The 115,021-nt window shown below is 71.9% G+C and carries 92 protein-coding genes, 2 pseudogenes and 1 riboswitch (1 of these 95 cut by a window edge); of the genes and pseudogenes, 42 read left to right on the top strand and 52 right to left on the bottom strand.

What is annotated here, in order from left to right; translation table 11 throughout:
- The 7 genes from ACFV9T_RS23620 to ACFV9T_RS23590 form a co-directional block, all read right to left on the bottom strand.
- The coding region annotated (locus ACFV9T_RS23620; protein WP_385443538.1) for an ABC transporter transmembrane domain-containing protein crosses the window boundary (this coding region is incomplete at its 3' end): on the bottom strand, positions 1–698 show 698 of its 2,072 nt. The annotated region extends 1,374 nt beyond the left edge of the window.
- Between the two features lies 1 nt (position 699).
- Entirely contained in the window at positions 700–2,838 is a 2,139-nt protein-coding gene (locus ACFV9T_RS23615) for an NHLP family bacteriocin export ABC transporter peptidase/permease/ATPase subunit (RefSeq protein WP_385443551.1), read from the bottom strand.
- 215 nt (positions 2,839–3,053) lie between these two features.
- Positions 3,054–3,863 (bottom strand): HlyD family efflux transporter periplasmic adaptor subunit, encoded by an 810-nt coding sequence (locus ACFV9T_RS23610; RefSeq protein ID WP_385443537.1) that lies wholly within the window; start codon positions 3,861–3,863, stop codon positions 3,054–3,056.
- 139 nt (positions 3,864–4,002) lie between these two features.
- Complete coding sequence (locus ACFV9T_RS23605) at positions 4,003–4,227, bottom strand: type A2 lantipeptide (RefSeq protein WP_385443535.1); 225 nt, start codon at positions 4,225–4,227, stop codon at positions 4,003–4,005.
- Positions 4,228–4,809: 582 nt separating this feature from the next.
- Complete coding sequence (locus ACFV9T_RS23600; protein WP_385443533.1) at positions 4,810–6,939, bottom strand: FUSC family protein; 2,130 nt, start codon at positions 6,937–6,939, stop codon at positions 4,810–4,812.
- Positions 6,940–6,986: 47 nt separating this feature from the next.
- On the bottom strand, positions 6,987–8,012 hold the full coding sequence (locus tag ACFV9T_RS23595; RefSeq protein WP_385443530.1) for a glycoside hydrolase family 113: 1,026 nt from the start codon (positions 8,010–8,012) through the stop codon (positions 6,987–6,989).
- Positions 8,013–8,133: 121 nt separating this feature from the next.
- Positions 8,134–9,996 (bottom strand): DUF2334 domain-containing protein, encoded by a 1,863-nt coding sequence (locus ACFV9T_RS23590; protein WP_385443527.1) that lies wholly within the window; start codon positions 9,994–9,996, stop codon positions 8,134–8,136.
- Positions 9,997–10,560: 564 nt separating this feature from the next.
- Between ACFV9T_RS23590 and ACFV9T_RS23585 the strand changes: the two genes are divergently transcribed.
- The 3 genes and pseudogenes from ACFV9T_RS23585 to ACFV9T_RS23575 form a co-directional block, all read left to right on the top strand.
- Positions 10,561–11,802 carry a glycosyltransferase family 2 protein gene (locus tag ACFV9T_RS23585; RefSeq protein ID WP_385443525.1) on the top strand — a complete coding sequence of 414 codons (1,242 nt, stop codon included), beginning with the start codon at positions 10,561–10,563 and terminating at the stop codon, positions 11,800–11,802.
- A 148-nt stretch (positions 11,803–11,950) separates the two neighbouring features.
- Entirely contained in the window at positions 11,951–13,099 is a 1,149-nt protein-coding gene (wecB, locus tag ACFV9T_RS23580) for a non-hydrolyzing UDP-N-acetylglucosamine 2-epimerase (protein ID WP_385443549.1), read from the top strand.
- Positions 13,096–13,716, top strand: a pseudogene (locus ACFV9T_RS23575) (calcium-binding protein); the annotation flags it as partial. The gene wecB and the pseudogene ACFV9T_RS23575, both read left to right, overlap by 4 nt.
- 14 nt (positions 13,717–13,730) lie before the next feature.
- On the opposite strand, the gene ACFV9T_RS23570 reads toward ACFV9T_RS23575, so the two are convergent.
- The 4 genes from ACFV9T_RS23570 to ACFV9T_RS23555 are packed head-to-tail and all read right to left on the bottom strand — an operon-like array spanning position 13,731 to position 18,850.
- Entirely contained in the window at positions 13,731–15,794 is a 2,064-nt protein-coding gene (locus ACFV9T_RS23570; protein ID WP_385443523.1) for a beta-galactosidase, read from the bottom strand.
- A 2-nt stretch (positions 15,795–15,796) separates the two neighbouring features.
- Entirely contained in the window at positions 15,797–16,648 is an 852-nt protein-coding gene (locus tag ACFV9T_RS23565) for a carbohydrate ABC transporter permease (protein ID WP_385443521.1), read from the bottom strand.
- Positions 16,641–17,573, bottom strand: coding sequence for a carbohydrate ABC transporter permease (locus ACFV9T_RS23560; protein WP_385443520.1), 933 nt, complete (start codon positions 17,571–17,573; stop codon positions 16,641–16,643). The genes ACFV9T_RS23565 and ACFV9T_RS23560 overlap by 8 nt, the downstream gene beginning before the upstream one ends.
- Entirely contained in the window at positions 17,570–18,850 is a 1,281-nt protein-coding gene (locus ACFV9T_RS23555) for an ABC transporter substrate-binding protein (protein WP_385443517.1), read from the bottom strand. Before ACFV9T_RS23555 ends, ACFV9T_RS23560 begins: the two co-directional genes overlap by 4 nt.
- A 210-nt stretch (positions 18,851–19,060) precedes the next feature.
- Here ACFV9T_RS23555 and ACFV9T_RS23550 point away from each other — a divergent pair, with 210 nt between their 5' ends.
- Both ACFV9T_RS23550 and ACFV9T_RS23545 read left to right on the top strand, forming a co-directional pair.
- Positions 19,061–20,113: a LacI family DNA-binding transcriptional regulator gene (locus ACFV9T_RS23550; RefSeq protein ID WP_385443516.1), complete on the top strand. Its 1,053-nt coding sequence runs from the start codon at positions 19,061–19,063 to the stop codon at positions 20,111–20,113.
- The gene (locus ACFV9T_RS23545) at positions 20,110–21,120 is read left to right on the top strand and encodes a LacI family DNA-binding transcriptional regulator (protein WP_385443514.1); all 1,011 of its coding nucleotides are present in this window, start codon (positions 20,110–20,112) and stop codon (positions 21,118–21,120) included. Before ACFV9T_RS23550 ends, ACFV9T_RS23545 begins: the two co-directional genes overlap by 4 nt.
- 31 nt (positions 21,121–21,151) lie before the next feature.
- Here the strand turns inward: ACFV9T_RS23545 and ACFV9T_RS23540 are convergent.
- The 8 genes and pseudogenes from ACFV9T_RS23540 to ACFV9T_RS23505 form a co-directional block, all read right to left on the bottom strand.
- Positions 21,152–22,216: pseudogene (locus ACFV9T_RS23540) on the bottom strand (polysaccharide lyase family 1 protein); the annotation flags it as partial.
- A gap of 72 nt (positions 22,217–22,288) precedes the next feature.
- On the bottom strand, positions 22,289–23,752 hold the full coding sequence (locus tag ACFV9T_RS23535) for a serine hydrolase domain-containing protein (protein ID WP_385443513.1): 1,464 nt from the start codon (positions 23,750–23,752) through the stop codon (positions 22,289–22,291).
- 110 nt (positions 23,753–23,862) lie between these two features.
- A complete protein-coding gene (locus ACFV9T_RS23530; protein ID WP_385443511.1) occupies positions 23,863–25,539 on the bottom strand; it encodes an APC family permease in 1,677 nt (558 codons plus the stop codon).
- Between the two features lie 70 nt (positions 25,540–25,609).
- The gene (locus tag ACFV9T_RS23525; RefSeq protein ID WP_385443509.1) at positions 25,610–27,016 is read right to left on the bottom strand and encodes a purine-cytosine permease family protein; all 1,407 of its coding nucleotides are present in this window, start codon (positions 27,014–27,016) and stop codon (positions 25,610–25,612) included.
- A riboswitch (TPP riboswitch) is annotated at positions 27,008–27,103 on the bottom strand. (Overlaps the previous gene by 9 nt.)
- A 66-nt stretch (positions 27,104–27,169) precedes the next feature.
- Positions 27,170–28,036, bottom strand: coding sequence for a triphosphoribosyl-dephospho-CoA synthase (locus ACFV9T_RS23520; RefSeq protein WP_385443506.1), 867 nt, complete (start codon positions 28,034–28,036; stop codon positions 27,170–27,172).
- A gap of 69 nt (positions 28,037–28,105) precedes the next feature.
- The gene (locus ACFV9T_RS23515; protein ID WP_385443505.1) at positions 28,106–29,827 is read right to left on the bottom strand and encodes an IlvD/Edd family dehydratase; all 1,722 of its coding nucleotides are present in this window, start codon (positions 29,825–29,827) and stop codon (positions 28,106–28,108) included.
- Between the two features lie 60 nt (positions 29,828–29,887).
- Positions 29,888–30,547, bottom strand: a complete 660-nt coding sequence (locus tag ACFV9T_RS23510) for a response regulator (RefSeq protein WP_385443504.1) — start codon at positions 30,545–30,547, stop codon at positions 29,888–29,890.
- Complete coding sequence (locus ACFV9T_RS23505; RefSeq protein ID WP_385443502.1) at positions 30,535–31,842, bottom strand: sensor histidine kinase; 1,308 nt, start codon at positions 31,840–31,842, stop codon at positions 30,535–30,537. The genes ACFV9T_RS23510 and ACFV9T_RS23505 overlap by 13 nt, the downstream gene beginning before the upstream one ends.
- 171 nt (positions 31,843–32,013) lie before the next feature.
- On the opposite strand from ACFV9T_RS23505, the gene ACFV9T_RS23500 reads away from it, so the two are divergent.
- Genes ACFV9T_RS23500 through ACFV9T_RS23490 form a run of 3 tightly spaced genes read left to right on the top strand, consistent with a single transcriptional unit; the run spans position 32,014 to position 35,560 of the window.
- Positions 32,014–32,256, top strand: a complete 243-nt coding sequence (locus tag ACFV9T_RS23500; protein WP_385443499.1) for a hypothetical protein — start codon at positions 32,014–32,016, stop codon at positions 32,254–32,256.
- Entirely contained in the window at positions 32,253–33,017 is a 765-nt protein-coding gene (locus ACFV9T_RS23495) for an ABC transporter ATP-binding protein (protein ID WP_385443498.1), read from the top strand. The genes ACFV9T_RS23500 and ACFV9T_RS23495 overlap by 4 nt, the downstream gene beginning before the upstream one ends.
- A 2-nt stretch (positions 33,018–33,019) precedes the next feature.
- Positions 33,020–35,560: an FtsX-like permease family protein gene (locus ACFV9T_RS23490; RefSeq protein ID WP_385443496.1), complete on the top strand. Its 2,541-nt coding sequence runs from the start codon at positions 33,020–33,022 to the stop codon at positions 35,558–35,560.
- A 9-nt stretch (positions 35,561–35,569) separates the two neighbouring features.
- On the opposite strand, the gene ACFV9T_RS23485 is transcribed toward ACFV9T_RS23490, so the two are convergent.
- Entirely contained in the window at positions 35,570–36,277 is a 708-nt protein-coding gene (locus ACFV9T_RS23485) for a response regulator (protein WP_385443493.1), read from the bottom strand.
- Positions 36,278–36,307: 30 nt separating this feature from the next.
- Complete coding sequence (locus ACFV9T_RS23480; RefSeq protein WP_385443492.1) at positions 36,308–37,483, bottom strand: sensor histidine kinase; 1,176 nt, start codon at positions 37,481–37,483, stop codon at positions 36,308–36,310.
- Between the two features lie 163 nt (positions 37,484–37,646).
- Here ACFV9T_RS23480 and ACFV9T_RS23475 point away from each other — a divergent pair, with 163 nt between their 5' ends.
- Both ACFV9T_RS23475 and ACFV9T_RS23470 read left to right on the top strand, forming a co-directional pair.
- Positions 37,647–40,142 carry an ABC transporter permease gene (locus tag ACFV9T_RS23475; protein ID WP_385443489.1) on the top strand — a complete coding sequence of 832 codons (2,496 nt, stop codon included), beginning with the start codon at positions 37,647–37,649 and terminating at the stop codon, positions 40,140–40,142.
- A 90-nt stretch (positions 40,143–40,232) separates the two neighbouring features.
- Positions 40,233–42,071 carry a glycoside hydrolase family 15 protein gene (locus tag ACFV9T_RS23470; protein WP_385443486.1) on the top strand — a complete coding sequence of 613 codons (1,839 nt, stop codon included), beginning with the start codon at positions 40,233–40,235 and terminating at the stop codon, positions 42,069–42,071.
- Between the two features lie 15 nt (positions 42,072–42,086).
- Here the strand turns inward: ACFV9T_RS23470 and ACFV9T_RS23465 are convergent, their stop codons facing one another.
- Entirely contained in the window at positions 42,087–42,842 is a 756-nt protein-coding gene (locus ACFV9T_RS23465; protein ID WP_385443483.1) for an NPP1 family protein, read from the bottom strand.
- An 84-nt stretch (positions 42,843–42,926) separates the two neighbouring features.
- Positions 42,927–45,890 carry a SpoIIE family protein phosphatase gene (locus ACFV9T_RS23460; RefSeq protein WP_385443482.1) on the bottom strand — a complete coding sequence of 988 codons (2,964 nt, stop codon included), beginning with the start codon at positions 45,888–45,890 and terminating at the stop codon, positions 42,927–42,929.
- A 168-nt stretch (positions 45,891–46,058) separates the two neighbouring features.
- Here ACFV9T_RS23460 and ACFV9T_RS23455 point away from each other — a divergent pair, with 168 nt between their 5' ends.
- Complete coding sequence (locus tag ACFV9T_RS23455; RefSeq protein WP_385443480.1) at positions 46,059–46,850, top strand: alpha/beta fold hydrolase; 792 nt, start codon at positions 46,059–46,061, stop codon at positions 46,848–46,850.
- On the opposite strand, the gene ACFV9T_RS23450 is transcribed toward ACFV9T_RS23455, so the two are convergent.
- The 6 genes from ACFV9T_RS23450 to ACFV9T_RS23425 form a co-directional block, all read right to left on the bottom strand.
- The gene (locus tag ACFV9T_RS23450; RefSeq protein WP_385443478.1) at positions 46,828–48,381 is read right to left on the bottom strand and encodes an AMP-binding protein; all 1,554 of its coding nucleotides are present in this window, start codon (positions 48,379–48,381) and stop codon (positions 46,828–46,830) included. The two genes, ACFV9T_RS23455 and ACFV9T_RS23450, sit on opposite strands and share 23 nt — an antisense overlap.
- A complete protein-coding gene (locus ACFV9T_RS23445) occupies positions 48,378–50,729 on the bottom strand; it encodes a CoA transferase (RefSeq protein WP_385443476.1) in 2,352 nt (783 codons plus the stop codon). Before ACFV9T_RS23445 ends, ACFV9T_RS23450 begins: the two co-directional genes overlap by 4 nt.
- A 60-nt stretch (positions 50,730–50,789) precedes the next feature.
- Positions 50,790–51,656 (bottom strand): alpha/beta fold hydrolase, encoded by an 867-nt coding sequence (locus ACFV9T_RS23440; protein WP_385443474.1) that lies wholly within the window; start codon positions 51,654–51,656, stop codon positions 50,790–50,792.
- Between the two features lie 92 nt (positions 51,657–51,748).
- Positions 51,749–52,702 (bottom strand): zinc-binding alcohol dehydrogenase family protein, encoded by a 954-nt coding sequence (locus ACFV9T_RS23435; protein WP_385443471.1) that lies wholly within the window; start codon positions 52,700–52,702, stop codon positions 51,749–51,751.
- Complete coding sequence (locus ACFV9T_RS23430) at positions 52,699–53,508, bottom strand: ABC transporter permease (protein WP_385443468.1); 810 nt, start codon at positions 53,506–53,508, stop codon at positions 52,699–52,701. The genes ACFV9T_RS23435 and ACFV9T_RS23430 overlap by 4 nt, the downstream gene beginning before the upstream one ends.
- 28 nt (positions 53,509–53,536) lie before the next feature.
- On the bottom strand, positions 53,537–54,391 hold the full coding sequence (locus ACFV9T_RS23425) for an ABC transporter ATP-binding protein (RefSeq protein WP_385443466.1): 855 nt from the start codon (positions 54,389–54,391) through the stop codon (positions 53,537–53,539).
- 236 nt (positions 54,392–54,627) lie between these two features.
- Here ACFV9T_RS23425 and ACFV9T_RS23420 point away from each other — a divergent pair, with 236 nt between their 5' ends.
- Genes ACFV9T_RS23420 through ACFV9T_RS23385 form a run of 8 tightly spaced genes read left to right on the top strand, consistent with a single transcriptional unit; the run spans position 54,628 to position 60,895 of the window.
- Entirely contained in the window at positions 54,628–55,869 is a 1,242-nt protein-coding gene (locus tag ACFV9T_RS23420) for a Rieske 2Fe-2S domain-containing protein (protein ID WP_385443463.1), read from the top strand.
- The gene (locus ACFV9T_RS23415) at positions 55,866–55,988 is read left to right on the top strand and encodes a hypothetical protein (protein ID WP_385443461.1); all 123 of its coding nucleotides are present in this window, start codon (positions 55,866–55,868) and stop codon (positions 55,986–55,988) included. The genes ACFV9T_RS23420 and ACFV9T_RS23415 overlap by 4 nt, the downstream gene beginning before the upstream one ends.
- A complete protein-coding gene (locus tag ACFV9T_RS23410; RefSeq protein ID WP_385443458.1) occupies positions 55,985–57,328 on the top strand; it encodes a M20 family metallopeptidase in 1,344 nt (447 codons plus the stop codon). Before ACFV9T_RS23415 ends, ACFV9T_RS23410 begins: the two co-directional genes overlap by 4 nt.
- Entirely contained in the window at positions 57,325–58,299 is a 975-nt protein-coding gene (locus ACFV9T_RS23405; protein WP_385443456.1) for a catechol 1,2-dioxygenase, read from the top strand. The genes ACFV9T_RS23410 and ACFV9T_RS23405 overlap by 4 nt, the downstream gene beginning before the upstream one ends.
- The gene (locus ACFV9T_RS23400) at positions 58,296–59,159 is read left to right on the top strand and encodes an alpha/beta fold hydrolase (RefSeq protein WP_385443454.1); all 864 of its coding nucleotides are present in this window, start codon (positions 58,296–58,298) and stop codon (positions 59,157–59,159) included. Before ACFV9T_RS23405 ends, ACFV9T_RS23400 begins: the two co-directional genes overlap by 4 nt.
- Positions 59,160–59,172: 13 nt before the next feature.
- Entirely contained in the window at positions 59,173–59,955 is a 783-nt protein-coding gene (locus ACFV9T_RS23395; RefSeq protein WP_385443451.1) for an IclR family transcriptional regulator, read from the top strand.
- Complete coding sequence (locus ACFV9T_RS23390) at positions 59,952–60,482, top strand: MaoC family dehydratase N-terminal domain-containing protein (protein WP_385443448.1); 531 nt, start codon at positions 59,952–59,954, stop codon at positions 60,480–60,482. The genes ACFV9T_RS23395 and ACFV9T_RS23390 overlap by 4 nt, the downstream gene beginning before the upstream one ends.
- The gene (locus tag ACFV9T_RS23385) at positions 60,479–60,895 is read left to right on the top strand and encodes an acyl dehydratase (protein WP_385443446.1); all 417 of its coding nucleotides are present in this window, start codon (positions 60,479–60,481) and stop codon (positions 60,893–60,895) included. Before ACFV9T_RS23390 ends, ACFV9T_RS23385 begins: the two co-directional genes overlap by 4 nt.
- On the opposite strand, the gene ACFV9T_RS23380 is transcribed toward ACFV9T_RS23385, so the two are convergent.
- On the bottom strand, positions 60,892–61,869 hold the full coding sequence (locus ACFV9T_RS23380) for an ABC transporter substrate-binding protein (protein WP_385443444.1): 978 nt from the start codon (positions 61,867–61,869) through the stop codon (positions 60,892–60,894). The two genes, ACFV9T_RS23385 and ACFV9T_RS23380, sit on opposite strands and share 4 nt — an antisense overlap.
- Before the next feature lie 139 nt (positions 61,870–62,008).
- On the opposite strand from ACFV9T_RS23380, the gene ACFV9T_RS23375 reads away from it, so the two are divergent.
- The 7 genes from ACFV9T_RS23375 (at position 62,009) to ACFV9T_RS23345 (ending at position 68,128) form a co-directional block, all read left to right on the top strand.
- Positions 62,009–63,031 (top strand): NAD(P)/FAD-dependent oxidoreductase, encoded by a 1,023-nt coding sequence (locus tag ACFV9T_RS23375; RefSeq protein ID WP_385443441.1) that lies wholly within the window; start codon positions 62,009–62,011, stop codon positions 63,029–63,031.
- A gap of 1 nt (position 63,032) precedes the next feature.
- Positions 63,033–63,359, top strand: coding sequence for a ferredoxin (gene fdxA / locus ACFV9T_RS23370; RefSeq protein ID WP_385443439.1), 327 nt, complete (start codon positions 63,033–63,035; stop codon positions 63,357–63,359).
- Positions 63,356–64,162, top strand: coding sequence for a 2-keto-4-pentenoate hydratase (locus tag ACFV9T_RS23365; protein ID WP_385443437.1), 807 nt, complete (start codon positions 63,356–63,358; stop codon positions 64,160–64,162). The genes fdxA and ACFV9T_RS23365 overlap by 4 nt, the downstream gene beginning before the upstream one ends.
- 3 nt (positions 64,163–64,165) lie before the next feature.
- On the top strand, positions 64,166–65,113 hold the full coding sequence (locus ACFV9T_RS23360; RefSeq protein WP_385443435.1) for an acetaldehyde dehydrogenase (acetylating): 948 nt from the start codon (positions 64,166–64,168) through the stop codon (positions 65,111–65,113).
- 2 nt (positions 65,114–65,115) lie between these two features.
- Positions 65,116–66,132 carry a 4-hydroxy-2-oxovalerate aldolase gene (gene dmpG, locus ACFV9T_RS23355; protein WP_385443545.1) on the top strand — a complete coding sequence of 339 codons (1,017 nt, stop codon included), beginning with the start codon at positions 65,116–65,118 and terminating at the stop codon, positions 66,130–66,132.
- Positions 66,129–67,193 (top strand): LLM class flavin-dependent oxidoreductase, encoded by a 1,065-nt coding sequence (locus ACFV9T_RS23350; protein ID WP_385443432.1) that lies wholly within the window; start codon positions 66,129–66,131, stop codon positions 67,191–67,193. The genes dmpG and ACFV9T_RS23350 overlap by 4 nt, the downstream gene beginning before the upstream one ends.
- A 128-nt stretch (positions 67,194–67,321) precedes the next feature.
- On the top strand, positions 67,322–68,128 hold the full coding sequence (locus tag ACFV9T_RS23345) for an IclR family transcriptional regulator (RefSeq protein WP_385443430.1): 807 nt from the start codon (positions 67,322–67,324) through the stop codon (positions 68,126–68,128).
- Positions 68,129–68,157: 29 nt separating this feature from the next.
- Here ACFV9T_RS23345 and ACFV9T_RS23340 read toward each other — a convergent pair whose 3' ends face one another.
- Positions 68,158–69,357, bottom strand: coding sequence for an ROK family protein (locus ACFV9T_RS23340; protein ID WP_385443427.1), 1,200 nt, complete (start codon positions 69,355–69,357; stop codon positions 68,158–68,160).
- Between the two features lie 238 nt (positions 69,358–69,595).
- Between ACFV9T_RS23340 and ACFV9T_RS23335 the strand changes: the two genes are divergently transcribed.
- The 7 genes from ACFV9T_RS23335 to ACFV9T_RS23305 all read left to right on the top strand — a co-directional run bounded on the left by ACFV9T_RS23335 (position 69,596) and on the right by ACFV9T_RS23305 (position 77,811).
- Positions 69,596–70,699 carry a Gfo/Idh/MocA family protein gene (locus ACFV9T_RS23335; protein ID WP_385443425.1) on the top strand — a complete coding sequence of 368 codons (1,104 nt, stop codon included), beginning with the start codon at positions 69,596–69,598 and terminating at the stop codon, positions 70,697–70,699.
- Between the two features lie 44 nt (positions 70,700–70,743).
- Complete coding sequence (locus ACFV9T_RS23330) at positions 70,744–71,631, top strand: sugar phosphate isomerase/epimerase family protein (RefSeq protein WP_385443423.1); 888 nt, start codon at positions 70,744–70,746, stop codon at positions 71,629–71,631.
- A gap of 35 nt (positions 71,632–71,666) precedes the next feature.
- Positions 71,667–73,172 (top strand): ABC transporter substrate-binding protein, encoded by a 1,506-nt coding sequence (locus ACFV9T_RS23325; RefSeq protein WP_385443421.1) that lies wholly within the window; start codon positions 71,667–71,669, stop codon positions 73,170–73,172.
- 20 nt (positions 73,173–73,192) lie between these two features.
- Positions 73,193–74,134 carry an ABC transporter permease gene (locus tag ACFV9T_RS23320; protein WP_385443419.1) on the top strand — a complete coding sequence of 314 codons (942 nt, stop codon included), beginning with the start codon at positions 73,193–73,195 and terminating at the stop codon, positions 74,132–74,134.
- A complete protein-coding gene (locus ACFV9T_RS23315) occupies positions 74,131–75,951 on the top strand; it encodes a dipeptide/oligopeptide/nickel ABC transporter permease/ATP-binding protein (RefSeq protein ID WP_385443417.1) in 1,821 nt (606 codons plus the stop codon). Before ACFV9T_RS23320 ends, ACFV9T_RS23315 begins: the two co-directional genes overlap by 4 nt.
- Positions 75,948–76,811 (top strand): ATP-binding cassette domain-containing protein, encoded by an 864-nt coding sequence (locus tag ACFV9T_RS23310; RefSeq protein ID WP_385443415.1) that lies wholly within the window; start codon positions 75,948–75,950, stop codon positions 76,809–76,811. Before ACFV9T_RS23315 ends, ACFV9T_RS23310 begins: the two co-directional genes overlap by 4 nt.
- 70 nt (positions 76,812–76,881) lie before the next feature.
- Entirely contained in the window at positions 76,882–77,811 is a 930-nt protein-coding gene (locus ACFV9T_RS23305; protein WP_385443412.1) for an NADP-dependent oxidoreductase, read from the top strand.
- Between the two features lie 7 nt (positions 77,812–77,818).
- Here ACFV9T_RS23305 and ACFV9T_RS23300 read toward each other — a convergent pair whose 3' ends face one another.
- The 7 genes from ACFV9T_RS23300 to ACFV9T_RS23270 form a co-directional block, all read right to left on the bottom strand.
- Positions 77,819–79,126 carry an MFS transporter gene (locus ACFV9T_RS23300; RefSeq protein WP_385443410.1) on the bottom strand — a complete coding sequence of 436 codons (1,308 nt, stop codon included), beginning with the start codon at positions 79,124–79,126 and terminating at the stop codon, positions 77,819–77,821.
- Between the two features lie 51 nt (positions 79,127–79,177).
- Positions 79,178–80,128, bottom strand: coding sequence for a catechol 2,3-dioxygenase (locus ACFV9T_RS23295; protein WP_385443407.1), 951 nt, complete (start codon positions 80,126–80,128; stop codon positions 79,178–79,180).
- Positions 80,129–80,156: 28 nt separating this feature from the next.
- The gene (locus tag ACFV9T_RS23290; RefSeq protein ID WP_385443543.1) at positions 80,157–81,203 is read right to left on the bottom strand and encodes a 4-oxalomesaconate tautomerase; all 1,047 of its coding nucleotides are present in this window, start codon (positions 81,201–81,203) and stop codon (positions 80,157–80,159) included.
- Between the two features lie 23 nt (positions 81,204–81,226).
- Positions 81,227–81,937, bottom strand: a complete 711-nt coding sequence (locus ACFV9T_RS23285) for a 4-carboxy-4-hydroxy-2-oxoadipate aldolase/oxaloacetate decarboxylase (protein ID WP_385443404.1) — start codon at positions 81,935–81,937, stop codon at positions 81,227–81,229.
- Positions 81,934–82,683, bottom strand: a complete 750-nt coding sequence (locus ACFV9T_RS23280; RefSeq protein WP_385443402.1) for a PIG-L deacetylase family protein — start codon at positions 82,681–82,683, stop codon at positions 81,934–81,936. Before ACFV9T_RS23280 ends, ACFV9T_RS23285 begins: the two co-directional genes overlap by 4 nt.
- Positions 82,684–82,749: 66 nt before the next feature.
- On the bottom strand, positions 82,750–83,400 hold the full coding sequence (locus ACFV9T_RS23275) for a GntR family transcriptional regulator (RefSeq protein WP_385443400.1): 651 nt from the start codon (positions 83,398–83,400) through the stop codon (positions 82,750–82,752).
- A gap of 140 nt (positions 83,401–83,540) precedes the next feature.
- Positions 83,541–84,017 (bottom strand): hypothetical protein, encoded by a 477-nt coding sequence (locus ACFV9T_RS23270; protein ID WP_385443398.1) that lies wholly within the window; start codon positions 84,015–84,017, stop codon positions 83,541–83,543.
- 234 nt (positions 84,018–84,251) lie between these two features.
- On the opposite strand from ACFV9T_RS23270, the gene ACFV9T_RS23265 reads away from it, so the two are divergent.
- The 4 genes from ACFV9T_RS23265 to ACFV9T_RS23250 are packed head-to-tail and all read left to right on the top strand — an operon-like array spanning position 84,252 to position 89,289.
- Positions 84,252–86,132, top strand: coding sequence for a glycoside hydrolase family 2 protein (locus ACFV9T_RS23265; protein ID WP_385443395.1), 1,881 nt, complete (start codon positions 84,252–84,254; stop codon positions 86,130–86,132).
- Positions 86,129–87,433 (top strand): extracellular solute-binding protein, encoded by a 1,305-nt coding sequence (locus tag ACFV9T_RS23260; protein ID WP_385443393.1) that lies wholly within the window; start codon positions 86,129–86,131, stop codon positions 87,431–87,433. Before ACFV9T_RS23265 ends, ACFV9T_RS23260 begins: the two co-directional genes overlap by 4 nt.
- Before the next feature lie 34 nt (positions 87,434–87,467).
- Positions 87,468–88,340, top strand: coding sequence for a carbohydrate ABC transporter permease (locus ACFV9T_RS23255; RefSeq protein WP_385443390.1), 873 nt, complete (start codon positions 87,468–87,470; stop codon positions 88,338–88,340).
- A 58-nt stretch (positions 88,341–88,398) separates the two neighbouring features.
- Positions 88,399–89,289, top strand: a complete 891-nt coding sequence (locus ACFV9T_RS23250; protein WP_385443388.1) for a carbohydrate ABC transporter permease — start codon at positions 88,399–88,401, stop codon at positions 89,287–89,289.
- A 3-nt stretch (positions 89,290–89,292) separates the two neighbouring features.
- Here the strand turns inward: ACFV9T_RS23250 and ACFV9T_RS23245 are convergent, their stop codons facing one another.
- The 6 genes from ACFV9T_RS23245 to ACFV9T_RS23220 all read right to left on the bottom strand — a co-directional run bounded on the left by ACFV9T_RS23245 (position 89,293) and on the right by ACFV9T_RS23220 (position 96,056).
- Complete coding sequence (locus ACFV9T_RS23245) at positions 89,293–90,417, bottom strand: LacI family DNA-binding transcriptional regulator (protein ID WP_385443386.1); 1,125 nt, start codon at positions 90,415–90,417, stop codon at positions 89,293–89,295.
- 32 nt (positions 90,418–90,449) lie between these two features.
- The gene (locus tag ACFV9T_RS23240) at positions 90,450–91,391 is read right to left on the bottom strand and encodes a carbohydrate ABC transporter permease (RefSeq protein ID WP_385443384.1); all 942 of its coding nucleotides are present in this window, start codon (positions 91,389–91,391) and stop codon (positions 90,450–90,452) included.
- Complete coding sequence (locus tag ACFV9T_RS23235) at positions 91,391–92,275, bottom strand: carbohydrate ABC transporter permease (RefSeq protein ID WP_385443382.1); 885 nt, start codon at positions 92,273–92,275, stop codon at positions 91,391–91,393. The genes ACFV9T_RS23240 and ACFV9T_RS23235 overlap by 1 nt, the downstream gene beginning before the upstream one ends.
- Positions 92,276–92,283: 8 nt before the next feature.
- Complete coding sequence (locus tag ACFV9T_RS23230; protein ID WP_385443380.1) at positions 92,284–93,624, bottom strand: ABC transporter substrate-binding protein; 1,341 nt, start codon at positions 93,622–93,624, stop codon at positions 92,284–92,286.
- A gap of 210 nt (positions 93,625–93,834) precedes the next feature.
- Positions 93,835–94,923: a LacI family DNA-binding transcriptional regulator gene (locus ACFV9T_RS23225; protein WP_385443377.1), complete on the bottom strand. Its 1,089-nt coding sequence runs from the start codon at positions 94,921–94,923 to the stop codon at positions 93,835–93,837.
- A 119-nt stretch (positions 94,924–95,042) separates the two neighbouring features.
- Positions 95,043–96,056 (bottom strand): hydroxyacid dehydrogenase, encoded by a 1,014-nt coding sequence (locus tag ACFV9T_RS23220; RefSeq protein WP_385443375.1) that lies wholly within the window; start codon positions 96,054–96,056, stop codon positions 95,043–95,045.
- A gap of 244 nt (positions 96,057–96,300) precedes the next feature.
- Here ACFV9T_RS23220 and ACFV9T_RS23215 point away from each other — a divergent pair, with 244 nt between their 5' ends.
- From ACFV9T_RS23215 to ACFV9T_RS23200, 4 genes are all read left to right on the top strand, one after another.
- Positions 96,301–97,818 carry a glycosyl hydrolase family 28 protein gene (locus ACFV9T_RS23215; RefSeq protein WP_385443372.1) on the top strand — a complete coding sequence of 506 codons (1,518 nt, stop codon included), beginning with the start codon at positions 96,301–96,303 and terminating at the stop codon, positions 97,816–97,818.
- Positions 97,815–101,198, top strand: a complete 3,384-nt coding sequence (locus ACFV9T_RS23210) for an alginate lyase family protein (RefSeq protein ID WP_385443370.1) — start codon at positions 97,815–97,817, stop codon at positions 101,196–101,198. The genes ACFV9T_RS23215 and ACFV9T_RS23210 overlap by 4 nt, the downstream gene beginning before the upstream one ends.
- Positions 101,195–102,451, top strand: a complete 1,257-nt coding sequence (locus tag ACFV9T_RS23205; RefSeq protein WP_385443367.1) for an alginate lyase family protein — start codon at positions 101,195–101,197, stop codon at positions 102,449–102,451. The genes ACFV9T_RS23210 and ACFV9T_RS23205 overlap by 4 nt, the downstream gene beginning before the upstream one ends.
- Before the next feature lie 94 nt (positions 102,452–102,545).
- Positions 102,546–103,751 (top strand): alpha/beta hydrolase, encoded by a 1,206-nt coding sequence (locus ACFV9T_RS23200; protein WP_385443365.1) that lies wholly within the window; start codon positions 102,546–102,548, stop codon positions 103,749–103,751.
- Here the strand turns inward: ACFV9T_RS23200 and ACFV9T_RS23195 are convergent.
- From ACFV9T_RS23195 to ACFV9T_RS23165, 7 genes are all read right to left on the bottom strand, one after another.
- Entirely contained in the window at positions 103,748–104,971 is a 1,224-nt protein-coding gene (locus tag ACFV9T_RS23195; protein ID WP_385443362.1) for a 2-oxoadipate dioxygenase/decarboxylase family protein, read from the bottom strand. The genes ACFV9T_RS23200 and ACFV9T_RS23195 overlap by 4 nt on opposite strands.
- A 55-nt stretch (positions 104,972–105,026) precedes the next feature.
- The gene (locus tag ACFV9T_RS23190) at positions 105,027–106,037 is read right to left on the bottom strand and encodes a LysR family transcriptional regulator (protein WP_385443360.1); all 1,011 of its coding nucleotides are present in this window, start codon (positions 106,035–106,037) and stop codon (positions 105,027–105,029) included.
- The gene (locus ACFV9T_RS23185) at positions 105,989–106,693 is read right to left on the bottom strand and encodes a hypothetical protein (protein WP_385443358.1); all 705 of its coding nucleotides are present in this window, start codon (positions 106,691–106,693) and stop codon (positions 105,989–105,991) included. The genes ACFV9T_RS23190 and ACFV9T_RS23185 overlap by 49 nt, the downstream gene beginning before the upstream one ends.
- Positions 106,694–106,698: 5 nt before the next feature.
- Entirely contained in the window at positions 106,699–108,027 is a 1,329-nt protein-coding gene (locus ACFV9T_RS23180; RefSeq protein ID WP_385443356.1) for an MFS transporter, read from the bottom strand.
- A gap of 70 nt (positions 108,028–108,097) precedes the next feature.
- On the bottom strand, positions 108,098–109,828 hold the full coding sequence (locus ACFV9T_RS23175; protein WP_385443354.1) for a thiamine pyrophosphate-binding protein: 1,731 nt from the start codon (positions 109,826–109,828) through the stop codon (positions 108,098–108,100).
- A 61-nt stretch (positions 109,829–109,889) separates the two neighbouring features.
- Entirely contained in the window at positions 109,890–111,053 is a 1,164-nt protein-coding gene (locus ACFV9T_RS23170; protein ID WP_385443352.1) for an NAD(P)/FAD-dependent oxidoreductase, read from the bottom strand.
- A gap of 156 nt (positions 111,054–111,209) precedes the next feature.
- Positions 111,210–112,718 carry a cryptochrome/photolyase family protein gene (locus ACFV9T_RS23165; RefSeq protein WP_385443349.1) on the bottom strand — a complete coding sequence of 503 codons (1,509 nt, stop codon included), beginning with the start codon at positions 112,716–112,718 and terminating at the stop codon, positions 111,210–111,212.
- A gap of 230 nt (positions 112,719–112,948) precedes the next feature.
- Here ACFV9T_RS23165 and ACFV9T_RS23160 point away from each other — a divergent pair, with 230 nt between their 5' ends.
- Positions 112,949–113,968: a DUF5954 family protein gene (locus ACFV9T_RS23160; protein ID WP_385443347.1), complete on the top strand. Its 1,020-nt coding sequence runs from the start codon at positions 112,949–112,951 to the stop codon at positions 113,966–113,968.
- A 13-nt stretch (positions 113,969–113,981) separates the two neighbouring features.
- On the opposite strand, the gene ACFV9T_RS23155 is transcribed toward ACFV9T_RS23160, so the two are convergent.
- Positions 113,982–114,866, bottom strand: coding sequence for an SDR family oxidoreductase (locus ACFV9T_RS23155; RefSeq protein WP_385443540.1), 885 nt, complete (start codon positions 114,864–114,866; stop codon positions 113,982–113,984).
- Between the last annotated feature and the right edge of the window lie 155 nt (positions 114,867–115,021).

The raw sequence follows: 115,021 nt of genomic DNA, 5'->3' as shown, positions 1-115,021 counted from the left end.
GCGTGGGCGCGCTCCAGGGTGTCGATCCAGCGGTCCACGGCGGTGCCGAGCCGGTACTGCTGGTTGACCATCCGCTGCCACAGCGCGCCGTCGATCAGCAGGTCCCCGGCGGCCTGGGCGCTGTACTCGGCGCCGTACCGCACACTGCCGGGCGGCACCGGGAGCCACAGCAGGTCCTCGTCGGCCGCCTCCTCGCCCGGCGCTCCCCCGTCCAGCGGGGCCTGGAACAGCACGCCGAGGCTGCGGCTGATGCCGAGCGCCACGGCGTGTTCCAGCGGGGTGGGCGCCGGGTCCTGGAACGCGGTGCCGTCCGCGTACGTGGCGTCGTACGCCGTGGCGTAGGGGGCGCCGTACGCGTGGTACCCCTCCGGCCGGTACAGCTCGCGCAGCGGGATGCGGCGCACCGCGCAGTCCTGCGAGGGCCGCCCCACCAGGGTGTGGCGCGGGCCTTCGACCGGCCCGGGGAGCGCGGCGCCCGTCTCCAGGCGGCCGAGGAAGTGCCACTGCCCCTCCTCGGCGGCGTCGACCGCGAAGAGGTCCAGGGCGCCTTGGACGACGAGCCAGAGCACCTGCGGGCCCTCCAGCGGAAGGCTGCGCAGCCCGGCGCCGTCGACCGGGGTGCCGAGGGCGCCCAGCGCCGCCACCACCGCGTCGCCACCGTCCGTGGCCACGGACGCGGCGGGGTGTACGGACGCCATGTCAGTGCTCCTTCATCAGCTCGGCGTACGGGCCCCCGGCGGTCGCGAGGTCCTCGTGCCGTCCGCGTTCCACGACCGTGCCACGGTCCAGGACGAGGATCTCGTCGCTGTCCCGGACGGTGCTGAGCCGGTGGGCGATCACCACGCACGCGCAGCCCCGGCGGCGCAGGCTGTCCATGACGGTCTGCTCGGTCCGGGCGTCCAGGGCGCTGGTCACCTCGTCCAGGACCAGCACGCTGGGGCGGCGGACCAGGGCGCGGGCGATCTCCAGCCGCTGCCGCTGGCCGCCCGAGAAGTTACGGCCGTCCTGCTCGACCCGGCAGTGGATGCCGCCGGGGCGGCGGGCGATGACGTCGTCGTAGAGCGCGGCGTCCCGCAGCGCGGCCACCACGGCGTCGTCCGGGATCGACGGGTCCCACAGCGCCACGTTGTCCCGCACCGTCCCCTCGAACAGGAACACGTCCTGGTCGACGAAGGACACGGAGGCGGCGAGGCGGCCGCGCGGGATGTCCTCCAGCCGCTGCCCGTCGATGCGGATGGCGCCTTCCCACGGGCTGTAGAGGCCGGAGACCAGCCGGGACACGGTGGACTTGCCGCTGCCGGAGCCGCCGACCAGCGCCACCTGACGGCCGGGGCCGACGGACAGCGAGAAGCCGCGCAGCAGCGGTTCGTCCAGCGGGTTGTAGCCGAAGGTGATGTCCTCCAGGGCCACATGGCCGGTGAGGCGGCGGGCGCCGTCGGCGTCCGGCTGGCCCTCGTCGCGGGTGTGGAGGGCGTCTGCGGGGAAGCGCTCCACGTCCCCCAGCCGGGCCACGTCCGCGGAGAAGTCCTGGATGCGTCCGGCGACGCCGTTGAGCCGGGTGATGGGCGCGGTGAAGCGGGTCACCAGCGCCTGGAAGGCCACCAGCAGACCGACCGAGAGATGGCCCTCGACGGCCCGCAGCCCGCCGATCCACAGGATGAGCGCGCTGTTGAGGGTGGCGAGGGTGGGCGCCACGACGGCGAGGACCGCGCTCGGTACACCGAGCCGCTGCTGTTCCTCCAGGGTGATGGCGTGCTGACCGGCCCAGCGGCGGAAGTAGCCGCTCTCGCCACCGGTGGCCTTCATCGTCTCGATGAGCTGGAGCCCGGTGTACGCGGTGGTGGTCAGCCGCGCGGTGTCGGCGCGCAGCTTCTGGGTCCTGGTGGCGCGCAGCCGTATCACGACGCGCATCGCGACCACGTTGAGCAGCGCCAGCCCGACGCCGATCAGGGTGAGCTGGGGGTCGTACGTCCACAGCAGCAGGGCGTACAGGACCACCACGATCCCGTCGACGGCCGCGGCGGCCAGGTCGCGGGCGAGGGTTTCGGCGACGGTGTCGTTGGACCGCAGCCGCTGCACCAGGTCGGCCGGGCTGCGCTGGGCGAAGAACGTGACGGGCAGCCGCAGCAGATGGCGCAGGAACCGGGCGCTGCCGAGGGTGGAGGAGATGATGCGTCCGCGCAGCAGGTTCGCCTGCTGGACGCCGGTCAGCACCGCGGTGAGTACCACCGCCACGGCCATCGACGCGAACAGCGGTGGCAGCATCGAGGTCTGGCCGCCGATGATGAAGGTGTCGATGAAGGTGCGGCCGAGCGCCGGGACCGCCGCGCCCACCACCACCAGCAGCAGGCTGGCCAGCAGCGAGGCAAGCAGGGTGCCGCCGGTGCCGCGCAGCCGCGCGGGCAGGCCGTCCAGGACGCCGGGCTTCTTTCCACCGCGACGGAAGGAGGCGTCGGGTTCGAAGACCAGGCAGACCCCGGTGAAGCTCGCCCCGAACTCCTCGGTGGTGACGAAGCGGCGTCCCTTGTCGGGGTCGTTGATGTGGACGCCGCGCTTGCCGAACCGCCGTCCCGTGCCGTCGTAGACGACGTAGTGGTTGAACTCCCAGAACAGGATCGCCGGGGCCCGCACCTCGGCCAGCGCCTCCGGCTCCATCTGCATGCCCTTGGCGCGCAGCCCGTAACTGCGGGCGGCCTTCAACAGGTTGCTGGCGCGCGATCCGTCGCGGGAGACGCCGCAGGCGATCCGCAGCTCCTCCAGCGGTACGTGGCGCCCGTAGTGGGCGAGCACCATGGCGAGCGACGCGGCGCCGCACTCCAGCGCCTCCATCTGGAGCACGGTGGGGGTGCGTACGGTCCGCCGCCCCGGCTTCTTCGGGCCGGTCCCCCGGCGCGGGGCGCGCCGCCGTCCACGGGCGGGTTCTGGGCGGCGGCGGCCGCTGGTCCCGGCGGGTGCGGGGCGGGGCGGTCCGCCGCTGTCGTTCGTCGCGTTCGCGGCGGCCGTCGGATTCGCGGCGTTCGGCGGGTTCGCGGCGTTCGGCGGGTTCGTCGCGGTCACGGGAGCAGCCAATCGACGGGGTGACGGTCGGCCAGGTGGAGGGTGCCGGTGGCCAGGGTCATGGAGCCGAGGGCGAACGGCGGGCCCTCTCGCGAGGACCAGCGGTAGCCGGAGCGGGTGGCCGACGATCGGTCCAGCCGTACCGCCACCGCGACCGGCGGGCCGTCCTTCGAGAACTCCTCGCCGAGCTGCGCGCTGCCGAGGAAGGAGCCGATCTGCCGACTCGTCTGGGCGGTCCGGCCGACCGCCTGGACGTGGCCGCGCAGCACGCCGTACGTACGGGAAGGCGCCGACTGCACATCAAGGTCGACCTCGGCCCCCACGGGCACCGACGCCGCCCGGTCCGCCGGGACGTACAGGGTCGCGGTCAGCGGGTCGCGGGAGTGGCGGACGCGCTCCACGGAGGCGACGTCTCCGCCAGTGTCGAGGACGGCGCCGATCGAGACGGAGAGGGTGGTGAGCCGCCCGGCGGCGAGGGCGCGCACGACCGTGCTGCCGCCACCGGGATTACGGACCTTCACCAGCGGCGCACCCGCGCGCACCGTGCTGCCCTCCTCGGCGAGCACGGCGGTGACCTGCCCACGGACCGGGCTCTGCAGCACATAGCTGCCCTGGCCGTGGGTGAGGATCCCGGAGGCGCCCACGGTGTCCGCCACGGTGCCGGTCACGGCCCAGACGGCGGCCGCGGCCATGACGACGAGGGTGACCGTCAGCGCGAGCCAGCCCTGGGGACGGGCGTAGCGGACCGGCAGGTCGATGTCGTCTGCCGACTGCAGCTTGGAAAGGGCCTGCTGGCGGAACTGCACGGGAGTCTTTCCTCAACCGGCCGGGGGGCGCGAGGGAACGGGTCGGTGCGCGGCGGTCCGGGCGGCCCGTTTTCCGACGGGTGCCGGGGACCGCGCATGCCCCGGACCAGGCAGGCCCGGGGCATGGAGTGCGGTCGTCTCAGAGGCCGGAGACGGTGCCGACGATGCCGGAGGTGTTCAGGCCGGTCACGCCGTCCACGGTGCCGGTGACGGTGCCGACGGCGCCGGTGACCGGGCCGGTGACGGGACCGGTGACGGCCTGCACGGTGCCCAGGGCGTCGCCCACAGCGCCGAGACCGCCGGCGACGTTGTCCAGCTCAGCGTCGGAGATCTCCTGGGTCGCGACCTTGGGTGCGTTGTTCATTACTGCGTCTCCCTTGGATACGTATCTCGAATGAGCTTGTAACGGCCGGTGATTGCCGACATGCGCATGGCTTCACCACCGGCCACCGCGGCACGTTCCCGCGCTTTCCGGAAACCGGGCTCCCGGGAACGTCTCGGCGCGGAAGGATGTAACCACGCGGGCTCGCCGCCTTCGAACCACGGCGCATCCGGAACTACGCATTCCGCCAACTTTCCGATCACATGGCGTGCACACCAGCCCACGTGACCGGCACCGCCTCCCCACACGAACGTCACCACTCGCGCGACGCCACTCCCCCACGCCCGTACGGAAACCGCGCATTCCCGGGCGGAGTCACCGGGTGCTGGACCGCATGGCCGCCGACGGGGTGCGGTACACGCGACTTCTGTGGAATGCATGTGCCGATCACTTGAAGACCTGCCGACCTCCGGTCGCATTTCGCCACCGTCGATGCCAAGCGGATTCGCCACGCGTGACGGGCGGCGCCGGGGGTACACGTCGGCCACCCCTATGCCTACGGTGGCGAACTGCCGGAGAGCGACGCGATGGCGGGTGTCGCCGAACGGTTCCGCTGACCCGTGGCTAGGGCCGCTCCACGGGCGCCCGGTCCACGGCGGTCGTCAGCTGGTCCAGGGGCCGTACGAGCAGTTCCGCACCACTCTGGACCACCGCCTCCGCGGTGCTGTCGGCCTCCCAGTCGACCAACGCCTCCTTGGCCCGGTCCCAGCCCGGTCTGCGCCGCTCCCGTACGTGGCGCGCCGCCCGCTCGGTGTCCGCCGCCAGCGCGTCGGCGAACCGGGCGGCCCCGGGCACCGGCCGCGCGCCGCGCTCCGGCAGATGGGTTTCCAGCAACATCGCCGCCTGCCCGAACGCCTCCAGCGCCGTCTGCGCCTCCTCCGCCTGCGCGTGGGTCAGCCCCCGGTGGCGTACGGGCTCCCGCTTGGCCCGGTCGAAGGCCTCGTTCCAGTCGGCGTGCGCCGTGCGGTCGGCCAGCAGGGTGCGGCGTACGTCGGTGGCGGGCAGCTCGCCGGGCTCGGCGTAGCCGCGTACCACCGCCGCCGCGTACCGCCCGCTCGCGGCGAGCCAGTCCGCGAGCCGGTCCAGCAGGCGCGGTGTCTCCCAGGCCGGGAACGCCACGTACGCCAGCATCGCGAGCACCCCGCCCAGCAGGGTGAGCAGGACCCGGTCCGGCACCGTCTGATGCCACCCCTCGCCGCCCATCCCGAGCAGCAGGACGGCGTACGCGGCCGCGGTGCACTGGGAGGCCGCGTAGCCGGTGCGCATCAGCAGATACGTCAGGGCGGCGGCGATCACGGCCAGCCCGCCGGACAGATACGCGTCCGGGTGGGTCAGCTGCACCGCGCCGGTGGCCAGCGCGACGCCCACCAGGGTGCCCGCGAAGCGGGCCACGGCGCGGGAGTAGGTGCGGTGGAAGTCCGGCCGCATCACCATCACGGAAGTGACCGGCGCCCAGTAGCCGTGGCCGAGTGGAAGCGCGCTGCCGAGCACATAGCCGAGACAGGCCACCACGGCCAGTCGCAGGGCGTGCCGGAAGACGGGCGAGTCCCTGTACAGCTCCCGGCGCATCGCGCGCAGCACGATGGGCACCAGCTGGAACACCGTCGGCCGCAGCAGGGGCGGTGGCTCGTCGGCGCCCTCGTCGGCGCCGGAGGTGGGACCCAGGTCCCTGCCGCTGCTATCGGCGATCTCCAGCACCTCGGTGAGCAGGTGGGCCAGCTGGACGGCGGCCTGCCGGGCGGGCCCTTCCAGGGCCACGTCCGCGCCACCCTCCTCGTCCGCGCCACTTTCCTCGTTCTCGTCGTCGATCCGCAGGATTTCCCTGGTCGCGGACGGCACCTGGGCGGGGGCGCCACGGCGGATCGACCGGGCGGCGGCGTCCAGGACGTCGGCGGCCGCTTCGAGCAGTTGACGCGCCCGGTCCCGGCCCGGACCCTCGGCGGGGGCGCCGACCCGGGGATCGGCGAGGGCCGCGAGGGTGGGGCGGACGCGTTCGGCCAGGCCACGGGGGCCGTGCAGGGCGGCCGGGCGGCGGCGCGCCTGCGCGGGTGTGACGGCGGCGGCGCTCCGGGCCGTGATCATCGGTTCCGGGTCGAAGGGCGCCACCGGGTCCTCGCGCAGCCGCCTGGCGTAGTCCGCCACGGCGGCCAGGGCGTCGGCCAGCGCGTCCCGGTGCCGCCCCCATCGGCGGATCGGGAACAGCCAGATCAGCGCAGCCTGCGCCACCCCGCCGAACGCGATGACCGCCGCGTGTTCCAGGGCCTCCAGGACACCGGTGGGCAGCGTGATGGTGAGCAGCATCATGGCGACCGTCGTCGTGGCCACGATTCCGGCGGTCGGCCCCGTCGCCCACGCCATTCCGGCGAGGAACGCCCAGGCGGCGAGCAACAGCAGGAAGAGGGCCAGATGCGACATCGCGAGGTAGCCCACGAAGGTGCTGAGCCCCAGCCCGGCCCCCGCGACGAGCGCGATCACCTTGCGCGGCCGCCAGCTGCGCTGGAACGTCGACGTCCCGGCCGAGTAGGCGCCGAACGCGGCGGAGGCGGCGTACGACGGGGAGGCGATCGACAGCGAGAGCCCGATCACGACCGCCACTCCGGCCGCCGCCCGCAGCGCGGCCAGCGGTTCGAGCCGGGCGCGCTCGATCGTCAGCCCGGAACGCACGGTGTCCATCAGCGACCGGGGCCACGTCACACATTTGAGCCTAGGCGGATCGTGCGGAACCGCACATCAGCCGTGTCTCACCCCCGCCACCAGCGGCGCAGCACCTTCTCGGCGGGTTTGCCGTGCGGGGTGTAGGCAAGGCGCGGCGCGGTCTCGCCGGTGTCCGGCCAGTCGTCCCACATCCACCAGCACACCCCAGCCCACCACGAGCGGCCGTCGAAGGCGGTCAGCAGGGCCTGGTACGCGGCGGACTGCTCGTCGGCCGCGGCGTGCTCGCTGACGGTCCAGGAGTACGGGGCGGCCGTGGTACCGCGCTGGCTGGCGTATCCGGCCTCGGTGAACAGGATCTTGCGATCCTGCCGGGCGGCGAACGCGGCGAGTTCGGCCACGATCGGCTCCCAGCCCTTCGCCAGCCGGTCCGGGTCGGTGGTGGCGGTGTCGGTCAGTGGCCAGTAGGCGTCGATGCCGATCACATCGAGGGCGCGCCAGAAGCGGATGCGGGCGTACTCGTCGAAGTTGGCGGCGTACGTCAGCGGGCCGTCGTAGGTGTCGCGGACCGCCGCGATGACCCGGGTCCAGCGGCGGCGGTCGGCGGAGGTTCCGGCCAGTTCGGTGCCCACCGAGAACTGCTCGGCGCCCACGTCCTCGGCCAGCCCGGCGTAGTGGGTGATGAAGCGTTCGTACGCGGTGAACCAGGCGTCCCGGTCGGCGGGCCGGATACCGGCCCGGTCAGCGCCGTCCACCAGGTCCACATGCGGTTTGAGCATCACCTTCAGCCCGGCGTCGTGGGCGAGGCCGACGATGCGGCGCACCCCTCGGTCGCTCGCCGTCTCGCCGGTGGTGTGCATCGCGGAGTCCCGGACGCCGCCCTGGTACCAGGTGGGGGTGAACACCACCCACCGGGCGCCGGTGGCCGCGATCTGCCGCAGATAGCGCCGGGCCTCGTGCCGGTCGTAGTCGTCGGTGTTCCACGCGGGCAGGGTGATCCCGCGCAGCTGGCCGTGGTGGTGCGGCGCGGGCGGGTCGTCCCCGCCTGCCGAGCATCCGGTCAGAACGGCGACGGCGGCGGTCATCGCCGCGGCCGCCCGCCTCAGCGCACTCATCGGGGCGTGGGCCTTCCTCGGGCGGGGCCCGGGTGACGCGCGCCGTTCCCGGCCCGCGCGGAGCGGACCGGGAACGGCGGCGGTGCTGGTGTGGTGACGAGGGATCAGATCAGGCTTGCCATCAGATCAGGCTTTCGGGGCTGACGAAGGTGTAGCCGAGCGCCTCGATGCCCTCGACGATCTCCTTCAGCGGCTCCACCGGCTGGTACGGGTGGTAGTAGAAGCTGGCGAAGCCGTCCCGCACGGCCAGGTTGGCCTTGGCGTTCTTGATCAGGTCGGCCGCGAGCCGGGGCGGGTGGTTGTTGTGGGCGTCGGGCTCGTACGAACCCAGGTTCTCCGGGAGCACCTTGGTGCCGTACACGTCGGTGACCGGATACGGGAAGAACTGCCCGAGGTAGCGGCTGGTGTCGGTGGGGGCGCCGGAGAGGGTGCCGGAGAAGTACAGCGGGCGCTCCACCCGGGCCGCGAAGTTCTGCGAGAACACCTTGTAGTCGGTGGGCGAGGCCGCGTAGTGCGGGGTGGTCCACAGCTTCGGCACCGGCAGGCCGACCCGGGCGAACTCGGCCAGCGCCGCGGTGACCCGGCTCTGGGCCCACTCGGCGGAGTCCTCGGTGGCCGGGCCGTCGTAGATGACGTTGTCGTTGGCGTCCACGTGGGCGCGGAAGAACTCGAAGTCGTCGGCGGACAGCCCGTTGTAGGGGTTGTCGACGTTGCCGTACTGATGGGTGTAGCCGTGGTCCATCAGCACCGCGCCGTTGCTCAGCATGTACTTGAGGGTGTTCACCAGCGCCGGGCGCTGGGCGAGCCGCACGGTGCGCGCCACGCCGTTGTTCTGCACGCCCTTGGGGTCGGAGTACACCGGGATGACGTTGATGCCGTAGGCGATGTTCTTCGACTTCAGGTAGTCGGCGGTGGCCCGCAGGCTGGTGGCGTCGGACAGCGGGGTGATGTCCTCCAGGCGCACCATGGCGCGGTGCTGCTCGGCGGTGTCCGGGGCCAGCGCGTCGAACAGCAGGTCCTGGAAGGCGAGGACGCGGTCGGTCTCGTTGACGTAGGTGAAGGGGATCTCACCGATGTACGTGAGGTTGCCGGAGCGGATCGCCCACGGGGACTTCTTCTCCGCGCCACCGGCCGTGTCCGTCATCTGGGCCAGCTCGGTGACCTGGCCGAGGCCCGAGCCGGTCTTGATGTTGGGGTGGATGACACCGCCGTCCGCGCCCGCCGGAATGGTGCGGGTCAGTTCCTGGCCCTTGTAGCTGACCTTGGTGATCTGGCCGACGCTGCCGTCCACCTGGCTGTACGAGGTGGTCGGGTCCCAGCCGTAGCGGTACTGGAACTCCTGCAGGCTGATGGAGTTCGCCATGTTCCAGATGTTGTCGCCCATCCAGATCACCGGGCGCTCGGACAGCAGGGTGTCCAGGTAGAAGTCGTCCGGCACGGCGTCGGGGACGTCGCCGCCGTAGTAGGTGGAGCCGACGTAGACGGTGGCGTCGAACTCCTCCAGCATCCCGGCCGTGTACTCCTGGACCGGCTTGGAGGTCACGGTGCCGAAGTGGCCGCCGAGGTTGGCCACGCCCATCGCGTACAGCTCACCGAGGTGTCCGAACGGGCCCGCCGTGTCGTACAGGACCAGGGTCTTGGCCTTGCCGGGCTCGGCGGCCTTCGGCGTGCTCGTGGCCTTCGGGCCGATGGCCGCGGCCGACTTCAGCGGCTGCTGCGCTGTCCGCTTTTCACTGGTGTGCTTTTTGGCCATGTCGGCGCGGCGCTCGACCTCGCCCGCCCGCTGGGCCTTGGCCCAGCCCTTGAGGTCCTTGCCGCGCAGGCCGTTGTCGGCGGCGTGCGTGGCCGACCGGTCGACGGCCCCCCGGCCATCGCCCGCGGCCGAGGCCGCCGGTGCCAGGAAGCCGCCCGCCAGCAAGGCTGCGACGGCGAGAGCGATCAGCGCCAGCCAGGCCGGCCGCGATCTTCTCCAGGGTTCGGTCATACTCTGTACCCCCCTCATTCGGGTCCCGCATTGGCGTGAAACTGCATGGAACGAGGAACTGGGAAAGCAGCGGATCATGGCCGATTCATCATGGAATTCCACGGAGCGGGATCACTCGGCTCAATAATCCGGTGATTGTTCTGACGATTCCCACCGGCTGTCAATGGGGCCTACGGGTCCGAGTTGTGTCTTTGAGATTCATGAGAGTTCAACTGAAGAACTCCTGCGACCGTGTTGGGTCTGGTACCTTCCGTAAGCGCGCAGAGGTCGGCCCGTTGGGGAGGCGTCCGGCCCTCCTGCGCCAACTGACCGTGGGGGGACCGCGATGTACGGTAGGGCTGCTGTGGGATCAGTGCTGCCCTTGATGGGTCTGGCGGCGGCACCGGAAATGGTCCCGGGAATTCCGGTTGCCAGGGCGTTACAGGCGACCGCCGGGGCGGGTTTCCTGTTGTACTGCCTGGTTGTTTTCGGCCTGTTGGTGGCGCGCTGGCGATTGCGCGCCGGGGCCACCGCGACCGATGTGAGAGCCGCCGGGCGGGAGGACCTCGCCCCGGTGGACCGGCCGTGAGCGATGAGCCGCTGATATGGGCCAGTATCGCCATCATCGTGATGGCTGGTGCCTACAACTTCGGTCTGTTCCTGCTCTCCCGGCGGCGGCTGCCGCACCGCTCCGGATCCGGCGAAGAACGCTTCTATGTGTTCCTGCTGGCCTGCCTCAACGAGGAACGGGTGCTGGCCGAAAGCCTCGCCCGGATCACCGCGCTCCCCGCCGAGAACTGCGTGGCCCTGGTCATCGACGACGCGTCCGACGACCGTACGGCCGAGATCGCGCGGACCGCGGACCCGGAGCGGGTGTGGCTCCATCAGCGTCATCTGCCGGACGCCCGGCGCGGCAAGGGCGCCGCGCTCAACGACGGAGTCCGGCTGCTCCGCGCGTCCGGGCTGCTCGGCGGCCGCGATCCGCATGACGTCATCATCTGTGTGGTGGACGCGGACGGACGGCTGGACCGCCATGTGATCGAGGCCGTCGACCCGTTCTTCAACGACCAACGGACCGGCGCCACCCAGATCGGCGTCCGGATGTACAACCGCCGGGCCGGGCTGCTGGCCCGGCTGCAGGACATGGAGTTCGTCGTCTACGGCGACATCTTCCAGAGCGCCCGCCGCTTCATCGGCAGCGTCGGGATGGGCGGCAACGGCCAGTTCATGCGGCTGTCCGCGCTCGACTCGCTGGGCGAGACCCCCTGGAGCGACAGCCTCACCGAAGACCTGGACCTGGGGGTCCGGCTGATCGCGCGCGGCTGGACCAATCAGCACTGCACCACGGCGGCCGTGTCCCAGCAGGCCGTCCTCGATCTGCGGCGGCTGATCCGGCAACGGTCCCGCTGGTTCCAGGGCCACCTCCAGTCGGCCAACCTCGTCCCGCTGATACTGCGCGAGGTGCCCGGCCGGGCCGCGATGGACCTGATCTACCACCTGTCCAGCCCGGTGCTGATCCTGCTCACCTCGCTGCTGCCGCTGTCCTTCATGGTGGCCGTCGTCGGAACGGTCATCGGTTCCGTGCAGGCGGGGCGGCCGCTGGTCTCCACGATGTGGTTCCTCGGCCCGTATCTGCTCTCCTTCACCGCCGCCTATATCTACGGCTACGTGTACCGCCGCCGCGAATCGTCGCTCGGTGTGCTGCACGCGGTGCTGCTCGGCCATGTCTTCGTGTTCTACGGCTACATCTGGTTCGCCGCGGGCTGGTGGGGGCTGTGGCGGGCCATCACCGGCAAGCGCACCTGGCTCAAGACCGCCCGCAGCTGACTGCTGCGGCTGCCTCGTACGACCGTGTCACCCGCTCGTGCCTGTCCGCTCGCCTTGCCCAGGGAGACTCATGTCCACATCAGGCAGACCCGTGTCCGTACCCGTGCCCACTCCCCCGCAGCCGCCCGGCCCCGGCTCCGTACGCACCATGTTCGTGCTGGGCACCCGGCCGGAGGCGATCAAACTGGCCCCCGTGGTCCGGGCGATGGCGGCCTCCTCGCTCTTCCAGCCCGTGGTGGTGACCACTGGTCAGCACCGGGAGATGCTGCAGCAGATGCTCGGCCTGCTGGGCGTGGGCGTGAAGACAGACCTGGCGGTGATGCGCGACCGGCAGCGGCTGTCCGAGCTGACCGCCCGGCTGGTGGACGGTCTGGGCACGGTGATCCGGGCCGAACAGCCGGACCTGGTGGTGGTCCAGGGCGACACCACCACGGCGCTGTGCGGCGCGCTCGCCGCCTTCTACGAACACATCCCGGTCGCGCATGTCGAGGCGGGATTGCGTACCGGCGTGCTCGACAACCCGTTCCCGGAGGAGCTGAACCGCCGGATGATCGGCCGGGTGGCCCGCTGGCACTTCGCCCCCACCGCCCGGTCCGCCGGTCACCTGCTGGCCGAGGGCGTACCGCCCGAGCAGGTGATCACCACCGGCAACACCGTCGTCGACAACCTGCTGTGGGTGCTGGCGGAGGGCGCCGGGCGCAGCGCCTTCCGCACCACCCGGCGCAAGGTGCTGCTGACGCTGCACCGCCGGGAGAACCAGGGGGCCCGGATGCGGTCCATGGGCGCGGCGCTGCGCCGCCTCGCCGACCGGGGCGATGTGGAGGTCGTCCTGCCGCTGCACCGCAGCCCCGCCGTACGGGAGGCGCTGCTGCCCGAGCTGGACGGCCATCCGGGCGTGCGGGTGGTGGACCCGCTGGACTACCTGGACTTCGCCGCCACCCTGGCGGACTGCGATCTGGTGCTGACGGACTCCGGCGGGCTGCAGGAGGAGGCCCCGAGCCTGGGCAAGCCCGCGCTGGTGCTGCGGACCACGACCGAGCGCCCGGAGGCGGTCGAGGCGGGCGCGGCCCGGCTGGTGGGGACCGACCCGGACACCATCCTGGCCGCCGCCGGGGAGCTGCTGGACGATACGGAGGAGTACGGGCGGATGGCCGCGGCGGGCAACCCGTTCGGCGACGGCCGGGCCGCCGAGCGCATCGTGGCCCGGCTCACCGCGGACTTCGCGGACGTGGGCGGCGAAGGGGCGGTGAATACCGCGCCGCGCGACGCGTCCGGCTCGTATGATCCGGTGGCATGACGTCGTTACGCGGGCGCACATGGTGGCGGTGGCGGTGGCGGATCGGGGGGCTGGTGCTGGCCGTCGCCCTGGTGGCGGGGGCGCTGGCGCTGAGCGGCGTATGGGACGAGGACCGGCCGCCCGAGCCGGTCGAGTCCTGGCGGGACGGCGAGGTGTACGGCCCCTGGCGGTCGGTGTTCCACGGCTACGGGAGCAACGTCGGCGGGACGGACGAGCTGACGCTCACCCCGCGCGCCGCCCGGCACAAGGACCGTACCCACGCCTGTCTGGTGGTCTCCACCGCCCGCTACGAACGCCTCGACTACTCGGTCCGGATGCGCACCGTCGAGCAGTTGCGCAGCCCCGACCCCAATCCGTGGGAAGTGGCGTGGCTGGTCTGGGCGTACACCGACCCAGAGCACTTCTACTATCTGGCGCTCAAGCCCAACGGCTGGGAACTGGGCAAGCGCGATCCGGCGTACCGGGGTGGCCAGCGGTTCCTGGCCACCGGCACCACCCCGTTCCCGGTCGGCGAGTGGTCCAGGGTCCGGGCCCGCCAGGACGGGCCCCGGATGGCGGTGTCGGTGGACGACCGTCAGGTGGTCACCTTCACCGACCGGGAACGCCCGTACCCGGCGGGCAGTGTGGGCGCCTACACGGAGGACGCCCGGGTGGAGTTCCGGGACATCGCCGTGCGCCCCGGTTCGGTCCGTACGACCGCGACGGCGAGCGGTGCCAGTTCGATGGCCCCGTCCGTCTTGGCGCCGGAGACCAGGTCGATCCCGTCCGTGGCGAGGGGGACGCGGACGGGGTCCGTCTCGGAGTGGTTGAGGAGGAACAGGAACTCGGCGTCGTCGCCGGTCCGCCGGACCGCCTCCAGGTGGGCCGGGGCGTGGTCGAGCAGCGGTGATACGCCCGCGGCGGCCACGGCGCCGAGCAGGGTGTCGCGCAGCGCGGTGGCCTCCAGGCGGGTGCCGATGTAGACGACGCGGCCCCGGCCGACCGCGTGCTCCAGGATCGCGGGCCGCCCGCGCAGCGCGCCGCTGGTGTAGGTGGCCGTCACGCGGGCGCCCTCGGGGTGGATGCTGTCCTGCCACCAGTCGGAGGTGGCGGTGGTCCCGTCGGCGCGGGCCACGGTGAACTTCTCGCCGGGGCGGGCGGGCCAGTACTCGTCGATGTACGCGCCGATGAGGTGGCGGAAGGCGCCGGGGTAGGCGGGCTGCCGGACGTGGTTGTGGGCGTCGACCACGCCGGAGAAGAAGGAGCAGACCAGGGTGCCGCCGCTCTCGGTGAAGCGGGTGAGGACGTCGGTGAACGCGTCGTCGACGAGGTACGCGTTGGGTATGACGACGACCCGGTAGCGGCTCAGGTCGGAGCCGAAGGACACCGTGTCGACGGCGTGCTGGGCCTCCAGCAGCGGGCGGTAGTGGTCGGTGGCGATGCGCGGGTAGTCGAAGTCGTTGCGCGGCAGGCCGCCCGTCTCGGTCAGCCCCCACCAGGCGTTCCAGTCGAAGAGCACCGCGATGTCGGCGTGCGCGGCGGTACCGGCCGCTTCGGCGATCCTCGGCAGTTCGGTGCCGAGCGCCTCGATCTCCTGCCAGGTGCGGGAGCCGGTGCCGGAGTGCGGCAGCATCGCGGAGTGGAACCGCTCGTGGCCGCCACGGCTCGCGCGCCACTGGAAGTACAGGACGCTGTCGGCGCCATGCGCGATCGCCTGGTAGGAGCCCAGCCGCATCCGGCCGGGCCGCTTCACATTGTTGACCTTCCACTGGGAGACACCGCTCGCGGCCTGCTCCATGAGGATCCAGGGTTCGCCGCGCAGCGAGCGCATCAGGTCGTAGTTGAGCGCGGCGGCCACATGGGCGTCGTCCTCGCCGGGGTCGGGGTAGATGTCGAGGGCCACGGCGTCCTGTTCGGCGGCCCACCGCCAGTAGTCGGCGTGCTTGTAGAAGCGCATGTAGTTGGTGAGGACCGGGAGGTCGTCGCGGTAGGAGCGGACGATGTCGCGCTCCATGACGAAGCAGTTGAGGTTGGCGTCCGAGACGAACCGCTTGAAGTCCAGGCGGCGGGTGGGGTTGGACCAGGTGCGCGGCACCTCGGGCGGGTTGATCTGGTCCCAGGAGGTGTAGCGCTGGGACCAGAAGCGGGTGTACCAGGCGTCGTTCAGCGCCTCCAGGCTGCCGTACCGCGCCTTGAGCCAGTCGCGGAAGGCGATCGCGCTGTGGCCCCCGTACGAGGTGGGTCCGTATTCGTTGCTGATGTGCCACATCGCGAGCGCGGGGTGGTGGGAGTAGCGCTGGGCGAGGGCGGTGGTGATGCGGGCGGCGTGTTCGCGGTAGCGGGGTGAGGCGGGGTCGAAGTGGAGGCGGTTGCCGAAGCCGAACGGCTCGCCGTCCTCCATGACCGGATGCACATCCGGGTGGCCATGGGTGAGCCACACCGGTGGCGCCATGGTGGGGGTGGCGAGGTCGACGCTGATGCCGCCTGCGTGGAGGAGGTCCATCACCTCGTCCATCCAGCCGAAGGTGAAGCGGCCCGGCTCGGGCTCCAGCGACGCCCAGGCGAACACGCCGAGGGTGACGAGGTTGACCCCGGCGCGCCGCATCAGCGCCACGTCCTCGTCCCACACCGGGCGGTCCCACTGCTCGGGGTTGTAGTCCCCGCCGAAGGCGAAGCCGCCGATGCGCGCGCGGAAGGTGTCCATGCGACTGTTCATGGCTACTTGATCGCTCCCGTCGTGATGCCGCTGCGCCAGTACTTCTGGAGCGCGAGGAAGAGGATGACCAGGGGGATGGTGCCGACCATGGAGCCGGTGACGACGATCCGGACGAGGTCGGGTTCGCTCATCGCGTTGAGCTGCCAGGAGTAGAGCCCGAGGGTGACCGGCCACAGCGACTGGTCATTGAGGACGATGAGCGGCAGCAGGAAGTTGTTCCAGATGGAGATGAAGGAGAAGAGGAACACCGTGACCAGGCTCGGCAGCAGGATGCGCAGCACGACGGTGAAGAAGACCCGCAGATCGTGGGCGCCGTCGAGCCGTCCGGCCTCCAGGAGTTCGTCGGGCACCGCGGCGGCCGTGTAGATACGGACGAGGAACACGCCGAACGCGCTGGACAGGCTGGGCAGGATCACCGCCCAGTAGGTGTTGATCAGGCCGAGGGAGTTGAGGAGGAGGTAGGTCGGCAGGGCGAGGACCGTGCCGGGGATCAGCACTCCGCCGAAGATGAGGCCCATGAGCGCGTTCCGGCCGCGGAAACGGTACTTGGCGAGGGCGAATCCGCACAGGGCGGCCAGGAACGTCGCACCGAGGGCGCCGCCGCCCGAGTAGAGCAGGGAGTTCAGCACCCAGCGCCGGAAGACCCCGTCGCGGTAGGCGAACAGGTCCTCCAGGTTGCGTACGAGGTCGAAGCGGGCGAACCAGAAGCCGGACGTGGTGTTGAGGTCGGCCGTCGACTTGGTCGAGGCGATCAGCATCCACACCACGGGGATGAGGAAGTAGGCCGTCAGTGCGACGATCGTCGCGGTCAGGATGAACCGGGTCGACCGGGGCGCGCCCTGTGGGTCACGCATCGGGGCTCCTTCTCTGGAGCAGCCGCAGGAAGCCGAAGGACAGCAGGAACGAGCCGATCGCGACGACGACCGCGACGGCGGCCGAGTAGTACGGCTGGTCCGATCCGAACGCGAGGTTGTAGACGATCATGTTCGGTGTGTAGTCGTAGGACACATTGCCGGTGATCGAGCGCAGCACGGTCGGCTCGGAGAACAGCTGGAGCGTGCCGACCACCGAGAAGAGCCCGGTGATGAGGATCGCCGGGGTCACCAGCGGCACCTTGATCAGCCAGGCGATGTGCCAGTCGCTCGCTCCGTCGATGCGGGCGGCCTCGAACATGTCGCGGTCGATCGCCTGGAGCGCCGCATAGATAATGATCATGTTGTAGCCGGTCCACTGCCAGGTCGAGACGTTGGCGATGGACCACAGGACGGTGCCCTTGGCGAGGAAGTCGACATGGGCGCCGACCCCGTCGAGGAGGTCCACGACCGGGCTCACTCCGGGCAGATAGAGGAACGCCCACAGGATGGACGCGATGACGCCGGGCACCGCGTAGGGCAGGAACGCGGCCAGCTGGAACAGGCCGCGCAGCCGGACGAGCGCGGTGTCGAAGATGAGCGCCATCACGAGGGCGAGCCCCAGCATGACGGGCACCTGGACGACGCCGTAGAGCAGGACGCGCCCGACCGAGACCAGGAACTCCCGGTTGGTGAAGGCGTCCGCGTAGTTGTCGAGCCCGACGAAGACCACGCGCGGTGTGCCGAATCCCAGGCCCGACTTCCGGTCGCCGTGGAAGCTGCGCCACAGCGCGTAGACCACCGGCAGCAGCGTGAAGACGAGGAACACCGCGAGGAACGGCGCCGTGAAGCCCCACGCCATCTTCCAGTCGGCGCCCAGGCGCAGTCGGTTGCGGCGCGCCCGCGACGGCGGGGCGGTCACGGTCATCGGACGGACAGGCCCTTGCGCTTCAGCTGCGCCACGGTCTGCCGGTCGACCTTGCGCACGGCCTCCGGCAGCGTCATCGACTTGTTGATGGCGGACTGCATCGCGTCATTGAGGTAGTTGGTGGTGTCCGTCATCGTCGGGCCCCAGGTCCAGGGGGTGGACGCGGTGCCGCGCACGGTGAACACCTCGCCGGGCACCTGGCCGCCGAAGTAGGGGTCGGGCCGGGTGAGGGCCGGGATGCGCTGTCCGCGCTCGGAGGCGGGCAGAACGTCGGCGGCCAGCAGCTTCGCGCTCTGGGCGCTGGTGTTCAGCCACTTCACGAACGTCATGGCGGCGTCGGTCTTCTTGGTGGCGCTGGTCAGCGCCGTCAGGGAACCGCCCCAGTACACCGGGGCGCGCTCCCCCTGCGACCACTGCGGCAGCGGGGCGACAGCCCATTTGCCGGAGAGGCCGGGGGCGTTCTCCTTCAGGGCCGAGCTTCCCCACGCCGGTCCGATCCAGGTGAGGTAGGTGCCACGGGCGAGCCCCTTGAACCAGGTGGGCTGCCAGTGCTGGTCGCCCTTGACGTAGCCCTTGTCCAGCATGGTCTGCCAGTATGCGGCGACCTTCGCGGTGGGTCCGTCGTCCAGCCCGACCTTCCAGGCGTCCCGGTCCGTGGTGAACCACTGGGCCTTGGCGTTCCACGCGAGCGAGGCGAGCCAGATGCCGCCGTTGGCGGGCAGCGCGGTGGTGTACGCCGTGGGGTACTTCTTCTTGAGCGTGGCGGCCGCCTGCCGGTAGGCGTCCCAGGTGGCGGGGGCGGTCAGGCCCGCCTTCTTGAACAGGTCGGAGCGGTAGTAGAGCACCTGGGTGCCGATGTCCTGCGGCACCCCGTAGACCTTTCCGTCCACCACGACCTGGTCCCATACGCCGGGCTTGAACCGGCCTTTCAGATCGCGGGTTTCGGCCGTGACGTCCTTGAGGTTTCCGGCGATGATCGTCGAGGTGAGATTGGGGTAGTCCACCTGCGTGATGTCCGGTGCGCCGGACTTCCCGGTGAGGGCGGCCCGAAGTTTGGGAAAGAAATTCGAGGTGATGGCCTGGAACTTCACCTGGAGTTCGGGATGGTTCTTGTTCCACAGGGCGACCGGTTTCGTCATGTCCGACCACCCCCAGAAGGTGAGTGTCTGTCTGCCGGATCCTTCGGTGTCCGGGGACCCTTCGGCACAGCCACCCAGGAGCAGTGCCGTCACGGCGGCCACCACGGCCAGACGCCGGGGGCTGGATTCCTTATGCATACGGTCTCCTTGATGGCAATGAGACGCAAAACATTGCGGAACTTCAGCGACCGTGACGCTAAACGCGGGCAAAAACCACTGTCAAGGCAAGGGACCAAACACAAGGCTCACCGGCTATTTGCATGCAGTCCTGGCGGAATATTCGACCATCTTTTGCGGGAATTTGCGGCAGAGCAGTGCGGTCGCGGTGCCCTGCGGGAGGGAATCAGCATGTCAACGCGTGCGACGATGGCGGAAGTCGCGAAGGCCGCGGGTGTATCGGTCTCCACGGTGTCCCGGGTACTCGCCGACAAGCCGGATATCTCGGAGGAGACCCGGGACCGCGTCACCCAGGCGGCGCGGGCGACGGGATATGTGCTCCGCGCGGAGCGCCGCCGGCAACTCGGCGGCATTCTCGACCTGCTGGTCGAAGAGGCCGCCACGCCCTGGGCGGCGGAACTCGTCGACGGGGCGCAGCGCGCGGCGTTCGGGCTCGGATACACCCTGGCACTCACGCCCGTGGGACATCCGCGCTTCCGTATCGGCGACTGGATCGACGGCCGCCGGGCGCGGCCGTCGGACGGCATCCTGCTGGCCCTGACCCGGCCCGGCCACGACGAGATCGCCGCGCTGGCGGAGCTGCCGGTGCCGCTGGTCGCCCTCGACGCGATCGGTGTGCAGGGGTCCGCTGTCCCGACGGTCGGGGCGACGAACTGGTCGGGCGGCGCGGCGGCCACCCGCCATCTCCTCGAACTGGGCCACCGGCGAGTGGGTTTCGTCGGCGGGCCCTCCGAATCCCCGTGCACCAGGGAGCGGTACGAGGGCTACCTCGCCGCACACCGCGAGTTCTCCCTCGCCCCCGATCCGGCCCTGACCCGGTACGGCGAACTCCGCGTCACCGCCGGGGCGGAGGGCACCGCGACCCTGCTCGCTCTGGCCGCCCCGCCGACCGCCGTCTTCGCCGGGTCCGACGCGCTGGCGGCCGGGGCGTACCAGACGGCGCGGGCGCGCGGGCTGCGGGTGCCGGAGGAGCTGTCGGTGGTCGGGTTCGACGACACGGCGGTGTGCGCGATGCTGACGCCGCCGCTCACCACGGTCCGTCAGCCGCTCGCCGAGATGGCCGCCGAGGCGGTGCGGCTCATCGACCAGGAGCAGGCGCGGCGCGGTTCGACGGCCGGGCGCGGCGTCGAGCTGGCGACCTCGCTCGTGGTGCGGCAGAGCACCGCTCCCCGCCCGGCTCATCAGGACTGCCCGGCTCAACAGGACTGGAGGAAGCAGCGATGACCGTACCATCCGCAGTGCGCCCCACGGTGCGCATGACGACGGTGGCGGAAGCCGCGAACGTCTCACAGAGCGTGGTGTCCAAGGTCCTCAACGAACGGCCCGGGGTGTCGGCCGAGGTGCGGCGGCGCGTCCTCGACGCGGTGCGGGCCACCGGATACCAGTGGCGCCCGCGCGGACCGCGCCACGGATCGGTCGAGGTGGTGTTCGGCTGTGCGAGCAGTGCCGTCAACGCACCCCTCATCCGTGGCCTTTCCACCGTGCTGCGCTCCCTGGGGTACGCGCTCACGGTGAGCCATTCCGAGGGCGACACGGGCTGGCTCGACGCCCTGGTCGCCCGCCGCCCCAGCGGTGTCGTGCTCGTCCTCTCCCCCGTCCCGCAGATCGTCACGGAACGGCTGGCGCACGCCCGTATCCCGGTGGTCGTGCTCGACACCATCGGCGACGCGCCCTCCGGGATGAACGCCATCGGGGCCACCCAGTGGCGGGGCGGGGCGATGGCCGCCCGTCATCTCACCGGGCTCGGCCACGAGCGGATCGCGCTGGTCTCCGGGCCCATGGAACTGACCTGCTGCCGGGCACGCTTCGGCGGATATCTGGCCGCGCTGCGGGACGCGGGGATCCGCCCGGACCGCGCACTGATCCGGTCGGTGGCCTTCCAGAGCGAGCCCGCCCGGCGCGCCGCCCACGCCCTCCTGGATCTGTGGCAACCCCCGACGGCCTTCGTCACCGGCAACGACCTCCAGGGGCTCGGCGCCATCGAGGCGTGTGCCGAACGCGGGCTGCGCGTCCCCGGCGATGTCTCCGTCGTCGGGTTCGATGACATCGACGCCGCCGGGTCCGCCGCGCCCGCGCTGACCACGGTGCGTCAGCCCTTCGAGGACATGGCGGCCGAGACCATCCGGGTGCTCGGCGCCGTCACGGGTGAGCCGGACCGGGCCCCGATCCGGCTCGACATGTCGGTCGACCTCGTCATCCGGAAATCCACGGGCCCGGCCCGGGAGGGCTGACACCGGCTCGTTACCGCGCCGGGGTACCGCCAGGTCCGGATCCGGACTTCACGACCGACGGCACCTTGGCGGCGGGGTCGAGGGTGTAGGCGTAGTACGCCTTGGGGTCGAAGGCGGTGCCGCCGCTCTCGTTGCGGCCGCTGGTGCCGACGAACATGTTGCCGCGCTGGACGATCGAGGCGGTGGCGTCCTTGGTGACGGGGTTCTTCATCCCCTCGAAGTAGCTGTTCTCCAGCACCATCTTGGTGTTGCCGCGCGAGTAGTTGCCGTAGGAGGAGGCGATGTCCGTGTTCGGGTCGTCCTGCAGGTAGTTGTTGTACAGGTGCGCGTGCGCGATGTTGTCGGCGGACGGGTTGCGCTGCTCGGTCTCCCGGAACCAGTTGTGGTGGATGGTGATGTCGGCCGTGGTGTTCTCCGTCCAGCCGATGCCGAACGCCTTGTTGTGCGTTTGCAGCCGGTTCCAGGAGACCGTGAGGTAGGTGGTGTCCTTGCGGCTGTCGATCAGGCCATCGGCCATGTGCTTCAGATCGTTGTGATCGATCCACACATGGTGGGCGCCGTCCATCTGGATGGCGTCGAAGTCGTGCTCCTTGTCGTTCCACGTGCCCATGTACGAGTCGCGGATCGTCAGGTTGCGGATGATGACGTTGTGCACGCCCTGCCCGAGGAAGAAGCCGCCGCCGACGATCTCGCCCACACTCCCCTGGCCCACGATCGTCTTGTCCGAGGCGACCTTGATCTCCTTGCCCTTGGGATCCATGGTGATCGCCCCGGCCACCACGATGACGTACGGCTCGGCGGCCGTCGCGTACTTCTCCAGATCGGCCAGGGTCCGCACCGTCACGGTCTTGCCGTCACGGCCTCCGTACGTTCCGTTCTGGCCGAGCGCGTTGACCGACGCGAACCCGTCGGCGACGCCATCGGCCCACGCCGTGGTCGCCGCCGCGGCCACCGGGCTCGTATCCGCCGGGGAGCCGGAGCCGGGTCCCTGGGGGGCGAGACCGACCGTCAGGGCCACTGCCAGCGGCACCGCCCACACCACCGCACCCGTTCCGCGCCCGCCGTTTCCTCGTATGTGCCGCCACTGGGCCGCCATGACCACACCACTCCTCAGCTCGGTGGAACCGTCCATGCGACAGTCGCCACCGAGCCGCCATTGGTTGCCGGGTCACCCCCGGGCGCGGCGGGGCACTCCCATCGCAGGGAGCAGCGCCGAGTGCAGCGGCGTCGTGCGCCACCGCGCGGTGAAGGTCCGGTCGGCCCGCGAGCAGGTCACGTCGAGGTGGTGCGGGGTCTCCAGGAACGCGATGTCGGCCACGAAGGTGTCCGGATCGGTCCAGCCGCCGCTCGCCGCCGTGGGGACCCGCCCGTCCGTGCCCTCCTCGACCGTCCACTCCGGGGTGAGCCGCACATCGAGCCGGGACACGCCCTCCGCCAAGGAGAGGGTCCAGGCGCCGTCGCCGTCGGCGGCGACCGTCACCTCCGCCAGCGTGGGCTGGTCCGCGCAGGTGCCGCCCGCCGGGGTGAAGGTCGTGGCCCCGGCCACCGATGAGGCTTCCGAGCTGAACTTCTCGTACGACGGCGGCAGTTGGAGCCCGTCGAGCCGCCGCCGCAGCGCCGCGTCCTCGTCCTCGCGGCCGTCGAGCGGCGCCGGACCGAACGCCGGGAGCAGGTGGCGCCATACGAGGTCCAGCACCGCCTGCATCTCCACGGTGTCCGCGGTCATGGCGATCACCGCGTCGTATTCGGGCAGCACCAGGCAGAACTGCCCGTACGCCCCGTCGCCCCGGTAGCCGTGGCGGGACCGCCAGAACTGGAACCCGTATCCCTGCTGCCAGTCGGACAGCGCGCCCTCGGCGGTGCCGTCCGCGTTGGTGATGTGCGCCCGGGTCGCCTCGGCCACCCAGGAGGCGGGCAGCAGCTGGCGGCCCTCCCAGACCCCGTTGCCGAGGTAGAGCAGGCCAAGACGGGCGAGGGCGTCCGTGGTGGCGAACATGCCGCTGAACCCGAGATCGCGGCCGGGCGGGCGCTGGATCCAGGCCGTCTCGGCGATCCCCAGCGGGTCGAACAGCCGTGGCCGCAAGTAGTCGATGAGCGACTGCCCGGTCACCCGCTGGACGATCGCGGCGAGGCTGTACGTGGCGGGCTGGTTGTAGGCGAAGACGGTACCGGGGTCGCGGTCGGGCGGGGTCAGCAGGAACCCGCGCACGGGCTCGTCCGGGTCACGGGAGAACGCCTGCTCCCGGGTCTCGGCCAGATGCCCGCTGGCCATGGACGCCACATGCCGGACGAGCATGGCACGGCTGCGCGGGTCGGTGATGTCGCCGTCGAACTCGGGGAAGTGGGAGAGCACCGTGTCGTCGAGGCTCATCAGCCCCTCGGCCACCGCGAATCCGGCCGCCGTCGAGGTGAAACTCTTGCTGATCGAGTACAGCAGATGCGGCCGGTCCGGACTGTACGGCGCCCACCAGCCGGAGGCGGCCACATGGCCGTGGCGCACGATCATCAGGCTGTGCGGCTCGATGCCGGGCGCCGCCTCCAGCGCGTCCACGAACGCGCCGACGCCGCGCGCGTCCACTCCCTGCGCGGCGGGTGTGCTCTCGGACAGGGGTCGCGCACTCCGAGCACTCATCGCGTCTCATCCTCCGTATGCGGTGGGTCGTACACGGCCGGTGGTGCTGCGATCATCCGACGAAGCAGCACCACCACGCCAGGCGATTTCCGGCAGCGCGCAGCGGGACCTCAGACCGGCGGGGCCGAGGGTGCCGCCTCGGCAGGCCCCGACCTGAGGTGGGCGGCGCCCGAGCGCACCGCCCACGCGAACACGCCGAACGCGAGGGCGCCCACCGCGATCGTGTCGTACGGCGCCGGAAGATGGCCGGAACCGCCGAAGGTGCCGAGCCATGACAGCAGGGTCAGCGCGGCCAGGTGGAAGACCAGCCAGGCGCCGTGCCGCAGCTCGCCAAGGGCGGGGAGTCCTTCGGTGCCACGCCGCTGGAGCAGGAACAGCGGGACCCCGACCAGCACGAGGGGCAGCGCGAGCCGCAGATCGTGCCAGCCGGACCAGAACACGAACTCGCTGGCCACCACGAAGCTGAGCGGGGCGATCCAGCGCACCCCCGGCACCTGCCCGTCCATCCGGGGCACTCCCCGCTCCCGGTCGTGGGCCCGGAACACCGCGACGGCCACCGCAGAGGCCCCGTAGATGAGCAGATACATATCGCCCATCACGCTCACGATGTCCTGCCAGCCACCGAACGGCAGCATGAAGACGACGATGACCGCGAGGTTGAACAGCAGCGCCCGGTGTGCCACGCCGGAGCCGGGGTCGATGCGCATGAAGAAGCGGGGCAGCAGGCCGTTCTTGGCCAGGGCGTAGGTGTGCCGGGCGTTGACCGCCACCCCGACGTAGGCGGAGCCGCCCGGAGAGATCACGGCGTCCGCGTAGAGCAGCGTGGCCAGCCAGTGCAGATTGAGGATGAGGGCGAGCTGCCCGAACGGCGACTCGAAGTTGACGCCCTGCCAGCCGTGGGCCAGTGCCGAGTCCGGCACGGTGTACAGGAACGCCAACTGGAGCCCGAGGTAGACCAGCACCGCGAGGCCGATCCCGGTGAGCACCGCGGCCGGTACGGAACGGCGCGGATTGCGGGCCTCACCGGAGAAGTCCAGCGGGGCCTGGAACCCGTTGACGGAGTACACGATGCCGCCACCGGCGAGGGCGGTGAGGCAGGCCGCGTAGCCGTACGGGGCGAAGCCGCCGTGTTCCGTGAGGCGCCCGGAGTGGGTGCCCGACAGGAACAGCGCGATGATGGTGACCACGGGCACGACGACCTTGAACACCGACACCAGGTTGTTGAGCCGGGCGAATATCCTCACCGCGAACCAGTTGAGCGCGGTGAGCACGACGCTCAGCACGACGGCCACGCCGAGGCCCGGGAGGGTGAGCCTGCCGCCGTCGTAGATCCCCGGCAGATAGTGCGCGGCGTACTGCATGATCGCGCTGATCTCGGCGGCCGTACCGCCGACGGACAGCACGACGGACCAGCCGACCATCGTGCCGACCAGCCGCCCGCTCGCGTACAGCGGCCACCGCACGGTGCCGCCACCCTCCGGGCGGGTGGCGCCCAGCTCCACCATGACCAGCGCGATCAGGGCGCACAGCGCTCCCGCCGCGATCCAGGAGAGCAGCGCGGCGGGCCCGGCGGTCTGGGCGGCGTACAGGGCCGCGAACAGCCAGCCGGAGCCGAGGATGTTGGAGAACCCGATCGCGGTCAGGCCCCAGAAGCCGAGGTCCTTGTGGAGTCTGCGTTCCTCGGCGAGCACCGCCGGGGCGGCGATGGACTCCGCTGGCTGGTTCTGCGGCACGTGGCACTTCTCCTCGGTGGTGCGGTTGGTCGAAAAGCCCAGGGTGCCACGCATACCGTGGGACTCGGTGGCCGGATGCCGTGTGACGTGCGGATATGGGCCGCTTTCGCCGACGAAGCGCGCCTCAGCGAACCGTACGGCGGCGCATCCTGAGCGGGGTGTAGACGAGGAGCGCCGCGAGGAAGGCGGCGTAGTACGCGAGGTCGGCGCCGTGCAGCGCGGCCGCCACCGGGCCGGTGTACAGGCTGGTGTCCATGAACGGCACCGCGGCGGCGAACGCGGTGCCGAACGCCAGCAGTGCGGGCCACCACGGCTGCGGGCGGGCGCTCTCGGCGGCCAGGTCGACGGGCGCGCCGCCACGGGCGCGGGCACGGACGAACCAGTCGACGGCCACGACCGCGACGAATCCGGGGATCCAGTAGCCGACGAACAACAGCACGTTCTGGAAGCGGGCGGTGGTGTCGGCGGCGTGCATCCACAGCACCAGCGGAAAGCCGAGCACGGCCGCGAGGGCGGCGGCCAGCGGGCGGGGGATGCGGACGCCTGCGGTCTGCAGGGCGAGTGAGCCGCTGTAGTCGTTCATGGCGTTGCTGCACAGCGCGGCCAGCGCCACGGCCAGCAGCCCGAACGCGCCGAGCGCCCCGCCGCCCAGCGCCTCGTCCACGCCACGGGCGGTCTGGTCGGTGAAGACGGAGGCCCCCCACAGCCCGAGCGCCTGGACCGCCACGAAGGACACGGTGACACCGAGCAGCGTGCACCAGAACATCCGCGTCCGGGAGGTGGCGCGGGGCAGATAGCGGCTGAAGTCGCTGGCGTACGGCGCCCACGACAGCGCCAGGCTCAGGGCGATCGTGCTGGTCAGGACGAACGCGCCGAGGCGGTCGGCGCCATGGGCCGAGCCGCTGGTGGCGGGGTGGACACCGGCGAGCAGCTTGACGGCCAGGGCGGTGAACGCGGCGGCGAGGACGAAGGTCATCAGCTTCTGCATCCGGTGGACGGCCTCGTAGCCCAGCACTCCGAGGGCCCCCTGCGCGGCCATCATGAGCAGCACGCCGAGCCAGAACGGCAGCCCGCACAGCCGGGCCAGCGCGTCACCGCCGAACAGGCCGATCAGCGCGTCCCAGGCGATCGACGACAGCCACTGCAGGACACCGGGCACGCTGACGGCACGGCCGAACGCCAGCCGCGCCAGGGGCAGCTGCCCGGCTCCGGTCAGACTGCCCCAGGTGCCCAGATACGCGGTGGGTACGGCGCCGATGAGGGTGCCCAGGACGACGGCGGCCAGCGCGGTGGCGAAGTCCAGGCCGAGGCCGATGCCGACGGTGCCGGTGAACACGCCGGTCATGGTCAGGTTCGGGGCGAACCACACGGTGAACAGGCGCCCCGGCCCGCCGTAGCGGTGGCTTTCCGGAACCGGCGCGATACCGCGCGCCTCGACGCGCAGATCGCCGGGCGCGGTGGGCATCCGCCCGTCGAAGACGGATTCGGCGCCGGTGGGCGCCGGTTCGGTGGCAGCATGCGGCAATGGCATCGATGACATCCCTCCGCCAGTGCTAACTGGTTCAGGTTCGACGGGTGTGATCTCAGCCCCCGCGTGGGGGCACCCCGTGTCCGGTGGAGCGGGCCCACCCTAACCTCTCGCCACGTGGCCCCGCCCCAGGGGGTGTGGGCCGCCACCGGGCAGCTAGCGGGCCACTGGCGGGAGCGCGTCCAGGAACAGCGCCCCCGCCAGCACCGCTGCGCTTCCCCGGGGCGCGATGCCCGCCCCGCGCAGCTCGGCGTCGAGGGTGGCGAGGGCGGCGGCGCCCGGGGCCGTCGCGGTGCCGCCCGCCTCCAGCACCCCGCGCGCCCCGTCCTGCACCCGGCGGAGGGCGGGCGGCCCCGCCTGGTACAGCGGCCCGGTGTCCTGGAGGGTGCTCATCACGGTGAGCAGCGCGTCGAGCCGGGCCTCGGTCTCGGTGGCGCCCGCCGCACGGGTCCGGGACAGGACGTCCAGGGCGCGGCGCACATGCGGGAAGGCGGCCCGCGCCTCGCCGCGCGCGCCCGCCGCCCCGTAGGTGGCGGACACCTGCGAGCCCGCCGACGGCCTGCGCGGGGCGCCCCGGTCGGTGTGGGTCGCGAGCTGCCGGGCGGTGGCGGTCACGTCGTGGGGTGTGGCGCCGGGGGTCAGGGCGGCGGCCGCCACCAGCAGCCCCAGGACCCACAGCGCCCCATGGTGCAGTCGACCGGTGGCCGAACCGGTGGGGCCACCGGCCGTGCCGCCATCGGCCCGCGCCATGGTCCACTCGGCGCAGCGGCCGATGGCGCCCAGCTCCTCACGGAGCGCGCGCGTCGGCTCGCCGGGGCGGCGGGCGGCGGCGGCCATGGCCGTGAACCCGGGCGCCAGCGCCTTGGCCGCCCAGCGCAGCGCGAGCAGATCGGCGCCGGTGGCGCGGGCCTGGAGGTCGCGGGTGTCCGCGAGGCCCGGTTTGGGGGTCAGTTCCGCCTGGGAGATCAGGGCTCGTACGGCGGTCTGCGCCAGTGCCTCGTCCATGGAACGCGTCGTGGGCATGGACAGAGGCTAGAGGGCGAACCTTTCCGGAACGTGGGATGTTCCTGTGACCCCGCTGTGGGCATCACCTCAGTGCGATTCGCGGGCGACGAACGATCCGCGGGTGCCGCTGAGGAAGTCCAGTCCGGCGCCACGGTCGGCCTGTTCGACGTGGTCGCGGTAGATCTGCTCCCAGCCGCTGGTGGCCGGTGGCGCGGCGGCGGTGACCGGTTGCCGGGCGGCGAGTTCCTCGTCCGGTACGTCCAGCCGCAGCACCCGCCGCTCGGTGTCCAGCTCGATCCAGTCGCCGGACCGCACAAGGCCCAGCGGGCCGCCCGCCGCCGACTCGGGCGCGATGTGCAGGACGACGGTGCCGAACGCGGTTCCGCTCATGCGGGCGTCGCTGATCCGCACCATGTCCCGCACTCCGGCCCGCAGCAGCGCGGGCGGCAGGGGCATGTTCCCCACCTCGGGCATGCCGGGGTAGCCGCGTGGCCCGCAGCCGCGCAGGACCAGCACATCGGACGCGTCGACCTCCAGGTCCGGGTCGTCTATCCGGGTACGGAAGTCCTCGATGCCGTCGAACACCACGGCGCGGCCCCGGTGGCGCAGCAGCTCCGGTGTCGCGGCGGCGGGTTTGATGACGGCTCCGTCGGGACAGAGGTTGCCGCGCAGCACGGCGAGCCCGGCATGGTGGGCGATCGGGTCCTGTGCGGTGCGGATGACGGTGAGATCGGCGCTGGAGTGGCCGGACACCTGCTCGGTGAGGGGGCGGCCGGAGACGGTGAGGGCCGGTTCCAGGTGGTCCTTGATCTCGCCGAGGACGGCGTCCAGGCCACCGGCGCGGTGGAAGTCCTCCATGAGGTGCGAGCCCGCGGGCTGCACGTCGGCGAGCAGGGGGATGCCACGGCCCGCGCGGTCGATATCGTCCAGTGCGAAGTCCGCCCCGACCCGCCGGGCGAGCGCCAGCAGATGGACGACCGCGTTGGTCGAGCCGCCGATGGCGGCCACCGCGCGCACCGCGTTCCGCAGTGCCTCCGCCGTCAGGATGGCGCTGGGCCGCAGATCCTCGCGCACCATGTCGACGATGCGGTTGCCCGCCGCGTGGGACAGCTCCAGCAGACGGCTGTCGGGGGCCGGGAGACCCGCGTTGCCGGGCAGGGTCATGCCCAGCGCCTCGGCGGCACACGCCATCGTGGACGCCGTGCCCATGGTGTTGCAGTGTCCCCGGCTGCGGATCATCGCCGACTCGGCCCGGCGCAGCTCCGAGCGCTCCATCCGCCCGGCCCGCACCTCCTCGCTCAGCTCCCACACCCCGGTGCCGCAGCCCAGCGGGCGCCCCTGCCACGAGCCGTTCAGCATGGGGCCGCCGGTGACCATCAGGGTGGGCAGGTCGACCGACGCGGCGCCCAGCAGCAGGGACGGTACGGTCTTGTCGCAGCCGCCGAGCAGGATCACCCCGTCGACGGGGTTGGCCCGGATGAGTTCCTCGGTCACCATCGCGGCCAGGTCGCGGAAGAACATCGCGGTCGGGCGCAGCAGGGTCTCCCCGAGCGAGGGCACCGGAAGCTCCAGCGGCACCCCGCCGGACTCCCACACGCCCCGTTTCACATGGTCGGCGATCTCACGGAAGTGGCTGTTGCAGGGCGTGAGTTCGGACCAGGTGTTGCAGATGACGATCTGCGGGCGTCCGTCGAAGGCGTGGTCGGGGAGACCTCGCCGCATCCAGGCGCGGTGGATGAACGCGTCGCGGGTCTCACCCTCGTACCACTGCCGCGACCGGTGCGTGTCACTCGGCTGCGTGCCACTCATACGAACCTTCCGATCTCTTCGACGGCCGTCGGAGGGAACGCTGCCCACAACACGCGGTCGTCAGACGCGGCGGTGGGCGTCCTCCAGGTAGTGCAGCACGGCGGCCACGCGCCGGTCGGTGCGGTCGGTGGGGGCCAGCCCGAGCTTGGCGAAGATGTTACGGATGTGCTTGTGGACGGCGCCCTCGGTGACGACGAGCCGCTCGGCGACGGCCGTGTTGCCGAGCCCTTCGGCCATCAGGGCCAGGACGTCGCGTTCGCGCGGGCTGAGCCGGTCCAGCCGGGTGTCGGGCCGGGTGCGGGCGAAGAGCTGCGCGACGACCTCGGGATCGATGGCGGTGCCGCCGTCCGCCACCCGGTGCAGCGCGGTCAGGAACTCCTCGACGCGGCCGACCCGTTCCTTGAGCAGATAGCCGAGCCGGGCGCTGCCCTCGGCGAGCAGATCGGTGGCGAAGGCCTGCTCGACGTAGGCGGACAGCACGAGGACGGCCAGGTCAGGGCGGCGGCGCCGGGCCTCCACGGCCGCGACGATGCCCTCGTCGGTGTGGGTCGGCGGCATCCGGACGTCCACGATGGCGACATCGGGGGCGTGGGCCTCGACGGCCTTCAGGAAGCCGTCGGGGGTGCCGGTGGCGGCCACGACGTCGAGCGCTTCCGCGCGCAGCAGCAGGGCGAGCCCTTCGCGCAGCAGCGGATCGTCCTCGGCGATCACAATCCGCATGGCAGGTCTACCTCCAGGGTCGTGGGCCCACCGGGTGGGCTGGTGAGGACGAGTGTCCCGTCGTGTGCTTCGGTGCGGCGGCGGATGCCGACGAGCCCGGAGCCGCCGTGCTCGTCCGCTCCCCCGAGGCCGTCGTCGGTGACGCACAGGCGCAGTCGGCCGTCGTGGCGGCGGACGGTGATAGTGGCGTTGTGGGCGTGGCTGTGCCGGGCCACGTTGGTGAGCGCCTCGGCGGCCACGAAGTAGGCGGTGGCCTCGACGGACGCGGCGCACCGGCCGGGTACGTCGGCGTCGATCCGGCAGGGCACCGGGGAGTCGGCGGCCAGGCCGGTGAGCGCGTCGGTCAGGCTCCGGTCGGCCAGCACGGGCGGCAGGATGCTGCGGACGACGCCGCGGAGTTCGGCGAGGGCCTGCTCGGCGGCGCTCTGGGCCTGTTCGAGGATGGCGTCGGCGCGGGACGGGTCGCGGGCCACGGCGCGGCGGGCCGCGCCGAGCAGGACGGTGACGGCGACCATGCGGTTCTGCGTCCCGTCGTGCAGCGACCGCTCGATCCGCCGCAGTTCGGTGGCGTGCGCGTCCAGCGCGGCGGCCCGGGTGGCCGTGAGCTGGGCGACGCGCAGGGTGAGGTCGGTGCCCGGGGCGGCCGGGAGCAACCGGCGCCCCGGCCAGGCCTGGAGCCACGCCATGCCCGGTGCCACACCCGCGATGACGGCGATCCAGCCGAGGCCCAGCAGGCAGACCGCGAAGGCGCCGGGCCAGTCGTGCACGGTCCACAGCGGCACGGGGGACGGGGAGGCGTCCTCCGGTGGCACCAGCCGCCACCACAGCGGGAACGTGGCGTCGGTGACCGCGGAGAACGGCAGCGTGAGGCCGGTGAGCGCGAGCGACAGTCCGGCGGTGGCGTGGCAGACCAGCCAGCGCGCCTCCCGCCGGACGACGGGGTCCGCGACGGCGGCCCACAGCCGCTGCGGGCCCGGCTCGGGGGCGATGATGTCCGGGCCCCACCGGGACAGCCGGGCGCGCTCCCGGTTGGCCACGGCACGCAGCCCGCGCAGGGTGACGGGCACCAGCGGCAGCCCCACCCCGACGAGGCACGCGAGGGCGGTGGCGGTCAGCCACACCAGCATGACCAGGGCCAGCATCGCGGTGGCGAGACCGCCCGCGAGCTGGTCGAAGGCGTCCAGAACGGTCCGGCCACGGGCGAACACGTCCCACGGGCGGGTGGGCCCGGGGGCATCAGCCCGCGTGGGGTCGGGCCCCGTGGCGTCGGCCCGCGTGGCCCTGTGCGTGTCCATCCCCACCTCCTGGACCTGGACGATAAGGCACTCCGCGAGCCGCCGTCACCTCGTCCCGGGGAGAGGTACAGCCTGCTGTACCCCGGGTCTCCCGCTGGCCGGATCGCCGGTGGCGGCGGCGGTTCGTAGCGTCGGTGTGTGCCCAACGCCCCGACGTACGAGGAGCTTTACGTGACGGACCCCTACCGCGGTTTCGCGGCCCCGGAGCCACTACGGCCGGAACCCGGGCGGGACGGGGCCGGGTTCGTCCGTCCCGTGCTGTGGCTGCTGCTGGTGGTGTTCGCGGTCGCCAACATGGTGACGTCGTCCATCGGGGGCCTCAGTGTGTTCGTCGGCATCGGCTTCGGCCTGGCCACCCTGGCGTGCGCCGTCGCACTCGTCGCCCACCACCGCCGACAGCGGCGGCGGTCATGAGCCTCAACCGCACCCAGAACCAGGAGTACTTGATGCACCGTCCCGCACCGGCGGTGGAGCTGGCCGGGGTCAGCAAGACGTACCCCGGCGGTGTCCGCGCCCTGGACGAGGTGTCGCTGACCGTGGAACGCGGCACGTTCGTCGCCGTGATGGGGCCCTCGGGCTCCGGCAAGAGCACCCTGATGCACTGCGCCGCCGGTCTCGACTCGCCGACCGATGGACGTGCCTTCATCGACGGTACGGAGATCGGCGGGCTGGACGAGGCCCGCCGCACCGAGCTGCGCCGACGCTCCGTGGGCTTCGTCTTCCAGTCCTACAACCTGGTGCCGTCGCTGACCATCGAGGACAACATCATGCTGCCGCTGCGACTGGCCGGTGAGAAACCCGACCGGGCGTGGGTGAGCGAGCTGATCGAGCGGGTCGGCATCGCGGACCGGCTCGCACACCGCGCGGCCGAACTCTCCGGCGGTCAGCAGCAACGTGCCACGATCGCACGGGCGTTGGTGTCCCGGCCCGCCGTGGTGTTCGCCGACGAGCCGACGGGCGCGCTGGATCTGCGGACCGCCCGTGAGGTGCTCGCGCTGCTGCGCGACCTGGTGGACGGCCTCGGCCAGACGGTGGTCATGGTCACCCACGACCCGGCCGCCGCCGCGCGGGCGGACCTGGCGATGGTCATGGCCGACGGGCGGGTCGTGGAGACGCTGAAGGCGCCCACCGCGGCCGAGCTGGCCCACTGCGTGACCACGCTGGAAACGGAGTGACGATGCTGTACCTCGCGTGGCACATGGTGCGCCGCAGGATCGCCGCGCTGCTGGCCGTCACGTGCGCGACGCTGGGCGGCGCGGCGATGATCACCGGTATCGGTGTGCTGGCCGAGTCGGGATGGCGTTCGCACGCGCCGGTGGAACGGCTCGCCGGTGCCGATGTCGTCGTGTCCGGCCGCCAGACCTTCCGCCCGGACGGAGACCTGCCGATCGCGCTGCCGGAACGGGCCAGGGTGCCGGCCGGTCTCGTCGACCGGGTGGCGGAACTGCCCGGTGTGGCCGACGCGGTCGGCGACCGGAGCTTCCCCGCCGTGGTGGTCACCCGGGACGGCGGGCCCGTACCGGCGGACGATCCGGCGGCCACCGGACACGGATGGTCCTCGACCGCCCTGCTGGAGCGGGCCCGGATCACCGGCACGCCCCCGGCCGGTCCGTACGACGTGGCCCTGGACCGCCGTACCGCCGCGGCCGCGGGCGCACGGCCCGGCGACCGGGTCACGGTGGCCGCCGCCGGGCGCTCGGCCCGCTACCGGGTCGCGGCCGTGGTGGACACCTCCGAAAGCGGCCTCTGGTTCGCCGACGCCACGGCGGCGCGGCTGACCGGCTACGGCCCCCGCCCCGCCGCCGACTCCGTCGATCTGATCGCGGTACGTGCCGAACCGGGCGCCGGTGGCTCGGTCGCCACCGAGGTCCGCCGCCTGGTCGGGGAAGATGGGCTGACCGTGTCCACCGGGGTGGCCCGGGGTGACGCCGAGGCGCCCGGCACGGCCGCCGCCCGCTCCCTGCTGCCCCTGCTGGCGGGGTCGCTGGCCGGGATCACCCTGCTAGTCGTCGGATTCATCGTGGGCGGCGCGCTCTCGGTGTCGATCGCGGCCCAGCGGCGGGAACTCGCCCTGATGCGTGCCGTCGGCGCGACTCCGCGCCAGATCCGTCAGCTCGCCGGATCCCAGGCCGCCATCATCGCGGTCGTCGCGGCCCTGCCCGGTGCCGCCCTCGGCTATCCGCTGGCCGAACGGTTCCGCGAACTGCTGGTCTCGAACGGGATGCTGCCGGACGCGCTGCCGCTGACCTTCAGCCCGCTTCCGGCGGCCGCGGCCGTGCTGCTGCTGGTCGGCGTCGTGTGGGTGGCGGCCCGGTGCGCCGCGTGGCGTACGTCGCGCAGACCGGCCACCGAGGCGGTCGCCGAGTCGCGCAGCGAACCCCGTACCCCCTCGAAGGCGCGCGCCCAGGCCGGTCTGGCGATGATCGCCGTGGGCACCGGGGCCTCGGCCACTCCGCTGCTGGTCCGGTCGCAGGCCGGGGCGGCGGCCACCGCCGTGGCGGGTCTCGTCGCGGCGATCGGGCTCGCGCTGGCCGGTCCCGCCCTGGTCGGCGGCGTCGGGCGGCTGCTGGCGCGGAAGCTTCCCCCGAAGGCCTCGGCACCGACCTGGCTGGCCGTGGCCAACAGCCATGGCTACGCGCTGCGTTCCGCCGCGGCCATCAGCACCCTCGCGATGGCCGTGGTGTTCACGCTCACCTACACCCTGACCCAGACCACGGTGATGGCGGCCACCTCCGGTGACCTCCGCGACGCCACCCGCGCGCAGCTCGGGATGAGCGCGCCCGGGCTCGGCGGCGTGCCCGGCGATGTGGTTCCCGCGCTGCGGGACACTCCCGGCGTACGGGCGGCGGCCCCGGTCACCTCGACCACCGTCCTGTGGCCGTACCGGATGCTGGGGGAACCCGAGATCGAGAGCAGTTCCGCGCTGGTGCTGACCCCGCAGGCGCCGGACGTCCTCGACCTGGACGTACGCGATGGGAGCCTGGCGGGGCTCACCGGTGCCACCGTCGCCGTCTCCACCGACGCCGCCACATCGCGCGACGCTCCGGTGGGCAGCGAGGTGGAGCTGGTGCTCGGCGACGGCGCCCGGGTCACCGCCCGGGTGGTGGCCACGTACGCGCGCGGCCTCGGCTTCGGCCCCGTGGTGCTCTCCAGGGACCTGGCCGCCGGACACACCACGACGGGGCTCGACCAGAGCGTTCTGATCCGTACCGACGGCGGCGAGGAGGCCCGCCGCCAGGTCGCCGCGCTGGCCGCGGCGCGGCCGGGCCTGGCGCTGGACGACGACCGTTCCGGGCCGCGGCTCGGGGGTGTGGGCGGCACCGCGCCCGAGTTGTGGATCAATGTCGCGGTGCTCGCCGTGCTGCTCGGCTACCTGCTGCTGGGGATCGCCAACAAGCTGATCGCCACCACGACCCAGCGGCGCGGCGAACTCGCCACGCTCCGGCTGATCGGCGCCACACCGCGCCAGATCCGGGCGATGATGCGGCGCGAGGCGGGGCTGATGGCCGCCCTGGCGCTCGTCACCGGGCTGGTGCTGTCCGTCATCCCCCTGGCGCTGCTGTCGGCCGGTTTTCTGCACCGCCCGTGGCCCGCGGGTCCGCCGTGGCTGGCGCCGGTCGTCGCGGTGGTGGTGGCGGGCGTCGCGTTCCTCAGCGTCGAGTTGCCGACCCGTCAGGCGCTGCGCGCCCCGCCCGCGTACGGTCTCGCCCACGCCTGACAGGACACATCAGCCCTGGTCGCCGTGGCAGATCCCGTTCTCCCAGGCCCAGGCGGCGATTTCCACCCGGTTGCGGGCGGCGAGCTTGCGCTGCACGTTGCCGAGGTGGGTCTTGACCGTGGACAGGGTGACGTAGAGGTCGGCGGCCACTTCCTCGTTGGTACGGCCCCGGGCCACCCGTCGTACGACGTCCAGTTCGCGCTGGGTCAGCGGCTCCGTCCCGGGGCCGCCCCCTGCCGTACGGTCCGGCCGGGCCTCGGAGGGGGCGGGGGCGCGGCGGTGGGGGGCCATCTGGGCGAGGAGGCGGACGGTCACCGAGGGGGAGATCAGCGAGTTGCCCGCCGCCGCGGCCCGCACCGCCTCGGTGAGCAGCCCGGGGGCGCCGTCCTTGAGGAGAAAGCCGCACGCGCCGTTGCGCAGCGCGCGGTAGACGTATTCGTCGAGGTCGAAGGTGGTGGCGATGAGGACGTTCAGCGGGTCGGTGGCGTCGGGTCCGGCGAGCAGCCGGGTGGCCTCCAGGCCGTCCAGCCGGGGCATGCGGATGTCCAGGAGGCAGACGTCGGGGCGCAGGGCCCGGGCCTGCTCGACCGCCTCGGCGCCGTCCACCGCCTGGGCCACCACCCGCATGTCCGGCTGGGAGTCGATGATCATGCGGAACGCGGCACGGATCATCTCCTGGTCGTCGGCGAGGAGCACCCGGATCGTCATACCGGACATGATCGCAGGTGCCCCGCATGTCATGTGGCCCTAGGCCAGCGGAAGCAGGGCCAGGACGTGCCAGCCGCCGTCGTCGCCCGGTCCGGCGGTGAGACGGCCACCGGCCCGTTCGATCCGCTCGGTCAGGCCGACCAGGCCGTAGCCGCCCCCGTTCCACGCGCCGCCGCCCGCCTCGGCGCCCACGCGGCCGTCGTCGGCCACCGACACCTCCAACTCCTCCGGGGCGCCGGGGCGCAGCGCGACCCGCACCTCGACGCGGCCCGCTCCGGCGGCGTGTTTGCGGACATTGGTCAGGGACTCCTGCACCACGCGGTGGACGGCGGTGGTGATCTCGGGCGGCAGCGGGCGGTCGGTGAGCCGTGGGTCGAGGTTCAGTTCGGCGGAGGGTCCGACGGCGGAGAAGTCCCGGGTGAGGTCCCGCAGTCCGGTCAGGCCGCCGGTGGGGCTGGTGGCCGCGGGTGCGCTGGTGTCCCGCAGGCTGGAGACCATGGCGCGCATCGACCCGAGCGCCTGCGATCCGGCCCGCTCGATGTGGGCGAGCATCTGGTCCAGGTCCTCCGGGGACTGGGAGTGGCCGGCGGCCGCGGTGAAGCGCGCGGCCTTGGTCTGGGCGACGATCGCGGTGACGTGGTGCGCCACGAAGTCGTGCAACTCCCGTGCGTGTTCGAGGCGTTGGGTCTGCAGGATGGCCTCGCGCTCCCGGGCCCGCAGCGCGTCGTACAGGCGCAGACACAGCCCCAGCACCACCATGAACGGCACGCTGGCCACAATGATGCCGATCGCGCTGTTGAGGTTGTCGCCGCGTTCGGCGATCCGCAGCGGCAGGACGACGGCGGCGAACGCCGGGGCGGCGGGGAGCACGGTGGCCATCAGCGGGGAACAGCGCCGCACGGCGCGGGTGATGAGCCACAGCAGGACGCACAGCTCCATCATCCCCGGGGTGTTCTCGGGGCGCCGGGCCAGCACCGTCTCCACCAGGGTCAGCGCGCACGAGACGGCCGTCGCGAGCAGGGTGTAGCGGACGAAGTGGCGCTCCGGCACGACCAGGGAGAGCAGACACAGCGTCCCGGACACCACGGTTGCCAAGACCACCGCCGGATAGGGGGCGTTCAGCGCCTCCAGAACCACGAGGGCGACCGCTACCGCGCCGCCCAGAGCGAGCCGGATTTGCCAGGGGCGGGAGCGGGCCCGGAACTCGGTGATCATGGCAGTCACGGTACGGCCGTGCCGCCCGCGCCACATCGGCCATTCGGCCGAGGGCGGGCGGAAGGAACACCGGCCGTTTCGGTCATCCAGTGGATCCGCCGCCCCCTGCCGCGCCGGAAGGATCGAGACCGCCCACCCCACTCGATCCTTCCGAAGGCCGCCGATGCTCCGCACCGCTCTGCGCACCCTCCGCTCCCACCGGCTCCGCTTCGCGATGCCCGCCCTCGCCGTCCTGCTCGGTGTGGCGTTCGTGACCGGTTCGCTGCTCTACGGCGATGCGGCCAAGGCGGCCGTCGCCCGGGCCCAGACCAACTCCCAGCCCGATGTGTCGGTTCAGGTCGAACCGGTCTCCCCCGACGAAGCCTCCCGGGTCGACGGCGCGCTGCTGGAGCGGCTGCGGAAGCTGCCCTCGGCGGCCGTGGCGCGCGGTGTGGTGGAGGGCCCCGCCTTCGTCGCGGGCTCCGACGGCACCCTGGTGGGTGATGTGTCGCAGGCGGCGGGCGTCAACGTGGTCCCCGGCGACGGTGGCCAGGACGTCCGCTATCCGTTCGTCTCGGGCCATGCTCCCCGTACGTCCGGGGAGGTCGCCGTGGACCGGCGGACCGCCGAGCGGGCCGGGTACCGGGTGGGGGGCAGGGCGCGTGTCGTGGTGGGCGGTACGGCGCGAAGTGTCCGGCTGGTCGGGGTCTTCACCGCCCATGACAGCCGTCTGGAGGCGGACGGCACGCTCACCGCCTTCGACTCCGCCACCGCGCGGCGGTACTTCGCGCCCGCCCCGGGCAGCTACTCCACGATCACCCTGACGGCGGCCGACGGCGTGTCGGATGCGCGACTCGCGCGGGAGGCCGAGAAGGTGCTGCCATCCGGTGTCATGGCGGCCACCCGGGCGGAGCTGGAGTCCTCCGCCACCACCGGGGACGAGGACAAGCTCACCCAGCTGCTGCTGAGCTTCGCCGGGGTCGCCCTGTTCGTCTCCACCTTCCTGGTCGCCAACACCTTCACCATGCTCAGTGCCGCCCGCGCCCGGGAACACGCGCTGCTGCGAGCGGTCGGCGCCACCCGCAGCCATGTGATGCGCAGGGTGCTCACGGAAGCCGCCCTGGTCGGCACGGTCGCCTCGATCGCCGGATACGCGCTGGGAACGGCCGTCGCGACGCTGCTGGGCGAACTGTTCGGCGCCACCGGAACACCGGCCGGGCCCGTGCGGCTGCTGTCCGCCACACCCCTGATCGCGGCGTTCGCGGTCGGCATCGGCGTCACCGTCCTGTCGGCGTACGTCCCGGCCCGCCGCGCGGCGGGCGTACCGCCGGTGGCGGCGCTGCGTACGGTCGAACCCTCGACGGCGGCCTCGCTGCGCCGCCGCGGCATCGTCGGCGTGGCCGTCACGGTGTTCGGCGCGCTGCTGCTCGGTGCCGCGCTCGGCGATACGAACCTCCTCTACGCCGCCGTGCCCGTCTTCCTCGTCGGTCTGATCGTCCTCACTCCGCTGCTCGCCCTGGGTGTCACGGCGCTGCTGCGCTCCCCGATGACCCGGGTGGCTGGTATCCGGGGCAAGCTGGCCGTGGAGAACGCCCGCCGCAACCCGCGGCGCACGGCGGCCACCGCGACCACGCTCATGGTGGGTCTCGCGATGGTCACCGCGGTCACGGTGGCCGTCTCCTCGGTGAACCGCATGGACGAACAGGAGGTCGACGCCTCCATGACCTCGGACCTGCGCATCACGGCCGTCCCCTTCGCGGAGGTCGGCGGCGACACCGCCGCGCGGGTGGCGCGGCTCGCCGGTGCGGAGGCCGTCACCCCGCTCGTCGACACCTACTTCGACCTGTCCCGCGACGACTCCGTCGCGGTCACCGGCGTCAACCCGGCCACGGTGGAACAGCTGGCGCCGATCACCGTCCGCAAGGGCTCGCTGGACCGCCTCGGCCATGGCATCGCCGTCACCGAGAAGCTGGCCGCCGAGCGCGGCTGGCGGCTCGGTTCCCGTGTCACCGGCGCCTTCACCGGCACGAGCGAGCGGACCAGCCTGCCCGTCGTCGCGCTGTACGACGGCCCGGACCGCCTCGGCCCCGCCCTCGTCGCCGACCGGGCCGTGCCGCGTACGGCCGGTGGCGCGCACCTCTCCTCGGTGGGATCGGTGCTGGTCAAGGCCGCCGATGGCCGTGCGGACGCGCTGGGGCGGGAGATCCGGTACGCCCTGGACAACCCCGCGCTGCTGGTCCAGGACCGCGCCGACGCACGGGCGGCGGCCACGGCGGGCACCGCTCCGTTCCTGAACATCATGTACGCCATGCTCAGTGTCACCGTGCTGATCGGCGCCCTCGGAGTGGTGAACACCATGGGCATGGCCGTCTTCGAGCGGGTCCGGGAGATCGGCATGCTCCGCGCCATCGGCCTGGACCGCCGGGGCGTCGCCGCCGTTCTGCGCATCGAGTCGGTGACCATCTCCCTCTTCGGCTCCGCGCTCGGTGTCGCGGTCGGCGGTGTCATCGGCGCGGCGGCCGTCCTCGGCGAGGAGGGCGTGCCCCTGGTCATCCCGTGGGACCGGGCGGTCCTCTTCTTCGTCGCGGCCGCCGTGATCGGTGTGCTCGCCTCGCTGTGGCCGGGGCGCCAGGCGGCGCGGGTGCCGATGCTGACGGCCATCGGCGCGGACGGCCAGTAGCACCCGCGCGAGGTGGCGCCGGACGCTCGTAGCCGGTCGGACGTATCCTGAGAACCGAGGTACCGCGACCGGCGAGCGCGGGAGGTTGTGATGACCGTCGCCGAGAGCCTTCGCCCCTGCAAGGCGGACACGCCCCGGTATCTGCCCATCGCGGAGCACGGCCTGATCGGCGATCTGCGGACCGCCGCGCTGGTCGGCACCAACGGCACGATCGACTGGTACTGCCCCAGCCGCTTCGACGCCCCCAGTGTGTTCGCGTCGATCCTGGACGCCGACCGGGGTGGGGCATTCGCCCTGGCCCCGGACGCGCCCGCCCGGACGAAGCAGTTCTACTTCCCGGACACCAACATCCTCATCACCCGGTTCTTCGCGGACGACGGTGTCGCCGAGGTGCAGGACTTCATGCCGGTCGAGGACGACTCCCGGGAGGCCGACCGGCACCGGCTGATCCGCCGGGTGCTGTGCGTGCGCGGTTCGCTGCCCTTCACCGCGCGGGTGGCGCCCCGCTTCGACTACGGGCGGCAGACGCACACGGTGAGCGTCCGGGACGGCGGGCTCACCGTGTTCGACTCCCCGGAGCTGTCCCTCGCGCTGACGTCCAGCGTCACGGTGGAGGCCGACGGCCCCGACGCGGTGTCCTCGTTCAAGCTGAACGAGGGCGAGGCCGCGGTGTTCGCGCTCGACCGGATCGGCGGCACGGTGCGGCCGCGGCCCTGCCCGCTGGCCGAGGCGGAGGAGCTGTTCAACGCCACGGTGCGGTACTGGCGCCGCTGGCTCTCGCAGTCCCGCTACCGGGGCCGCTGGCGCGAGATGGTGCACCGCTCGGCGCTCACCCTCAAGCTCCTCACGTACGCGCCGACCGGCGCCATCGTGGCGGCTCCGACGGCCAGCCTGCCCGAGCAGATCGGCGGCGAACGCAACTGGGACTACCGCTACGTCTGGATCCGCGACGCCGCGTTCTGCATCTACGCGCTGCTGCGGCTCGGTTTCACCGACGAGGCCGAGGCGTTCGTGCGGTTCCTGTCCGAAGACATCCGGCTGCGGGACGGCCCCGGCGGGCCACTGCAGATCATGTACGGCATCGACGGCCGCAGCGAACTCACCGAGCAGGAACTCTCCCATCTGGAGGGCCATCTGGGCTCGGCCCCGGTCCGGTCCGGCAACGGCGCCGTCGACCAGCTCCAGCTGGACATCTACGGCGCGCTGGTGGACTCCCTCTATCTCTACGACAAATGGGGAAAGCCACTGGCGGGAGACCAGTGGGACACCCTCTGCGAACTGGTCGACTGGGTCTGCGAGCACTGGGACCAGCCGGACATGAGCGTCTGGGAGACCCGCGCCGGTCCGCAGTGTTTCCTGTACTCGCGGCTGATGTGCTGGGTCGCGATCGAGCGGGCGATGCGCATCGCCACCCACCGAGGCCTGCCCGCGGACATCTCCCGCTGGTCGGGGGTACGTGACCAGATCTACCGCCGGATCATGCGGAACGGATGGTCCGCGCGGCGGAACGCGTTCGTGCAGCACGAGGGCGACGACGTACTCGACGCCTCCGTGCTGATGATGCCGCTGGCCAAGTTCATCTCCCCCGCCGACCCCAAGTGGCTGTCCACGCTGGACGCGCTGGGCGAGGATCTGGTGTCCGACTCGCTGGTCTACCGCTATGACCCCCAGGCCAGCCCGGACGGGCTGCGCGGCGAGGAGGGCACCTTCTCGATCTGTTCCTTCTGGTACGTCGAGGCGCTGTCCCGGGCCGGACGGCTGGACGAGGCGCGGCTCGCGTTCGAGAAGATGCTCACGTACGCCAACCACTGCGGGCTGTACGCCGAGGAGATCGGCCGCACCGGTGAGCAGATCGGCAACTTCCCGCAGGCGTTCACCCATCTCGCGCTCATCAGCGCCGCCTTCAACCTCGACCGTGCCCTGGGCTGACCTGGGAGCATTTGGTCACGCGGCGGGGTCGAAGGGGATGCCGGACGGTTTGGCCTTCTGGAGGTGGTCGGCGAAGCTGCCGTCCTTGAGGCCGAAGTTGGCGCTGCCGAAGTTGGCCTGGCTCAGCTTGTCGCGCAGGCCCGCGGGGTAGCCGTTCCAGCCGACCAGGGTGGGGAACTGCCAGGTCTTGTCGTGGTTCTCCGGCGGTTCGTCGTTGGTGTTGGCGGGGCGGAAGGCGTGGGTGCTCAGTCCGTCCTTGTGGTAGACGATCTTCGGGTGGTTGCCGTCCCACCGGATCGCGTCACGGCCGTAGGTGGAGAACCCGCCGTGGGCGGAGGTGGACACGTACTGGGCCTGGTTGTTCTGGACCCACACCACGACGTGTTCCCAGTCGTGGCGGTGTCCGCCGACCGACGCCTGGTCCTTCTCGAAGTAGAGGCCGTACATGACGGCGCACCAGCCGTTGTTGCACTTGGAGCGCGCGTATCCGTTGGTGTCGTCGAGGTCCGGGGCGTCGCGGCACTGCCCGTTGGGCGCGCCGGACGGGTTGAGGCCGCCGTTCAGTGTGCCGTCGGGGCCGATGGCGGGGGTGGGGTAGCAGCCGTCGGTGTCGTAGTCGTAGGCGGGCTGGAACGTCTGCTCCAGCGCCTCCGCGTTACCGGGCAGGGCCTTCGGCGGGTCGGCGAGAGCGGTTCCGGGTAATGCGACGACCAAGGCGATGGCGCTGCCGAGGATGAACGAGCCCTTGCGGATGCGCGAGCTTCTGTGCACTGCGTCCTCCTGGTTGACCCGGTGCGAGCAGGCGGAAATTACCAACCAGGAGAGTACGTCAACTGTCCATGAAAGAAAGGCCGTTCAGGGGCGCCGGGGCGGGATGTGCTGTTCCGTCCAGATGCACTTGCCGTCGGCGGTGTAGCGCGTCCCCCAGCGCTGGGAGAGCGTGGCGACCAGTTGCAGCCCGCGTCCGCCCTCGTCCATTTCGGCGGCCCGGCGGATCCGGGGCGTCGTGGCGCTGCCGTCGGACACCTCGCAGATGAGTGACCGGCCCCGGATCAGCCGCAGCTGGACGGGGCCCCGGGCATGCCGGACGACGTTGCCGACCAGCTCGCTGGCGAGTAGTTCGGTGGTCATGACCAGCTCGCCGAGATGCCACGCCTCAAGCTGCTCGCGGACGTGGTCGCGCGCCAGGGAGGCCGCCACCGGCTCGTCGGGGAGCCGCCAGACGGCGATGTTCTCGGGGGCGGTGCGGTGCAGTCGGGCGACGAGCACGGCGGTGTCGTCCGTGGTCAGCTGCTGGGCGGGCAGCATGGCGTCGATGAGCGTGTCGCAGAGTCGGTCGAGCCGCCTGCGGTCCTCGCGGTGGTCCTCGCCCGGGCCACAGGCCGGGGGCGGGCCGCCGGGTCCCGCGAGGCGCCGTCCGAGGTCGGTGGTGAAGACCCCGGAGCATTCGGCGATGCCCACGTCGATGTCGCGGGTGGCCGACTCGACCAGACCGTCGGTGTAGAGCACCAGCAGGCCGTGGGCGGGCAGGCGCAATTCGACCGTGCCGAACGGGGGTTCGGCGGCGCCCAGGGGCGGGTCGGGCTCGATGTCCAGGCACTCCACTGTCCCGCCGGGGTGCACCAGCAGTGGCGGAGGGTGGCCGGCCCGGGCCATGGAGCACACCCCGGAGACCGGGTCGTAGACGGCGTACAGGCAGGTGGCGTAGGAGTCGTCGCCGAGGTCGCTGACGATGTCGTTGAGGTGGGCGAGGACTTCTTCGGGCGGCAGCTCCAGGTGGGCCAGTGTGTGCACGGCGGTGCGCAGCCGTCCCATGGTGGCGGCCTCGGCCAGCCCGTGGCCCATCACATCGCCGATGACGAGCGCCACCCGCTCCGCGGACAGCGGGATGATGTCGTACCAGTCGCCGCCGACCTCCGTGCCGCTGCTGGCGGGCAGATACCGTACGGCCGTGGTGACGGCGGACGGCGCGGGCAGGTCCTGCGGCAGCAGACCGCGCTGCAGCGCCTGGGCACGGGCGTGCTCGGCGTCGTAGAGGCGGGCCCGGGCCAGGGAGTGGGCGACCATGCCGCTGAGGGCGGTCAGCAGGGTGCGCTCGTCGGTGGAGAAGCGGCGGGCCTCGGCGAAGGAGACGACGCATACGCCGCTGGGCTCGCCGGAGGCGATCAGGGGCAGCATGGCCCAGGCGTTCTTCTCCGCGAGGGCGGGATATCCGGCGAGCCCGGGGGCCAGCTCGATGTACTCCGTGGCCGAGGCGATGAAGCGGGGGTGGCGGGAGGCGATCACCTCGTGGAGGAGCGGATGGCCGTCGGTCGCCGGAATTCCGTTGACCTTGTGCAGGAACGCCTGGGGATATCCGACGGCCCCGACCACGTGCAGCCGCTCGCTTTCGAGTACCTGGATCAGCAGGCCCGAGGCGCCGAACGGGGACAGCATGTGGGCGGCGGCCACGTCGACGACGTCGTGGGTGGTCACCGCCTCGGCGAGCGCGCTCGTCAATCCGCGGATCCGTACCGCCTGCTCGGCGGCGGACCGTTCGGCCGCCTCGCGCCGCGCCGCCCGGTTGCGGGTGTCGGTGACATCGGTGAGGTAGGCGGTCAGCCCGTCGGGCACCGGGACCAGCCGTATGTGGTACCAGCGGGCGTCGGTGGGCCACTGGATGTCGAATCCCACCGGTGTGCCGTCGAGCGCGGCGTGCCGGCAGCGGGCCTCCAGCTCGGGGACCAGGCCCGCGGGGCCCTCCCAGAGCGGCCCGCCCAGCACATCCACGGACGGTCCGACCAGGCGCTCGGCCTCGACGTTGAGGAAGGTGATCCGCCACTCCCGGTTCACCGCCAGGAACGCGTCGCTCATGAAGCGCAGCGCCTGCCCCACGGACTCCCGCGCGATCCGGCTCTCGGTGGTGTCCCACACCCGGCCGATCATGCGGACGGGTTCGCCGTGCCCGTCGAGCGCCAGATGGGCACGGCTCTGGACCCAGCCGGTGGTGCCGTCCGGTCGGCACACCCGGTACTCGGCGTCGTACACACCGTGCCCCTGCAGCGCCTCCTGGGTGGCGGCCATGACCCGCGGCACGTCCTCGGGGTGGATCAGGCCGACCCAGCTTTCGATGCGGCGCTCGTAGTCCTCCGGGATGCCCAGGAGGCCGAGCCCGGCCACGTCCCAGACCATCTCGCCGGTGCGGATGTCCCACTCCCAGGAGCCGACCCTGGTCGCCACCAGGGCCTGGCGGAGCCCCGCGCCGGTGGACTGCTGCTGCCACCACGGAGGGGCCCGGCCCGCCACGGGAGGGGGACGCGAGAGCCGCCCGGAGGCCCAGCGGGCCATCTCCAGCAGGAAACCGCGCTGATCCTCGGTGGGCGCGCCGGGCCCGGTGAACACGGACAGCGCGCCCACGGGGGCGTCCTCGCCGAACAGCGGGACGGCCGCCACCATGGTCGCCGGGGGCAGCCTGCCGTGTGCGCGCGTACGGACACGCTCGGTGTCCGGGCCGTGTCCGTCGGTGGCGGGCATCCACACGAACGCGCCGTCCTGGACGGCCCGGGCGGGGGCGAGCGCCCGGTCGTCCTCCCGGATCTCCTCCCACTCCTGGAGGGCGGAGCGGGGCAGGCCGCCCGCGAGCACCAGGCGCAGTTCGTGGCTGCCCGCGGGCCCGCACGACCAGTGCACCGCTCCGGCGATACCGCCCAGCTCGGACACCGCCTGTGTCAGCGCGTACTCCATCACCTCACGGTCCGTGAGCTGGACACCGACCGCGGAGAGCAGGGGCAGCCGCTCGTCGCACCAGGTGCGCACACGGCCTGCCGGTTCCGTCGACATATCAGGATTTACCCTAAGGTGTGCTCGCGGTGGGATCGAGGGGCGTGAAGCGAACTATCGAATTCTTAGCGCCCGATTCTCAAGCCCCCCTCGAATCGTCCTGACCGGCGGTTCACAGAGCGGACCGGCTGCCTGGTGCGGCGCGGGGACGGCCGCCACAGTGTTCACATGACGGATTCCTTGCTGCGCGGCTATGTGCCCAGCCCCTTCGGGCAGCTGCACTACGTCGAATCGGGCACGGGCGAGCCGGTGCTGATGCTCCATCAGACACCACGCTCCTGGACCGAGTATCTGGACGTGCTTCCGCTGGTCGGGGCCGTGCACCGGGGCATCGCCATGGACACGCTGGGCTTCGGCGCCTCCGCGAAGCCCGAGGAGCCCCATACGATCGAGCGCTTCGCCGACGCCGCCGGGGCCCTCATCGAGGCGCTGGGCCTGGACCGCTTCCACCTGGTCGGACACCACACGGGCGGTGTGATCGCGGTGGAGCTGGCCGCCCGCTACCAGGACCGTGTCGCCAGTCTGCTGCTCTCCGCCACGCCCTTCGTCGACGCCGAGAAGCGGCGCACCGCCGACCGGCGCAAACCGGTCGACCATGTCGACCCCCGGCCGGACGGATCCCATCTGCTGGAGCTGTGGAACCGGCGGCGCGGCTTCTACCGGGACGGGGAGGAAGCCGCGCTGCACCGCTATGTGGCCGACGCGGTGACCGTGCTGGACCGGGTGGAGGAAGGCCATGTGGCGGTCCGGCGCTATCCGATGGAACCGCGTCTGCCGCACATCACCGCGCGCACGCTCGCGGTGTGCGCCGACGGGGACCACTACTCGCTGCCCGCCCTGGAGAAGTTCGCGGCGGCGCTGGGATGCGATACGCGGGTGATTCCCGGCGCGCATGTGCCCGCCCCGGAGCAGCTGCCCGAGGAGTACGCCAAGGTCATCACGGAGTGGGTGACGGGCTAGGGGGCGCCGTCTCACCCTGACCGGCCCGGTCCCAGGTGTGCGCGGTGACCCCGCGTTCGCGCAGCACCGCCTTGCGGATCTTGCCGGTCGCGGTGAGCGGCAGTTCGGGGACGACGTCGACGTACCGGGGCACGGCGAACGGCGGCAGCTCGTCCTCGCAGTGGCGTACCAGGTCCAGCGGGTCCAGCGCCCGGCCCGGCCGGGCGGTCACCGCCACCATCACCTCGTCCTCGGCCAGCTCGGATGCCACCGGGAAGGCTGCCGCACCGGCCACCGAGGGATGGGAGCGGACCGCCGACTCCACCTCCGCCGACGAGATGTTCTCACCGCGCCGCCGGATCACGTCCTTGATCCGGTCGACGAAGCGGAACCATCCGTCGGCTTCGCGGATCACCCGGTCGCCGGTGCGGCGCCACGAGCCGGGCGGCGGGGGCTCCTCCCCCAGGTAGCCGGTGCTGAAGGCGAACGGCTGGTGGCTGCGGACGGCCAGTTCACCCGGTGTGCCGTCCGCGACGGGTACGAGGTGTTCGTCGACCACCCGCGCGGAGAACCCCTCGCGCACGGTGCCGATGTAGCCGGGCCGCTGGCGGGCGGGGGCCGAGCCGATGACGAGATTGGTCTCCGTGGAGCCGAATCCGTCCACCAGCGTGACACCGAACCGGGTCAGGAACGGCTGATACGCCGGGCCCGGGGTGGCCGGGGACAGCCCGCGCCAGGCCCGGTGCGCACGGTCGTGGGGGCCGGGCGGCCGGGCCAGCAGCATGGGCACCATCGCACCGAGCAGATAGACGGCGGTGGCTTCGGCCTCGGCCACTTCGGCCCAGTACGCACCGGCGGAGAACCGCCGCCCGAGCACGCACGCGGCGCCCACGGTCATGGCGTGGGCCAGGGTGTTGAGGGCGTTGGTGTGGAACAGCGGCAGGCCGGTGTGGAGCACATCGTCCGAGGTGAGGCGCAGGGAGTCCGCGACGTTACGGCCCCACCACACGGACTGGGCGTGGGGGCAGCGCACCCCGCGCGCGGCCCCCGTGGTGCCCGAGGTGAAGAGGATGGCGGCGGTGTCCTCGGGCCGTACGGGTGCGGGCGGGAGGGCCCCGGTGTCGCCCGGGGCCGGGGCGCCGTCGCCGCCGATCGTCCACACCGGGCCACGGAAACCGGCCGCCGCGATACGTCCCGTGAACTCCTCCTCGGCGCACAGGACGGACGGCTCGGCCTGGCGCAGGACGTGCCGCAGGCCTTCGCCGCGCAGCCCGGTGTTCAGCGGCACCAGCACCGCGCCGAGCCAGGCACAGCCGAGGATCAGGTCGGTGAACTCGACGCGGTTGCCGGACATGACCGCGATCCGGTCGCCGGGACGGCAGCCGCGCGCGGCGAGCGCCCCCGCCATGGTGGCCGCCGCCTCACGGGACTGCCGGTAGGTGCGGGTCACCCCGCCGACCCGCAGGAACACCCGGTCGCCGTAGGCCCCGGCGGCGGCGTCGAGGAGAGCGGGAAGCGTCATGGCCGCGCCCGGCGTGCCGGGTGTGCTCACCGCAGAACTCCCGCGTCGCGGAGGTGCCGGATGCGTTCGGCCGTCAGTCCGGCCACCTCGCGCAGCACCGTGTCGGTGTCGGCACCGAGGACGGGTGCGGGGGCGCGGACGGCTCCGGGGGTGCGGGTGAGGTGGATCGGCAGGCCCTCGTGGAGGAAGCCGCCCGCGACCGGGTGTTCGGCGTGGACGTAGAAGCCGCGCGCCCGCAACTGCGGGTCGTGCTCGACGAGTTCACGTCCGTCCTGCACCGCTCCGGCCGGTACGCCCCGCTCCTGGAGCCGTTCGGCCGCGGCGTCGGCGGGCATGCCGCGCGCCCATCCGCCGAGCGCGCCGTCCACGAGGTCGGCGGCCCGGCGGCGGCCCTCGGCCGTGCGGGTCCGCTCGTCGGTGGCCAGCTCCGGGCGCCCGATCACCTCGCACACGGCCGCCCACTCCGCGTCGGTGCGGACACTGACGGCCAGCCACCGGTCGGCGCCCAGACACCGGTAGACGCCCTGCGGGCTCCACCGTGGATGGGCGTTGCCCATCGGCCTCGCCACGTCCGCGCCCGGGCGCGACGCGGCGAGGAGGCTGGTCCCCATGTGGGCGGCGATCGCCTCCAGCTGGGACAGGTCGATGTGCTGTCCACGGCCGGTCTCGTCGCGGTGTTCCAGCGCGGCCACGGTGGCGAGCGCGGCCTGGAGGCCCGCGACGATGTCGCCGTGGCCGTAGATCACCCCGACCACGTCGTCCGGCCCCCAGCCGGTGAGGCCGGTCAGCCCGCTGCTCGCGGACACGGTGTCCGCGTACGACACCCAGCCGTTGCGCGGCCCGGTGTGGCCCATCCCGGACATGCTCACGTACACGATGGCGGGGTTGATCTCGCGGAGCGCGTCAAAGCCGAGGCCCAGTTTTCTCATGACCGTGGAGCTGAAGTTCTCGACCAGCACATCGCAGGACGCGATGAGTTCGCGGAGCACCGCGATGCCGTCCTCGGTGCGGGTGTCGAGGGCGATGCTCTGCTTGTTGCGGTTGACCTCGTTGAAGTAGCCATTGGTGTTCGGGTCGGTGTGGTCTCCCCGGGAGAGGTGCATGAAGGGGGCGAACCGGGTGGGGTCGGGGCGGCCCGCGGACTCGACCTTGATGACCTCGGCGCCGTGGTCGGCCAGCACCTTGGTGCAGTACGGACCGGCCAGCACCCAGGTCAGGTCCAGCACCCGGACACCGTCCAGCGCGGGGCGTACGGGCTCCTCGACAGCGGTGGCGGTGACCGCGCGCACCGGGCGGCGCTCATCGAGCAGGCCCTGATCGGCGCCGCATCCGGGGACATCGAGCTTCCCGGGGCGGTGGCCCTCGGGGAACGCGAAGGGGAAGCCGAGGTCGCTCCGCTCCCCCTGCGGTGTCCGCAGCCGGGTGAAGAAGCCGCGCGCGGCGAGCTGCGGGTTGTCCGGCAGCTCATGCGGCAGGTCGACGGCCGCCCAGGGCAGCTTCCTGGCCTGGGCCCGCTCCGCGAACTCGGCCTTGGGCCAGCGGTTCAGGAAGTCCTGGACCACCGCGAACACATGCTCCTGGCCCTTCTTGCGCTCGACGGGGTCCTGCCACCGGGGTTCGGCGAGATCGGCCTCGGCACCCTCCTCGCGCAGCCACTCCAGCAGCGCGTCCCACATGCGCGGACTGCCCCCGAGCCCGCCCCCCAGATGGCCGTCGGCGGCCCGGAACAGCCCGTGCGGCACCAGCGGATGCACCCGCCCCGGGCGGCCCGGGCTCCGGTCCTCGTGCAGATAGGCGAGGGTGCCCGCCTCCAGGGCGGCCGCCACGCACTCCTGCGCGGAGACGTCGATGAGCTGCCCCGGGCCGCGCCGCCGGGCCCGCAGCCCGAGCACGGCGGCGATGGCCGCGCCGACGCCCGCGAGGTGTTCCGCCTGGCCCTCGGGCATCCGCAGTGGCGGGCCGTCCGGGTCGCCCACCTGCGCGAGCATCCCGCCCAGCGCCGCCACCACGAAGTCGCTGCCCTGCCAGCCGCTGCGCGGCCCGGTCAGGCCGAAGGGAGTGACCCGTACGTGCACCAGGTGGCCGAGGCCTTCGGCGCTCGCCTCCGCGCCGCCGGGGGTTCCGTCGAGCAGGATGTCGGCGCCCTCCAGCAGCCCGCGCAGCCCGGCCGCACCGTCGGGCGCGGCCACGTCGAGGGTCACCGAACGCTTCCCGGCGTGCCAGTGGGCGAACGCGTCACCGCCGTCCTCACGCCGGGTGGCGTCGCCTTCGGGCGGCTCGACCAGCACCACCTCGTACCCCAGTCCGACCAGCAACCGGCCCGCGAACCGGGCGAACGGGCTGGACAGTTCGACGACTCGCAGAGCGGGCTCGCTCACGTTTCCTCCGCGTTCTTTCCGATGTGTCAGGCGTGCCGCTGGTTCAGGCGTGCTGTTGATTCAGGCGTGCTCTTGATTCAGGAAGGCGGAGACGACGGTGTAGTAGTCGTGAGGGCGTTCTTCCTGGAGGTGGTGCGAGACGTCGTTCATCACGTGCAGATTGCCCCGGGGGATCATGCGGGCCAGCATCAGCGGATAGTCCGGGGTGAGGAACGCGTCGTACATGCCCCACATGAAGAGCGTCGGCGCCTGGATGCGGCCGAGCGCGCCGGTGAGGTCCTGCCAGTCGCCGCGCGGGTTGTCGGAGGCCCCGGCGAGCGCCCGCTCCTCCGGGTCCAGGCTCTGTTCGTAGCGCATCGTCACCGTGGCGTCGGGGATGGCGTCCGGGTCGTACCACTCCAGGCGCGCCATCAGCTCGCGCATCTTCTGCCACGACGGGCCGGTCCCGCCGTAGTACACGTCCCGGGCGTTGCGGCCGCGGCGGCCGCCCTCCGGCAGCGGGGCCAGCGGCCCGTGGAAGACGGGCATGCTGCCGGTGATGACGAGGGACCGGACCCGCTCCGGGTACAGGGCGGCCAGGTTGAGCGCGATGGTGCCGCCCCAGGAGTTGCACACGAAGTCGGCGCGCTCCAGGCCGAGGGTGTCCATCAGCGCCACGGTCTTGGCGGCGTGGTAGTCCCACATCGGGCCCTTGATGACCGGCTTCGCGGACGTGCCGTACTGCAGGATGTCCACCAGGAAGCACCGGCGGTCCGCGGCGAAGAGCCGCGAGACCTGACCGAAGTCCGACCAGCCGGTGCACCCGGGGCCGCCTCCGTGGAGGAATACGGTGGGGCTGCCCTGGCCCGTCTCGATGTAGTGGTACGTGACGCCGTCCGCCTCCGCGGAGGCCCCGGCCGGGGGTGCCTGGATGTCCATGAGGTCCATGCACCGATGGTGTGGTGGCCGGGCGTTTCGCCCAAGCGATCCGGTCCACTGAGCGGGCCGCCGTGGCAGCCCGCTCAGCGCGTTCAGTCGGCTCAGGACAGGTCGAGCGCCACCTTGCCCACCGCGGCCCCGGTGCGCAGCCGTTCCACCGCCTCGGCCAGCCGGTCGGGCGTGTAGCGCTCGATGGGCAGGGTCAGCTCGCCGGACATCAGATCGCCGAGCAGCGCGTCGGCGTCGGCGGCGACTTCCTTGCCCCGCCTCATCAGGTTGACGGGCAGCAGCGCCACGTCAGCCAGGAGCCAGTCCGCGAGGTCGATGGCGAACTCCCGCCCGGCGGTGTAGCCGACCAGCGCGGCCCGGCCACCCGGGCGGACCAGCCCCAGCGCGTCGCGCAGCACCGGGCCGCCCACGGTGTCGATGAGCGCGTCCACCGGCCCGCCCACGGCCTCCGGCGACAGCTCCGTGGCCAGCAGCGCCTTGCCGGGCGCGGGGACGTGGGCGAGCTTGGCCGGGCGGCCGACCACGCCGACGACCTCCGCCCCGGCGCGCGCCGCCACCTGCACCGTCAGGGCGCCGACCGCGCCCGCCGCGCCGGTCACCAATACCCGCTCCCCCGGCTGGATCGCCGCGACCGAGTGCACCGCGGCCCAGGCCGAGCCCGCCGGGGAGAAGTAGCTGCACGCCAGGGCGGGGTCGGTGCCCTCGGGCACCGGGGACACGGCCGCGTCGGGCGCCACGGCGTGGTCGGCCCAGCTGCCGTCCCGGCGCATGCCAAGACCCTTGCCGTTGATCTTGACGAGGGCGCCCTCGGGGTGGGTGTCGGAGGCCACGACGACGCCGCATCCGGTGGTGCCGGGCACGGTGGGCAGATCGGGCAGGATGCCGAACGCGCCGTCCACGATGTTCAGGTCGAGGTGGCCCACTTGCGCGGCACGCACCCGTACGAGCGTCTGGCCCGGCTGCCGCTCCGGCACCGGGCGCTCCGACAGCCGGGGCAGGGTGCCGAAGCGCTCGAGGACGAGGGCGCGTGACGTCTGGCTGCTCACAGTTTCACTCCATAACGACTCAGGGCACGGGAGGCGGCGACGCGGAGCACGCGGTCGTAGACGAACCCGAGGATGCCCAGGGTGATGATCCCGACGAATACCCAGTCGATGCGCCCGTAGTTGCGGGAGGTCCAGATCAGCGATCCGAGACCGACCTGCGAGGCGACGATCTCCGCGGACACGATGGTCAGAAAGCTGTTGCCCATCGCCAGCCGCGCCCCGGTGACGATGTGGGGCACGGTCGACGGCAGCACGACGCTCCGCAGGATCTGGCGGCGGTTCGCGCCCAGGCTGGCGGCGGCGCGCAGCTTCGACTCGTTCACGGCCATGACACCGGCGCTGGTGTTCAGGGTGACGATGAAGACCGACGTGTAGAAGATGAGGACGACCTTCGACGACTCGCCGATGCCCAGCCACACCACCGCCAGGGTCACGAACGCGACCGGCGGGATGAACCGGAAGAACTCGATGTAGGGGTCGAGCAGATGCCGTACGAGGGGGATCTGCCCGATCAGCAGGCCGACCGGTACGCCCACGGCGAGACCGAGTCCCCAGCCGATCAGGATGCGGCGGCCGGAGGCGACGACCGAGTTGAACAGGGTGCCGTCGGCCGCCAGCTCCCGGGCCGCCGACAGGGTCTGGCTCGGGGAGGCGACCAGGGCGGAGCCGTACGTCACCGCCAGCAGCTGCCACACGGCGACCCCGGCGAGGACGGACACCGCGTACAGCCCGGCGGTGCGTAGCCTTACAACGGTGGCGCGGCGCTGTCGCGGGGTGGCGGAGGTGCCCGCCGTCACGGTGGTCATCGCGTCTCCTCCGCCATCGTGTCCTCCGTCATCGTGTGTCCTCAAGGTCGAGCCCCTGGCCGCGCAGGGCCTTGCGCACCTCTGCGCCGATGTCCTCGCGCAGGGCGCGGCGCAGTTCGACGGCGACCGGATCCGTCTCGTCGCGGGGCCTGGGCAGCTCCACCGGGTAGACGGCCTTGACCGAGGCGGCCGGGCCCGCGGTCATCACGGCGATCCGGTCGGCCAGCAGGATGGCCTCGTCGATGTCGTGGGTGACGAAGACGACCGTGCAGCCCGACGCCTTCCAGATGCGGCCCATCTCGTCCTGCATCACCTGACGGGTCTGGGCGTCGAGCGCGCCGAACGGCTCGTCCATCAGCACCACGCGCGGCTCGTTCGCCAGCACCCGGGCGATCTGCACCCGCTGGCGCATGCCGCCCGAGAGCTGGCCGGGAAACCGGTCGGCGCAGTGGCGCAGCCCCACCAGGCCGAGGTAGGTGTCCGCCAGTTCGGCCCGCGCCACCCGGGACTGTCCGCGCATGCGCGGGCCGAAGGCCACGTTCTGCCGTACGGTCATCCAGTCGAACAGGGCCTCGCTGCTCTGGAAGACCATGCCGAGGTCGGGGTCGGGGCCGCTGACCTGGGTGCCGTCGGCGGTGAGGCCGCCGTCGGACACCGGGACGAATCCGGCCATGGCGGACAGCAGGGTGGACTTGCCGCAGCCGCTCGGCCCGAGCAGGCAGAGGAATTCACCGGCGGCGATGTCGAGCGAGATGTCCCGTACGGCCTCGAAGGAGCCGAACCGGATGCCGACGCCGGTGGCGGACAGGGCCGCGCCGCGGGTGCCGCCGCTCCCGGACGCCGAGCCGTCCGGGGGCCGTGGGGTGGCGATGGTCTTCGTCATCGTGCTCCCTTCACCGAATTGGCGCACGGTAGACCGCGGCGGCGCGCCCGCGCATGGAGGGGGTTCCGCTCAGCGGGACATGGCCCTTCCGGGCGGTGCGGCGCCAGGTGAATGCCACCTCCGCGCGCCTCCCCGGACACCGGGCGTTCTGCTGAGCGGGACGAGTCCGTAGGCGAACGCGCCGGGCCCGCGCATGCTCGGTGCCACGTTTCCACGGCAGCGGGAGGACAGGCACGATGACGGTCGAGGGCTCGCCCGATACCAAGCACACCGGCCGGGGCCGCGGCAGACCAGCGGGGGAACCCGGCCGCCAGGACTGGAGCTCATGGCCCCACTACGACGCGGCGGGCGCGGGCTTCCGCGGGTACTGGTACCCGGTCACCTGGTCCAGCCACATCACCGGCAAGCCACTGCCGTTCACCCTCTGCGGCGAGAAGATCACCCTGATCCGGGACGGTGGCACGGCGTACGCGCTGCACAACCGCTGTCCGCACCGCGGGGTGCCGCTGTCGGAGGGCGACCAGCAGTTTCCGGGCACCGTGAGCTGCCCGTACCACGGCTGGACGTTCGATCTGCCCACCGGCAAGCTGGCCGCCGTCATCACCGACGGGCCCGGCTGCCGCCTGACCGGCAAGGTCGGGGTGCGGACGTACCCGGTGGAAGAGCGCCTCGGCATGGTGTGGGTATACATCCCGCTCGCCGACGAGGAGCCGCACTCCATCGACTCACAGCTTCCCGAGGAGCTGGTCGGCAACGGGTTCGTCATGGGCGGCCGGATCGAGCCGCGCGGTGGCAACTGGCGCTTCGCCTGCGAGAACGGCTTCGACGAGGGCCACGCGAAATATCTCCACCGGACCGCGCTGTGGCGGCTGTTCAAGCCGATGCCCACCTGGAACATCACCCGGATCGTGCCCAAGGGGCGGTGGATCTTCCGGGTGCAGGACGAGGTCCACTGGGAGGCCGACTACCCGGGTGTCGGGCACTGGTCCAACAAGCGGTGGTGGAAGATGCAGCCGCCCAAGGAGACCTTCAACATCGGCAACACCGGCAAGGCCGACAAGATCAATCCGACGATCGAGGCGCAGGAGTTCCCCGGCTTCGCGTCCCTGTCGATGCCTGGTGTGCTGCGCATCGCGTACCCCAAGTTCATCCACTACGAGTTCTACGTGCCGGTGGACGAGGACAACCACCGCTACGTCGGGGTGATGGTCAACTTCACCGAGGGCTGGAAAGCGCTCGGCTTCTACGCCAAGTACCTGGGCGCCGTCCGCTGGCTGTTCCACGGGCAGTTCTCCGGCCAGGACGCCTGGATGGTCGACGTCACGGACGCGCCGCCGGAGAAGCTGTACCGCCCCGATGTCTCGCTGACCTCCTGGCGGAACCTCAGCGAGGAGGAGTACGGCAAGAAGCTGGCCGCGGTCGGCGCCGAAGCCGACTCCCCCGCACCCACGAAACCCACCCGCGAGAAGAAGGCATGACCATGGGCCGCACCCTGCTCACCCTGCTGGCCGGAGCCGCGATCGCCGTGTGCCTCCCCCTGGCCAGGAAGCGCGTCGCGCGCACCACCATGACCCAGGTCCACCGGGTCAACCAGTGACCGGCGGCGGACCGGACGGCCTGGCCGGGCTGGATGAGCGGCGTCGCACCTGGGTTTCCGAGGCCTGGCGCCACATCACCCCCGGCCGGTTGCGCGAACTGATCGTCGGGCTGGTCGACGTCCCGAGCCCGACGGGCGACGAGGGACCGCTCGCCGCACACATCGCCGACACCCTCAGCTCCGCCGGATGCCACGCCCGGGTGCAGCCGGTCGACGACCGGCAGGCCAACGCCTGGGCGCGGCTGACCGGCGACGGCACCGGCCCCGACCTCATGCTCTACGCGCCCATCGACACCCTCACGGTCGGCGAGGAGAGCGAAGACCTCCCGTGGATCGGGCCCGAGCTGCGGGACGACATGCGTCCGCGCGCCACCGTCCACGGCGATCTGGTGACCGGGCTCGGGGCGTCCAACCCGAAGGGCCACGCCGCGTGCGTGATGATGGCCGCCGAGGCCATCCGCCGGGCCGGAATCCCGCTCACCGGCGATCTCGTGGCGGCGTTCGGCGCGGGTGGCATGCCCACCAACGCCCGGCCCGGCGGTGTCCGGTACAACACGGGCCAGGGCGTGGGGTGTTCGTTCCTGCTGGAACAGGGGGTGTGGACCGACTACGCGCTGATCGCCAAGCCCGGCTGGACGGTGTCCTGGGACGAGGTCGGGCTCGTCTGGTTCGAGGTCACCGTGCGCGGCCTGCACACCTACGTGGGTTCGCGCCACCGTCTGCCGTACGACAACGCCATCGCCAACGCGGGCACGGTCGCGCTGCGGCTGGAGGAGTGGTTCGCGACGTACGCGCTCCACCACACCGGTGGCACCGTGGCACCGCAGGGCGTGGTGGCGTCGGTGCGTGGCGGATGGCCGCGCATGGCGGCCACCACCCCGGCGGCCTGCACGCTCCGGGTGGATCTGCGGATCGGCCCGGACACGAACCCGATGCGGGCCAAGCGGGAGTTCCTGGCCGCGCTCGCCACCCTCCGCGAGGACACCGGGATCGATGTCACCGCCGAGATGATCCTCGCCATCCCCGGCACCCGGACCGATCCGGACAGCTGGGTGTGCCGCAGCGCGATCGCGGGCTGGGAGGCCCTGGAGGACCGTCCGCATGAGGTGATCCGTGGCAACAGCGGCGCCACCGACGCCAACATCCTGCGCGGCCGGGGCGTGCCCACGGTGCGTGTCGGCATGCCGAAGGTCACCGAGGCGCCCTTCGAGATCGACTTCGCGCGGGGGATGAACACCGTCGACGTCCGGGCCATGGAGCGGCTGACCCGCCATCTGATCCGTACGGCCGTCGACACCGTCACCCGCACACGCGACGAGGTGGAAGGAGAGCCGGAATGACCGAGATCGTCCTGGGTGTGGGCGCGTCGCACAGCACGCTCATGAACACCCACTGGGAGGAGACCTTCCACAAGGACCGCGCCGAGCGGTTCCGGGACGCGCTGCGCGAGGCGCGCGACGAGATCGCCGCCGCCCGGCCCGACACTGTGATCCTGGTGGGCTCGAACCACTTCCGCGGCTTCTGGCTGGACCTCATCCCGAGCTTCACCCTCGGCGTGGGCGAGTGCGTGGCCAGCGGCGAGTCCGGCACCCCGGAGGGCCCGCAGCCGGTGGATGTGCCGCTCGCCCGGCACATCGCGAACACCCTGGTGGAGGGCGGCCGTTTCGACCCGGCGTACTCGGCCAGGCTGCAGATCGACCACGGCCAGTCGCACGCCATCCAGTATCTGCTGGACGGTCTGGACGTGGAGATCGTGCCGCTGGTGGTCAACGTCTTCGCGCACCCGCTGCCCACGCTGGAGCGCTGCGAGCAGCTGGGCCGGGCCATCCGGGACGCCGTGCTGGCGTTCCCCGGGAACCGCCGGGTGGCGGTGATCGGCTCCGGCGGGCTCTCGCACCGGCTGCCGTGGCCGGACTGGCGCGATCCGCGGGGCGACGACGAGGAGTTCATGGTGGGCGCGTGGCTGAACGGCCGCGACCACTGGAAGGACTACGACATCAGGCGCCGCGAGATCATCCGGGCCGCCGAGGCCGCCATCAACGAGGACTTCGACGACGAGTTCCTGCGCCTGGTGACAAGCGGCCGGACCCATGAGGTGGCCCGGTACACCACCGAGGAGCTGGAGAAGGTGGCGGGCAACGGCGCCCAGGAGGTGCGCACCTGGCTGCTCATGGCGGCGGTGCTCGGCCACGTCCCCGGGCGGCGGCTGGGTTACGAATCGCTGCCCGAATGGCTCACCGGCATGGGCGTCGCCGTCCTCGATCCCACAGCAACCCCCGCACAAATCCCCGCGAGCGAAAGGCAGCCATGAGCATCTGGACGGAACTGTCGGGCATCGACTACCGGCACGCCTACGTGGAAACCGGCGACCTCACCACCCGGGCCCTGCAGGCCGGTCCCGAGGACGGCGAGCACGTGGTGTTCCTGCACGGCACCACCGGCCACCTGGAGGCGTTCGTACGGAACATCCCCGCGTACGTCGAGCGGGGCTACCGCTGCCACGCCATCGACATGCTCGGCCACGGCTACACCGGCAAGCCGGACCACCCCGCCGAGATCCCCGCCTACGTCGATCACCTGATCGCCTACCTCGACGCGGTGGGGGCACAGCGCGCGCATCTGGTCGGCGAGTCGCTGGGCGGCTGGGTGGGGTCCTGGCTGGCGAGCGAACACCCGGACCGGGTGGCCTCCCTCCAGCTGCTCTGCATGGGCGGCACCAAGGTCAACCCGGAGGTGATGGAGCGGCTGAAGACCTCGACCCGCGCCGCCGTCCTCACCGACGACGTGTCCGCCACCCGCAAGCGGCTGGAGCTGCTGTGGGCGAACTGGGACGAGGAGCTGGGCGAGGAGCTGACCCAGGTCCGCTACGAGATCTACCACCACCCCGACTTCCAGGCCAACGTGGACAACCTGCTGGCACTCCAGGAGGTCGAGCGGCGCGAGCGCAACCTGCTGCGGCCGGACCGGATGGCGCGGATCAAGGCGCCGACCCTGGTGGTGTGGGGCAACAAGAACCCGTTCGGGGCCGTTCCGGAGGCCGAGGCCATCACCGCCGCCATCCCCGGGGCCCGGCTGGAGATCTTCAACGAGTGCGGGCACTGGCCGCAGCACGAGAAGGCCGAGGTCTACAACCCGCTCAGCCTGGCGTTCCTCGACGAGGCGACGCGCTAAGGAGGTACGTGGCATGACCGTCGTCCCGCTCGACCCCGCCGCACCGCCCGATCCGGGCTCGATGAACTCCGTCCTGGGCAAGGTGCGCCCGATCCTGGAGGCGTTCACCGCCGACGACGACACCCTCTCCCTCGCCGACCTGGTGCGCCGTACGGGCGTGGCGAAGGCCACCGTGCACCGGCTCGCCCAGGAGCTGGTCGTCTGGGGGCTGCTGGAGCGGGCGGGCTGCGACTACCGGCTGGGGCTGCGCCTGTTCGAGATCGGCCAGCGGGTGCACCGGCAGCGGATCCTGCGCGAGGTGGCGCAGCCGTACATGGAGGATCTGCTGCTGGCCACCCGCGAGACCATCCACTTCGCGATCCACGACGGTCTCGACGTGGTCTACCTGGAGAAGATCCTGCCGCACCGCGGGCTGAGCGAGGAGTCCCGGGTGGCGGGGCGGCTTCCGCTGTACTGCACCGCCACCGGCAAGGCCATCCTGGCCTTCTCGCCGAAGTCGCTGGCCGGTGAGGTGATCGGCAACGGGCTGAAGCCCTTCACCCGGTACACGATCACCTCGCCCGCGCGGCTGCTGTGCCAGCTGGAGCGCGTCCGGGAGCAGGGGATCGCGACCGAGGCGGAGGAGATCCGGCTGGGCTATCTCAGCATGGCCGTACCGGTCTTCGCCCGCGGTGGCTCGCTGGCGGGCGCGCTGTCCATCACCGCGCCCACCTACCGCTTCGACATGGGCGCCCACACGGGCGCGCTGCGCACCGCTGGTCTGGGGATCAGCCGAGCGTTGCGGGCCGCCCTGTGACGGCGCTGGAGGAGGTGGCGGCGCGGGCCCGGACGCTGATCGGCCGGTGGGAGACCGAGGACTGCGGGGTGCTGACGGTCAAGGAGTTCTGCCGGTACGCCGCCGCGGTCGGCGATGGCGCGTACGTGGCGCGGGCCCGGGCCCGGGAGGCGGCCGGGGAGCCCGTCGAGGCTCCCCCGCTGTTCCTCGCGGCGATGATGAGCTGGGAGGACGGCCCGGAGGAGGACGCGCTGCGCCCGGACGGTCTGGCCGCCCGGGAGTCCCCGTGTACGCGGGGGTTGCCGGTGCGCCAGGTGCACGGCGGCCAGTCGGTGCGGCTCGCCGGGGTCCCGGTGGCGGGCGTGCGGATCACCGCGTCCCGGGCGGTGACCTCGGCGGACCGTAAGGGGGGCCGCTCAGGGGATTTCGTGCTGCTGGGTGTCACGACCCGGTTCACCTCGGGGGGCGGGAAGGAGCTGATGGCCGTGGACGAGACGATCGTCGTGCTGGACGGTGGCATGGTGCCGAACGGGGGTGCCGCCGCGTGAACACCCCCGCCGCCGGGCAGGTCTGTCCGCCACGCCGCTACACCCACAGCAGGGTGCAGCTGTTCCGGTTCAGCGCCGTGTCCTGGAACGCCCACCGCATCCACTACGACGGGGAGTTCGCCGCCTCGGAGGGGTTCCCCGACGCGGTCGTGCAGTCCACCCTGCACGGCGAGATGCTGGTCCAGTACGCCCTCGACTGGTCCGGGCCGGGGGCGCGGCTGGAGGGGGTGAGCTGGCGCAACCGGGCGACCGCCGTGGCCGGTGAACCGCTCACCTGGACCGCGACGGTCACCGAGGTCGGGCCCGCCGCCTGCGGGCAGCGGGTCTCGCTCGACGTGTCCGTCCTCAAGGACGACGGCACCGCGTGCGTCACCGGCACGGTCGAGCTGAGCCATGCTGGTGGACCGGCCTAACCGGCGTACCGCTCGTACCAGCCCTTCAGCAGGGCGCGGTCCAGATCGGGCGACTTCTTGATGAGTTTCTGCCCGGTGAGGAAGCCGGTGATCCTGGCGGACTGCTTGACGTCGGCGCCGGTCAGTCCGCGGACGCGGAAGGTGATCTCGGGGAGCACCTTCCGCGTCTGCGCCTCGGGCAGTTTCACCTGTCGGTTGGTGGCCTCCGCGGCGGCGCCGGGGTCGCGGGTAACCAGCCGGTCGGCCTCGGCGAGGACCGTGAACACCTTGGCCGCGACCGCCCGGTTGTTCTTCAGCCAGCGCTCTTCCGCCAGCAGCCACTGCACGTACGTCACCCCGAAGTCGCCGCTGTGGCCCGCGATGTGGCCGCCCGACTCGGCGCCCTTGGCCGCCCACGGCTCGTAGAGGACGTAGGCGTCGATGGTGCCGCGCTGGAGCAGCCCGGGCATCTCGGGCGGGGAACTCTGATGGATCTTCACGGACCCGGGGTCGATGCCGTGGCGGCGCAGATACGTGTGGGTCGCGTACAGGCCGAGGCCCTGGATGGACGCCATGGTCTTGATCTGGCGCGGGGAGGTGATGCCATCGCGCATCACGACCTTGAGATAGCGGTCGGAGGACTGGAAGACACCCAGCGCCCGCAGCCCCGGATCGCCCGCCATCAGCGGCAGCGCGGTGGAGTCGGCGTTGGCCGCCAGCTGTGCGGTACCGGCGGTCACCGCCTGGCCCGCGGTCGGGCCGCCCTCGGTGCGCATCAGCTCGACGTTCACACCCGCCTTGGCGAACATCCCCCGCTCCTTCGCCAGGTAGAAGGGCGCGTACGAGGCGTCGACGCCGAGGGCGACGCGCACCGTGGGCCCGCCCTTCACCTCCCCCGTGTCGGAGTCCACCGTTCCCGCCATGCAGGCGGGGACGAGGAGGAGCGCCGTACAGGCGACGAGCAGCCGCCCCGCTCTGCTGTTGTCCGGGTTCATGAGTCATGACCTCCGAGCGACGGGATCCCTGTGGTCGCGCCACGTTCCCAGGGGCGGGTGCCTCTGCCGAAGCGCGGTGTCCCGCCAGACGGAACGGTTTCATTGGGCCCGGCCCCGGCGGTGCCTACGCTCCCGGGCCATGAGCGTTCTTACCGATGTTCCGGCCAGCGCGTCCGTCCCGGACGTGGTGGACACCGACATCCTCATCATCGGCGCCGGTCCGTCGGGACTCTACGGCGCGTACTACGCGGGGTTCCGCGGGCTGCGCGTGGCGGTCATGGACGTCCTTCCGCAGTGCGGCGGCCAGATCAGCGCCATGTACCCGGAAAAACCCATCTTCGACATCGCCGGTTTCCCCTCGGTGCGCGGCCGCGACCTGGTGGACAGCCTGGTGGCCCAGGCGGAGCCGTACGGGCCCGTGTATCTCCTCGGCCAGCGGGCGGTCGAGCTGTTCCACGGGGAGGACGGACGGCCCGTGGTGCGCGGCGACGGCGGGACCACGGTCCGGGCCGGAGCCGTCGTCATCACCGGCGGGGTGGGGACGTTCACGCCCCGGCCGCTCCCGGCGGGCGAGGACTATCTCGGCCGCGGGCAGGTGTACTTCGTCCCGGATCCGTCCGGCCACACCGGCCACGACATCGTGATCGTCGGCGGTGGCGACAGCGCCTTCGACTGGGCGGCGACGCTCGCTCCGCTGGCCCGGTCCGTCACCCTGGTCCACCGCCGGGACCGGTTCCGGGCCCATGGCGCGACCGTGGAGAAGGTGCGTTCCCTCGGCATCGAGATCATCACCGACACCGAGGTGACCGGGCTGCACGGCTCGGATCAGCTCGAAGAGGTGACGATCCGCCACCGGCTGACCAAGGACACCCGTACCCTCCCGGCACAGACCGTCGTCGCCGCCCTCGGCTTCACCGCCGACCTCGGCCCGCTGCAGAACTGGGGTCTTGAGCTGCGGGCGCGGCGGATCGCCGTGGACACCCGGATGGCCACCAACGTGCCGCGGGTGTTCGCCGCCGGGGACATCACCGACTACCCGGGCAAGGTTCGGCTGATCTCCGTGGGCTTCGGCGAGGTCGCCACCGCGGTGAACAACGCGGCCACCGTCATCGATCCGGAGGCGATGTTGTTCCCCGGGCATTCCACAGAGAAGGAGAACTGACATGGCCTACGTCATCGGCCCGGCCTGCGTCGACATCATGGACCGCTCCTGCATGGAGGAATGCCCGGTCGACTGCATCTACGAGGGGGAACGCAAGCTCTACATCAACCCGGTGGAGTGCATCGACTGCGGCGCCTGCGAAACCGCCTGCCCCGAGCAGGCCATCGCGGTGGACCGGCTGGCCAGGCCCGAGCACCGCGAGGACAACCGCCGCTTCTTCACCGAGCCGCTGCCCGGCCGTACGGAGCCGCTGGGCACCCCGGGCGGCGCCACCGGGCTCGGCCCGGTCGGCGTCGACACCCCGCTGGTCGCCGGGGCCGCCTCATGACCGGCCAGGGACTTCCCCCGGAGGTGGCCAAGGCGGCCGACACGCTGCTGGAGGCCACGCGGACCGGTGTGGTGTGCCCGCCGGTGCGCACGTTCCTCGCCGAGGCGGACATCGGGGCCGCGTACGCGGTGCAGCGGGTGAACGTCGGGCGCGGTGTGGCCGAGGGGCGGCGCGTCGCGGGCCGTAAGATCGGCCTGACCTCGCCTGCCGTGCAGGCCCAACTTGGCGTGGATCAGCCGGACTTCGGGACGCTGTTCGCCGATATGGCGGTGCCCGAGGGCGGTGTGGTGGCGGCCGGGCGGCTGCTGCAGCCCAAGGTGGAGGCGGAGGTGGCGCTCGTCCTGGGCGCCGATCTGCCGCACCGCGACTGCACGGTGGCCGATGTGCTGCGGGCGACCGACTTCGCGCTGCCCGCGCTGGAGATCGTGGACAGCCGTATCGCCGGGTGGAACATCGGCATCGTGGACACCGTCGCCGACAACGCCTCCTGCGGGCTGTACGTTCTCGGCGGTACGCCCGTGCCGCTGACCGGGCTCGATGTGCGCGGGGCGCGGATGTCCCTGACCCGCGGCGGCCGGACGGTCTCCGAGGGCAGCGGCGCCGACTGCCTCGGCAGCCCGCTGAACGCCGCGGCCTGGCTGGCCTCGGCCGTCGCCGCCCAGGGCGATCCGCTGCGCGCCGGGGAGATCCTGCTGACCGGGGCGCTGGGCCCGATGGTGCCCGCGGCGCCGGGCGACCGGTTCGAGGCCCACATCAGTCAACTGGGCCGGGTCACTGTCGAGTTCGCGACGGAGGGAGAGTAGGCCATGAGCACCCGTACCAAGGTCGCCGTCATCGGCTCCGGCAACATCGGCACCGATCTCATGATCAAGGTGCTGCGGCTGTCCGACACCCTGGAGGTGGCGGCGGTGGCGGGCATCGACCCGGACTCCGACGGCCTCGCCCGGGCCCGCCGCCTGAAGGTGGCCACGACCCACGAGGGCGTGGACGGGCTGGTGGCGCTGGACGAGTTCGCCGATGTGCGGATCGTCTTCGACGCCACCTCGGCCGGTGCCCACCGCCGCCACGACGAGGTGCTGCGCGCCCTCGGACGTACGGTGGTCGACCTCACCCCGGCCGCCATCGGCCCGTATGTGGTGCCGCCGGTGAACCTCGACACTCACCTGGACAGCCCCAACGTCAACATGGTGACCTGCGGCGGCCAGGCCACGATTCCCATCGTGGCCGCCGTCTCGGCCGTCACCCCCGTGCACTACGGGGAGATCGTCGCCTCCATCGCCTCCCGCTCGGCCGGTCCCGGCACCCGCGCCAACATCGACGAGTTCACCGAGACCACCGCCTCCGCCATCGAGCGGGTCGGCGGGGCGGGCCGGGGCAAGGCCATCATCGTCCTCAATCCGGCCGAACCGCCGCTGATCATGCGGGACACCGTGCACTGTCTGGTGTCGGAGTGCGACGACGCGGCGGTCACCGCCTCGATCGAGGCCATGGTGGGCCGCGTCCAGGCGTATGTCCCCGGCTACCGCCTCAAGCAGAAGGTGCAGTTCGACCGGATCGCCGACGACGACCCGCTGCGCACTCTCGTACCCGCCGGAGCGGGCCGTGGCGCGGTGAAGGTGTCGGTGTTCCTGGAGGTCGAGGGCGCCGCCCACTACCTCCCGGCCTACGCGGGCAACCTCGACATCATGACCTCGGCAGCGCTGCGCACCGCGGAGCGGCTGGCCGCACACCGGACCGTGGAGGCAGCCAAGTGACCATGCCAGAGGCCTCCCTGTACATCCAGGACGTCACCCTGCGGGACGGCATGCACGCCCTCCGCCACCGCTACACCACGGACCAGGCCCGCACCATCGCCGCCGCGCTCGACGCCGCGCGCGTCGGCGCCATCGAGATCGCCCACGGTGACGGGCTGTCCGGGTCCAGCGTCAACTACGGCGTCGGCGCGCACACCGACTGGGAGTGGATAGAGGCGGTCACCGACGCCGTCCGGCACGCGATCCCCACCACCCTGCTGCTGCCGGGCATCGGCACCCTGCGCGATCTGAAGCAGGCCCACGCGCTCGGCATCCGCTCGGTGCGCGTCGCGACCCACTGCACCGAGGCGGACATCTCCGCGCAGCACATCTCCGCCGCCCGCGAGCTGGGCATGGACGTCGCGGGCTTCCTGATGATGTCGCACATGGCACCCCCGGCCGAACTCGCCCGGCAGGCCGCGCTCATGGAGTCCTACGGCGCCCACTGCGTGTACGTCACCGACTCCGGCGGGCGGCTGACCATGGACGGGGTGCGCGACCGCTTCCGCGCCTACCGCGATGTCCTCTCGCCCGACACCGAGCTGGGCATCCACGCCCACCACAATCTGGGGCTCGGCGTGGCCAACAGCGTGGTCGCCGTGGAGAACGGCGTCACCCGCGTCGACGCCTCGCTGGCCGGGCAGGGCGCGGGCGCCGGGAACTGCCCGCTGGAGGCCTTCATCGCGGTGGCCGATCTGCAGGGGTGGTCGCACGGCTGCGATCTGTTCCCGCTGATGGACGCCGCCGACGACCTGGTCAGGCCGCTCCAGGACCGGCCGGTGCGGGTGGACCGGGAAACCCTGAGCCTCGGCTACGCGGGCGTGTACTCCAGCTTCCTGCGCCACGCCGAGACGGCGGCGGCACGCTATGGCCTGGACACCCGCTCCATCCTGGTCGAGGTCGGGCGGCGCGGCATGGTCGGCGGCCAGGAAGACATGATCACGGATGTGGCGCTGGACCTGGTGGAGGGGCGGGCATGAGCGCCGGACTGCGACGCCCCGGGGCGACGCGGCCGCGGATCGGGATCCGGGTGCCGCCGTGCGACCGGGCGGACCAGATCGCCCGGACCGTGCGGCGGGCCGAGGAGCTGGGCTTCGACGAGGTGTGGTTCCCCGACTCCCAGCTGCTGTGGCGGGACGTGTTCACCACCCTGACCGCCGCCGCGCTGGCCACCGAGCACATCGGCCTGGGCACCGCGGTCACCAATGTGGCGACCCGCCATCCGGCCGTCGTGGCATCGGCCGCCCGCAGCGTGGCCGAGCTGGCGCCCGGCCGGTTCACCCTCGGCCTCGGTGTGGGCAACAGCTCGGTCGGCCCGATCAATCTGCGGCAGACCACCTCGGCGGCGATGCGTGGCGGCGTGGCCATGCTGCGGGGGCTGCTGGACGGCCGGGAATGGGACTTCGGCGGCGGTGTCCGCTCCCGGCTGCGCGATCCGGGGCCACGTATTCCGGTGCACCTCGCGGCGAGCGGGCCGAAGAACCTGCGGCTCGCGGGGGAGATCGCCGACGGCGCCATCCTGCTCAGCGGCGTGTCCCCGAAGCCCCTGGCCGGGGCCGCCGCCCGGGTGCGCGAGGGCGCCGAGGCCGCGGGCCGGGCGGCCTCGGACGTACCGCTGACGGTGTCCGCGTTCTGCGCGGTCACCGATGACATCGAGGCCGAGGCGCGGCTGATCAAACCGATCTGCGCGTCGATCGCGCAGAACGGCGGGGCGCCCTTCCTCGCCCTCGCGGGAATAGAGGTGGAGGTCCCGGCCACGGTGGAGGGGGTCTACCCGGATCTGGTGCACGCCGAGGACTGGGACGCGGCCGTCGCCGTGTGTTCGCGGTGGATCAGCGACGAGGCGGCCGTGCGGTTCGCCCGGGAATTCTGTCTGTTCGGCACCGCCGCGCAGATCGCCGAGCGGCTCACGGCCCTGCACGGCGCCGGGGTGTCCGGGGTCTTCCTCCAGCATGTGGGCTCCTACGACCCGCCGACCGAGCTGATCGAGGCGGTCGGCGCCGCGGTGGTACCCGCCCTCGGCGACCATTCCGGGGACTGACACGGGGACGGACACGGGTATTGACAAAGGGCGGCCGATAGGCGTGGATCACGCTCCCTACCGGCCTCCCCGAAAAGCGCCTATCGTTCCTTTCCTCGGCTTTGGCGGCCGTGAGGAGGTCAGGTGCGGTGACTGGGTACGTGTATGCCGAAAAGGACAAAGAGCCGCGGCAGATCCGCGAGACTCCCAAGTCGGTTCTCGGTAAGGTCGGCCTTATTCTGTCCGCATTCCGGGACAACGACTTCGCCCTCAGTCTCGCGGAGTTGACGGCCCGCACCGGGGTCGCCAAGGCCACCGTCCACCGACTCTGCCAGGAACTCGTCGCCGGAGATCTCCTGGAGCGGGAGGGCGCCAAGTACCGGCTCGGGCTGCAGCTCTACGAGATCGGCCTGCGCGCGCCCCGCCAGCGCACCCTGCGCGAGGCCGCCCGGCCCGTCATCGAGAACCTCGCGCAGCAGCTCGACAACGCCGTGAACCTGGCCGTGCCGAGCGCCCCGGAACTGCTGGTGATCGAGAACGCCGGACGCCACCGCAACCGGGCCCGCTCCACGGCGGGCGGCCGTCACCTCCCGCTGCACTGCAGCGCCGCGGGCAAGCTCACCCTCGCCATGCTGCCCGAGCAGTACCCGCTGTCCAGCGTCCTCCCGCTGATGGACCGCCGTACGCCGCACACCCTCACCCCCGCCCGGCTGGCCGCCGAGCTGGTCCGGATCAGGGAGCAGGACTACGCCGTGGAGGTCGAGGAGGCCCGTCGCGGCTATCTCGCCGTCGCGGTGCCGGTGCGCGGCCTCGACCACGCGTATCTGGCCGCCCTCGCGGTGATCGCCCCCACGGCGGGCAGCAGCATCCCCCGGCTGCACACCGCGCTGGCCGAGGCGTCCCGCGACATCACCGCGCGGCTCGCCGTCTTCGAGGCCCACCGCGCGCCGCTCTGAGCACACTTCAGCGACGCTCTGACCCCGCCTCAGCGGTCGGCCACCGGCGCTCCCGCCGCGTCCTCCACCAGCATCCGCGCGATGCCCTCGGCGCTGAAGACGTCCCGGGAGGCGAGGGCGACGCCGCCGTGGATCCCGGAGTCGCTGCCGAGCTGGGCCGTGGTGATGGTCAGCTTGCGGGTGGCCAGGGGCAGGGCACGCTGGTAGACGGCGGCGCGGACGCCGGAGAGGAGGTCGTCGCGCAGTTCGCTCAGCGGCCCGCCGAGCACCAGGGTGCGCGGGTTGAACATGTAGACCAGCATGGCCGCGATCTCGCCGATCTCGGTGGCGGCCTGGCGCAGCGCGCGCACGGCGGGCGGGTCGTTGTCGGCGACGCGCTCCGCCAGGACGTGCACGCCGTACAGCGGGTCCTGGTCGGTCGACTCGGGAATGCCGAGGCCGCGCAGGATGCTCCGGTGGGAGGCGATCGCCCCGACGCAGCCGACGTTGCCGCAGGAGCACAGGGCGTCGCCGCCGCCGATGGCGCGGATGTGGCCGACGTCCCCGGCGGCGCCGTCCGCGCCCCGGTACACCTCGCCGTCCGCGGTGATGACTCCGGCCCCGATGCCGGTCGAGATCTTGAGGCACAGCAGCGGAGTGTCCATGCCGTCCTGGCAGGCCTCGCCGAGCGCCATCAGGTTGGAGTCGTTGTCCACGATGGCCGGGGCACGGAAGGTCCTGGTCACCCACTCGGCGACCGGATAGCCGTCCCAGCCGGGCATGCCGGTCGGCTGCACCGGGCAGCCGCGCTGGAAGTCCACAGGGCCGGGCAGCCCCACCACCACCTCGCGGACCCGGTCCGGATCGCGCCCGTACGCCGCCAGCAGGCCCGACAGGCGCTCGGCCACCGCGGCCAGGACCGCGTCCGGCCCGGCGGCGACCCGGATGTCCACGGCCTCCCGCGCGATCACGCGCCCGGTGAGATCCGCGATCGCCACCCGGGATTCCAGCGTGTCCACGTCCGCCACGGCGATGGTCCCCGCCCTCGGGCTGAGTGTCAGCACCCTCGGCGGCCGCCCCCGCACCGACTCGCTCGACCCCAGCTCCTGCAGCAGGCCGCGCCCGACGAGATGGTCGACCTGCTGGCCGACCGTCGACCGGGCCAGGCCGCTGCGCCGCGCGATCTCGGCACGGCTGGTCGCCTCCCCTGACACCACGAGGTCCAGCACGCTGCGCAATGCGGAAGGCACCGCGGGCAGCAAGGCCCTATCGGTAGCGCGCGCCTCGGGTTTATGCACTTTCACGTACCTAATCTCTCCCTCTCGCGCCCATCGGCGTTGCCGCCTGCCCGACAGGCTGTGCATTGGACCGGCTTTAGTCAAGAGAAAAAACTAAAAACGGCATCTTGCCTTGGCCACGCGAACTAACAGACGGTGTGGTCGGCAGAACCCGCACGGCCCCATCCCTTTCCGGAGAGGAATCACCTCCATGGCCAAGCAGACGCATCGGATCGGCATCCTGGGCAGCGGCAACATCTTCGGCCGGTACGTCACCGGGCTGGCCCGCTACCCGGAGCTGGAGATCGTGCGCGTGGCCGACATCGACGTGGCGCGCGCCAAGGCGGCCGCCGCCGAACACTCCATACCGGCCTGGGGTGATGACGCGGAACTGTACGCCGACGCGTCGGTGGACATCGTCGTCAACCTGACCCCGCCGGTGCACCACGGGCGCACCATCATCACCGCGCTGGAGTCCGGCAAGCATGTGTACGTGGAGAAGCCCCTGGCCACGACGGTGGCCGAGGGACGGACCGTACTCGAAGCGGCCGCCCGGAGCGGACGGATCCTCGGCTCGGCGCCGGACACCTTCCTCGGCAGCGCGGGCCAGACCGCGCGCAAGGCCATCGACGACGGGCTCATCGGAACGCCGATCGGCGCCTCGGCGTTCATCCGCCACAGCAAGGCGGAGACCTGGCATCCGGACCCGCGCTTCCTGTTCCAGGAGGGCGGCGGCCCGGTGATGGACATGGGGCCGTACTACTTCGCCCTCCTGGTCAACATGCTGGGCCCGGTCAAGACCGTCACCGGGTCGAGCCGGATCGGCGCGGAGCGGCGGACGGTGACCGCGCCCGGCCGGGCCGTCGACTCGATCGACGTCACGGTCCCCACCCACGCCGCGGCCGTGCTCACCTTCGCCTCCGGAGCCATCGCGACGATGCAGATGAGCTTCGACATCTGGGACACCGACCTGCCCTTCATGGAGATCTACGGCACCGGCGGCACACTGTCCCTGCCGAACCCGAACCACTTCGACGGCGATGTGCGGCTCAGGCGGCACGGCGACGCCGAGTGGTCCGTACTGGAGCCGGTGGTCGGCCTGTTCGGCGCCGTCGGCACCAAGGAGCAGGCCCGCCGGGGCCTCGGGGTGCGGGACCTCGCGAACGCCGTCGAGGGCGGCCCGCACCGGGCCGACGCCCCGTTCGCCTTCCATGTGCTGGAGGCGATGTGCGCCGTGGAAGAAGCCTCCGTCGAGGCGCGTGTCGTGACGCTGGACAGCACCTGCGAACGTCCCGAGCCCCGCTTCTCCGCCTGAGCGCACCACGCTTCAGCCACCCGCCACGTAAGAAAGAGGACCGCATGACGATCGGCGAGAAGAACATCGCGATCAACCCCCTGCAGTTCGTGCAGACCGAGGACGGCTGGATCGACCCCGCCCTGGCGCCGCCGCTCCCCGAGCGGCTGAAGATCATCAGCGATGCGGGGATCCGCGCGGTGCACGCCGATGTCCCCGCGGACATGACGGCCGCCGAATACGGCAAGCTGCTCTCCGACCACGGTCTCGCGCCCGCCCCGGGCTACATATCCGGCCCGCTGCCGGAGGATGACGCGAGCCTGCGGGCGCATCTCGACAAGACGGCGCGGATCAGCGAGCAGCAGGCCGAACTGGGCCTGTCCACGGTGTTCGTGGCCACGGGCATGTCCAAGGAGGCGCCCCGGGTTCGGCGCCCGGCGGTCGGCGCGGAGTCCGACCCCGCCCGGCTGGAGCGGGTCCGCGACGTGTTCGCGAAGATGGGCGAGGCCACCCGGGCGAACGGGGTGGCCGCGGCCTTCCATCCGCATGTGGGCACCTGGGCGGAGACCGAGGAGGAGACCCGGTTCATCCTCGACACCGTGCCCGCGGACACCCTCTCCTTCGGCCCGGACATCGGCCACCTGGGCTGGGCCGGTGCCGATGTCCCCGGGCTCCTGCGCGACTACGGGGACCGGGTGGCCGCGATGCACATCAAGGACTACCACGCCGATGTGGCCGCCCGGGGCAAGGCCGAGGGCTTGGACTACCGCGCCACGGTCCTCGCGGGCCTGTGGGCCGAACCGGGGCACGCCTCGGTGGACATCCCCGGGCTCATCGCGGCGCTGCCCGGCACCTTCGACGGCTGGCTGATCATCGAGGTCGACCGGGGCGCGCGGGACACCGCCGAGGAGAGCATCCGGCTGTGCGGCCAGTGGGCCCGGCAGAACCGCTGAACGACGCGCGACAGCACAAGGTGAGGAGGTGCGCGATGCGACGAGTGGGGCTGACCGGGGCCGTTCTCGCCCTCGTGTCCGCGACGGCGTGCGGTGGCGGCGGCGTCTCCGGTATGGGGAACGGGGACAAGACGCTGACCCTCGCGGTGGGGGTATCCGCCACCCCCTGGGATCTGGCGTCGGCCGGTCTGGGGGACTACATCAACTACTACGAGCCGGTCTTCGACTCGTTGGTCCGCCTGGACAAGAACGCGGAGGCCACCCCCAACCTGGCCACCTCGTGGCGGTACGACACCTCGCGGACCGTCCTGACGATGAAGCTCAGGAAGGGGGTGAGGTTCACCGACGGCACCGCCCTGGACGCCACCGCGGTGAAGGCGAATCTGCTGCACACCAAGGAGGGCACGAACGAGGCCGCCGGAAAGCTGAAGGCCATCGACACCGTCGAGGCCGTGAACCCCTCCACGGTGGCCATCCACCTGTCGGCGCCCGATCCCTCGCTCGTCACCAGCCTGGGCGACCCGTCCGGCATGATGGCCAGCCCGAAGGCGCTGGACGGGAAGCGGGGTCCGGTCGGCTCGGGGCCGTATGAGCTGGACAAGGCCGCCTCGACCAACGGCAGCGTCTACACCTTCACCCGCAACCCCGGCTACTGGAACACCAAGGCGTTCCCCTTCAACAAGATCGTCATCAGGACGATCAGTGACCCGACCGCACGCCTCAACGCGCTGCTGGGCGAGCAGGTGGACTGGGCGCGGATCGACCCGCGGAGCGCGAGTCAGGTCAAGGGCCGTGGTCTGCGGGTGAGTTCGCATGTGGACGCCGTCGAGGGCCTGTACATCTGGGATCGCGCCGGAAAGATCGTTCCGGCCCTGGGCAAGGTGAAGGTCCGCCAGGCCCTGAACCACGCCTTCGACCGCGACGCCATCGCCAAGAAGATCAACATGGGGTATGCCACCGCGACCTCCCAGATGGCCATCCCCGAGAGCAGCGCCTATGAGAAGTCGCTGCAGAGCAAGTACGCCTACGACCCCGAGAAGGCCAGGAAGCTGCTCGCCGAGGCGGGTTACCCGCATGGTTTCACGGTGACGATGCCCGACGTGTCCTCGGTGGCGGCGGCCCAGCAGGCGGTGATGACCCAGGCGCTGGAGGACATCGGCATCAGGGTGAAGACCAAGAAGGTGCCGAGCACCGAGCTGTTCACCTCACTCCAGCGGGGCAAGTACGCGATGTCCTGGTTCAAGCTCGCCTCGTACCGGCCCTGGGACTACATCTCCACCCAGCTCACCGAGAACGGCGCCTGGAACCCGGCGGGGGACTTCGACCCGAAGCTCAACCAGCTGATCGGCAAGGCCCGGAAGGCGACCGGCGCCACCCAGCTGCACCTGTTCCAGCAGATCAACCGGTATGTGCAGACGAACGCGTTCAACGCCCCCTGGGACGTTCTCGACTCCGTCCACGGCGTCTCGAACAGCATCAAGGTGACCCCGCAGCCGTTCGAGTCATCCATACCGATCTACCAGATGACCCCGGCATCCTGAGGAAACGAAAGAGGGTTGCGATGCTGACATTCCTCATACGCCGCGTGGCGGCCGGGTTGGTGCTCCTCTACGTCCTCGCCACGGCGGCGTTCGCGATGATGAGCCTCACCGGCACCGATGCCGTGCGCAACATCTCCGGCAACACGGCCACCGAGGCGCAAGTGGCGGCCAAGACCCATGAACTGGGCCTCGACCGCCCCTGGCTCAGCCAGTACGGAAGCTGGCTCGGCCACGCCGTCCGCGGTGACTTCGGCGTCTCCTGGTTCAGCGGTGACTCGGTGTCCGCCAGCCTGGCGCTGAAGGTGCCGGTGACCCTGTCGGTCGTGGTGGCCGGGCTGGTCCTCGCGACGGTCCTGAGCGTCGTCCTCGGGGTGGCCGCGGCCGTCCGGCGGGGCTGGCTCGACCGGGTCGTCCAGCTGCTGGCGATCCTCGGCTACGCGGTCCCCAGCTTCCTGGCGGCGCTGGCGCTCTCCGTGATCGTCGCGGTGAAGCTGCGCTGGCTGCCCGCGACCGGATACGTGCCGTTCGAGGTGTCGCCGTCGGGGTGGTTCACCTCGATCACCCTGCCCGCCGTCTCGCTGTCCATCGGTGTGATCGCGGCGACGGCCCAGCAGGTCCGGGGCTCGGTGATCGACGTACTGCGCCAGGACTTCGTCCGGACCCTGCGCAGCCGCGGGCTCGGTGAGCGCCGGGTGCTGTTCCGGCATGTGCTGCGCAACGCGGCGCCGCCCGCGCTGACGGTGCTGTCCGTGCAGTTCATCGGCCTGGTCGGCGGCGCCGTCATCACCGAGAAGGTGTTCGGACTGCCCGGGGTCGGCTCGGCGGCGGTCACGGCGTCGACCAACGGCGACACCCCACTGGTCATGGGCGTCGTGGTGTATCTGGTGTTCATCGTGGTGGCGGTCAACCTCCTGGTGGACGTCGCCTACGGCTGGCTCAACCCGAAGGTGCGCGTACGATGACCGACTCCCCCGGCGAGTCCACGCTCGCCACCTCGTCCGCGCCCGGTACGGCCGACGCGCTCCCCCGTCGCAGCGGTGTGTGGCGCCGTCTGCTGCGCAACCCGGTGGCGGTGGTCTGCCTGGCGGTGCTGGCGCTGCTGGTCCTGGCCAGCGTGTTCGCGCCGCTGCTCACCTCCTACAGCCCCACCCGCCCGACGCTGCTGGACACGTTCGCCCCGTTCGGCGCCGACCATCCGCTCGGTGCCGACAGCGTGGGCCGGGACGTCCTGACCCGGCTGCTCTACGGCGGGCGGGTGAGCCTGCTGGGCGCGTTCATCGCGGTCGCGGTGGCGCTGCTGATCGGCGTCCCGGCCGGGCTGGTCAGCGGCTACTACCGGGGCTGGGTCGACGCCGCGTTCAGCTGGGTGGCCAGCCTGGTGATGGCCGCGCCCGCCATCATGGTGCTGCTGGTGGCCATCGCGGCGATCGGCCCCAACGCCAACGCGGCCATGGCGGTGCTCGGTGTCATCCTCGCGCCGGGCGTCTTCCGCCTCGTCCGCGCCTCGGTGACCTCGGTACGCGAGGAGCTGTACGTCGACGCGGCCCGGGTCTCGGGCCTCGGCGATCTGCGGATCGTGCGCCGCCACATCCTGCCGGTGGTGCAGGCGCCCACGATCATCCAGGCGGCGCAGATGTTCGGTGTCGCCGTCGTCATCCAGGCGGGCATCGAGTTCCTCGGCCTCGGCTCGGCGAGCGAGGCCAGCTGGGGCGCGATGCTCAACGAGGCGTTCGCCAACCTGTACATCATGCCCACGCTGCTGGTGGGGCCCGGAGTGGCCATCGTCGTCACCGTCGCCTCGATCGGGCTGCTGGCCAACGCGCTGCGGGACACCCTCCTGGAGAGCGGTTACGCGGCTCCCGCCCGCCGCCCGGGGCGTACCAAGGCGCCCGATGCCCCGGTGGCCAACGCCCCGGCCAGCGAGGACGATGGCGACGCGCTGCTGACCGTACGGAATCTGAGGGTGTCGTATCCCACCCGCGACGGCGAATCCACGGTCGTCGACGGAGTCTCGCTCAGCGTCCGCGACGGCGAAGTCGTCGGGCTGGTGGGCGAGTCGGGGTCGGGGAAGAGCCAGACCGCCTTCTCCGTCCTGGGCCTGCTCCCGCCCGAGGCGCGGCGCGAGGCCGACGGTCTCTCGTTCGCCGGACAGGATCTGCGGCGCCTGAGCGGCAAGGCCATGAACGGCCTGCGCGGTCGGCGGATCGCCTACGTACCGCAGGAGCCGATGTCCAACCTGGACCCGTCCTTCCCCATCGGTAGCCAGCTCGCCGACCCCATGCGGCTCCATCTGAAGATCTCGGCCGGTGAGGCGCGCAAGCGGGCGCTGGCCCTGCTGGAGCGGGTGGGCATCGCCCAGCCGGAGCGGGTGTACGACGCGTATCCCCACCAGATCTCCGGTGGCATGGCGCAGCGGGTGCTGATCGCCGGTGCGGTCTCCTGCGACCCCGATCTGCTGATCGCCGACGAGCCGACGACGGCCCTGGATGTCACCGTCCAGGCGGAGGTGCTGGACCTGTTGCGGGAGCTGCAGCGGGAGCGCCGGATGGGCATGATCCTGGTGACCCACAACTTCGGTGTCGTCGCCGACATCTGCGACCACGTCGTGGTCATGCGGTCCGGGAAGGTGGTCGAGTCGGCCCCCGTCGGGCAGCTCTTCGCCAACCCGCACCACGCGTACACCCGGATGCTGCTGGCGTCGACGCTGGAGGACGCCCCGCACCGTACCCCGCTCGACGACGGCCCCACGGCCCACGCCACCGTGCAGGAGAAGGCATGACGACGATCCCGACACCGCACACCCCGGCTCATGGCAGCGTCCTGGAGGTCGACCGGGTGGTGGTGGAGTACCCCGCCAAGGGGTGGCGCACCCCGCCGTTCCGGGCGCTGCACGGGGTCTCGCTGGACATCCGGGCGGGCGAGACGGTGGGGCTGGTCGGCGAGTCCGGCTCCGGGAAGACCACGCTCGGGCGCGCCGTGCTCGGCCTGGCCCCCGTCACGGAGGGCCGGATCGCTTACGCGGGCCGGGACATCTCACGGCTGGGCGCGCGGGAGCGGCGTGCGCTCAGCGACGATATCCAGGTGGTGTTCCAGGACCCGTACACCTCGCTGAACCCGGCGATGACCGTGGGCGACATCCTCACCGAACCGCTGCTCGTGGCCGGTGTGTCACGCGGTACGGCACACGGGCGCATCCGCGAACTCCTCGACCAGGTCAGCCTGCCCACGGACGCCGCGCACCGGCTGCCCCGGGAGTTCTCCGGCGGACAGCGCCAGCGCATCGCGATCGCGCGGGCGCTGTGCCGCGACCCCAAGCTCATCGTGTGCGACGAGCCGGTCAGCGCGCTGGACCTGTCCACCCAGGCCCGGGTGCTGGACCTGTTCATCGACATCCAGGAGCGCACCGGGGTCGCGTATCTGTTCATCACCCACGACCTGTCCGTGGTGCGCCGCATCAGTCACCGGGTGGCCGTCATGTACGGCGGGGAGATCGTGGAGTCCGGTGATACCCGGGCGGTGACGGCCCAGCCCCGCGACCGCTACACCCAGCGGCTCATGCTCGCCGCCCTCGTACCCGACCCGGACCGGCAGCGGGACCGCCGTGAGCAGCGTCGCGGGCTCGCGGCGGCGGGCTCGTAGCCCCGTGTCCAGGAGCCATGTGTCCCGTGGCCATGTGTCCGGGACAGCCACCGACGCGGGGAGACACACCGTGCCCGACGCTTACGGATTCACCCGGTACGGCGGACCGGAGACGCAGGCCTTCCTCGATCCGCCGACACCCGTGCCCGGCCCCGGTGAGCTGCTGATCGCGGTGTACGCGGCGGGCGTCAACCCGGTGGACTGGAAGGTCCGTGCCGGTATGCACCGCGACTTCCTCCCCCTGGACCTCCCGGCCGTTCTCGGCCGGGAGGCGGCGGGGGTGGTCGAGCGGGTCGGCGAGGGCGTCACCGGCTTCGCCGTCGGCGACCCGGTGTTCGGCAGCAGCGCGGCGGGCTGCGGCGGCTACGCACGCTTCGCCGTCCTGACCGCGGACCGGACGGCGCCGAAGCCCGACGGGATCTCGTTCACCGATGCCGCGGCGCTGCCCGTGGCGGCGGGGACCGGCTATGACGCGGTGCGCCTGCTCGGTCCGACGCCCGGCCAGTCCCTGCTGATCCTGGGCATCGGGGGCGGTGTCGGGGTCGCGGCGGCGCAGATCGCGCGCGAGGCCGGGGTGGCCGTCGTCGGCACCTCGGCCGAGGCCAAGCGGGAGTTCGTCACCTCGCTGGGCGCCACCTCCGTCCCCTACGACAGCGGCCACTTCGGCGAGGAGCTGAAGGCGGCTCTGCCCGAGGCCCCCGACGCGGTGCTGGACCTGGTGGGCGGCGCGGCGCTGGATGGTGTCGCGGCGCTGATCCCACCGCGCTGCCGGGTGCTGACGGTGGCCGACCCGGGTACGGCGGCACGGTTCGGCGCCCGGCCGCTGACCCGTAACAGCTCGCCACAAACCCTCACCGAGCTGGCCCGCCGGGTGGTGGCGGGACGGCTGGACCCACGGGTGACCAGGGTCTTCCCCTTCGAGGAGGCCGAAGCGGCGCTGCGCGAGGTCGAGTCCGGCCACCCGTGGGGCAAGGTGGTGCTGGAGATGCGCCGAGCCTGACGCACCGTTATGCGTCGGTCCGGACAAGGCCGCTCATGACCATCAGGACGGTGGCGCACAGCGCGGTGACGGCGAACACGGTGAAGCCCCAGCCCTCCACGTCGCCATCGACGAGACGGCCACCGAGCCACGGGCCGAAGACGGCGCCGAAGCGGCCCATCCCGGACGTCCAGCCGATCGCGGTGGCCCGGTTCTCGGTGGTGGAGCGCCCGGCCACTGTCGCGTACACCATGGTCTGGGCGCTGAAGAGCCACAGACCGGTCAGGAAGACGACGGCGTAGGTGAGCGCCAGGGGCATGTGGACACCCAGCAGATAGATGCCGAGGGCGGTGCACCCGAACCAGATGGCCGCGACGCGGGCGGCGCCGAAGCGGTCGGCGGTGCGCCCGGCCAGCAGCATGCCCACGATGCCACCGAGGTTGACGACGATGAGGAAGGACAGCGCGGAGCCGAGTTCATAGCCCTGGCCACGCATCATCGTGGGCAGCCAGGTGCTGACGCCGTAGACCAGGAGGAGCCCGCCGAAGGAGGCGCACCAGAAGAGCACGGTCCGCTGCCAGCGGCCGTCGCGGAAGAGCGCGGCCAGGGCGCCCCAGCGGTCGGGCGGGGCCATGGAGGCGTGGGTGGTGGAGGCGTGGGTGGTGGCGGGCAGTTCGACCTCGTAGTGGCGGGCGAGGCGGCGCGCCTCGTCGGTGCGGCCCCGGACGATGAGGAAACCGAGGGATTCGGGCAGGAACTTCGCCACCAGTGGCACGGCGATGACGAGCGGCGCCACCCCGATCCAGAAGGCAGAGCGCCAGCCGAACGGCTCCACCACCCACAGCCCCAGACAGGCGGCGAGAATGCCGCCCGCCTGATGGGCGGTCATCAGCAGTCCGATCATGAGGTTGGACCGGCCGCGCGGGGCGTATTCGGCGACGAGCGTGATGGTGGTGGGCAGCAGCCCGCCGAGGCCGAGTCCGGCGATGAACCGGGCCAGCCCGAACACTTCCAGGGTGGGGGCGGCCGCGCACAGGGCCGAGGCGAGCGAGAACACCACGGTGCACCCGATGATCACCTTCTTCCGCCCGGCCCGGTCGGTGAGCGTGCCCGCCGACAGGGCGCCGAGCAGCATGCCGAACGTGGCGTAGCTGCCGAGGTCACCGGCCCGGCCGGGGGTGAGTCCGAGGTCCGGGTCGTCGAGCATGCCGGGCAGCACGGCGCCGTAGATGAACAGATCGAGGCCGTCGAAGAGGACGACCATCCAGCACAGGCCGACGACCACGGCGGCCAGTCGTATGCCGCGTGTTCCGGCGGGGACGGTTGTCGGGGACATGGGGGTTTCCTCTCGTCCTGGAGGCCCCTCGAAGGGATGGGGGGGGGAGGGTCAGTCGACGGGCGGTGTGCCGTGGGTGTGGAAGGACTCGATGGTCTTCAGACCCCAGGCCTGGCCTTTGGCGCGCTCGGCCTGGGTCCAGGTGATCAGCGGCCAGTCGGGGGCCAGGACGAGGCGGGTGAGCGGGTTGCACAGCTCGATACGGTTGCCGCCCGGCTCGTAGACGTAGAGGAAGAACGTCTGCTGGATGGCGTGCTTGTGCGGGCCGGTCTCGATGTGGACACCGTTGTCCAGGCACAGATCGGCGGCGCGCAGGATGTCCTCGCGGGTGTCGGTGGCGAACGCGATGTGGTGCAGCCGGGCGTGGGAGCCGGACCAGTCCTCGGTGTAGACGAGGTCGTACGACTTGTTGGTGAAGGTCAGCCACTGGGCGGCGAGCCGTCCGGTGTCGAGGACGATCTGCTCGGTGGGGCGGGCGCCCAGGAGGTCGCGGGTGAAGACCGCGTTGGGTTCGACGTCGGCGGCGAGGAAGTTGACGTGGTCGAGGCGGCGGACGCCCACGCCGTGGGCGGGTTTGGCCTGCGGCTGGTTCTTCAGTCCTGGCGCCAGCTCGGGCGGTGCCTCGTACCACTCGCTCTCCCAGTACAGGGCGAGTTCATGGCCGTCGGGGTCATGGGTGACGTAGAGCGGGCCGATGCCCGGTTCGTCCTCGGCCCAGTGGCCGTCGTGTCCGGCCCTCTCCAGCGCCTCCACCCGGCGCCGCAGGGCCTCGTCGCCGGACACGCGCAGCGCGGTGCGGCGGATGCCGGAAGTCCGGTGTGCGGTGAGGGTGAGGCTGTGGTGTTCGTAGTCGTCCCAGGTCCGCAAGTACACCGAGTCGCCGGAGCGGCCGTTCTCGGTCAGGCCGAGGATGGTGGTGAAGAACCACAGGCTGCGGTCCGGGTCGGGGGTGAGCAGTTCGACATGCCCGAGGTGGGCGATGTCCCCGAGCGGCGGGGCCATCGGCAACTCCTTTGAGGTGAGGGGTGGTTCAGACGGGGCGGGGGAAGACCGTGCCGTCGAAGAGCTTGCGCGCGGTACGGACGGCCGCCGTACGGAGCGCCACGGGCGACGCGCCATCAACAACGGTGTCGATGTCCAGGAATCCCGTGGGGTGTTCGATGCGCAGCCACTCCCCCGCCGCCGGGAGCCGGGCGATGTCCTCGCCGATGTTTCCGGGGACGCGCAGCCCGGCGGCGACGCTCGCGGCGCCCAGCACGCCGATGGCCGTATGGCAGCGGACGGGGACGAAGGTGCGGGTCATGACGGTGCCGCCGTGTGCGGGCGGGGAGAGCAGACTGAGCTTGGGCACGGTGGTGCCACTGGTGTCGCCCAGGCCCATCAGCCGCCCGGCCGCCCGCCGGATCCCCTGGAGGCGGGTGGCGAGGTGCGGGTCGGCCTCCAGCTCCTCCGGGGCCTCGCGGCCGGTGACCTGGAGGGCGGACGCGGCGATCAGCACGGTCGGCATTCCGTTGTCCACGCAGGTGACGTCCACGCAGGTGACGGGCGTGTCGGCGACGGTGTCGCGGGCGCGGCCGGTGGGCAGCAGCGGTCTCTCGCGCCGCTGGAACTCGATGGCCACCGGCGCGGCCGTCCCCGGGACGCCGGAGATCTCCGTCGATCCCTCGTAGGCCACGCGCCCGCCCGGGGTGGGGAAGGTGGCGGTGGCGTGGTCACCGCTGTTGAGCATCCGGACGCGCACCGCCGTCCGCCCGTCCCCGGGCGCGGTCAGGCCGCGTTCGACGGCGAACGGGCCCACTCCGGCCAGAAGGTTGCCGCAGTTCTGCCGGTCGGACACATCGGCCCGGTCCACGCCGATCTGGAGGAACAGATAGTCGACGTCGGTGTCCGGGCTGGCGGAGGCGGACACGACCGCGACCTTGCTGGTGAGCGGATGCGCGCCGCCCAGGCCGTCGATCTGCCGGGGGTCGGGGCTGCCCATGACGCGCAGCAGCAGGTCGTCGCGGTCTGCCGGGGCGTCGGGCAGATCCTCGGCCAGGAAGTACGCGCCCTTGGAGGTGCCGCCGCGCATCAGCATGCAGCGCACACCCTGAGGTGCGCTCACCGGACGGTCCCGTTGCGGACGTGTTCCTCGTACGATTCGTACCGAACCCCGAGGCGTACGAGGGTTTCGCGCAACCCGTAGCGGTCCAGGCCGAGCCCGCCCTCGGCGAACGCGGCCCGGGCCGCCGCCTCCTTCGCGGTGCGCGCCTCGGCCGCCCGGACGGCCTCGCCGGTCCGCTCGCGGGGCACGCACAGCACCCCGTCGTCGTCGGCGAGGACCACATCGCCGGGGCGGACACACTGCCCGCCCAGCACCACCGGCACATTGACGGATCCGGCCGTGGCCTTGACGGTGCCCTGCGCGCACACGGCCGCCGACCACACGGGAAAGCCCATGGCGCGCAGTTCGGCGGTGTCGCGCACCCCGGCGTCGATGACCAGACCGCGCACGCCCCGGTAGCGCAGGGCGGTGGCGAACAGTTCGCCGAACATGCCGTCCGTGGACGGGGAGGTGGTGGTGACGACCAGGATGTCGCCCTCGGCGCACTGCTCGACCGCCGCGTGGATCATGAGGTTGTCGCCGGGCCAGCACAGCACGGTCACCGCCGTGCCCGCGATGCGGGTGTCCTGCTGGATCGGCCGCAGCCCGGGGCCGAGGCTTCCGGTGCGGCCCATCGCCTCGTGGACCGTGGCCACTCCGTGTCCGAGCAGGGCCCGGACGTCCTCGGCGCGGGCGCGCGGCGGGCTGGTGACGATGACGCCGCTCATGCCAGCTCCCCCGTGACCTGCGGGTAGGGGCGCATATAGGCCTCGGCGTACACCGTCCGTGGCAGGCCGAGGTTGGGACCGGCGTTGCGCGCGAGCTGGACCCCGCGCCGCCCCGCGAGGCCGGTGTAGTAGTCCCACAAGTGTGTTTGCGCCGGAAGGCATTCCATCGCCGTGCGCTTGGTGGCGAACACGTCGGTGATGTCCAGCAGGACCTGCGGGGTGAAGTCGCACATCTCGGGCTGGTGCGGTTCGAAGAAGAACACCGGCGGCGCGCCCAGTACGTCGCCGGGGGCGGGGTAGCCGATCGCCTGGGCCAGCACCCTCGCGTCCAGCGCCATGCGGGCCGCCGCCGGATGGTCACCGTTGTACGGGTCGGCCAGGGGGTGGGTGAGCACCACATCGGGGCGGGTGTCGCGGTAGTGGTGGACCAGCTGGTCCGTCAGCTCCGGGGTGGCCAGCAGGGGGTAGTCGCCAGCGTCCAGGAAGCGGATGTCGGCGCCCAGGGCCGTGGCCGCCTGCTCGGCCTCGCCGCGCCGTATCCGTTTGATCTCCTCCAGCGACTTGCCCTCCCGCCACGCCGCGGCGGACTCGCCGCGCTCTCCGTAGGACAGGCACACGATGGTGACCTTCTCCCCCCGGGAGGCCGCCAGGGCGATGGCACCGCCCGCCCGCCACACGAAGTCACCGGCGTGCGCGCTGATCACCAGCGTCGAGCGGGTGGCGGTGGGCGCCTTGCCGTGCGTCATAGCCGAACTCTCCTTGATGGACGGGTCGTCGACCCTCCACCCCTGCCGCGCCATGCGCGCGACGCGTCATTCGCGCAACGCGTCGATCACACCCGCGAGGTGGGTACGGACGGCCGCCTCGGCCGCCCGTGGGTCCCGGGCCCTGATCGCTTCGATCATGGCCAGATGCTCGCTCAGGGACTGCTGGGGACGCCCCGGCCGCAGGGCGAGCTGGAAACGGTGGCGCACCAGCTGCGCGTTGAGCCGCTCCAGCAGTTCCACGGCCACCTGCTGGCCGGAGATCTCCCTGATGCGGGCGTGCAGCTCGTGGTTGAGTCGGGAGTACGTCATCGGTTCGCCGTCGGCGACCGCCTTGGACATCGCCGTGCCCAGGTCGGCCAGCTCGGTCAGCTGCTCCTCACTGGCCTCGGCGGCCGCCTTGGCCGCGCACAGCCCTTCGAGGACCATGCGGCACTCGGTGATGGCCACCGCCTCCTCGACGGTCACCACCCGCACCCGCGATCCGCGGTTGCGGATCCGTTCCACGAGCCCCTCGGACGCCAGGTCGATCAGGGCCGCGCGGATGCTGGCCCGGGTCACCCCGAACTGCTCGGCGAGTTCGTTCTCCACCAGCCGCTGGGCGGGCGCCATGTCGCCGCGCAGGATCGCCTCCCTCAGCTGCGTCAGCGCGTGCTGCTTGGCCTGTTCTCCGGTGCCTGGACGGGCTTCCTTCGGCATCGTGCTCTCCCTGAGTGAGTGCGTGTCGAAGGTAAATCTAGGCCAACAAGATTGTCAACGATTTTGTTGGCTACATTGCCGACATGACACTCCGCCCGTACGGGCGGCCATCGGAGGCATCAGGGGCGAGATCCGACCGCTCAGACCTGATGGATGGCGAGCTTGAACTCGGCGAGCACCAGCCTCACCGGAGAGCGGCTGTTGTGAGAGACCATCAGCGCCAGCGGTGTCCCCGGATGCACGAAGATCTCATGGTGCTTGGTGAAGCACTGCATGCCGCGGCTCGGGGGACGGTGATCGGTGGCGGTCGAGTCCGCACCCGTCGACAGCCCGAGCGGATCCCGTACGAACCGGTCGCGTAATTCGCTGTAGCCCCCGGCCTCCCACTGGACCATCGCCGTCAGCGCGCCCCATCCGTCGGCCGAGGGCCAGATCAGCCCCGCGCGGTCATCGGTACGCCAGTTGCGGATCGTATAGCCGTCGGGCTGGGCCACTTGATGCATCCCCCGCGCGTCGTAGGACTCGGCGGAACCGAAGGGGAACCGCACCACGCGGTAGCCGCCGGGCTGGATCACCTGCGGTTCAGCGACGATCAACGAACAGATCTGCACGGCCACGATGTCTCCAGCGGGTCGGCCGGGGCGCACCCCGGGACGTGTGCGGGGTGGCTCCTGAAGCCGTGTACGGGGTGACTCCTGGAGCCTGGGGCCAGTCTGCGACGGCGCGTACCGCGTGTCCATGAACCTCACCAGACCCGGAAACCCGCGCTGCACCAGCTCTTTACAACGATGTAAGCGGGTGATGGCATACCCCTGCCCGCTGAACCGCACTTCCGCGCCCCGGAGTTGACCATGCCCAGCGCCGCCACCGCTCCGCCCGATATCCCGAACGATGTTCCACGACCCGAATACCCGCGTCCCGGTTTCATCCGCCGGGACTGGCGGAACCTCAACGGCACCTGGCAGTTCGCGTTCGACCCCGGGGACAGCGGCCTCGAACGAGGCTTGGCGCACGCGGAGTTGAGCGGGCGGATCCTCGTCCCGTTCTGCCCGGAGTCCGAACTGTCGGGGATCGGGGACACCGACTTCCACCCCGCCGTCTGGTACCGGCGCACCGTCCGGGTCCCCGCGTCCTGGGCCGGGCGGCGGGTGCTGCTGCACTTCGGGGCGGTCGACCACGACGCCACGGTGTGGGCCGACGGGCGCGAAGTGGCCCGGCACAGCGGCGGGTTCACCTCCTTCACCGCCGACCTCGGCGATGTGGCGGGCGCGGCCGGGGGCGGCGAGTCCAAGGTGACGATCGTCGTACGGGCGCGGGACGCCCGCCACGGGCCGCAGGCGCGCGGCAAGCAAGCCACCGACTACGCCAACAGCGACTGCCACTACACCCGCACCACCGGCATCTGGCAGACGGTGTGGATGGAGCCGGTGCCCGATGTCCATCTGCGCAGGCCCCGGATCACCCCCGACCTCGGCTCCGGCGCGTTCCACCTCGAACTGCCGCTCAGCGCCAACCGTCCCGGCCACCGGGTCACGGCCACGGCGCGCGACGCGGACGACACCACGGTGGCCGAGGCGACCGTGCGCGCCGACCTGGACCTGGCGCCACGGCTGGTGCTCACGCTGCCCGAGGACGACGTCAGGCCGTGGTCGCCGGAGGACCCGCATCTGTACCGGATACGGATCGAGCTGCGGGACGCCGACGGCCGGGCCGTCGACCGCGCCGAGTGCACCGCCGGGCTGCGTTCTGTGGCCATCGACGGCAAGCGGCTGCTGCTCAACGGCCGTCCCGTCTTCCAGCGGCTCGTCCTCGACCAGGGCTGGTACCCGGACGGGCTGATGACCGCCCCGGACGACGCGGCCCTCGTCCGCGACATCGAACTGTCGCTGGCCGCCGGGTTCAACGGGGCCCGGCTGCACCAGAAGGTGTTCGAGGAGCGGTTCCTGTACCACGCGGACCGGCTGGGCTATCTGGTGTGGGGCGAGTTCGGCGACTGGGGGGCGAGCCAGGGGCGTACCACCGGGGACAACCAGCGTCCGACCGCCGGTTTCGTCGCCCAGTGGCTGGAGGCCGTGGAGCGGGACTACTCCCATCCGTCGATCGTCGGCTGGTGTCCGCTCAACGAGACCCACCAGGAACTCCACGACCGGCAGACCGTCCTGGACGACGTCACCCGGGCCATGTTCCTGGCCACCAAGGCCACCGACACCTCCCGCCCGGTGCTGGACGCCTCCGGCTACTCCCATCGCGTGGCCGAGACCGACGTCTACGACTCGCACAGCTACGAGCAGGACCCGGAGGCGTTCCGCCACCAGATGGCGGGTCTTGACAAGGACGATCCGTACATCAATCCGGACCGCGCGGGCAATCCCGGGAAGCGGGACACCGACGCGGTGTGGTCGCTGCCGTACCGTGGCCAGCCGTACTTCTGCAGCGAGTTCGGCGGCATCTGGTGGAATCCGGAGGAGGCCGCGGCCGCTGGGGACGACCGCGATGTGTCCTGGGGTTACGGGGAACGGCCACGGAGCGAGGAGGAGTTCCACGAGCGCTTCGCCGGGCTGACGGCGGCGCTGCTGGACGACCCCCGGATGTTCGGCTACTGCTACACCCAGCTCACTGATGTGTTCCAGGAACAGAACGGCGTCTACCGCTTCGACCGCGGGCCCAAGCTGGACGTGGCGCGGGTGCGTGCGGCCCAAGTGCGCCCCGCCGCCTTCGAGGAGGGACAGTGACCGGCCCCTCACGGCGCGGTCTGCTGCGCGGGGCGCTGTACGGCGCGGGCGCCGCCGCCACCGGGTCCGCGCTCACCGGCTGCGGTTCGATCGCCGGAAGCGTGGCGAGCCCGGACGAGATCAATTACTGGAACCTGTTCACCGGCCCGGACGGCGCGCTGATGAAGCAGCTGACGCGCGACGTAGAGAAGCGCACAGCGGGTCTCAAGGTCAGGACGACGGTGCTGGAGTGGGGCCCGCCGTATTACACCAAGCTCGCGATGGCCTCGGCCGGTGGCCGCTCGCCCGACGTGGCCATCATGCACCTCACCCGGCTGGCGGGCTACGCCCCCGGCGGTCTGCTCGACCCGTGGGACATGGACCTGCTGGCCGAGTTCGGCCTGCGGCGGGACGACCTCAACAGCACGCTCGTCAAGCGGAGCCTGTACGAGGGGACTCCGTACGCCATCCCGCTGGACACCCACCCCTTCGTGGTCTTCTTCGACCGGGACGTCCTCGACAAGGCGGGCCTGCTGACCGGCGAAGGGCGGCTCGTGCCCTTCGAATCGCCACGGCACGCCCTGGAGCTGATGGACAAGCTCCGCAAGGACGGTGGCAAGCTCGGGCCCGTCTTCGGCCACTCCAATGACCCGGCGATGAGCTGGCGGATGTTCTGGACGCTGTTCTGCCAGACCGGCGCCACCTTCGACCTCAGTGGCGAGCGGGCCCAGATCGACGAGGACACCGCCGTCGAAGTGGTGCGCTTCATGGCCGACCTGGCACGCGACAGCCGCACCATGAACGTGCAGACGGCGATCGCCGCCTTCGCGGGCGGCCGGTCACCGATGATCTTCTCGGGCGAGTGGGACATGGCCACCTACCAGTCGACCCTGAAGGACCGGCTGGGCGGCGCCCCCATCCCCACCTTCTACGACCGCCCGGCGGGCGCGGCCGACAGCCACGCGCTGGTGCTTCCGCACCAGGACAACCCCGATCCGGAGCGCCGTCGGCGCACCCACCAGTTCGTCGCCGGGCTGGTCAAGTCCGGGTTGCGGTGGGCGGCGGCCGGTCATATCCCGGCGTACACCCCGGCGGTCTCGTCCGCCGCGTACGCCAAGCTGCGTCCGCAGTCCGAGTACGCGGCCGCCGCGCAGCAGCTCGCGCTCGACCCTCCGGTGTGGTTCGCGGGCTCCGGCTCGGACTTCCAGACGCGGATGTCCCAGGCACTCGACCCCGCGATCGGCGGCTCGTCCCCGGCGAAGGCGGTCCGCACGATGGTCTCCCAGATCAACACCCTGCTGGCCCAGCCGAATCCGGCCTGATGGCGAGGGAAACGCAACGGAAAGGAGCATCGTCATGACGCCACGCCCTCCGGGCGCCACCGGCTGGCTCTTCGCCACCCCCTTCCTGGTGTTCTTCGGGCTCTTCCTCGCCGTGCCGCTCGGCATCGGCCTGTGGATGAGCTTCACCGACGCGAGCCTCACCGGAGCCGGTGGCAGCAGCTTCACCGGCCTGGACAACTACACCGAGGCGCTCGGCGACGGCCAGGTGTGGCAGACCCTCGGCAACACGGTCTGGTTCACCGTCCTGTCCACCGTCCCCCTCGTGCTCGTCGCCCTCGTGATGGCCCTGCTGGTGTACACGGGGCTGCCGGGGCAGTGGCTGTGGCGGCTGTCCTTCTTCGCCTCGCATCTGCTGCCGGTCGCGGTGGTCTACCAGATCTGGAACATGGTGTTCCAGCCGGATCGCGGCATGCTCAACGGCCTGCTGGACGTGGTCGGCATCGAGGGGGTCGGCTGGCTGACGGACGAGAAGTACGCGATGTGGTCCATCGCGCTGGTGACCCTGTGGTGGACGGTGGGCTTCAACTTCCTGCTCTACCTGGCCGCGCTGCAGGCCATCCCCGACCACCTCTACGAGGCGGCCGCGCTCGACGGCGCCGGGGCGTGGCGCAGGCTGTGGTCGGTGACGCTGCCGCAGCTGCGCCGGATCACCGTGATGATCGCGGTGTTGCAGGTGATGGCGTCACTCAAGGTGTTCGACCAGATCTACCTGCTCACCAAGGGCGGTCCCGACGGGGCCACCCGGCCGATCCTGGAGTACATCTACGACACCGGCTTCACCAACTACCGGCTGGGCTACGCCTCGGCGATCTCGTACGTGTTCTTCGCGGTCATCATCATCCTCTCGCTCGCCCAACTGAAGATCTTCTCGCGCAGGGAGGACTGATCACCCCATGGCCCCCGGGACACTCTCACCCCGTACGCGGAGAAAACCGCGCTCGACCATGCCCCGCGAGGTAGCCCGGCGGCGCCGCCCCGGCGGCGACCGCGCCTGGCACCCCACCCTCGGGACGGGCCCCCTCCCCCGTGTGCTGACGCTGCTGGCGCTGGCGCTGATGGCGGTGGTCTGGCTGGTGCCGTTCGGCTGGGGCGTGGACACGTCGTTCAAGTCGGAGGTCGACGCGAGCGCGTCGGGCGTCGACTGGCTGCCCGACGCGGGCTTCACCCTCGACGCCTACCGGACCATCTTCGGGCAGGGCAACCTTCCGGTGTGGGCGGTGAACAGCGTCGTGGTCGCCGTGTGCGTCACCGCGCTCACCGTGGCGGTGTCGGCGATGGCCGCGTACGCCTTCTCGCGCACCCTCTTCCGCGGCCGCCGGGTGCTCTTCGCCGTCATCGTCGCCTCGATCATGGTGCCGCCGCAGATCCTGATCGTGCCGCTGTTCCGGCAGATGCTCGCCATGAACCTGGTCGACACCTACGCGGCGGTGATCCTGCCGCAAGTGGTGGCGCCCGCGATGGTGTTCATCCTGAAGAAGTTCTTCGACGGCATCCCGCGTGAGCTGGAGGAGGCGGCCCGGATCGACGGGGCGGGCAGCTTCCGGGTGTTCTGGAACGTGGTGCTGCCGCTGTCCCGGCCGATCCTGGCGGCGGTGGCCATCTTCGTCTTCATCAACACCTGGAACAACTTCCTCTGGCCGTTCATCAGCACCAGCGATCCCCAGCTGATGACGCTGCCGGTGGGGCTGTCCACCGTAAAGGACTCCACCGGGCTCCGGAACGCGCAGGAGTCGGCCGCCTCGGTCCTCGGCTCCCTCCCGCTGCTCATCGTCTTCATGCTCTTCCAGCGCCGCATCGTGAAGTCGGTGGCCACCACGGGCCTGGGAGGACAGTGACGGTCAGGAGCCGCCCTCGGTGAACTCGGTGAACTCAGTGAACTCGGTGAACTCGGTGGACTCGGTGGACTCGCGGGCGCGCAGCGTGTGCCCGACGACCACCTCCCGGGGCGGTCTGCCCGGCGCGTCGATCCGCTCCAGCAGCAGGCTGACGGCGTGCCGGGCGATGGCGCCCTTGTCCGGGGCGACGGTGCTCAGGCTGGGCGTGCTGTAGCGGGTGGCCTCGATGTCGTCGAACCCCATCACGGCCACGTCCTGCGGGACCCGCAGCCCCCGCTCGTACAGGGTGCGCAGCGCGCCGAGGGCCAGCGCGTCGTTGAAGCAGAACACGGCGTCCGGTGGTTCGGCCCCGTCCAGCAGCGCGTCCATCGCCCGCGCGCCCTCGCGCAGGTGGTAGCGGGGGGTTTCGTGCTCCAGCCGGGGGTCCAGCGGCAGTCCGGCCGCCTCCAGCGCCTGGCGGTAGCCGGTCCTGCGCAGCAGCGGCGTGCCGATGTACGGCTCGGGCTGCGGGCCGACGGCGGCGATCCGGCGGCGGCCGCCACGGATCAGATGGGTCACCGCCTCCCGGGCGGCTGCCACGTTGTCGATCACCACATGGTCGGTGAGCCCGCCGCTGGGCCGTTCGCCGATGAGCACGAGCGGCACGGCGCCGAGGTGGCCCGCGAGCGCGCTGCCGTGCAGGGCGAGCGGGCTGACCACCAGGCCGTCCACGATGCGCTCGCCGAGACCGTGGATGACGGACGCCTCGCGGTCGCGGTCGCCGAGGGTCTGCTCGATGAGCAGGGTGCGGCCGTGTGCCTCGGCCGTGGTGAGGAAGTGGCGCCCCAGTTCGGCGAAGTACGGGACGTCCAGCTCGGGCAGGACCAGCGCGATCATGCCGGTGCTGCCGCGGCGCAGATTGCGGGCGGCCCGGTTGGGCCGGTAGCCGAGCTGCCGGATGGCCCGCTGAACCCGCTCCCGGGTCGCGGGCGACACATGCACGAACCCGTTGATGACGTTCGACACGGTCTTCGGGGAGACCCCGGCGAGCGTCGCCACGTCCTTGACGGTGGCGCTCCGGGCCGCGCCCGCACGCGTCTCGCCCGGCGACGCCTCACTCTTCCCGGTCTGCTGGTTCGCGGCGGTCACCGGGCGATCCTAGGCGTTGCGGAGCGCCACGGTCACTTGAGGGCGCCCAGGGTGACACCGGTACGCCAGTAGCGGCGCATCGCGGTCATCATGACGGCCAGCGGCACGATCGACAGCAGTGCGCCGGTCAGGACGAGGCTGGTCAGGTCGATGCCCGACTCCAGCCGTTTGCCGGTCCAGTTGTACAGGCCCAGGTTGAGGGTCCAGTTCTCCTCGCCGCGCAACACGGTGAGGGGCAGGAAGAAGGCGTTCCAGGTGTTGACGAAGGCGAGCAGGAACACGGTGGCGCCGCCGGTGGCCATCATCCGCAGCACGATGCTGAAGAAGATCCGCAGTTCCCCGGCGCCGTCCAGGCGGGCGGCTTCCAGGAGTTCGAAGGGGACCGTGGACTCGGTGTAGACCTTGGCCAGGTACACGCTGAACGGGTTGATCAGGCACGGGATGAGCATGGCCCACGGGGTGTCGACCAGCCCGATGGACGAGAACATCAGATACAGCGGGAGGGTGAGCAGGGCGATCGGGATCAGGAAGGATCCCACGACGCAGGCGAACACCACGCCGCGCCCGGGGAAGTCGAAGCGGGCGAGGCCGTATCCGGTGGCGAGCGCGATGAGGGTGCCGCCGAGCGAACCCACCCCGGCGTACAGGAACGAGTTGGCGGTCCAGCGCAGGAAGATGCCGTGGTCGTAGGTGACCAGCTGGTGCAGGTTGTCCCACAGGTGCATGCCGGAGAACCACAGACCGCTGGTCTGGTACAGCCCGGTCCGGTCCTTGGTGGCGGCGACGATCAGCCACCACACCGGGAAGAGGCTGTACGCCCCGGCCAGGATCAGGCCGAGCAGCAGGAAGCGCTGGCCGCCCCGCCCGCGCGCGGCGCGGTCGGGGCGGGCGAGCCGCCGTACCGTGCGCACCCCGGGCCGCTCGGTGGCGGGTTGTTCCGGCGCGGACTCCGAGGCGGATTCCGTCATCACCATCAGTCGGTCTCCTTCGAGGTCAGCCGGTAGAAGAGGAAGGAGGCCGCACCGAGGACGAGGGCGAGCAGCACCGACAGCGCCGCGGCGTAGTGGTAGTCGCCCGCGTTGAACGCCTGATTGTAGACGATCATGATCGGGGTGAAGCTGTCGCTGACCGTCTGCGGCGTGACGTTCCGGAACAGCGCGGGCTCGTTGAAGATCTGCAGCATCTGGATGATGGAGAGCATGCCGGTCAGCACCAGTGCACCGCGCACCCGCGGGACCTTGATGCTCAGCGCGATGCGCGTCTCGGAGGCGCCGTCCAGCCGCGCGGCCTCGAACAGCTCGCGGGGCACCGTCTGGAGTGCCGCGTAGATGATCACCATGTTGTAGCCGATGCCGTGCCAGGTCAGCAGGTTGCCGATGGACGGCCAGACCATCGAGGGCGCGAAGAAGTTCCAGGAGAGCCCGAAGAACCTGCCGAGTGCGGTCAGCGGGCCGACATCGGGGCTGTAGAGGTTGATCCATACGATGGCGGCCACCACCCCGGGGATCATGTACGGGATCAGCAGCAGCATCCGGAACCGGGCGGCCGCCCGCGAGGTGAGCGCGTCCAGGCACAGGGCGAGCAGCAGGCTGATGGCGAGCATCACCGGGATCTGGACACAGGCGAACAGGACCACCCGCAGGACGGAGGCCATGAACGCCGGGTCGGTCAGGCCGTGCCGGTAGTTGTCCAGTCCGGCGAACGTCACCGTGGCGCCGCCGAGTCCGAGGCCGGACCGCTGCTCCCGGAACAGGGACTGGTGGACCGCGTAGCCGATCGGGACGAGGTAGAGGAAGACGAAGCCGAGCTGGAAGGGCAGCGTGAACGCGGCCCCCTTCCAGCGCTGGGAGCGGATCATGCGGGCCCTCAGTTCTTGACGCTGATGCCGCGGGACTTCAGGTCTGCCACCGTCCATGTCTGCATATGGGCCAGCAGATCGGTGACCTTCTGCCGCTTGTTCAGGACCTTGGCCCAGCCGGACTGCAGTTCGGTGAACATCGCGGTCCAGTTGGGACCGAAGGTCCAGTCGGTGGTGACGGTGTTCAGGCTGTCGGTGACCACCTTCTTGCCCGGTTCGTAGTGGTCCCCGAGCAGCTTGGCGGAGAGCGGCTTCTCGACGTACGCCGCGCTGTCGGCCAGCGCGGGCATGACGCCGTTGCCGGTCTCCGGACTCGCCATGGTGGACACGGCGCCGCTGTCGGTGGACATCCACAGCGCCGCGGCCGCGGCCTGCTCCTGGTGCGCGCACTGCTCGGTCACCAGGGTGAGCCCGCCGCTCTGGTTGGTCCCGGCCGGGGTCTTGGCCGGTTCGCCCGGGAAGGCGGGCCACGGGGACAGCGCCCACTTGCCGTTGGATTTGGTGAAGTTCTGGACCATACCGGCCATCTGCCAGGTGGAGATGTGCCGGGTGGCGGTGCGGCCGTTGTCGTAGTTGCGCTGGATGGCCGCGTAGTCGGCGAAGGAGAGCGTGGAGTTCAGATCGTTGTCGATGATCCGCTGGATCACCTTCGCGGCCTTGAGGGTGCCGGGGTCCTGGAAGTTCACCCGCCAGGCGTTGCCGTCGATGGCGTACCAGTGCGCCCCAGCCTGCATCGCGAGGATTTCGAGCGTGCTCGGGTCCTCGCCCGCGTAGTTGGTGATGTGGATGCCGTGCTTCTTCAGCACCTTTCCGGCGGCGATGAAGTCGTCCCAGGTCGCGGGCGGCTTCAGGCCGTGCTTCCGGAAGATGTCGGTGCGGAGGATGGTGAAGGCGGGCGCGGAGCTGGTGGGAACGCCGTAGACCTTGCCCTGCACCCCGGCCCCCGCCCACGCACCGGCGTTGAACGTGTCCTTCGCGGAGCGGACGTACCGGGTGATGTCGGCGAGCGCACCCTGCGAGACGAGGGTGGTCACGTATTCGGCGGTGTTCTGGACCAGGCAGGGGGCCTTGCCCGCCTTCACGGCGTTGGCCAGTTGCTTCTGCATCGTCAGCTGGTCGGTGACCTTGGTGTATTCGAGCTTGATGTCCCGGTGGCTCGCGTTGAACGCCTTGACGACGGCCTCATGGCCATTGGCCCAGCCCCAGTAGGGGAGGGTGACCGGGCCCGAGTCCCCGGAAGACCCAGGATCCCCGGAGCCGGATCCGCCGCAGGCGGAGAGCAGACCTGTCAGCGCGAGACCCGCGACGGCGGCGCGGGAAAACCTTCTCCGGGGCAGGGTGAAGTTCATCTGACCGTGATCCTTTGACTGTTGGCGTTACCGGAACGCGAGGACGGCGGGTCGGTGGCGGCCAGGCGCGGCAGGCGGAGGCCGGACAAGCGAAAGCGGTAGTAACCGGTTGCTGTGGACGGTAGGCCGGTTGGCCTGGACTCGACAAGAGGCGGGACGCGATGAGTTGCAGAAACCGTTTACGACAGTGGTGCGCGGGGGGGGCGGTGGTCAGGAACGGCGGGCCGGCGGCTGGACGGAGTTCCGTACGACGACATGGGTGCCCAGCACCAGATGGTCGCCGTCACCGCCCGCACGGCGGCCACCGCCACCCTCGCGCCGGTCGGCCACCGCGCGCAGCGCGGCCCGCCCCATCTCCTCGTACGGCACATGAACGGTCGTCAGCTGCGGAGTGAGCTGAGAGGCCAGCGGAATGTCGTCGTAGCCGACGATCGAGACGTCCTCGGGGACCCTCAGCCCGGCGGCGCGCAGCGCCTGCATGGCGCCCGCGGCGACCACGTCGGTCCCCGCCAGCACCGCCGTGAAGTCCAGCGCGCGGCGCAGGCCCTCCTCGACCGCCTCGTACCCGTGGCCGTAGTCGTACGGGCCGTGGAGCACCATGCCCGGGTCGAACGGGACGCCGTACGCCTCGAAGGCCCGCTGGGCGCCCCTCAACCGGCCCTGGGCCGTGGTGAGTTCGGCGTGGCCCGGCAGCACGAGGACCCGGCGGTGCCCGGCGGACAGCAGGTGGCTGGCCATGGCGTAGGCGCCGCCCTCGTTGTCGTAGTCGACCGTGGTGGCCGCCACGTCGCCCTCCAGCGGCGGCCTGCCGACCAGGACGAGGCGCGATCCGGCCGCGTCGAGGGAGCGGGCGAAGCGGGCCATCCTCAGCTGGTACTCGTCGACGTCGTACGCGCCGCCGAGCAGGACCACCGCGGCGACGCCCTGCTGGCGCATGAGGTTCACCAGCGCGAGTTCCCGCTCGGGGTCGTCTCCGGTGGTGCCGACCAGCGAGAGCCAGCCGCGCAGCGTGGCCGCGCCCTCGACTCCCTTGGCCACGTGGGCGAAGGCGGCACCGGTGATGTTGTTGATGAGGATGGCCACGGTGGGCGTGCCGCCGCCGGCCAGTGAGCGGGCGTGGGCGTTGGTGACGTAGTCCAGGTCCCGTACGACCTTCATCACCCGGCGGCGCAGCTCGTCCGACACCGGATAGTTGCCGGACAGGACGCGCGAGACGCTGGCGACGGAGACACCCGCGCGCTCCGCCACGTCGCGAATGGTGGCCCGTCCGGCGCCGTCCGACGCCTTGCGCTCGCTCACCGTAGCGGCTCCTTCACCGTAGCGACTTCCTCGCCGGCCGGGCCAGGTCCCGTGGCTTGCGCCGGTGCGGAAACCGTATCCCATCGTTACTCCGCGGCGGCGGGCCGCCGGGGCGGTCCTCAGGCGACGCGCGCCAGGTCCGCATGGCGCACCTCGTGAGCCAACGGCAGCCCCGCCGCCATGCGTTCCAGCTCCTCGGCGACGACGCGGCCGAGGCGGGCCAGCTCGTTGCCGAGCGAACCGGCGATGTGCGGGGTGAGGAAGACGTTGGGGAGTGTGTACAGCGGGGAACCGGCGGGCAGCGGTTCGGGGTCGGTGACGTCCAGCACCGCGCTCAGGCGGCCCGTGACCAGCTCGTCCGTGAGGGCCCGGGTGTCGACCAGCGCGCCCCGGGAGGTGTTGACCAGCACGCCGCCGTCCCTGATGAGGGCGAGCCGCTTACGGTCCAGCATCCGGTGGGTCTCGGGGATGTCGGGGGCGTGCAGGCTCACGATGTCGCTGCTGCGCAGCAGGTCTTCCAGCGGCAGCGGTTCGGCGCCGAGCGCCGTGGCCTCGGCGGCGTCCACGTAGGGGTCGTACAGCGAGACGGCGAAGTCGAACGGCCGCAGCAGCTCCAGCAGTCGGCGGCCGACGCGTGAGGCGCCGATGACGCCGACCCGGCGGCCGAGGTTCCCGGTGGCCGAGGTCTCGGTGGGGGTGGGAAAGGTGTGGGTGTCCCGGAAGCGTTCACGGTGGGCCAGGGCGTCCTTGCCCGCGAGCAGGATCATGGCGAGGGTGTATTCCGCGACCGGCAGGGCGTTGCCGGTGACCGCGCTGGAGACGGTGATTCCGCCGTCCCACAGGGCGTCGCCGATCAGTGAGCGCACGGAGCCCGCAGCGTGCAGGACGGTGCGCAGCTCGGGCGCCGCGGCGAGGGCGGAGGCGTCGAGGCGGGGGCAGCCCCAGCCGGTGATCAGTACCTCGGCCCGGGCCAGCGCGGGGGCGGCGGCGGGGTCGGTGAGGTCCCGTACGACGAGCGCGGTGTCGATCTCGGCCACCTGCCGGAGCCGGTCCATGAGCGGCGGCGGGAAGAGCAGGGGCAGGTGCACCGGGTCCATGGCGAACACGGCTCTCGGCGGCTGGGCACTGGGCATGACTCTCCTGATACGCCGGGGAAACACTCTCGTAGAAACACTCTTGTAGAAACACTGCCAGAAAGCGTCTTCTAACGTAGATCTGACGGGGAGGCGGGTCAATCGGCAGGCCGTACGCCGCCGGGGCGACCGATCCTTTCGAAAGTGCGCCCGGACCCTTGACTCTGTTTCCGGACTGGGCGGAAGCTCTGGCCACTTGGCCGCAGTAACCGGTTTCCGTTTTCCGCCGCGCAGGGAGTCAGCCATGAACCCACCCTTGTCCCGTCGCGCCACCCTTCAGGCGGCAGGTGCCACCGCGCTCGCCGCGGGTCTGACCGACACCACCGCGACCAGCGCCACAGCCGGTGAGGCCGGTGGCACGGCACGGCTCGTCACCTATCCGGTGCCGTCGGGAGCCCCCGTGAAGACCGACAGCTTCACCGTCAAGGTCCGTACTCCCGGCGGCAGATGGCACAGGCTCGGCACCTATCTGGCCACGCTGAACCTGGTCGACACCACCACCGGCAGCGGTCGTCAGCAGAACTCGACGCTCGCGTACTTCGACTTCTCGGGCAGCGTGGACGTCGAGGTGACCTTCATCAAGGGCGGTGTCGGCAAGGTGCGGATACGGCCCGACTCCTACGGCATCGCTCCCGAGGTGCGCGGAGACACGGCCCGGTTCCGGCTCACCGAGCCGCGCAACCTCGTCGTCCAGGCCGACGACCAGATCTTCGACTGTCTGCATCTGCTCGCCCGCCCCCTGGAGACGGACCGCCCCGCCGCGGACGATCCGGATGTCATCCACTTCGGCCCCGGGGTGCACACCACGCCGGGAGGCACCCTGACCGTGCCGTCCGGCAAGACCGTCCATCTGGACGGCGGTGCCGTCCTGAAGTCCCGGGTGATCTTCAAGGACGTCGAGAACGCGGGGCTCACCGGGCGCGGTGTCATCCACGCGGCGCCCGGCGGCGGCGCCACCGTCGAGGGGTCGAAGCACATCACCATCGGCGCCGTGACGATGCTCAACCCGGGCGGATACGCCGTCACCATCGGCGAGTCCGAGCACATCACCCTCAGCGGCATGGCCGCCTTCAGCTCCAAGGGCAACGGCGACGGCATCGATGTCTTCTCCAGCTCCGACGTCACGATCGACGGTGTCTTCATGCGCAACGCCGACGACTGCGTGGCCATCTACACCCACCGCTGGGACTACTACGGCGACACCCGGAACGTCACCGTCAAGAACTCCACCCTGTGGGCCGACGTGGCGCATCCCGTCAACGTGGGCACCCACGGCAACACCGACGCGCCCGAGGTCCTGGAGAACCTGACCTTCAGCAACCTGGACATCCTCGACCACCGCGAACCCCAGACGGGCTACCAGGGCTGTATCGCACTCAACCCCGGCGACAGCAACCTCATCAGAAACGTGCGCGTCGACGGCGTCCGGGTCGAGGACTTCCGGCAGGGCCAGCTCATCCATATGCGGGTCATGTACAACGCGAAGTACAACACCTCGGTCGGCCGGGGCATCGAGGACGTGTACGTGAAGGACCTCAGCTACTCCGGGACCCACGGCAGCCCGTGTCTGCTGCTCGGCTACGACGCCGAGCACGCCATCAGGAACGTCACCTTCGAGAACCTGGTGGTGGGCGGCACGGTCATCGCCGACAGCATGAAGAAGCCGACCTGGTACGTGGCCGCGGACTTCGTCCCCATGCACGTCAACGAGCATGTGACGAACCTCAGGTTCCTCACCGCCGCCGAGGCCGCCGCGTCATGACGGGCCCCGCACCGGGCCGCCGGGGCTTCCTCGGCGGCGCCGCGGCCCTGCTGCTCGCACCGTGCGCGAGCGGCCTCGCCGTGCCCGCGTTGGCACAGCCGGGCCGGAACACCGGCCGGGCCTTCACCCACCCCGGGCTGCTGCACGGCGCCGCCGACCTGGCGCGGATGAGGGCCGCGGTCGCCGCCGGGGAATCCCCGGTCCACGACGGCTTTTCGGCGCTCGCGGCAAGCCCCCGCTCGTCGTCCGCGTACACCGTGCGGAACACCGGCCAGATCACCTCCTGGGGCCGCGGTCCGGCCCGGTTCATGAACGAAGCCGTCGCCGACTCCGCCGCCGCCTACCAGAACGCCCTCATGTGGTGCGTCACCGGCGACCGTGCCCACGCCGACAAGGCCCGCGCCATCCTGGACGCCTGGTCGGCGTCGCTCACCGCCATCACCGGAGCGGACGGGCCCCTCGGCGCCGGGCTGCAGGCCTTCCTGTTCGTCAACGCGGCCGAGCTGCTGCGGCACAGCGGCTACGACGGCTGGGACCCGGCGGCCATCGCGCGCTGCGAGGAGTCCTTTCTGCGCGTCTGGTATCCGGCGGTGTCCGGGTACATGCTCTACGCCAACGGCAACTGGGACCTCACGGCGGTCCAGACCATCCTGGCCATCGGTGTGTTCTGCGAGGAGCCCGCGCTCTTCGAGGACGCGCTGCGGTACGCGGCGGCCGGCGCGGGCAACGGAAGCGTCCGGCACCGCGTCGTCACCGGCGCGGGTCAGGGCCAGGAGAGCGGCCGTGACCAGGGCCATGAGCAGCTCGCGGTCGGCCTGCTCGGCGACGCCGCCCAGGTGGCCTGGAACCAGGGCGTCGACCTGTGGGGAATCAACGGCAACAGGATCCTGGCGAACGTCGAGTACGCCGCCCGCTACAACCTCGGCGGCGACGTCCCCTTCTCCCCCGACCTGGACCGCACCGGCAAATACCTCAAGACGTCGGTGTCCGGCAAGGCGCGCGGCACCCTGCCACCGGTCTACGAGATGGCGTACGCGCACTACGCGGGCGTACGCGGCCTCGCCACCCCGCACACGAGGCGCGCGGTCTTCCGTGGTCCCGGCGGCGCCCGCGCCGTCGAGGGCGGCAACGACGACCTGCCCGGGTGGGGCACACTCACCTACGCCGGGGCCACGGCCACCCCCGCCGCGCCGACAGCGCCCGCCGGGCTCACCGCGACCGGTACCCGCCACGCCGTCACCCTGGCCTGGCTGCCGTCCGCGTGGGCGACCGGCTACACGGTCCGGCGCGCCACCGGACCCGACGGGCCGTACGAGCGGATCGCCTCCGGGGTCGGGACACCCGCGTACACCGACCGTGCGGTGCGCACCGGACAGACCTACTACTACACGGTCAGCTCCGCCAACTCCTTTGGTACGAGCGACAGTTCGGGCTGGATGGCGGCGACGGCCGGGCTGCCCGGGCCGTGGTCGACCGGGGACGTGGGGACACCGCGGAGACCGGGCTCCGCCACCTTCGACGGCGAGCGCTTCGTCCTGGAGTCGGGCGGCACCCCGGACACCTGCCGCCTGGTGCGCCTGCCGCTGCACGGCGACGGCACGGTGACCGCACGGATCGTGTGGCCGCTCAGCTCGCAGTACTCCACGATCGGCGTCACGGTCCGCGGCTCCCTCGACCCGGACGCCCCGTACGCCGCGATGCTGATCCAGGGGCTGCCGCTGCACACCTGGAGCGGTGTGTGGACCGTACGCCGCTCGGCCGGGGCTCCCGTCTCGGCCACCGGCAGCACCCCCGTGCCGCCGTCCCAGCGGCAGGCCATCACCACCGCCGCGGCGTTCCCGATCTCCGACCTGGGCACCCTGCCCGCGTCGGCCACGCCCCTGGAGGCCCCCTGGGTCGAGGGCGCGGGCGACGGCTACCGGCTGCGCGCCCCGTACTGGGTACGGGTGACCCGCCGGGGCGGCCGCTGCACCGGCGCCATCTCCCCGGACGGCGAGCGGTGGACCGAGGTGGGATCCGCCGAGGTCCGGCTCGGCCGCACCACCTTCGCGGGCCTCACCCTGACCTCCTGTCTGGGCGCGGACGAGGCGTACGCCGAGACGGGTACCGGCGCCTTCGACAACGTCAGCGTGGTCTCCCCGGCCGGACCGCTGTGGACCGTGCCGCGCCCGGTGCGCACCGCCACCGGCCTGCGGGCGTCGGCCGTGACCGACGCCATCGAGCTGGCCTGGACCGATCCGGACCCCGCCGCCCGGTACACGGTGCTGCGGGCCGAGCGCGCCCTCGGCCCGTACGAGACCGTCGCCACCGGAGTGGGCCCGGTCGGCTTCGGCACCCGCGTCCGGTACGCGGACGCCACCGGGGCGCCCGGGCGGACGTACCACTACGTCGTCGCGAAGACGAACCGCGGTGGGCGCGGGCCGCGCTCCACTCCCGTGAGCGCCCGCATGCCGACCCCTTCGGTGCCCCAACTCACTTCAGCGGAGACGGTGTTCGCGAATCTCGGTGTCCCGTTCCGCCATCTCCTCCGCGCCACGCACGAGCCGGTACGGTTCACCGCGACCGGCCTGCCCGGTGCCCTGCGCATCGACGAACGTACCGGGCTGATCTCCGGACGGCCCTCGGCGACCGGCACCTACACGCTCACCACCAGGGCGGGCAACGCGTCCGGCACCGCCACCGGCAGCCTGACCCTGGACGTCGGCACGCCGCCGCCCGCGCCCTGGTCGTACGGCGACCTCGGGGATCCAGTCCTCGACGAGCGCGCCTTCGGCACGTACGGCGTCGTGGCCGTACGCACCCCGGGAATCACCGCGTACGACGCGGGGACGTTCACCGTGCGCGGCGCCGGGACCGATCTCACCGTCAACGGGCAGGGAATGACGGGGCAGTTCGCGCGCAGGTACGTCAGCGGCGACTGCGAGTTCACCGCCCGGCTCGTCTCGCGGACCGGCGCCACCACCGCCGACCGGGTCGGGCTGCTGATGGCCAAGTCCCTGTCGCCGTTCGACCAGGCGGCCGGGGCGATCGTCACCGGCGGGACCACCGCGCAGCTCATGCTGCGCCCGGTGGTGGCGGGCCCGTCCGCCTTCACCGGAAACGGCCGCCTCACCGGAGACGGCCACCTCGCGGGAAACGGCCACCTCGCCCTGCCCTGCCTGCTGCGGCTGAAGCGCACCGGGACCATCTTCGCCGCCGCCCTGTCCACCGACGACGGCGCCACGTGGATTCCCCTCGCCGAGGGCGCCGTCCCCGGCTTCGGTGACGCCCCGTACCACGTGGGCCTCGTGGTCTGCTCCCGCGACCCGCTGGCCCGCACCACCACGCGGTTCGACCGCGTGCACATCACCCCCGCACAGAGCGGAGACACCCCACGATGAGCCGTGAACACATCCCCACTCCCCCGCCCGCACACCAGCCGACCCGCCGCACCCTGCTGCGGTCAGCGGGCGGCCTCACCGCCGCCCTCGCCGTCGGCGCCGGAGCGGCCGCCGTCACCGGCGGCAGCGCGGACGCCGCGCCCGCCGCCTTCACGCACCCGGGCATGCTGCACGCCTACGGCGAACTCAACCGCGCCAAGGTACGGGTCGCCGCAGGCACCGAGCCGTGGCTTTCCGGGTGGAACCGCCTGACCGCCAACCGCCACTCCGCGAGCACCTGGGCCCCCAACCCGCAGAAGACCATCATCCGCGGCGGGACCGGCGAGAACTACGGCATCCTCTACAACGACATCCACGCCGCCTACCAGAACGCCCTGCGCTGGAAGATCGCGGGCACCACCGCCCACGGCGACACCGCCGTCGCGATCCTCAACGCCTGGTCGGCCACCCTCACCACCGTCACCGGCAACGCGGACCGCTTCCTGGCCGCCGGGCTCTACGGCTACCAGTTCGCAGGCGCCGCCGAACTCATGCGCGGCTACAGCGGATTCGACCTCGGCCGCTTCCAGACGATGATGCGCGACGTCTTCTACCCGCTCAACAACCAGTTCCTCAACCAGCACAACGACGCCTGCGTCACCAACTACTGGGCCAACTGGGACCTGTGCACCATGAACTCGATCCTCGCCATCGGGATCCTGTGCGACGACGCCGCGAAGTACGACCAGGCGGTGAACTACTTCAAGAGCGGCGCGGGCAACGGCTCCATCCGGCACGCCGTCCCGTTTGTGTACGACAACGTCGACGGCTACGCCCTCGGCCAGTGGCAGGAGTCCGGCCGGGACCAGGGCCACACCATGATGGGCATGGGCCAGCTGGGCGCCTTCTGCGAAATGGCCTGGTCCCAGGGCGACGATCTGTACGGCTACGACGGCGACCGCTTCATGAAGGCCGCCCAGTACGTCGCCAAGTACAACCTCGGCCACGATGTCCCCTTCACCACCTACACCTGGGGCACCGGCCAGAACTGCGCCCAGCGGTCGCACACCGTGATCTCCGCCGCGAGCCGTGGACAGGTCCGCCCGGTCTGGGACCTCCTGTACTACCACTACGGCCGCAGGCGCGGCCTGGACGTGCCGTACATCAAGGCCATCGCCGAGAGCGTCCGGCCCGAGGGCGGCGGCGGTGACTACGGCTCGACCAGCGGCGGCTTCGACCAGACCGGCTTCGGCACCCTGCTGTACGCCAAGTAGCCATGCGCTGGCTACCCTGAATTCCGAGCTGGGCCCTCCTCACTGCTGACGGCGCCTGAGCCAACGACGACAGCGAACAGGAGAACGGCCCGATATGAACACCCGTGTCCGCATATCCTCACGCAGCGCCGTGCCCCGATGGGTGCGCCGCTCGGCCCTCGGCCTGGGGCTGGTGGTCTCGGGTCTGGTGGCGCTGGTCACACTCGGCACGCTCGTCCCGGCCGTTCCCGTGCTCGGCTACTACGCGACCACCTGGGTCGGGCCCCGGCCGCTGTGGTACGTGGCCTTCGGCCTGCTCATCGCCGCGGGCGCGGTGGTGGCGTGGAAGCGCGGGAAGCGCCGGACGGCGGTGTGGACCACCGCCACCTCGGCCATCACCGCCATCGGCGCGACCACCGTGCTGATCACCCAGCTGCTCTACGCCCACGCCCAGAACGTGCCGGTGTCCACCGCCGACGTCCTCGCCGTCGATCAGCCCACCGCGCCGCCGGACCATGTGATCGGCTACGCCCGCGCCGAGGGCCGGACGCTCGCGGCCGGGCTGTGGGCACCGCGCGCGGAAGACAGCCAGGGCGACAAGCCCATGGTGGTGTGGATCCACGGCGGCGGCTTCGCCACCGGCAGCCGGAACCAGCGGGAGGGCGACTACCGCTGGCTGGCGAACCACGGCTACCCCGTCCTGTCCATCGACTACCGGCTCAGCCCGCCGCCGCGCTGGCAGGACGCCTCGGGCGATGTGGTCTGCGCCATGTCCCGGCTCGCCAGGAAGGCCCGCCTGTACGACGTCAACACCTCCCGCACCGTGCTGGTGGGCGGCTCCGCGGGCGGAAGCCTCGCGCTGAACGTGGCGTACGGGCTGAAGACCGGCCAGGTCAGCAGCAGCTGCACGGAACGGCTGCCCGACCCGCCGGTCGCCGTCGCCGGGTTCTACCCCGCCGCGGACCTCAAGGGCACCTGGCAGGACAACGGCCTGCTGGGCTACGGGCGCGAGATCACCGAGGCCTACACCGGCGGCACCCCCGCCCAGCACCCCCAGCGCTACCGCTACGCCTCCGCCACCAGCCGCGTCCGCCCCGGTCTCATGCCGTCGCTGCTGGTCACCGGCGCCTCCGACCACCTCATCCGGGAGTCCCGGGTCCGCGGGCTCGCCGACCAGCTGCGGCAGGCCGGCGACGATGTGCGGTTCAACGCCATCCCCTACAGCGACCACGCCTTCGACGACACGTACCACAGCATCGCGGGCGCGGTCGGCCGCAACCTGCTCCTGCGCTTCCTGAACGGCACGGTGCCGCGCACCTAGTCAGGGGGCCACGGCGGGGCGACGGGCGTCGCGATGGGGGCGATGCCCAGGGCTCGTGCCGCCTCGTCCAGAGAGTCCCGGCGCTGCCTGGCGTAGTGCTCGTCGGGGTCGTGTACGGGGCGCTCCAGTACCCCGGCCAGCCAGTCGGCGCCGAGGGCCGTGGAGTCCGGGTCCGGCGGGGGCAGGGCGTCGTCCGGCAGGGGCAGGGCGTCCTCGTAGACGATCGGCCGCGCGGTGATCCAGCCGCCGTGGAGCAGCCCGGCCAGCCCGGCGGGCGGGCCCAGGCCGTCGCGGCGGTGGGCGGGGTCGGTGGCGTGGAAAGTGAAGTACGCGAGATCCCGCCGGGCGAGTCCGGCCTGTGTGCCGGGCAGGCACATGGCCCAGATCTTGGCGGCGGCCTCCTGGCGGGAGAGCCCCGGATCGATGGCGAGCAACCGGTCGGTCTCGGCCGTCATCGCCTCGTAGCGGGCCCATCCGGCGGGGGTGAGCGCGATGCCACGGGCCTCCGCCGCGCACCGCGGGCCGAAGGAGGTCCGGCGCAGCAGGATGTCCGGGCCGTCCCAGCGGGGCGGGCCCTGGATCTCGTCGGCCACCGCGATGCCGCGTTCCGCCATGCGCCGGTTCAGCTCGTCGATGTCGAGGACCCGGGGTGTGAGGTCGACCGGTGCGCGGGAGGCCCGGAAGGCGGCGGTGGCGAGGCCGAGGAACCGCCGCGCGTCCTCGGGCGGCAGTCCGTGTTCGGCCTCGGCGCGCTCGGCGAGGCCCAGCAGCTCCGGTGGGAAGACGCACTGCCGGTGTTCGGCGGTGCAGGACCGGCGGTCGCCGGGGACGAGGACGGAGGCGAACACCCGGAAGGGAGCGCGGGCCAGTTCCCCGGGGTCGACCGGCCGGAACAGAGTCGAGACGGCCGGGGCCGGACGGGCCGCCACGTCCCCCGGGTCGTAAGCGCCGACCGGGTGCATCCCCAGGGCGGCGAAGATCTGGCCCGCTCGGCGCAGCTCGGCGGGTGTGCCGACCCCGATGGCGGCGTGCCGCTCGGCGGTCACCCGCTCGATGCCGCCCAGCCGCTGTGCCGTGGCGCCGTCCCGGCGCAGCACATCGGCGTTGACCCGCGCGGTCACGTCCACGAGCCTGGTGTGGCCGGGCACCTCGTGGGCGTACAGGTCGGATAGGGAGCGGGCGAATCGGGCCCGCAGCTGCCAGGGGGGAACCACGTTCATGGGGAGGTCCTTGTACGGGGTGGCCCGGCTGTCGCGGGCGTCGGCGGGATCCGTGTCAGCCGGGGGTCGTGGCGAGGGGGGAGTCGACGCGGGCGCCGAAGGCCTCGGTGGTCCAGGTCACGAACTCCTCCGCCGCCTCGCGGATGGCGTCGACGCCCGCGGGCACCAGGGCGTTGGGGTCCGTGGACCGGTGCACGGCGAACACTTTGCGGCGCGGGCCGGGGGTCCGCATGCGGCGCATCGTGATCGCCCGGTCGATGCCGAGGGAGAGCGCGGGGACCAGCGCGACGCCGAGGTTCTCCCGCACGATGCCACGGATGACGTCGTAGTCGTTGCTGGTGAAGCGGATCTCGGGGCGGAATCCGCACTGGGCGCAGAGCCGCAGGAGGTTCTGGTGGGCGGCGGTGCCCTCCTCGTTGGTGACCCAGATGGCGCCGGAGAGTTCGCGCAGGTCCACGGTGTCCGCGTCGGCGGTGTGCTGTTCCGGTCCGCAGAGGATGAGCAGTTCCTCGTCGAGGATCGGGCGGAGCGTCAGTTCGCCCGGCCAGGTTTCGGGGACGAGGTCGTACGCGTAGACGAGGCCGAGGTCCGCCCGGCCCTCGCACACGGCCAGGGCCACGTCCGTGGGGTCGTCGTCGTTCTGCAGGGTGATCTCGGCGTCGGGGAGCCGGGCGACCAGTCGCCGCAGCGCCCTGGGCAGGAGCCCGGCGCTCACGGTCGGGAACGCGGCCACTCTGAGCCGCCCCCGGTTGCCGTCGGCGTACCCCCGGATGTCCTCCTCGGCCTCCTCCAGCCGGGACAGGAGCGGGGTGGCGTGGCGGCCCATCTGGAGGGCGGCCGTGGTCGGCCACAGGTTGCGCGGGCCGCGTTCGAAGAGCCGTACGCCGAGCGCCCGCTCCAGCGCGGCGATCTGCTGGGACACCGCCGAGGTGGTGTAGCCGAGTTCCTTGGCGGCCCCGCTGAGCGAGCCGGTGGCCAGCACCGCCTGGAGGGTCTGCAGATGCACCATGTTCAGCATCATCGTGTCCCGGGTGCCGTCGTCCCCGCGCAGCCGCCGTGCAGCCATCGGATGAGGGTGAGCGCGTCCCAGACGGGGCGGCCGGTGGCGGCCTTGATGGCGGCGGAGTAGGGCGGGAGGTTGGTGCATTCGAGGACGAACGCGCCGATGTCGGGGTGCTCACCGGTCACGGCCTGTGCCACGGCCACCACCTCGGCCTCCGCGCGCGCCACGTCGAGGGGTTCGTCATCGCCGGTGAGCACGTGGAAGAGGTGTTCGGTGTGTTCCAGACCCGTGAGGTGGACGCGGTCGCGCAGGCCGGGGCCGACGCCGACCGCTCGCAGATGGGCGTCGGTGAGCGTGCCCGCGTTGACCGTGAGCACGCAGCACCTCTGGTCGTGGCGCAGGGTCTGGAGCACCAGGGGGACCTGGAGGAGGCTGGAGGTGGCCACCGGGACCCGCAGGGCGTCGGCCAGCTCCGGCTGGTGCACGGCGAGGAAGCCACAGCAGGTGGTCACCGCGGCCGCCCCGTCCTCCTGGAGGCCGACGGCGGCGGCCGTCAGCGCGGGGAGCAGGCCCTCGGCCGAGCGCTCCACCACCCGGCGGGTACCGGCCCCGGGGGCGACCGCCATGGCGACGGGGAAGTCGAAGCTGGCGGGATTGCCCACGTCACCGGCCGGGCGGGGAATCCGGTTGTCCAGCATGACGATCCCGATGTCCGCCATCGTCTCTACTCCTTCGTCAGTTCGGTGCGATGGGTCTCCTTGAGCGCGATCACGCAGATCAGCGAGATCACCGACGCCCCGATCACATACCAGGAGACTGCCATGCCCGATCCGGTGGCGGACACCAGCGCGGCGGCGACCAGTGCCGCGGGCGCTCCGGCGACCACACTGGACATCTGGTAGGCCACCGAGGCTCCGGTGTAGCGGTAGCGCGTGGGGTACTGCTCGGCGTACAGGACGCTGTTGAGCGCCCCGGTGGGACCGTAGCCGCACACCAGCGCCAGGATGATGGCCAGCGCGATGAGATACGGGTTGCGGGTGTCCAGCAGCCAGAAGAAGGGGATCGCGAACAGGGCGATGAACAGGGTTCCGGCGAAGTACACCGGGCGGCGTCCGATCCGGTCCGACAGGGCGGCGTACAGCGGCATCGCGGGCAGCAGCAGCGCGGCGCCGATGAGCACTCCGCTCAGCGCCCAGGACTGCGGCAGCCCCAGATCGCCTTCGACGTAGGACAGCGAGTACACCGTGAAGAGGTAGTAGCCGATCGTGGACGCGGCCTGCACGAAAATCAGCAGGAGGGTCTGTTTCTTCGCGTGGCGCAGGACCTCCGCGAGCGGCAGCTTGGGCCGCTTCCGCGCGTCCTTCAGCGCCTGGAACTCGGGCGGTTCGGGCAGCCGCTTGCGCAGGTAGAGGCCGAAGGCCACGAGCAGGCCGCTGAAGAGGAACGGGATCCGCCACCCCCAGCTGAGGAACTGGTCCTCGGGCAGCATCGAGAACAGGGCCACCATGCCCGCGGAGGCCAGTTGCCCGGCCGGTACGCCGAGCTGGCAGGCCGACGCGTACAGCCCGCGGCGTTTCGCGGGGGCGCTTTCGACGATGAGGAGAGCCGCGCCGCCCCATTCGCCACCGAGTCCGATGCCCTGCAGCATGCGCAGGAAGACCAGCAGGACGGGGGCGAGGACACCGAGCTGTCCGACGGTGGGCAGCAGACCGATCGCGAAGGTGCCGAGGCCCATGATCAGCAGCGTGGCCACCAGGGCCTGCCTGCGGCTGAGCCGGTCGCCGAAGTGACCGAAGATCACGCCGCCGAGGGGCCGGAAGAAGAAGGCGACACCGAAGGTGGCCAGGGAGGTGAGCGTGCCCGCGGTGGCGCCGAGGTCGGAGAAGAACACCTTGGGGAACACCACGGCGGCGGCGCTGCCGTAGAGGAAGTAGTCGTACCACTCGATGGCGGTGCCGGTGAAGCTCGCCCGTGCGGCCCGCATGGCGGTCGGATGATCGACCACGGGGGTGGCGGAGTCAGGCGGCGTGGAGAGTGTTGCGGGAGCCTCCATGAGCGGATCCTTCCGGAAACCTGCGGGTGCTGTGAAGTGGGCGGACGGGCGGGGGCGGGAAGCGGCGGGGTCAGTACACGGGGCGGCCGGTGGACCGCCCGGTGAGCACGGCCTCCCAGGGCGCGACGGGCGGCGGGGCGTCCTTGTGCTCGGGGACGGGGACATGGACGACCGACGGCCCCTGGCGGCCGGCCGACTCCTTGACCAGCGCTTCCAGCTGGTCGAGCGTGGTGGCCTTGGCGCCGGGGAGGCCCATGCCGGTGGCCAGCGGGACCGGGTCGATCGGCCCGGGGTCCACCCCGAAATAGCGCTGTTCGAGGAACAGGTGCTGGAGCATCTTGATCCAGGCCATCGAGGTGTTGTCCAGCACGACGTACGTGATGGGGAGCGCGAGACGGGCCGCGGTCTCCCAGTCGCCGACGCCCATGGCGAGGCTGCCCTCGGTGGTCACGCACAGGACCCGCTCGCCGGGGTGGGCGACGGCCACGCCGATCGCCGCCGGGACGGCATAGCCCATCGGGCCGTGGCCACGGGGGATCACCACCCGCCAGCCCTCCCCCGCGCTCACCCAGTACGCCGCGAGGTTCGGCGTCGGGGTGCCGGGGTCGGCCACCACCCAGCAGCGCGGGCCGAACACCCGGTGCAGGACCCGGATCACCTCGCGCGGCTGGAGCACGCCCTCGCCCGGGTCCGGCAGTGCCTCGGCGGCGGTGCGCGCCCAGGCCTCCCGTACCTCGGCGATGCCCGCCTCCCGGGCCGCCACGACCGCGGCGGGGGCGGCCGGGAGCTGCCCGCGCAGCTGGTCCAGGACGGTCGCCGCGTCACCGACGAGGGGCACGCTGCCGGGGAAGTTGCGGCCCGCCCGGGAGGCGTCCGTGTCGATCTGCGCCACCCGGACACCGGGGTCGCGGGGCGGGGCGGTGTAGCCGTTGGTGTCGGTGGCGTTGGCCCGGCTGCCCACGAGGAGCACGGCGTCGGCACCGGCCAGGTACGCGTTGGCGTAGCCCCGGCAGCCGTTGCCGCCCGCCACGCCGAGGGAGAGCGGATGGTCTTCCGGGACCGCGCCCTTGCCGTGGATCGTGGTGGCCACCGGGAGCGCGCCGTGCTCGGCGAGCGCGCGCAGTTCCCGCCAGGCGCCCGAGGCGTGGACACCGCCGCCCGCGAAGATCACGGGCCGTTCCGCGCGGGCCAGATCGGCGGCGACGCCCGCGACGGCGAATCCGGAGGCGCCGGGGCGGGCCGCCGGGAGCGCCGGATCACCCTCGGGGACGTCGGCCGCCGCGTGTTCCTCCAGGATGTCCTCGGGGAAGATCAGCGCGACCGGCCCGGGGCGGCCACGGGTGGCGGTGGCGACGGCCTCCGCGACCAGCGCGGGAATGTCCGCGGCGCGCTCGGCGGTGCGGCACCACTTGGTGACGGCGCCGAAGAGCGCTGCCTGGTCGATCTCGGTGATGGCGCCGGAGCCCCGGCTGCGCCGGTGGATGTCGCTGGTGATCGCCAGGACCGGCACGCTGGAGGCGTATGCCTCGCCCAGGCCACCGGCCAGGTAGACGACGCCACCGCCGCTGGACGCCTCGCACACACCGAGCCGCCGGTGGGTTCTGGCGTAGCCGTCGGCCATGTAGCCCGCGTGGCGTTCGTCCCGGGCGAGCACGTGGCGCAGGGCGCCGGTGTGCCGCGCGAACACGTCGTACAGGACGACGCCGGTGTCGCCGGGGACACCGAAGACGGTGTCGACGCCGTGCCGGACGAGCGTTTCGACGAGCAGTTCGGCCCCGGTCGGATTCGGGTCGCAGGCCATGGCGGGCTCCGTTCGGAAGACGGCTCGGAAAGACGGCTCGGCAGACAGCTCGGAAGTCGGCTCAGAAGACGGCGGTTTCGAGTTCGAGCGCCCGGTCGGTGAACCGGGACAGCCGCAGCGCGGAGAGATCCAGGGGCGGGGCGCCCGTCAGCCACCATGCGGCGAGCGCCGCGCCGACGGCCGGGGACTGCATGAAGCCGTGGCCGGAGAAGCCCGCCGCGACCCACAGTCCGGGCACCGCGTCGACCGGGCCGACGATCGCGTGGTCGTCGGCGGTCATCTCCCGCAGCCCGGCCCAGCCCCGGGTGACCTCCAGGCCTTCCAGCGAGGGGAAGCGGTGGGACAGCGCACCGGCCAGGGACTCGACCCGCGACCAGTCCACCGCCGCGTGTTCGCTGCTGGGCGCGTCGCGGTCGTTGCCCCCGACGATCGCCGTCCCGGCCGCCTCGGGGTGCACATACGCGCCACTGGCCATGTCGACGGCGAGCGGCAGCCCCCCGTGCAGGGCCGGGAGCGGGCCGGTGGCGAACGCCTGCCGGGGGTGCGGCCGTACGGGGATGTCCACCCCGCACAGCCGCCCCACCCCGCGGACCTGTGGCCCCGCCGCGAGCACGACCAGCTCGGCGTCGAGCGTGCCGTGCGCGGTGCGGACGCCGCGTACCGCGCCGTCGGCGTCCGTGATGAGCCCCCGGAACTCGGTGTGCTGCCGGACCTCGACCCCGTGGGCCCGCGCGGCGCGCAGATATCCGGCGACGGCGTCGGCCGGGGAACCGGACCCGTCGTCGGCGGAATAGGTCGCGCCCAGCAGGTCGTCGGTCCGGATTCCGGGAAAGATATCGGCCGCCTGCCGGGGGTCGAGCATCGTGACGTCGACGCCGAGGGACCGCTGCAGTTCCGCGTTCTTCTCGAAGACACGGAGGGTGGCGGCGTCCGAGATGAGGAAAAGGTAACCGTGCTGCCGGAAATTCATCGGCGCCCCGGTCATTTCCTCGAAGTCCCGCCAGAACGGAAGCGAGCGCCGCACCAGCTCGATATTCACGCGCGTCGAGAACTGCTGCCGGATGCCTCCGGTCCCGTACGCCGTCGTACCTTCTCCCGGCAGTCCGCGTTCCACTACGGTGATATCGCGGTATCCGCGTTCACTCAGGTGGAATGCGATGGAGGCGCCGATCACACCGCCGCCGACAATGATGACGCGGCCGCCGTTCAGTGTTTCCGGGCGCAATGGGAACCTCCTGAAGGGCGTGCGGGTCTCGGTGTTGCGTCAGTTGTAAACCCGGCACCCACGGCGGACAAGAGGCTTGAGATTCAGCGATACTTCACACGCCGTAAAGCAATTGTTGGGGAAGAAGGGAGCCGACATCTCACGCGCGCTTTTACCTCACGGCGGCGCGTCGCCCCGCGCCGTGGCCCGCTCCAGCACCTCCGGCAGATCGCCCAGCCGGTCCAGCCCCCGCACCGCCCGCACCATGCGGTGGTTCCCGGCCAGGCGCTCGCGGTGCCGGTGCAGAAAGGACCAGTAGCCGGTGGTGTACGGGCAGGCCCGCTCCCCGGCCCGGTCCGCCGGGCGGTAGGCGCAGGGGCCGCACAGGTCGCTCATCCTGTTGATGTACGCCCCGCCGGAGGTGTACGGCTTGGTCGTCATGAGCCCGCCGTCCGCGTACTGCGACATGCCGACGACATTCGGCAGCATCACCCAGTCGTACCCGTCGACGAAGCAGCGGTGGAACCAGTCGGTGACCGCCGCCGGGTCCCAGCCGTCCTGCAGCGCGCGGCTGCCGAGCACCATCAGCCGGGGAATGTGATGGGTCCACCCGGTGTCCCGGACCTGGGCCAGCACCGTGGCGAGGCAGCGCGCGGTCACCGCGTCGGCGTCCAGGTCCAGGAACCAGCCGGGCAGCGGGGCGGTGTGGCGCAGCACGTTACGGCCTCGGTAGTCCTCGCCGAAGTGCCAGTACAGCTGCCAGACGTACTCCCGCCATCCGGCGATCTGCCGTACGAACCCCTCGACCCCGGCCAGCGGCGCGGCGCCGTCGCGCCACGCGCGCTCCGCCCGGTCCACGCACTCGGCCGGATGCAGCAGCCCGAGGTTGAGCGGCGCCGACAGCAGGCTGTGGCACATGACCGGGTCCGCCGCGAGCATCGCGTCCTCGTACGGCCCGAAGCAGGGCAGCCGGTGGGTCACGAAGTGGCGCAGCGACGCCAGCGCCTCGCGCCGGGTCGCGGGGAACCGCCGCGGGCCGTCCCGGCCGACGAAGGAGACCGTGCCCTCGCGTTCCCAGCGGTCCAGGTCGTGCCGTACCCGCTCGTCGATCTCGTCCTCGTCGGGGCGCCAGGGGCCGGGGGCGTCGAGGGTGCGCGCGCCGCGCGGCGGGGGTTCGCGGTTGTGCTGGTCGAAGTTCCACCGGCCGCCCGCGGGCTCGTCGCCCTCCATCAGCAGCTCGTGTCCACGGCGCACCCAGCGGTAGAAGTCCTCCATCCGGAGGCGGCCGCTGGTGTGCTCAGCGGCCCAGGTGGCGAAGTCCTCCCTCGTCACCAGGAAGCCCTTCGCGGGCAGTACGTCGACCTGGTCGAGCGACCCGACCAGCTCCAGCGCCCGGCGGGAGGTCGGGTGGCAGACCGTCACCCGGTCGCGTCCGGCGGCCTCGGCCAGCCCCTCGCGGTAGGTCCGGGCCTGGACGTACGTCACCCGGTCGCCGAGTTCGGCCGCCCGGTGGCGCATCGCCGACAGCAGCAGCTGCGCCTTGGCCCGGTGGAAGCGGCGGCGGCTCAGCACCGACCGCGCCTCGATCATGATCAGCGGGGCCCGGGCGTCGGGGCCGTGGTGGCGGTGGTCGGCGAAGTGGGGACCGAGCTGATCGCCGAAGAGCCAGTGCTGACGTGCCGTCATCGTTCGAACACCTCCCGGCAGACACGGATATGTCAGGCTATGCGCCGCACCCCATCGCCCTTCCGCGACGCGCCACGCACCGCTCCACCGGCCACGCCGCTACCACTCCGCCGACCACCTCGCGACCGGCCCAGCTCGGCGAACACACAGTAGTGACATCGGATTTAAGGCTTTTGATCACTTGAGGCGTTCCCGCCCGTGTGCTGCCCCGAAGCCTCGACAATGTGCGCATGGCCGAACACTGGAAGCGAAAGCTGGACCGGCTCCACGCGGATCTGGTGCGGCGCGACGACCCCGCCGCCTGGGTGACCGAAGCCGACGCCGTGGACGCGTCCTCCCGCTATCCGCATCTCGCCCTCCGCGGACCCGTCTTCGGCCTCGCCATACAGGACCCCGCCGCCGGACCGCACTGGCGGCTGGTGAAGCCGGTGACCAGCGGCATGCCGCAAGAGGTCCGCGACGAGCTGAACTCGTACCTGTGGTTCAAGGCCAAGGACGACACCGACGACCCCGCCACCCGCCGCGCGCTGCTGGCGGCGGTCGCCCAGCTGGAGAAGAAGCCGCTCAACGAGGTGACGGTGCTCGGCGTGCGCTACCGGGTGGTGCGCGGGGACGAGTTCGCCCGTACCGGCGAGCACAACCTGGAGCCGCCCCGGCCCACCGACCCCGAACCGTCCCTCATCTCCTGGGACGGGCGGCACGAGGCCCGGTCGCCCGACACCGGGTTCGTCCTGGACGCCGAGCAGGACGAGGCCGGGCTGATGGCGGGCGCCATGAAGCTGGCGCTGAGCACCTTCGCCTACTCCGGCTCGCGCTTCCCCGCCGTCGTCCGCAAGCACTCCGAGCGGGCCGTCGCCACCCACCCCGACATCATCCTGCTGCCGGTCGGCTTCGGCGTGGCCGAGCGCTCCGGGCAGCGGTGGCGGCCGCAGGGCGCCCTGATGCCCACCCCGCACGACGCGCGGCGGCTGCTCTACCAGGGGATGGCCGAGATGTGGCCGCTGCTCTACGAGTACGACGACCACAAGCGCGCGGTGTACGCGCGGGCCGCCGAGGAATTCCGGCGCGCCCGCCGGGCCGACGAAGCCCGCGTGGAGGGCCGTCTGTTCCGGATCTGCCGCATCGAGCGGATGGTGCGCAGCGGCCCCGAGGGACCGGAGACCCCCCGCCCCTCGGACCTCGACACCTACGGCCCCATGAAGATGCACCCGACCATGGACGAGCACGGCACCATCCTCGACAACGGCTGACCCCGGTGGCGTGTCACCCCTCGGCGGCCGCCTGGTCAGCGCGGCCACCGGCCCCGAGGAGTCCGGTGGCCTCGAAGCGGGTCCGCTCGGCCAGCCGGGGCAGTTCGCGCGTGGACAGCCAGGTGACCAGCGGCGGCAGCAGCGGGCGGACCGGCTGGGCGAGGCGCAGCCAGGGCGGTGCGTAGACGGTGGCGGCGCGGCGTTCGACGGCGGTCACCATGCGCGCGGCCACCGTGGCGACGGGGTGGACGCGCCGGGCCGGTGGCGGCATATGGGCGCGCAGTTCCCTCAGCACCCCGTACCGGTCCGCGTCGCGGATCATGTCGGTGTCGGTCCAGCTCAGATAGCCGATGCCGACACCGACCCCCTGGTGGGCGAGTTCGGCGCGCAGGGACTGGGCGAAGGATTCGGCGCCCGCCTTCGAGGCGCAGTACGCGCTCATCATGGGCGCGGAGCCGAAGGCGGCCGTCGAGGCGATCTGGAGGAAGTAGCCGCGGGTGGCGAGCAGGCCGGGCAGAAAGGCCCGCGCGGTGTTCGCGCTGCCGATGAGGTTCACCTCGATGACGCGCCGCCAGGTGGCCGGGGGCGACTCCCCGAAGGGCCCGCCCTCGGCCACGCCCGCGTTGGCGACGACGACCGACGGTCTGCCGACGCGGTCGTGGATCCGGTCGGCCACCCGGGCCATCGCCGCGTCGTCGGCCACGTCCACCGCGTAGCAGTGGGTTTCCGTGGCGGCCGGGAGCGAGTCCGCCACCTGCGCGAGGGTGTCCTCCTCCCGGCCCAGGAGGACGATCCGTGCGCCGCGCCCCGCCAGGTCCCGGACGATGGCCGCGCCCAGTCCACGGGCGGCACCGGTCACGACGGCGAGCCGTCCGGTCAGGGGGCTGGTGTTCCGCACGGGGGCGCTCCCGGGGGTCGGCTGGGCGGGTCCAGACGACCGTACGAGCCCGATCCGGGCCCCGGCGCGACCACCGCCGCCACCGCCCGGCGGTGGCACCTGTTCGGCGGTGGCCGGGGACGCCCCCGCCGGTGGCCGGGCATGGCCACCGGCTG

The organism is Streptomyces sp. NPDC059850, assembly GCF_042731515.1.
In the GTDB taxonomy this organism is placed as follows: domain Bacteria; phylum Actinomycetota; class Actinomycetes; order Streptomycetales; family Streptomycetaceae; genus Streptomyces.
Note: the sequence above shows the minus strand (reverse complement) of the source record. Positions and strands in the feature narration are given on the sequence as shown.

What these genes read in the sequence shown, in the direction of transcription:
- ACFV9T_RS23605 (WP_385443535.1), bottom strand. Translation starts at nt 4,227, where the DNA reads ATGAACAACGCACCCAAGGTCGCGACCCAGGAGATCTCCGACGCTGAG.
- ACFV9T_RS23595 (WP_385443530.1), bottom strand. Translation starts at nt 8,012, where the DNA reads ATGAGTGCGCTGAGGCGGGCGGCCGCGGCGATGACCGCCGCCGTCGCC.
- ACFV9T_RS23590 (WP_385443527.1), bottom strand. Translation starts at nt 9,996, where the DNA reads ATGACCGAACCCTGGAGAAGATCGCGGCCGGCCTGGCTGGCGCTGATC.
- wecB (WP_385443549.1), top strand. Translation starts at nt 11,951, where the DNA reads ATGTTCGTGCTGGGCACCCGGCCGGAGGCGATCAAACTGGCCCCCGTG.
- ACFV9T_RS23570 (WP_385443523.1), bottom strand. Translation starts at nt 15,794, where the DNA reads ATGAACAGTCGCATGGACACCTTCCGCGCGCGCATCGGCGGCTTCGCC.
- ACFV9T_RS23565 (WP_385443521.1), bottom strand. Translation starts at nt 16,648, where the DNA reads ATGCGTGACCCACAGGGCGCGCCCCGGTCGACCCGGTTCATCCTGACC.
- ACFV9T_RS23560 (WP_385443520.1), bottom strand. Translation starts at nt 17,573, where the DNA reads ATGACCGTGACCGCCCCGCCGTCGCGGGCGCGCCGCAACCGACTGCGC.
- ACFV9T_RS23555 (WP_385443517.1), bottom strand. Translation starts at nt 18,850, where the DNA reads ATGCATAAGGAATCCAGCCCCCGGCGTCTGGCCGTGGTGGCCGCCGTG.
- ACFV9T_RS23550 (WP_385443516.1), top strand. Translation starts at nt 19,061, where the DNA reads ATGTCAACGCGTGCGACGATGGCGGAAGTCGCGAAGGCCGCGGGTGTA.
- ACFV9T_RS23545 (WP_385443514.1), top strand. Translation starts at nt 20,110, where the DNA reads ATGACCGTACCATCCGCAGTGCGCCCCACGGTGCGCATGACGACGGTG.
- ACFV9T_RS23535 (WP_385443513.1), bottom strand. Translation starts at nt 23,752, where the DNA reads ATGAGTGCTCGGAGTGCGCGACCCCTGTCCGAGAGCACACCCGCCGCG.
- ACFV9T_RS23530 (WP_385443511.1), bottom strand. Translation starts at nt 25,539, where the DNA reads ATGCGTGGCACCCTGGGCTTTTCGACCAACCGCACCACCGAGGAGAAG.
- ACFV9T_RS23525 (WP_385443509.1), bottom strand. Translation starts at nt 27,016, where the DNA reads ATGCCATTGCCGCATGCTGCCACCGAACCGGCGCCCACCGGCGCCGAA.
- ACFV9T_RS23520 (WP_385443506.1), bottom strand. Translation starts at nt 28,036, where the DNA reads ATGCCCACGACGCGTTCCATGGACGAGGCACTGGCGCAGACCGCCGTA.
- ACFV9T_RS23515 (WP_385443505.1), bottom strand. Translation starts at nt 29,827, where the DNA reads ATGAGTGGCACGCAGCCGAGTGACACGCACCGGTCGCGGCAGTGGTAC.
- ACFV9T_RS23510 (WP_385443504.1), bottom strand. Translation starts at nt 30,547, where the DNA reads ATGCGGATTGTGATCGCCGAGGACGATCCGCTGCTGCGCGAAGGGCTC.
- ACFV9T_RS23505 (WP_385443502.1), bottom strand. Translation starts at nt 31,842, where the DNA reads ATGGACACGCACAGGGCCACGCGGGCCGACGCCACGGGGCCCGACCCC.
- ACFV9T_RS23495 (WP_385443498.1), top strand. Translation starts at nt 32,253, where the DNA reads ATGAGCCTCAACCGCACCCAGAACCAGGAGTACTTGATGCACCGTCCC.
- ACFV9T_RS23490 (WP_385443496.1), top strand. Translation starts at nt 33,020, where the DNA reads ATGCTGTACCTCGCGTGGCACATGGTGCGCCGCAGGATCGCCGCGCTG.
- ACFV9T_RS23485 (WP_385443493.1), bottom strand. Translation starts at nt 36,277, where the DNA reads ATGTCCGGTATGACGATCCGGGTGCTCCTCGCCGACGACCAGGAGATG.
- ACFV9T_RS23480 (WP_385443492.1), bottom strand. Translation starts at nt 37,483, where the DNA reads ATGATCACCGAGTTCCGGGCCCGCTCCCGCCCCTGGCAAATCCGGCTC.
- ACFV9T_RS23475 (WP_385443489.1), top strand. Translation starts at nt 37,647, where the DNA reads ATGCTCCGCACCGCTCTGCGCACCCTCCGCTCCCACCGGCTCCGCTTC.
- ACFV9T_RS23470 (WP_385443486.1), top strand. Translation starts at nt 40,233, where the DNA reads ATGACCGTCGCCGAGAGCCTTCGCCCCTGCAAGGCGGACACGCCCCGG.
- ACFV9T_RS23460 (WP_385443482.1), bottom strand. Translation starts at nt 45,890, where the DNA reads ATGTCGACGGAACCGGCAGGCCGTGTGCGCACCTGGTGCGACGAGCGG.
- ACFV9T_RS23455 (WP_385443480.1), top strand. Translation starts at nt 46,059, where the DNA reads ATGACGGATTCCTTGCTGCGCGGCTATGTGCCCAGCCCCTTCGGGCAG.
- ACFV9T_RS23440 (WP_385443474.1), bottom strand. Translation starts at nt 51,656, where the DNA reads ATGGACCTCATGGACATCCAGGCACCCCCGGCCGGGGCCTCCGCGGAG.
- ACFV9T_RS23430 (WP_385443468.1), bottom strand. Translation starts at nt 53,508, where the DNA reads ATGACCACCGTGACGGCGGGCACCTCCGCCACCCCGCGACAGCGCCGC.
- ACFV9T_RS23425 (WP_385443466.1), bottom strand. Translation starts at nt 54,391, where the DNA reads ATGACGAAGACCATCGCCACCCCACGGCCCCCGGACGGCTCGGCGTCC.
- ACFV9T_RS23420 (WP_385443463.1), top strand. Translation starts at nt 54,628, where the DNA reads ATGACGGTCGAGGGCTCGCCCGATACCAAGCACACCGGCCGGGGCCGC.
- ACFV9T_RS23415 (WP_385443461.1), top strand. Translation starts at nt 55,866, where the DNA reads ATGACCATGGGCCGCACCCTGCTCACCCTGCTGGCCGGAGCCGCGATC.
- ACFV9T_RS23405 (WP_385443456.1), top strand. Translation starts at nt 57,325, where the DNA reads ATGACCGAGATCGTCCTGGGTGTGGGCGCGTCGCACAGCACGCTCATG.
- ACFV9T_RS23400 (WP_385443454.1), top strand. Translation starts at nt 58,296, where the DNA reads ATGAGCATCTGGACGGAACTGTCGGGCATCGACTACCGGCACGCCTAC.
- ACFV9T_RS23395 (WP_385443451.1), top strand. Translation starts at nt 59,173, where the DNA reads ATGACCGTCGTCCCGCTCGACCCCGCCGCACCGCCCGATCCGGGCTCG.
- ACFV9T_RS23380 (WP_385443444.1), bottom strand. Translation starts at nt 61,869, where the DNA reads ATGAACCCGGACAACAGCAGAGCGGGGCGGCTGCTCGTCGCCTGTACG.
- ACFV9T_RS23375 (WP_385443441.1), top strand. Translation starts at nt 62,009, where the DNA reads ATGAGCGTTCTTACCGATGTTCCGGCCAGCGCGTCCGTCCCGGACGTG.
- fdxA (WP_385443439.1), top strand. Translation starts at nt 63,033, where the DNA reads ATGGCCTACGTCATCGGCCCGGCCTGCGTCGACATCATGGACCGCTCC.
- ACFV9T_RS23365 (WP_385443437.1), top strand. Translation starts at nt 63,356, where the DNA reads ATGACCGGCCAGGGACTTCCCCCGGAGGTGGCCAAGGCGGCCGACACG.
- ACFV9T_RS23360 (WP_385443435.1), top strand. Translation starts at nt 64,166, where the DNA reads ATGAGCACCCGTACCAAGGTCGCCGTCATCGGCTCCGGCAACATCGGC.
- dmpG (WP_385443545.1), top strand. Translation starts at nt 65,116, where the DNA reads ATGCCAGAGGCCTCCCTGTACATCCAGGACGTCACCCTGCGGGACGGC.
- ACFV9T_RS23350 (WP_385443432.1), top strand. Translation starts at nt 66,129, where the DNA reads ATGAGCGCCGGACTGCGACGCCCCGGGGCGACGCGGCCGCGGATCGGG.
- ACFV9T_RS23335 (WP_385443425.1), top strand. Translation starts at nt 69,596, where the DNA reads ATGGCCAAGCAGACGCATCGGATCGGCATCCTGGGCAGCGGCAACATC.
- ACFV9T_RS23330 (WP_385443423.1), top strand. Translation starts at nt 70,744, where the DNA reads ATGACGATCGGCGAGAAGAACATCGCGATCAACCCCCTGCAGTTCGTG.
- ACFV9T_RS23325 (WP_385443421.1), top strand. Translation starts at nt 71,667, where the DNA reads ATGCGACGAGTGGGGCTGACCGGGGCCGTTCTCGCCCTCGTGTCCGCG.
- ACFV9T_RS23320 (WP_385443419.1), top strand. Translation starts at nt 73,193, where the DNA reads ATGCTGACATTCCTCATACGCCGCGTGGCGGCCGGGTTGGTGCTCCTC.
- ACFV9T_RS23315 (WP_385443417.1), top strand. Translation starts at nt 74,131, where the DNA reads ATGACCGACTCCCCCGGCGAGTCCACGCTCGCCACCTCGTCCGCGCCC.
- ACFV9T_RS23310 (WP_385443415.1), top strand. Translation starts at nt 75,948, where the DNA reads ATGACGACGATCCCGACACCGCACACCCCGGCTCATGGCAGCGTCCTG.
- ACFV9T_RS23300 (WP_385443410.1), bottom strand. Translation starts at nt 79,126, where the DNA reads ATGTCCCCGACAACCGTCCCCGCCGGAACACGCGGCATACGACTGGCC.
- ACFV9T_RS23295 (WP_385443407.1), bottom strand. Translation starts at nt 80,128, where the DNA reads ATGGCCCCGCCGCTCGGGGACATCGCCCACCTCGGGCATGTCGAACTG.
- ACFV9T_RS23290 (WP_385443543.1), bottom strand. Translation starts at nt 81,203, where the DNA reads ATGCTGATGCGCGGCGGCACCTCCAAGGGCGCGTACTTCCTGGCCGAG.
- ACFV9T_RS23285 (WP_385443404.1), bottom strand. Translation starts at nt 81,937, where the DNA reads ATGAGCGGCGTCATCGTCACCAGCCCGCCGCGCGCCCGCGCCGAGGAC.
- ACFV9T_RS23280 (WP_385443402.1), bottom strand. Translation starts at nt 82,683, where the DNA reads ATGACGCACGGCAAGGCGCCCACCGCCACCCGCTCGACGCTGGTGATC.
- ACFV9T_RS23275 (WP_385443400.1), bottom strand. Translation starts at nt 83,400, where the DNA reads ATGCCGAAGGAAGCCCGTCCAGGCACCGGAGAACAGGCCAAGCAGCAC.
- ACFV9T_RS23265 (WP_385443395.1), top strand. Translation starts at nt 84,252, where the DNA reads ATGCCCAGCGCCGCCACCGCTCCGCCCGATATCCCGAACGATGTTCCA.
- ACFV9T_RS23255 (WP_385443390.1), top strand. Translation starts at nt 87,468, where the DNA reads ATGACGCCACGCCCTCCGGGCGCCACCGGCTGGCTCTTCGCCACCCCC.
- ACFV9T_RS23250 (WP_385443388.1), top strand. Translation starts at nt 88,399, where the DNA reads ATGCCCCGCGAGGTAGCCCGGCGGCGCCGCCCCGGCGGCGACCGCGCC.
- ACFV9T_RS23240 (WP_385443384.1), bottom strand. Translation starts at nt 91,391, where the DNA reads ATGGTGATGACGGAATCCGCCTCGGAGTCCGCGCCGGAACAACCCGCC.
- ACFV9T_RS23235 (WP_385443382.1), bottom strand. Translation starts at nt 92,275, where the DNA reads ATGATCCGCTCCCAGCGCTGGAAGGGGGCCGCGTTCACGCTGCCCTTC.
- ACFV9T_RS23230 (WP_385443380.1), bottom strand. Translation starts at nt 93,624, where the DNA reads ATGAACTTCACCCTGCCCCGGAGAAGGTTTTCCCGCGCCGCCGTCGCG.
- ACFV9T_RS23220 (WP_385443375.1), bottom strand. Translation starts at nt 96,056, where the DNA reads ATGCCCAGTGCCCAGCCGCCGAGAGCCGTGTTCGCCATGGACCCGGTG.
- ACFV9T_RS23215 (WP_385443372.1), top strand. Translation starts at nt 96,301, where the DNA reads ATGAACCCACCCTTGTCCCGTCGCGCCACCCTTCAGGCGGCAGGTGCC.
- ACFV9T_RS23210 (WP_385443370.1), top strand. Translation starts at nt 97,815, where the DNA reads ATGACGGGCCCCGCACCGGGCCGCCGGGGCTTCCTCGGCGGCGCCGCG.
- ACFV9T_RS23205 (WP_385443367.1), top strand. Translation starts at nt 101,195, where the DNA reads ATGAGCCGTGAACACATCCCCACTCCCCCGCCCGCACACCAGCCGACC.
- ACFV9T_RS23200 (WP_385443365.1), top strand. Translation starts at nt 102,546, where the DNA reads ATGAACACCCGTGTCCGCATATCCTCACGCAGCGCCGTGCCCCGATGG.
- ACFV9T_RS23195 (WP_385443362.1), bottom strand. Translation starts at nt 104,971, where the DNA reads ATGAACGTGGTTCCCCCCTGGCAGCTGCGGGCCCGATTCGCCCGCTCC.
- ACFV9T_RS23190 (WP_385443360.1), bottom strand. Translation starts at nt 106,037, where the DNA reads ATGGCTGCACGGCGGCTGCGCGGGGACGACGGCACCCGGGACACGATG.
- ACFV9T_RS23185 (WP_385443358.1), bottom strand. Translation starts at nt 106,693, where the DNA reads ATGGCGGACATCGGGATCGTCATGCTGGACAACCGGATTCCCCGCCCG.
- ACFV9T_RS23180 (WP_385443356.1), bottom strand. Translation starts at nt 108,027, where the DNA reads ATGGAGGCTCCCGCAACACTCTCCACGCCGCCTGACTCCGCCACCCCC.
- ACFV9T_RS23175 (WP_385443354.1), bottom strand. Translation starts at nt 109,828, where the DNA reads ATGGCCTGCGACCCGAATCCGACCGGGGCCGAACTGCTCGTCGAAACG.
- ACFV9T_RS23165 (WP_385443349.1), bottom strand. Translation starts at nt 112,718, where the DNA reads ATGACGGCACGTCAGCACTGGCTCTTCGGCGATCAGCTCGGTCCCCAC.
- ACFV9T_RS23160 (WP_385443347.1), top strand. Translation starts at nt 112,949, where the DNA reads ATGGCCGAACACTGGAAGCGAAAGCTGGACCGGCTCCACGCGGATCTG.